The following is a 113,435-nucleotide window of genomic DNA, read 5'->3' as shown; positions in this document are numbered from 1 at the left end:
CAGCTGCCGATCGCCGTGCTGCCCGCAGCCGGCCTGCTGGCCCGCCTCGGCCAGCCCGACGTCCAGAAGGACTGGCACTTCCCGGCGAAGCTCGTCGAGGTCTTCGGCACCGCGGGCGGGGCGATCCTGAGCAACCTGCCGCTGCTCTTCTGCGTGGGCATCGCGATCGGCTTCGCCAAGAAGGCCGACGGCTCGACCGCGCTCGCCGCGCTGGTCGGCTACCTGGTCTTCAAGAACGTCCTGACCGCCTTCCCGGCGGACGGTACCGTGACCGCGGCCCTGCCGGCCGGCAAGCCGCAGAACCCCGGCGTACTCGGCGGCGTGGTCGTCGGCCTGCTCTCCGCCGTGCTGTGGCAGAAGTACCACCGCACCAAGCTGGTCGACTGGCTGGGCTTCTTCAACGGCCGCCGGCTGGTCCCGATCATCATGGCGTTCGTCGGCACCGGCCTGGGCATCCTGTTCGGCCTCTGCTGGCAGCCGATCGGTGACGCGATCTCCAGCGTCAACGACAGCCTGGTCGGCGCGGGTGCGGCCGGCGCGGGCCTGTTCGGCCTGATCAACCGTGCGCTGATCCCGATCGGCATGCACCAGTTCGTCAACACCTACGCCTGGTTCCAGACCGGCAGCTTCACCGACGCGACCGGCACCGTGGTCAACGGCGACATCAACCGCTTCCTCGCCGGTGACCCGACGGCCGGCCAGTTCCAGTCCGGCTTCTTCCCGATCATGATGTTCGCGCTGCCCGCCGCCGCGCTGGCCATCGCGCACGCCGCCCGCCCCGAGCGCCGCAAGGTCGTCCTGGGCATGATGACCTCGCTCGCGCTGACCAGCATCGTCACCGGTGTCACCGAGCCGATCGAGTTCACCTTCCTGTTCATCGCCCCGGTGCTGTACGCGATCCACGCGGTGCTGACCGCCCTGTCGATGGCGGTGACCTGGGCCCTCGGCGTCCACGACGGCTTCAGCTTCTCGGCCGGCCTGATCGACTACGTGATCAACTGGCACCTGGCAACCAAGCCACTGCTGATCATCCCGATCGGCCTGGCCTTCGCCGCGATCTACTACTTCGTCTTCCGCTTCGCGATCGTCAAGTTCAACCTGATGACCCCCGGCCGCGAGAGCGACGAGGAGATCGAGGACGTCACCAAGGCCTGACGCCCGACCCCGCCCCGGCCCCGTCCTGCCGCCACTGCCCCGAGCGGCCGGGCGGGGCCGTCGCATGCCGGTAACTACCGCACCCGCAAGGGGATCTGACGGTGGGCCGGTCAGATCTCGTAGACGGCGCCGGGTCTCGCGACCTCGACCGGGCCGGTGTACACCGCGGCCGCGTCGCGGCGGTTGCGCTCGGCGTCCGTCCACGGCGGGATGTGGGTGAGCACCAGCCGGGCGGCACCGGCCGCGGCGGCGTGCTCGCCGGCCTCGCGGCCGTTGAGGTGGACGGCCCGGTAGGTGTCACGGCCGTCGGTGTAGGCGGCTTCGCAGAGGAACAGGTCGGTGCCCCTGGCCAGCTCCACCAGCTCGGCGCACTCGCCGGTGTCGCCGGAGTAGACGAGCGAGCGGCCCCCGTGCTCGATCCGGAAGGCGTAGGCGTCGACGGGGTGGTTGACCTGGGCGACGGTGATCCGCAGCGGGCCCAGCTCGAAGCTGCCCGGGTGCAGGGTGCGGAAGTCGAAGACCTCCTTCATCCCCGGGTCCTCCGGCATGTCGTACGCGCGGGCCAGGCGCTCGGCGGAGCCCGGCGGACCGTACACGGGTAGCAGCTCGGGGCAGCCGTCGGCGCGGTAGTTGCGGGCGACCCAGTACGCGCAGAGGTCGATGCAGTGGTCGGCGTGCAGGTGGCTCAGCAGGACGGCGTCGACCTCGTAGAGGCCGCAGTACTTCTGCAGCGCGCCGAGCGCGCCGTTGCCGAGGTCGAGCACCGCTCGGTAGCCGTCCGCCTCCACCAGGTAGCTGGAGCACGGTGATTCGGCGGATGGGAAGCTCCCCGAGCACCCGACCACGGTCAGTTTCATTCCGAGCCCCTCCGCCCCGACACGTCTTGGCTGGTGTTGGTCAAAAGTCCGGTTGCTACCGGTCGGTACACCGGTCGGTAGCGCTGCGTTCGCGTGTCGAGAGTAAGGGCGGAGAGGCACTTTGCCCCCGTCTCCGTGCCGCGCTGTGGCTGGAATCACCAGAACGCTCCGGCCGGCGGGGGCGCCGCGGCGGCCGTCAGCGGTGGCCGGGGCGGTTGCGTGCCCAGGCCCGGATGGTGTCCGGGTACCAGCGTGGATGGCCGTTGGCGTCGTGCGTGTCGGGGTCGGGCAGCAGGCCGTGCCGGCGGTAGTTGCGGACCGTCTCCGACTGGACCTTGATGTGGCGGGCGATCTCGGCATACGACCACAGGTCGGTGCTGCGCGGGCTCATGGGGCCACCTCCGGGCGGGGGTCCGGGGCTTGACCCGGACGGGGAAGGCGCGCGGGGGACGGGGCCGGGGCGTCCGGCCTCCCGACCGGTCGGTCCCGGCGCGGGACCAGCCTTCCGGGCCGGACGGGCGGGCCGGGCGCACGACGGGCTCCGTGGTTGTTTCGTGACGAATCAGGAGCAACGAACGGATAAATACTCAACTGTCACAGCGGTCGTACTGGTGGGCGCATTTGGCTGCCGGTACGGTCTGGCGAATGAACGCTTACTGGGTGATCGCGGCGGTGGTGGCGGGCGGCGGGGTGCTGACCGCGGTGGCGGTGGCGCTGGTACGCCGGGCGCGCCTGGCCCGCCGCGCGCCGGCGCCGGCTCCGGCTCCGGCCCGGCGGCCGGGCACCCACCCGGGCCCGGGGCAGCGCGGCGTCCGGCCGGCGCCGCAGGAGATCTGGTGGGCCGAGGTCCCGTTCGAGGACGGCCCGGGTGCCAAGGACCGGCCGTGCCTGGTGCTGCGGGTGGACGGCCGGACGACGACCGTCGCCAAGATCACCAGCAAGCACCACGCGGAGCGTCCCGGGGTGCTGCCGCTGCCGCCCGGCTCGGTCGGGGACCGGCAGGGCCGTACCAGCTGGCTGGAGACGGACGAGCTGCGCGAGGTGCCGCTGGGCGCGTTCCGCCGCCGGGCGGGTGTGGTCGACCGGAAGATCTGGGCGCGCGTCGCCGCGCACGCGCGGGTGTAGCGCCTGCTCGGCCCCACCACCCGGTGGGGCCGGGGGGCCGTCAGGCCCAGAGCTGGCCCTGGAGCGCCTCGACGGCTTCCTCGGTGGATTCGGCCGTGTAGATGCCGGTGGAGAGGTACTTCCAGCCGCCGTCCGCGACCACGAAGACCACGTCGGCGCGCTCGCCCGCCAGGGCGGCCTTGCGGCCGACGCCGATGGCCGCGTGCAGGATGGCGCCGGTGGAGACGCCCGCGAAGATGCCCTCCTGCTGGAGGAGTTCACGGGTGCGGCGCACGGCGTCGGCCGAGCCGACGCTGAAGCGGGTGGTGAGCACCTCGGCGTCGTACAGTTCGGGGACGAAGCCCTCGTCGAGGTTGCGCAGCCCGTAGACCAGGTCGTCGTAGCGCGGTTCGGCGGCGACGATCCGCACGCCGGGGACCTTCTCGCGCAGGTAGCGGCCGACGCCCATCAGGGTGCCGGTGGTGCCGAGGCCGGCGACGAAGTGGGTGATGCCGGGGAGGTCGGCGAGGATCTCGGGCCCGGTGGTGGCGTAGTGCGCGCCGGCGTTGTCGGGGTTGCCGTACTGGTAGAGCATCACCCAGTCGGGGTGCTCGGCGGCGATCTCCTTCGCCATCCGGACGGCGGTGTTGGAGCCGCCGGCGGCGGGCGAGGGGATGATCTCGGCGCCCCACATGCGCAGCAGTTCGCGGCGTTCCTCGCTGGTGTTCTCCGGCATGACGCAGACCATCCGGTAGCCCTTGAGCTTGGCCGCCATCGCGAGGGAGATGCCGGTGTTGCCGCTGGTGGGTTCGAGGATGGTGCAGCCGGGGGTGAGCCGGCCGTCGGCCTCGGCGCGCTCGATCATGTGCAGCGCGGGGCGGTCCTTGATGGAGCCGGTGGGGTTGCGGTCCTCCAGCTTGGCCCAGAGCGTGACCAGCCCCTGGTCGTTGCCCGGGACGCCCGCGGAGAGGCGGGGCAGGCGGACCAGCGGGGTGTTGCCGACGGCTTCGAGCGGGCTGTCGTAACGCAAGGGGAGCCTCCGGCAACGGGGATGGGGCGGAGCGAGGTGCCTCCCGCCCGGGCGGGTCCGGGCGGGAGGGCGGGCCTTGGGCCGGCCGGGCGTTCGTCCGGCGGATGTTCGTCCGGCGGGCGTTCGGACCGGCGGGCCTTAGTACGCGCCGCCGGCCACGGCGGGCAGGATGGTGACGCTGTCACCGTCGGTGACGGCGGTGGAGATGCCCTCCAGGAACCGGACGTCCTCGTCGTTCAGGTAGACGTTGACGAAGCGGCGCAGCTCGCCGTTCTCCAGCAGCCGGGCGGCGATGCCGGGGTGCCGGGAGTCGAGGTCGGTGAAGAGTTCCCCCAGATTGGCTCCGGTGCCGTCAACGGCCTTGGCGCCGTCGGTGTAGGTGCGGAGGATGGTCGGGATGCGGACCTCGATGGCCATGGGTGTGCGCTCCTGTGCGGGTGAGGTGGGTGGGCCGCGAGGGGCGCGGCAGGGGCGGACGGCCCGGGGCGTGGTGCCTGGCGGCGGGCCTGGGTGGGCGGCTCAGCGCGAGCCGGCGGGCGTGCCGGGACAGATCGCGCTGGCGAGCCGGCACAGGTCGACGTGCAGGCGCGCCACGAGGCGGATGCCCGGTGCCTGGTTGCTCACATCGACGGAACGCATGGGCTCATCGTATAGATTCCCGGCCCCGCTCCGACATTCCCATCTCGCGATGCGGATGATTCCGTTTCCCCTGGTGAGACGGGCGGCAGAGGTGAGGCCCGCCGCCCGCTGTGGGGGCGGGTGGCGGGCCGGGGTCCAGGTGGGGTGCCGTCAGGCCGGGTAAGCCTCGACGACCTGGACGTCTTCCTCCGTGATCACGCCGTCCACGATGCGGAACGAGCGGAACTGGAAGGGGGCCTCCGCACCGGTGCCCTCGGCGGTGGAGACCAGCACGTAGTGGGCGTGCGGCTCGGACGCGTAGGAGACGTCGGTACGGGAGGGGTAGGCCTCGGTGGCCGTGTGCGAGTGGTAGACGATCACAGGCTCCTCGTCCCGGTCGTCCATCTCGCGGTAGAGCTTCAGCAGGTCACCGGAGTCGAATTCGTAGAAGGTGGGCGAGCGGGCCGCGTTGAGCATCGGGATGAACCGCTCCGGCCGTCCGGTCCCGGCCGGGCCGGCGACCACGCCGCAGGCCTCGTCCGGGTGGTCGGCCCGGGCGTGGGCGACGATGGCGTCGTGCAGTGCGCGGGTGATGGTCAGCATGCGGTCAGGATAGCCAGGCCGGATCGGGCGCCCGGTCACCGTCCGTTTCTGACGTGCAGGTGGTCGTGCGGCACGCCGTGGACGGCCTCCGGCCGGGTGCGCTTGAGCACCTGGTAGCTGACGACCAGCAGCAGGGCCCACACCGGGAAGACGTAGAGCGAGATCCGGTTGTCCTCGTCGAAGCCGATCAGGACGACGACCAGGGCGAGGAAGGCGAGGGCGAGCCAGCTGCTCGCCAGGTTGCCGGGGGCCTTGAAGGTGGGCGGCGGGAGGTGTCCGCCGGTCCAGGCCCGGCGGTAGCGGATCTGGCAGATCAGGATCATCGCCCAGGTCCAGATGCCGCAGACGGTGGCGACGGCGGTGATGTACTCGAACGCCCGGGCCGGGGCCAGGTAGTTGAGGACGACACCGGCGCCCATCAGCAGCGCGGAGACGGTGATGGCCATGGCCGGGGTGCGGTTGGCGTTGAGCTTGGTCAGCCGGCCGGGGGCCTGGCCGCGCAGGGCGAGGTCGCGCAGCATCCGGCCGGTGGAGTACATGCCGGAGTTGCAGGAGGACAGCGCGGCGGTGAGCACCACGAAGTTGATGATGCCGGCTCCGGCGGGGATGCCCATCTTGGCGAAGGCGGCCACGAACGGGCTGACGCCGGGCTGGAATTCGGTCCACGGGACGACCGAGAGGATGATCACCAGGGCGCCGATGTAGAACAGCGCGATGCGCCAGGGCAGGGTGTTGATGGCGCGGGGCAGGGTCTTCTGCGGGTCCTCGCTCTCGCCCGCCGTGACGCCGACGAGTTCGACGCCGAGGTAGGCGAACATGACGATCTGCAGGGTCATCACGGTGGCGCCGATGCCCTTGGGGAAGAAGCCGCCCTCCGCCCAGAGATTGGTGATCGACGCGGTGTCACCGGCGTCGCTGAAGCCGAGGGTGAGGACGCCGACGCCGATCAGGATCATGCCGAGGATGGCCGTCACCTTCACCATCGAGAACCAGAACTCGATCTCGCCGAAGAGCTTCACCGAGATCAGGTTGGCCGCGTAGAGGATCACCAGGAAGACCAGCGCGCTGATCCAGCGCGGGATGGACGGCTCCCAGAAGTTGACGTACACGGCGGCGGCGGTGGTCTCGGCCATGCCGGTGACGACCCAGAACAGCCAGTACGTCCAGCCGGTCACGTACCCGGCGAAGGGGCCGAGGAACTCGCGGGCGTACTCGGCGAAGCTGCCGGAGACCGGGCGGTAGGTGAGCAGTTCGCCGAGCGCCCGCATGATGACGAAGATGACCACGCCGGCCACCGCGTACGACAGGATCAGGCTCGGGCCGGCCTTGGAGATCGCGGTGCCCGCCCCGAGGAACAGGCCGGTGCCGATGGCGCCGCCGATGGCGATCATCTGGATCTGGCGGCTGCCCAGGCCCCGGACATAACCCTCTTCATCCGGTTTGGGATCCGTCACTTCGTCATACGTCTGCTCGGCCATGGTGCACCGTCCTGCTTTCGTGGGGTTCAGCAGTCGTACCACGGAATGCCCGGATATCGGTTGGTATCTGAGCGTTATTTGAGCATGTCAGGTTGACCTTTCGGCTGATTTGACCACTAATGCAACGACCCTCTGTCCGGCATGCGGACAGAGGGTCGGGGGCGGCCCGCGCGGGCCGGCGGCGTCAGTCCGCCATCGCGTCCAGCAGCGACTCCTGCATCCCGCCGAGCCACAGGTACGCCATCACCAGCGGCTTGCGCTCGTCGGTGTCGGGCAGCGCGTAGAGACCCTGCTCATCCTCCTCGGTGACCTCCAGGCGGGCACCGAGGGTGAGCCGAAGGTCGTTCAGCGCACCGAGCCAGCGCAGGCACTCGGCCGGCGTCAGCTTGAGTACGCCGCCCTCGCCCTCCAGGCCGTCCAGCGCCCGCACCACGTGCAGCGCGTCCTCGCGCTTGCGGGTGCGCAGGTCGATCTCGGTGTAGCGGCGGAACTCCCCGGCGGCGGCTGCGGTGTCCGCGTCCACCGGCTGCCCCGGCTCGCCGTACGCGTCGGGGAACAGCCGGGCCAGCGCGGGGTCGGACGGCGCCTCGGTCGGGCCCTCGGCGAACAGCGCGGCCAGCGGGTCGTCACCGCCCTTGCCCGGCCCGGGCCCGATCAGCTCCAGCATCTGCACCTCGAGAGAGCGCAGGATGGAGGCCTCCAGCTCGTCCAGCGCGATCGCCGCGCTCCCGTCGCCGGCACTCTCGAACAACCCAGCCATCGGTATCGGTCAGCCCGTCTTGTCGTCGTCGTGTGCACCGCTCCCCGGGTGCACGGGAGGGAAGCCGGTCATGGGCTAGTCGTGCTGGAGGGTGGCCCACAGCCCGTAGCCGTGCATCGCCTGGACATCCCGCTCCATCTCCTCGCGGGATCCGCTGGAGACCACCGCCCGGCCCTTGCTGTGCACCTCCATCATGAGCTTCCTGGCCTTGTCCTTCGGGTACCCGAAGTAGGCCTGGAAGACGTACTGGACGTAGCTCATCAGGTTGACCGGGTCGTTGTGGACGATCGTGACCCAGGGCGTGTCCGGCTCCGCCACCGGCAGGCCTTCGACCTCCGGGCGCTCGATCTCCACGGGCGCGACACTCACCGCTGGCTCTCCTCGCTGCACGCTGTCCCATATGCTCTTTCGCCCCCCATGCTGCCATCCGGGGGACCTGCGGGCGATTCCGCCCCGACACCGGCCGAAACACCTGCGAAAGAGAAATCGTCACTCTGACGCTAAGTAGTAGTAGCATCATCGGCATGGACGCCACTTCAGTGCGCGCGGCCGGGTCGACCGCGCTCCTCACCGACCGCTACGAGCTCACCATGCTGCAGGCCGCACTGCGCAGCGGGGCCGCACACCGCCGCTCCGTCTTCGAGGTGTTCACCCGGCGTCTGCCCAACGGCCGCCGCTACGGCGTGACGGCCGGCACCGGCCGGGTCCTGGACGCCATCGAGGACTTCCGCTTCAGCACAGCGCAGCTGGACTGGCTGGCCGACGAGGGCGTGGTCGAGGACGACACCCTGCGCTACCTCGCCGACTACCGCTTCCGCGGCGACGTCCGGGGCTACCCCGAGGGCGAGGTCTACTTCCCCGGCTCGCCGGTGCTCACCGTGGAGGGCAGCTTCGCCGAGGCGGTGATCCTGGAGACGGTCATCCTGTCGATCCTGAACTTCGACTCGGCCGTCGCGGCCGCCGCCTCCCGGATGACGTCCGCCGCCGGGGGGCGCCCCTGCATCGAGATGGGCGCCCGCCGGGCCCACGAGCAGGCCGCCGTGGCCGCCGCCCGCGCCGCGTACATCGCCGGTTTCGACGCCACCTCCGACCTGGAGGCCGGCTTCCGGTACGGCATCCCGACCAGGGGCACGGCGGCGCACGCCTTCACCCTGGTGCACGACAGCGAGCGGGACGCCTTCACCGCGCAGATCGCCTCGATGGGCCGCGGCACCACGCTGCTGGTCGACACCTACGACCTCAGGGAGGCGGTCCGCACGGCCGTGGAGGTGGCCGGCCCCGAACTCGGCGCCGTCCGGATCGACTCCGGCGACCTCACCCTGCTCGCCCACCGGGTCCGCCGGCAGCTGGACGAGCTCGGCGCCCGGGACACGAAGATCATCGTGACCTCGGACCTGGACGAGTACGCCATCGCCGCGCTCGCCGCCGCCCCCGTCGACGGCTACGGCGTCGGCACCAGCCTGGTCACCGGCAGCGGCCACCCCACCTGCGCGATGGTCTACAAGCTGGTCGCCCGGGAGAGCACCCCCGGCGGTGAGCTACTGCCGGTCGCCAAGCGCTCGGCCGGCGGCAAGACGAGCGTCGGCGGGCGCAAGTGGGCCGCCCGGCGGCCCGACGCGGACGGCGTCGCCGAGGCCGAGGTGATCGGCACCGGCGCCGTGCCCGAGGAGCTCACCGCGCACCGGCTCCAGGTGCCGCTGGTCCGCGCGGGCGAGGTGGTCGGGCGGGAGCCGCTGGCCGCCGCGCGGGAGCGGCACGTCCGGGCGCGCGCCGCGCTGCCGCTCTCGGCCACCCAGCTCTCCAAGGGCGAGCCGGTACTGGCCACCGAGACCCCGGCCTGACCGGGGCGGGCTCGGGACGGCCGGTGCCGGCTCGCGACGGGCCGACCTGGCCGGGCTGGCCGGGCTGGCCGGGCCGCTCGACGCCGCCCGCCCGCCCGGCGGGGCGCTGCGCCTGCCCGTCCCTCGGACTTCCGCCTACGCACGTCACTCCCTAGAGTTGCCCCCACCGCACAGACCCACTCAACCGAGGATGCCAGCCATGCACCGGGCACTGATCGTCGTCGACGTGCAGAACGACTTCTGCGAGGGCGGCAGCCTCGCCGTCGCCGGGGGTGCCGAGGTGGCCGCCGCCGTCACCGACCTGATCGCCGAGTCCTCCCCCGGCTACCAGCACATCGTCGCCACCCGTGACCACCACATCGACCCGGGGGCCCACTTCTCCGCCGAGCCCGACTACATCGACAGCTGGCCCGTGCACTGCGTGGCGGGCACCGAGGGGGTGGGCTTCCACCCCAACTTCGCCCCGTCCGTCACCTCCGGTGCGATCGAGGCGGTCTTCGACAAGGGCGCCTACTCGGCGGCGTACAGCGGCTTCGAGGGGCTGGACGAGAACAACCGCGGCCCGGCCGAATGGCTGCGGGAACGGCAGGTCACCGAGGTCGACGTGGTCGGCATCGCCACCGACCACTGCGTCCGGGCCACCGCGCTCGACGCGGCGCGGGCGGGGTTCACCACCCGCGTCCTGCTGGACCTGACGGCCGGCGTCGCACCGCAGACCACGGCCGCGGCGCTGGAGGAGCTCCGGGCGGCCGGGGTGACGCTGGTCGGCACGCCCGTCGTGCGCGACTAGCCCGCCCTGCGGTGCCGGATCTCCGGGCCGGTCCGGTCCGGTCCGGTCCGGTCCGGTCAACGGAGTTGAGGTCCTGGCGTTCGCGACCCCGTGGCCGGGGCCCTGCAATTGAGGCCTCAGTGTCGAGGTCCTGCGGTTGAGCCCCATCGTCGAGGCCCCGCTGCCCGGACCTCAGCGCTCGGTGACCAGCAACTCCACCACGTCCGTGCCCCCCTGGACGAACGCCTCCCGCAACTCGCCGCCGACCACGTCCGGTTCGGCGGCGAGCCGGCGACCCGACACATAGACCACCCGCACTCCCAGGTACTCCATCCGGTGCTGGCCGCCCCGCACCCAGGCGGCTTCACCCTCGCTGACGCACCGCAGTTCGGAGTCGACCTCCACCGCGACACCGGCCTGCGGCCAGTACAGATCGGGGACGGCGATGTACGTACCGCCGCGCATCCGCAGCTCGGGGCCGGTGAGCGGCACGGGCAGCAGCCACTCGTCCACCAGTTCGCCGATCCGCTCCAGCACCGACTCCCGCTCGGCGGCCAGCAGTTCGTCCAGCGCGGCCCGGATCCGCACGTCCTCCAGCAGGCCGGACTCCCCCAGCTCGGCCAGCAGCTCGGCCACCGTGCAGCGGCCGCCCGCCAGCGTGAGGGCCTCCCGCAGCACCGCGCGCACCAGGTGCAGGCCGACCAGGCCGTTGTCGAAGGCGCCGCCGTCCGTCCACTCGCGGAACGCGTCCGCGACCGCCCTGGCGACCGGCGCGCAGGCCAGGCCGTGCACCGACCGGGCCTCCAACTCCCGCTCGGTGCGCCGGATCCGCACCTCACCGGCATCCTTCAGACGGCGCTGACGGGGCACCAGCACCTCCACCCCCGTGACGGCCGGCAGCCGTGGCACCGCACTGAAGCCGTACAGCGCGAGGGCTGCCGCGCCGGTGATCACCGCGCCGGCGTGGCGGCCCTCCTCGCGGCCGCTCCGGGCCGCGTAGAGCAGGGCGGCCCACATCCGCTGCTCGGGCGTGGGCTCGCCGCCCTGGAGCAGGTAGACCCTCGGCAGGAGCCGCTGCCAGGGGCCGCCACGGCGGCAGTGCTCGCTGATCACCCGGGCCGGCACACCACGGGCCCGGAGCTGACCGGCGGTGATGACGTTCTGCTGACGCTTCGCCAGTTCCTCCAGGGAGGACGGCGTCGAAGGAATCTGGTAGCTCATGCCGACACCATCCCCAACACCTCCGACCAGCCACCGGTTGCCTGACGCACTGTTACCCAACCGTCGCGAAACCGGCACTAGCCCGTACTAAAGTCCCCATACCATCACCCATTTGGAGTAATGGGCGGTCATGTGGTTGTCGTTCGCGGCCGGGAGGAAGCCCGCCCCCGCACCGTCAGAAACCCACCGGTGAACCTCCATCCACCCCTTCCGACCGCCGATCCAAACCAATGACCAGGCCGTTTGACCGAGAGTGATCAGTGCCATACGCCGAAGCGCCCTCCGGTAGTCACTCCCGTCCGCAGGATTGCCTACGCTTGGTTCATGTCACGTGACGAGACCTCCGGCCTTCGCGCGGCCCAGCTGCGCCTCGGCCGCCTGCCCGGATACGTCCGCCAGCCGGACCTCTCCCGCCGCAACGGCGAGCGGGGCCATACGTACAAGAAGGGTTGGGAGGTCCGCTTCACAGCGCGGACCGAGGCGGAGATAGCCGAGATCCGCGACCTCGTGATCGCCGCCGGATTCGCCCCGGCCCGTCCCTTCTTCAAGGGCCACCAGCTGATCCAGCCCGTGTACGGCATGGCGGTCGTCCAGACCTACCTCGCCGCCCGGCAGGTCGCCGAGGAGACCGCCGTCAGGACCAGCCGCGCCAGACGCACCGAGGGGGATGCCGCGCCTGTCGCCGGGCCTTCCGCCGAGCCCGCCGCCGTCGGCACGGCAGCGACCGCGATGGCGGCCACCACGTCGGCCTCGCCCGAGCAGCAGCGGCACGCAGCAACGGTCCCGGCGGCCAGGGCCACTGCCGAGAGCGCCGCGGGGGCGGCCGCAGCGATTGCGGCGAGAGCTGCGGCGACCGTCGAACTCGCCGGACGGCGGGCCGTGGAGGGCTTCCCCTCGCAGGTCGAGCGGGCCACGGCCACCGACCGGATCGGCGCGGCGGAGGCCGGGCACGGCGCCTGAGGGGCGGGCACTGCGGGGGACCGGGGGCGGAGGTCGGGGTCGGGGAACGGGGTCGAGGGCGGGGGGATCGGGGTTGAGGGCGGGGGATCGGGCACCGGGGGATCGGGGACCGGGGGATCGGCCGGCTCAGGCCGGTGCATGGTCGATGTGCACCGTGGCCGCCAACAAGCGGGGTACCGCACGGATCAGGGCCTGCTCGGCCGCCTCCGCCACCCGGTGCGCCGCCACCACCGTGAGCGTCCCGTCCACCACGACGTCCGCCTCGGCCCGCAGCGCGTGCCCGATCCACCGCATCCGAAGCGCGCCGACCCCGCGCACCCCGTCCACCGCCCGCAGTTCGCGCTCCGCCGCATCCACCAGCTCCGGGTCTACGGCGTCCATCAGCCGCCGTCCGACCTCGCGCACCGATCCGCGCAGCACCACCAGGATCGCGCCGGTGATCAGCAGCCCGACCAGCGGGTCCGCCCGCCGCAGGCCCAGGGCGCTGCCGGCCGCCCCCACCAGCACGGCGAGCGAGGTCAGCCCGTCCGTGCGGGCGTGCAGGCCGTCCGCGACCAGGGCCGCCGAGCCGATCCGGCGGCCGGTGCGGATCCGGTACCGGGCCACCCACTCGTTGCCCAGGCAGCCGACCAGCGCGGCGCCCGCGACCGCCCACAGGTGACCCACCGGCTGCGGGTGCAGCAGCCGCGTCAGCGCGGTGTACCCGGCGAACACCGCCGAGGCCGCGACGGTGGCCACGATGGCCACCCCCGCCAGGTCTTCCGCCCGCCCGTAGCCGTAGGTGTAGCGGCGGTTGGCGGCCCGGCGGCCGAGCAGGAAGGCGATGCCCAGCGGTACGGCGGTGAGCGCGTCGGCGGCGTTGTGCACGGTGTCCCCGAGCAGCGCCACCGAGCCGGACAGCAGGGCGATCGAGCCCTGGAGCACCGCGGTGAGCCCGAGTATCAGCAGCGAGACCCAGAGGGTGCGCAGGCCGTCGGCGGAGGACTCCAGGGCAGCGTCGATCCGGTCCGCGGCGTCATGCCCGTGCGGGCGCAGCAGGTGTGCGAGTCGGTGCCGCACGCCGGGCGCGCGGCCGTGGTGATGCGCCTGCCCGTGATGGCCCGGGGCGTCGTGCGTGTGATCCTGCGCGTGATCGTTCGCGGGGTCGTGCGGGTGATCGCGGCGGCCGTGCGGATCGGGGTGCGGATCGGGGTGCGCGTGGACCTCCATAGGCCCTACCGTGGCACATCAACCCCCTTGCAGCCACTGCCGTTCTACGGCCTCTGACCAGCTGCGACACGCCCGCAACTGCGCTCCCGGCGCGGTCTGTGGCTACTGTTGCGCCGGTACCGTTCCAGGCGTTCAGAGGCGTGTCAGTCCCTTCTCAGTGAGGTTCCGCGCATTCAATCCGATTGGTCACCCAGAGCACCGGAGGCTTCCCGTAGAGTAAGCGCGGAAGATCCTTGCCACCCGCCCATCTCCCTTGCCGAGAGGCAGAGATGACCATGCGTCACACCGGCCCGACCGGGCCGGCCCCCGAGCCCGGCGCAGCCTCCGGCCCGACGTCCGGCACGCCCGGCGACGCTACGCCCGGCCCGGCCCGTACGTCCGCCGCGTACGGGAGGTCCGCAACGTCCGAGTGGGCCGGCGCATCCGAGCGGCCCGGGGCGTCCGAACTGCCCGAGCGGTCCGGCGCGTCCGAGTGGGCCGCCGGCGCGGGGCCTGGCGCGGCATCCGGCGAACCGTTCAACGTACCACTGGAGTTCGCGGCCTTCTGCGAGCTGCACCGGCCGCGCTACCTCAGCTACGCCCGGGTGTGGATCCCCGATCCCGACGACGCGGCCGCCGCCGTCCAGCTGGCCTTCGGCCAGCTCGCCGTCCGCTGGCGGGAACTGCTCGGCAGCTCCAACCCCACGGCTCACGCCTGGTACATCCTGCGCAGCATCGTCGCGGACCGCCTGCTCAGCGAGCCCGAGGTACCCCAGGCGCGCGTCGCGACCCCGGCGGACGAGGACCTGGCGATCCTGCACTACGTGGTCGGCCTCGCCGCCCCGGAGATCGCCGACGTCGTCGGCACGGACACCGCGAACGTCGCCGGCCGGCTCCGGCGGAGCATGCTGCAGGATCCCGGCGGCTGGTGACGGCGCCCGGCCGGCCCGGCGGCGCCCGGGGCCGAGGCCGACGCCTACGCCCGGTCCTGGGCCTCGGGCGCAGGGGCCGGGGCCGGGGCCGCCTGGAGGCGCTCGCCGGTCACGTCGTACAGGTGGTGGAGCGGGTCGTGGATCAGGTACCGGGAGAACGACTCCACCGTGAACCGGGCGCCGTCGCTGCGGTCCCCGGTCCGCTGCCACTGCTCGCCGCGCACCCCCTCGAAGCCCAGCGCCAGCATCTCGGCGGCCTCGGCCAGCTCGCCCGCGACGACCGCGGGGTCCTGCTGGGCGTAGCGCTCGGCGACGGCCGTCGCGTCCTGGTCCCAGTTGGCGAAGAGCGGACCTTCCTGGTCGAGCATCAGGTCCAGCCGGAGCCGGAAGAGCCGGAAGACGTCACGGACATGGCAGGCGTACTCCAGGGCCGACCACACCTCGGGGCGGGGCCGGCGGCGCACCTCTGCCTCGTCACCCGCAAGGACGACCTGCCAGGCGGACGCATTGCCCCGGACCAGCCCGGCGATGTCCTCCCGCGCGACGGCGGGCGTGTCGAGACCGCAGTCGGGACAGGCACGCAGCAGGACCCAGGTCCAGTCCTTGGTGTCAGGCGTGATCGCGTCGGTGGCGTCGCCTGCGGCGGCGGCGACAGAGGCGGCAGAGGGGGCAGAGGCGGGGGCGGATGCGCGGCCAGGAGTGATCATGCGTCCAGGATGGCGGGCCCGCGCCACCCGTCACCAGCGGCCATCGCGCCACCGTCCCGCAAGATCCTGCCAGGGGGCGCATCAGACCTCGCTCGCGCCCGCTGTGCCGCCCATGCTCCCGCTCGTACGCCTCCCGGGCCACCAGCAGGTCGCCGTCACGGCGCGGTACGGCGGCGGGGGCCCGGGCAGCACAGTGGACCTACGGGGCAGTGGTCCTGACGGTTCGCCGGGTGGCCCGCCGTGGATTGTCAGTGGCGGGTGCAAGGGTGCGGGTCATGAACCTGCAACCAGGCGAGGTGGTCCGGTGGAGCTTCTCCTTCGGCGGCCGGCTCAGCAGTGTCTGCCCGATGCGTGTGGTGGAGCACACCGCGGACGGGCTGCTGCTCTGGCTGGCCGGCCGCTCGCCGGTGTGGGAGGCCGTCGTGCCCGGCGGCCGTCATCTGCGCGACGTACCACCGGAGGATCAGCCCGTCGGAGGCTACCCGCTCGCACCCGGGCACTGGCACGAGAACGGCGCGCTGATCCTCCAGCCCGAGGGCGCCGCGCACGCCGTGTGGTGGCTGTTCTCCCCCGAGTCCGACTTCACCGGCTGGTACGTCAACCTCGAACACCGCACGGGCAACGGCCCGGACATCAGGATCACCGACCTGGAGCTCGACCTGACCGTCGCTCCCGACCGGAGCTGGCGATGGAAGGACGAGCAGTCCTTCGCCGACAAGACCGGCCACCCCGCGTACTGGACGCCCGAGCAGGCCGCCGCCGTCCGGGCCGAGGGGATCAGGGTGGCCGCCCGGGTCGAGGCGGGGGCGTTCCCCTTCGACGGCCGCTGGTGCGACTTCCGCCCGCCCACCGAGTGGGCCCTCCCGCCGCGGCCCGTGCCGCCCTCGGTCGGCGCGTTCCGCCCCGCCGCGCATGCCGAAAACGGATTGCGCCGGTCCGGAGAATGGTCGGCGTGACCCCATTCGCCCCGCAGGACTGGATTCTCAGCCCGACGCCTCTCGACCACCCCGACTCGGCCGCGCTGCTCCACGCGTACCTGGACGAGCTGATCAGCCGCTACTACCACCGCCCTTCCACCGACGCCGAGATCAAGCACGAGCTGGACCACGGCGAGGACCTCTCCGGGCCGCACGGCACCTTCCTGGTGGCGTGGTCCGAGGGCACGCCCGTGGGCTGCGTCGGGGTGCGCCGGCTCAGCCCCGAGCTCACCGAGCTGACCAAGGTCTTCGTCCTCCCGCAGGCCCGGCGGGGAGGCGCCGGCGCCCGCATCGTGGGCGCCGCGGAGGACGCGGCCCGCAGCTGGGGCGCGACCGCGATGCGGCTGAACACCCGCAAGGACCTCACCGAGGCGATAGGCCTCTACCACCGGCTCGGCTACCGGGAGATCGAGCCGTACGGGGACGACCCGTACGCGGAGCTGTGGTTCGAGAAGGACCTGCGCCCGCCCGTCGAGGAGGACGCCGGTGGGGCCGGCGCCGAGGACCGATGAACCGATGAGCGGGCACGAATCCACTGGCCGGGCCGGACCCCGAGGAGAGATGCTGGGCAGCATGCTCATCCGTGAAGCCACCCCTGAGGACTGGCCGGCCATCTGGCCGTTCCTGCACGACATCGTCGCGGCCGGCGACACCTTCACCTGGGACCGCGACATCAGCGAGGATCGCGCCCGCGCGATGTGGCTGAAGGAGGCCCCCGGCCGGACGTTCGTCGCGGTCGACGAGGACGGCACGGTCCTCGGCACCGCCGAGATCCACCCCAACCAGGCCGGCCCCGGCTCGCACGTGGCCAACGCGGGCTTCATGGTCGACCCCCGGCACTCCGGCCGCGGCGTCGCGCGGGCCCTCTGCGCCCATGTCCTCGACCAGGCACGCACCGACGGCTACCGGGCGATGCAGTTCAACGCGGTCGTGGAGACCAACCACCGCGCGGTCGCACTGTGGCGGTCCTTCGGCTTCGAGGTGCTCACGACGGTGCCCGAGGCCTTCGACCACGCCGAGAAGGGCCTGGTCGGGCTGCATGTGATGTACCGGAAGCTCTGAGCCCCTCCCTCCCTGCGGCAGTCCATGACGGCAGGCTAGCGACCTCGCGGGCCAGGACCGCGTGGACGGGCGACTCTGCGTGGACGGCCTGGACCACCGCCTGTCTCCCGTCCGTCAGCCGGCATCGCCCCTGACGGCGCACGTGGCTCCGGGAGCTCCGGGAGCGCCGGCATCACCCAGCTCAGCAGGCTCGCGCAGACAGGCCGCCTCCCGCTCGTTCTTCGGACCGGTCGACTCCTCGTCCGCCTGGACGTACGGGATGTGCGGGACATGACCGGGCCCTTCCGGTAGTCGATGGACCCATGACTACCGGAAGGGCCTCCCCCACCTCACGCAATACGCCTGTCCGTGGGCGCATCAGCGATACGGATTGCCCGAGGACGGAGCAGCTGGCGGAACACCGGGTGGACCCTGCGGCAGGCCGTGCGGCGGCTGGGCCATCGGCGGCGCCTGAGGATAGCCGTACGGAGGCTGCTGCGGCGGCATGTACCCGCCGCCGGGGCCGGGGCCAGGGCCGGGCCCCGGCCCGTTGCGATTGCCGCGCTTGCGGACGATCAGGAACACCACGCCGACGACGATGAGCAGCCCGACCGCCCCCGCCGCCACATAGAGGTAGCCCGGCACCCCGGCACTGTCCGCTGCCCCCGGCACACCGCCGACATCGCCGCCGCCCGGCTCCGCCGCAGGTTCCGTGGTCGCGGCTCCCCCCTGCGACTCGGCCCGGCCGAGCAGCGGGTTCTCCTTGGACCCACCGTCCACCGCCGGATTCGGCGCCAACGCCTTCGACGGCGACGCGATGCCGTAGCCGTACTTGTCATTGGGAGCCGTAGAACCATCGGGCGGCGCCACGGCAGTCTTGATCATCCGATTGATGACCTGGCCCGCCGAGAGCTCGGGATACTTGGATCGCACGAGCGCGGCAATGGCGGAGACGTAGGCCGTGGCGTCGGAGGTGCCGTCACCGATGCCGTATCCGGCAGCCGGCTGCGCACTGGCCCGGTAGATCCCAGCGCCGGGAGCAGCAAGAGTCGTCTCAGGTCCGAAGGTCGACTTCTCCCAGATCGCACCCGTGCGATCGACTGCGCCGACGGCGACCACCCCCGGAAAGGCCGCCGGGTATTCAACAGGCCTGTTCCGATTGCCGCTGTTTCCCGTCGAAGCGACCAGGACAACATCCTTACCTGCGGCATAACTGACCGCAGAGCGGATCTCCGAATCATTCTTCGAATAGCCGCCGATGGACATGTTGATCACCTTGGCGCCGTGATCGGCGGCGAATCGAACAGCCCGAGCCACATCGGACTTCTCGCCCTCCGCGACATCCTCTCCGCCCCATCTGATCCGGATCGGGAGGATCTTCGACTTGGGCGCCAGCCCCATGATTCCCGCCTGGTCACCATGGCCATGGCCAGCGATCAGGCTGGCCATGCCTGTCCCATGGCCATCCTTGTCAACCGTCCCATCGGAGTTCTCCCCCGAGAAGTCGGCCCCGGGAAGCACTTGGCCCGTGAGGTCCTGATGATCTTTCAAGACCCCACTGTCGATGACAGCGACAATCACTCCGTTGCCTTGCGAGATCGGCCATACGGTCGTGTCCGAGCGGTAGTTGACCAACGGCCACTGTCCCGTACGGATGTTGTCCGCACTCGCCGGACCTGCCCCTACTCCAAGGAGCAGAGCCGCGACGGCGAGCACGGCCGCACCGCGCACTGGTCGGCTGGTCGTCAAGCCTGGTCACCCCACTCAGCGAAGCGGTCGTCCCGCAGAGGCGTTCTGCGGGACGACCGGTCGGATCGAACCGTCCACTACGGACAGGGAGTCATTCCACCACGTTCGGATTGACGGCCTGGCCCGACACCCAGGTCTCCTCGTCTTCGACCAGGTAGTCAGGACGCTTGCCGCCCTTCTCCTTCTCCTTCTTGCGGCGCTGCGAGTCGCTCAGCGGCATGCCCTGTCCCTGGGGCCCCTTGCCCTGCTCGCCCTGAGCACGGGTACGTGCCCCCAGCCCTGAGCCACCCTCCGTGAACGCCCCGCGCCTCCCGGCCCCGGGCCGGACAGCCTCGCCGGCCACACCGCCGCCACGCCGGGCCGGGCTGCTCCCGGACCGTCCGCCGGAGCCACCACGTCCACCGGCTCCGAAGCCGCCTTCCTGCATGCCACCGGCGCCGAAGGCGTTGCCACTCTTCGCCGCACCGGCGCCGGACCCGGCGCGCCCGGCTTCCCTGCCCGCCCCACCGGCCTTGTTCTGTCCACTGGCAGAGCTGCCAGTGCCGGGGCCGGCCACGCCGCCGCCCTTCATGACGGGACCGACGCCGGGACCATCCACACCACCGCTGAGAAGGCCGCCGGAGAGGCCGCCAGGACCTGTGGATCCCGTGCCGTTGGATCCGCCAACGGTTCCGGGGCTGAAGGAACTGCTCCCGGCGGCCGTCGGCGCAGGAGCCAGCGTCGCGCCGTCAATACCGGTGCCCGGGCCCACGTTGATCACGGTCGGCGGCTTGGGCGTAGGGTTCTCCACCCCGCCCTTGATGGTCGAGTCTCCGTGCACGGCCGGAGGCTTGGGCGCCGGCTTCGGCGTACCGCCCTTGATCGCGGGATCCGTGGGCGGCGGTGCCGACGCCTTGGGCGCCTTGGGGGTACCGGCGACCGAGCCACCGGTCTTCTTCGGCGGCACAGCAGCGCCGCTCGATGCTCCGTAGTACCCGCCGTTGCCCATGCCGGACCCGGCGATCATGGCCCCGATGGCAACCGCGCCCGTGGGGTCGTCCGGCGCGGGGATATCGTGAAAGTCGTCACGGCCCGGCGGGGGTGGCGGGGGCGGCGGGGGCTTCAGCAGCGGCGCCGCCGCCCGGTACTTCATCGCGAGTGTTTGCATCACCGCGACGGCCTCGGCCTTCTTCTCGTCGCCGACCGAGGTCTTGGTGTCCTCGTCGTCCCCGCCGACCGTCGCGGAGGCGATGTCGCCGACGGCGTCGGTGAACTTGTCCCAGTTGCCCGGCTCCTCGGGCATGTCGCGCTTCGCCTGGTCGATGGCCTCGGCCATCATCTGCAGCGTGATGGCGGCATCGTTGGCGTAGGACGCGGTGTTGTTGATGCTGTTGGCGAGCCGGGTCATCCGGGAGTAGAAGGCGTTGCTGGTGGAGCCCTCCCAGTCCAGCGCGGCTTCGCCGGAGGCGGAGCCGAGGGAGGTGCGGATCGCCTTCAGGGTGGCTGCGGCGCGACGCCAGGGGTCGCTCGCGGCCATGACCTCACCGGAGTTCATGGCCTGGACCATCTTCCGGAGCTGGCCGTGGCTGTAGCCGTTGAAGTTGGTGTAGCTCATGCTCGGGCGCCTCCTGTCCCGTTCCCCCGGCCGGCGGCTGCGGCCTCACTGCTGGTCCGACCATCCATCACCATGACGTCCACGCCTACCACCCCGGTTGCGCCGGGCCGGTGCGCGGGTCGGGGCCCTGCGGCCGTGGCTGGGGGTTCGGCGAGGTGGCGGCGGGCCTGGCGGCGGTCTGGGTGTAGGCGACCGCACTGGTGGCCGACGGGTTGGCGACCGACCAGCCGTCCGTGGAGAGCTTGAGCTTCTGCGAGGTCTCGTGCTCCTGCTCGTCGTAGTTGGCCGCGGTCAGTTCGGCCTTGCGCTGGGCGTCGTCGACGGCGTCCTGCAACTGGTTCAGTACGTCGCGCAGGCCGTCGCGCATGGTCTCGTACTTGCCGTGCAGCGCGGTCGCCTCGGCGAACGTGCCGAAGGCGGTCTTGCCCACACCGCTCTGCCCGTGCGTCTTGCTGCCGTCCGCGTGGGTCTGAAACTCCTCCAACAGCCGCCGCACCTGCGCGGCGAAGGCCCGCAGATTCTCGACCTCGACGCGGTATCCCCCGCCAGGGCCTCCGCTCGAACCCGTCCCCGTGCTCACGCCCTCGTGCCTCCCCCGTACATCCTGCACTTCCTGTCAGAACCGGGCTCTGCGCCCTGGCCCTTCGTGGTCAACCATCGACCCACAACCCTTATGTCTAACACATCGCGCCACCACCGAGAACGGCCCCATCCGGGCCGCCCGCCGGCTCCGCCCCTGACCTGCGACGGCGCCCAACTGCCGGATCGTCAGCCGGTGCCGGCGGTGCGCTGGAGCTCGGCGAGGGCGCGGCGGCAGAGCGAGTCGGCGCGGCGGGTGGTCTCGGGCAGGCGGTACTCGCGGGCGAGGGCGAGGGTGGCGTCGACGGCTTCGGAGAGGCCGATGCGGTGGCCGACCGAGACGAAGACGGGCTTGACCCCCGCCCGGGTGCGCAGCGCGCTGCCGACCTCCTCGCCGCCCTCTTCTCCGGCGCCCGCGTCGTCGACCAGCGGGCTGCGGGCGCCTCGCTGGGGGCCGGGAGCCTGGTGGCTGAAGGTGAACGGGGTCTTGGCGACGCCGAAGGTGCGCAGGCCGGTGAGGACACCGAGGTGGCTGGCGAGGCCGAGCCGCCGGGGGTGGGCGAGGCCGTAGCCGTCGCAGACGACGGTGTCGGGAGTGTGGGTGAGGTCGGCGAGGGCGTCGAGCACGGCGGGGAGTTCGCGGAAGGCGAGCAGGCCGGGCACGTACGGGAAGGCGATCCGGCCGACCGCGGTGGTCTCCTCGACGACCTCCAGCGTCCCGTACTCGAGCAGGACGGCCGCGGCGACCACGAGGTCCCGTTCGTCGTCGTACGCCACGTCGACGCCGGCGACCAGGGCGCCGGGGCCGGGCCCCTCGCCATGCGGTTCGACGAGCGTGCGCAGTCGTTGCTGCTCGGCGAGCGCCTCGGCCTCGGTGCTCGGCCAGTCGGCGGGAATGGGCACTGCTCCCCCAGAGGTTTGTTCGGTCCGGCGACGGTGAAGCCATCACCGTACCGACCGCACCCGCCACCGCCCGGCGCGTGGGTGTCCCGGCCCCGAGAGCCCGTGCGCCCCCCGTGCCCCGCATATGCCGAGTTAGGGTGAACTTACCGAACTGCTCGGCTGGGTAAGCCTTCTGGGAACCACCGACCGAGCAGTCCACCGACGCGCGAAGGACCGACCGCCATGACGCGCCCCACAGTCGCTCAGCTCTGCACCGGCACCCTCACCGTCGTCGTCGCCACGCTGGCGCTGCTCGCCGTCTCGGGCGCCACCGGTGTCCTGGAGATCGCCGTGCTGGTGGCCTTCTCCCTGACGCTCGGTACGCTCGCCACGGCGCTGTCGATGGCGGCCGCCCATCGCCGGTCGGCGGCCGGCCCGGCGGCGGGGTCCGCGCCCCGGCCCCAGCCCGCACCGGCGTCGGCGGGCCAGGGCACACCGGCTCCCGTCACCACCACGCAGGCGCTCGCGGCGGCGCCGGCTTCGTCGCCCGCCGCCCGGGAGTACGTGCAGCAGAGCTGACCGACCCGGCCGCTCGCCGACCCACGCATCGCGATCCGTTCGGCACGCCGGGAGGCCGGCGCGCTCAGGGAGCGGTGGACACCACCACGGTCTTCGCCGCCTTGTCGTGGATGCACTGACGGTACGGCTTGTCGAACGTTCCGAACACCCCGTCGATGACCCACCACAGCGCGGCGCAGCAGACCACCGCCGGGACGATGAACACCGCCGACCGGGTCCACGCGGCCGACGGCGTGGGGGTGCTGCCGTCCAGCAGCATCGCGACCCGGACCTTCATCACCTTCTTGCCGAGCGTCTGGCCGTCGCGGCTGAGCATCAACCCGTCGTAGACCAGCCACAGCAGGCAGGCCAGCCAGAAGGCGGAGGCCGAGCCGGACCGGTCGCTGAGGCTCACGAACGGCAGCACCAGGATGATCCCCACGATCTGGACCATCACGAAGTCCATCAGCCGGGCGAGGATGCGGTTCGGCCAGTTGCCGAGCGCCGGCATCCCGGGGACGGGCCCCCCGCTCGGCGCGCCCTGGCCGTACGGTCCCTGGCCGTACGGTCCCTGGCCGCCGGGGCCCTGGGCGTAGGGGTTCTGAGCGGGCGGCGGCCGGTCGTGCGGGGAACCGCCGTACGTGCCGCCGTACGCGCCGGGGCCGGGCTGTTCGTACGGGCTGCCGTTGGCGGGCGGGGGCGGCGTGCCGTACGGGTCCGACGGCGCACCTTCCGGCGTGCCGCCCGGCTGCGGGGGCTTCTTGTCGAAGGAGGGCTTGTCACCCTCCTCCGGCTCGGGGCCTGAAGGGTCGTAGGTGCTCATGCCCCGAGTAGAGCATCGCCCATACTACGAATTGGGGATATTAGGGATGTTTTGCCCACTCGTTGCGCCGTTCAGCCGCGCACCACCCTGGTCCGCGCGGCCCGGTCGTGCCAGCCACGCCGGTGCGGGCGGTCGAACAGCGGCCAGCAGAGGCCGATCACCAGCAGGGTGGCCAGCTGCCTGACGAACCATCTGGCACTGGAGCGGGCCAGGGTCGGAGGCCCGACGAGTGCCGGACGGACGGCCGCGCCCGGGCGGCCGGTACGGGCGGCGCGGGCCCGGCCACGGGGCGCGCGGGCCTCGACGTCCGGCGCCGCGACGACCCGGATGCCGACCAAACGCTTGCCGAAGGTCTGCCCCGTCCTGGCGGTCGGGAGCACCTCGTAGAGGAACCCGACGAGCAGCAGGATGCCCAGCAGCACACCGGCCTTGCCCAGCACCACACCGTCGAGCAGCCAGACCTGCGTCTGGTGGCCGACCAACCGACTGGCCATCCGGGCCCGGTCGAGCTTCTCCTGGACGTGGGCGACGGCCGAGCCGACCAGCGGCAGCCCGGCGGCGAACGCGACGATGGCGATCACGCCGGTGTCGACGATCCCGGCCGCCAGGCGGCGGACGAGGCCGGCCGGTGGGCGCGCCGTCCGGGCGCCCGGACGGCGCGAGGCGGACTGGGCCGACTGGCCTGACCGGGCGGGGCGGTTGCCGGTGGGCCCGGTCCGCGCCTTGGCGGGGTCGCGGGGGGCGGCGGCCGCGGTGCGGCTGCCCGTGCCCGTGCCCGTGCCGGCGCTCATGCTCGTACCGGTACCCGTGGCCGTACTCGCACCGGCGCCCCCGCCCGTGGCGGCGCGGGGACGGGGCGGGGCGGGCGCGGGGGTCGCGGCAGCGGCCGGGGGCCCGGCGGCGTCGGCGAACGGCAGGCCGGTGAAGGTGGAGGGTGCCTCGACGGCGGCTGCGGCATCCCCGGCGGCCGGTGCGTCGGCGTGGCCGGGCAGCGTCCCCCAGGACACCCATCGTGGCGCGGTGCCGGTCTCCAACAGTCCGCGCTGTGCCCGCGGGTCGGCCTGCCACCCGGAGCCGGCGGACGGGTGATCGAGGTCCGCCGCGGGCGGCTCGGACGCCAGGCGCGGCTCCGGCTCCGGCTCCGGTGTCGGCGCCTGAACCTCCCGCGTCGGCGCCTGCACCGAGCCCGACCCGGAAACCTCCCGCGCCAGGGCCGGCCCCGGCGCCGTTGCCCGTACCGGCGCGGGTACCGGCGCCTGTGCCGGCGCCTGAGCGGGCGCAGCGGGCGCGACGGGCGCGGCGGCGGGCCGCAGCTCCGGTGCGGGCTGGGTGAACGGGTACCCGCCCCACTGCGCCGCCGCCGGCTGCGCAGTCGACGCCAGGGGCGCCACCGGCGCCCCGGAAGCCGGCGGACCCGCGGAAGCCGGCGGCAGCGAAGCCATCGGAACGGACGTACGGGGAACCGGCCCGCCGCCGGGCCCCGCCGGAGGCCGGGGCGCGGCACCCATCGGCTGCGGGGCAGGCACCGGCCCCAGCCCTGCCCCCGGAACCCCGCCTGCCGCCTCCTGCGCCGTCCCGACCACATCGGCCCGCCGCCGGAGTTCGAGTTCCGCCTGCGGGGCCATGCTGAAGGACGCCCCGGCCGAGGTCTCGTCGAAGTAGACGGGCCCGGTCTCGCCCGGGCCGACCACCACGGATCCCGCCGCGGCCGACCTCTCGGTCTCCGGCGCCGCAGCCGTCGGCGGGGGCACGTACCGGGCACTCATCGGCTGGCTCCGGCGCGCCACGAACCGAGGCGCCTCCAGCACCTCGCCCTCCGCCGGGGCGGGTCGGCTGGTGCCCGGCACCCAGGCGGTGCCACCCCAGTAGCGCACGAAGCCGGGGATGGAGGGGTCCGGGTAGTAGCCCGGCACCGGGCCGATGGCCGTGTCCGCACCTCCGGCGTCGGGCCGGTCCGTCATGGGCTTCTCATTTCCTGGCTGGGCCGATGCGCCGCGGCGAGGAGCGGCTGCGCCGGACGGCGGCCCGCTCGCGCCACTCGCGGGCGGACAGTCGCCGGGCAGTCACAAAGGGTAGTGCCTCGGTGGCTCACAGGGTGGAAGTTGGGCAATACCGGGACAGCAGGCCATCCGTCCGGGTTCGCTCGACCGGGAGGCGCGCGTCTCCCGGACGACGTGGCCCCTCTCGATGAACGAGCACACTCCGGCCAGGCTCAAGCCCGATCCACCCACACCCACCCTGAAGTGCCCGGATTCGCCGTGAACCACCCTGAACCGCTATCAACCGCCACGCACTGCCGTGCACCCGCATGAACCGCCTGATCCACGGAGCACCCGGGCCGGGCGCGCGTGCCTGCACGCACGCCGCCCACGGAATCCTCACCACTCCCCGCCGGAATTCCACAAAAAACATCTGTAAGACCGGGAGGCGCCCGCCCTCTCAAAGGTGGAAGGGCCCGACAGTGGGCACGAACCGAGGCAGAGAGGAACCGATCATGGAGCGCCCGACGAGCGTGGTCGAGCACGAGCTGGAGCTGAGCCTGGTGCTCTCACCGGAGCGCAGCGTCCCCGTCCCGGCGCGGCTGTCCTACGGCAGCCACGACCCGTACGCGGTGCACATCACCTTCCACCTCGACTCCGGCACGCCGGTGACCTGGGTGTTCGGGCGCGAGCTGCTGGTGGAGGGCACCTTCAGGCCGTGCGGGCAGGGGGATGTGCGGATCTGGCCGACGCGGTCCGGGCGGCGCAGCGTGCTGTGCCTGGCGCTGAGCTCGCCGGCCGGGGACGCCCTGCTGGAGGCGCCGCTGCCGGCGGTTGCCGCGTGGCTGGAGCGGGCGCACCGCCTGGTGCCGCCGGGCAGCGAGCTGGCGGCACTGGACCTCGACGGGTCGCTCGCCGAGCTGCTGGCATGAGCCGCCGCGGCGGGACCGGCAGCGAGAACCGCCCCCGCACCGGCACCCGCGGTGGCAACAGCGGCAGCAGCAGCCGCCACGGCAGCCCCCGAGCGGCGGGCGGGCCTGCGGGCGAGGTCAGCGGGCCGCGGGGGCCTGCTGACGCTCGCGCGCGGGGCCGGGGCGCTCGGTGTCGTCGGCCGGACGCTGGCCGGGCAGCGGCACCAGCGGGGCGCCGGCCGCCAGCCGGCGGGCGCGCGTCCGTAGGGCGGCCACCAGCAGGAAGCAGATCCCGACCAGCGGGTACACGGCGGCCGGGACCTGGGCCGGCGGGCTGAGGTGGAGGTCGAGGTCGCCCTTGTGGGGGACCAGCCACATCGAGAAGGAGAAGAAGGCGATCAGCGTCGCGCCGAAGATCGGCCGCCAGCGGAGCCGGCGGACGGCCACCGGGCGCGAGCGCTCGTGCGCGGCCTCGGCGGCCAGCAGTACGACGACGGGCACGCACCACACCCAGTGGTGGGTCCAGCTGATCGGCGAGATCAGCACCGCGGTGACCGCGGCGCAGCACACGCCCCAGGCCTCGGCCCGGGGTGTCCAGCGGGCGCTGCGGTGGGTCCAGGCGGCGACGGCGAGTCCGGCGACGGCGACCAGCGCGCCCGCGATCGTGGCGAGCGTGCCGGGGTCGGCGCTGTGCAGTACGCGGGCGACGGCACCGCGGACCGACTGGTTGTCGACGATCTCGGTCTTGCCGACCCGGGAGGAGTCGTAGAGGTACTTGGTCCAGAAGCCCCAGGTGGCGTCGGGCAGGACGGCGGCGCCCAGCAGGAAGGTACCGAGGAAGGTCGCGCCCGCCACGAAGGCGGCCCGGACCCGCCCGGTGATCAGCAGATAGACGGCGAACAGGCCCGGGGTGAGCTTGATGCCCGCCGCGATGCCGATGGCGATGCCCTTGCTGAGCCGGGCGTCGGAGCGGGTGAGGTCCCAGAGGATCAGGCAGGCCAGCGCGAGGTTGATCTGGCCGTACCGGAGTGTGGTGAAGACGGGTTCCAGCCAGACCCCGCCGCCGGCGACCAGGATCACGCCGAGCGGGCGCAGGTCACGGCGCGGCCAGCCGACCAGCTTGAACGAGAGATGGGCGAGCAGGCCGAGCAGCGCGACGTTGCCGAGGGTGATCGCCACCCGCAGGAAGCCGATCGCGAACCAGGTGGTCGGCACGAAGAGCATCGCCGCGAACGGGGGGTAGGTGGCGGGCAGGTTCCACTCGGTGACCCGCAGGCCGTACAGGTCCGTGCCGTTCGCCACCGCCGCGCCCTCGGCCCGGTACACGATCATGTCGACCATCGAGGTGCCGACGAAGTGCCGCACGACGGCGTACGTGAGCAGGGACAGCAACGCCACCGCGCTGACGGTCAGCAGTGGCCGCCGTGGTGCCTCGCGCAGCGCCCGGACGGGCGCTGACAGGCCCGCCGCCAGCCGGGCGGACGCGGGGGCGCGCAGGTGGGCGGGGGGCGGCCCCGGCACGGCCTGCGCCGTCCCGCGCTCGTCTTGCACCGCTGTCACTGTTAGCTCCGTCCACCGTTCGACCAACTAACGACCATACCCGATCGCCGGCGGCCGGCCGGGGTGGCGAACAGCACGCCGACGGGCGCCCTCCCGGGCGGGCGGACGAGCGGATCAGCTCAGCTCAGCCGTCCAAGCGTGGTGGCTACGTCCGTGGTGGCTACGTCCGTGGTGGCTACGTCCGTGGTGGCTACGTCCGTGGAGGAAGCGTCGACGGTGGGTGGCAGCGTCCAGCACGGGGAGCCGGCGGGCGGCGGCGGGACGACCCGCCAACGGGAGCGGTCCTCGTCCGCCCGCCAGTACGGGACCCGGTCCTCGTAGTAGATGCCGTAGGCCCAGTACTCGGGCGACTCGTGGCAGACGAGGTCGGGGTACGGGTCGAAGCCCAGCCCGCCCCAGCGGTCGTTGATCTGTGCGAGGGCCTCCGCCCGGGAGATGGCGAAGCGTTCCACCATCTCCCGGGCGATGTCGTCCAGGAACTCCGTCATCCCGGAGTCGAGGCGCATCAGGAAGCCGCTCACCGGCATGCTCCGCGCCGCCGCCGAGCACCGGGCCCGGCGACGGCGGCCACAGCTGTTCCCGCGGCCGCGGCGGTTCCCGCGAGGCGGACCGGCACCGTCACGCGGGCGCCGACTGCGCCGTCAGCTCGGTCGCCGCGTTCTGGAAGGCGTTGAGCTGCGTCGCAAGATCGCGGTCCGCATCGTCCGCGCGCTGGAGGATCATCTGGATCTCGGCGCTCGTGTCCTCGGCCCGGGCCCGGTTCTGGTCATCCATCCGCTTGCTCGCCTCGGGGTCGTCGCCGAGCCTACCCGGAGCCGGAGGCGTCCAGGTGACGCTGCCGTCGTCGCCGACGATCAGCCCCTTGGACTTGGCCTCCTCAAGGGTGTTGAGCAGGTCCCGCTGGGCAGTCCTGATCCGGTAGGCGCCGTTGCGCAGCGCGTCAGCCATCGGGGCGAGGTCGGTGATGGCATTCGCCAGCCGTTCGTCGGTGTGGTCGATCGACTTGTTGGCGGCCACGGAGGCCTCGCCGGTCCAGCTGGACGTCCGGATGGGTTCGGCGGTGCCGGCCCTCCAGTCCTGCTGGCGGTTGAGGAGCGCGTCGTCGAGCTGCCGGTACGCGTCGGCCGCGGTCTCGAGGGTGTCGGGCTTGGCGTCGCGCAGGGTGGGGATGTCCATGACCATGGCTCAGAGCCCCGCTGCCTTGGGGCCCTCGCCCCGGATGATGCGGTCCATACGCTCTCGGTCCTCCTTGGTCGGCGGTTCGAACTGGTGCTCGACGAGCGGCAGGTCGTCGCCCTTGATCGGGTGATGCGCCTCGTCCATACCGTTATCGAAGAAGCCGTTGTCGAAGAACGGGTCCGGGTTCGGCGCCGGGTGGCGGGGCACCGGGCCCGTGATGAAGGGCCTGTTGGAGCCCCCTTCGGGGTCGACCCAATGGATCGGGTTGACCTCGCCGATCGGGTAGGTGATGTTCGGCGGCTCGAACGGGTTGACGTTCTTGGACGGCGGCGCCGGGAACGGCCGCTCCGCCGGGTAGGGACCGATCCAGACGTTCTCGGGGCCGTTCGGCTTCCCGATCGCCGGTGGGCGCTGGCCCGGGGTCGGCCGGGTGGATCCCTGGTCGCCGCCCACACCGATGGTGTGCCCGAGCAGGTCGGTGAGCATGCTGGAGCCCGGGTCCGTGGCGGACTGCACGGTGGTGCTCGGGCCGACCGGCGCACCGCCACCGGCCGCACCACCGGCACCGGCCGCACGGACGCTGGCGATGCTGGTCGACCCACCGCCACCACTGAGTGCCGTCGCCGGGGCGCTCATCGACTGGAGCGCCTTGTCATCGCCACCGCGGTAGGTCTCCGCGGTCTTGATGAGGTTCTCCCCGCACTTGTCCATCTCCGTGGTGATGGAGTCCAGTGCGGCCTTCCAGGCGTCCGTGCAGGCGTTCAGTGTCGCTGCGGACTGGAAGCCCTTGAGTCCGGCCTCGGCCTGGTCGCTGGGACCGAGGACGCCCTTGCTCGCCTCCGGGATCTGCGGGGCCGTCTTCTGTGCGCTGCGCCCGGCCGCGTCCAGCACGGCCGGGTCCACGGCGAACTGACCACCGCCGCCCTGATTGTCATTCATATCTGTCCACTCCCCGTGTCTGCCCACCGCGGCGGGCGGTCCCCCGCCGCGCGTACGGGCCGGCCGCCCGCACGCGCTGCGTCCCACAAAATAGCTCAGCCGTCCGAGCATACGCACCCGCCCGAACGCACCCCCGAGATGCCGTTGACCCCTCATCAGAGCTCACCGATCTCTCCTCACCTTCACGCCCGGGACGCCCACTACAGTTCCGTAGCGAGGGCGATCTGCCCACAGATATCGGAAGGATCCACACCATGCCCGACACGGGGGGCAGCGACGGCTTCCAGGTCCGTCCACAGGAACTCCAGGGGGCGGGCAAGACCGCGCAGGAGACCGCCGGCCAGATTCCCTGACCGACTCCCACGACAACTACTTCGGCAAGGAGGGGAAGGGCGGCGACTCGCTCGCGAACGTCGGCAAGATCGTCGCCGGCCACCCGGACCAGATCACCCGCCAGGAGGGCCGATGAGCTCTCGCATCGTGAGAGCCAGGTGGTGGATTGCCGCAGCGGCGTCGCTGGCGCTCGCTCTCGGCAGCTTCCTCGCCTCGGGATCCGACAAGCCGACCATCCCGACCGATCGGGCCAAACAGCAGATCGACGCCGAATTCGCCGCCGTCTCCCAGCTCTTCGACCCGACGATCGAGTGGACCGACCTGCAGTACGCCGTCCATCCGGTCCTCTCGGGGTTCTGCGGCACACAGGGTTGTGAGCGGACCGGCAGGGCTGAACTGGCGGCCAAGCACTGGGCGAAGACCCCGATCGCGGACACCAGACAGGCTGACCTTCGGGAGAAGGTCTCATCCCTGTGGCGTGGACGCGGATACGTGGTCCGGAACGAGGCTCGACTTCTGGAGGTCAAGACCGCGGAGCACTATCTGGACTTCATGATCGACCAGGCGGGATGAATTGAGGTCAACGTGTCGCTCTTCAACGTGACCGATCCGACCGCTCAGGATGAAGGGCACACATTCGACCTCGGGCCCGATGCCGACGGCAGCAAGCACTGCGGCACCGTCGACGATCCGTACTGGTCGCACTGAGCCCGCGCAGCCGGCCGCGGCGCCCGGGAGGGGGCCGCGGCCGGCGGTTGGCGGGGGGCGTCAGCCCGTGTAGGCGCCCAGGGCGCGGGTGAAGTCCAGCGGTTGCTGGACGATGCTGCTGCACGTCGCGTCCGCGTTGGTCTTGGCGCCGCCCTCGCAGGCCTTGTCGCGGGTGCCGGACCACATCGCGAGCCAGGCCAGATGCTTGGTCCTGGCGAAGTCGGCGAGCTGCTTGGCGTCGGCGACGGTGAAGACCTCGGAGGCGACGTCGTTGACGCCGATCATCGGGGTGACCGCGACCCGGGCCCAGGCCGCGCCGTCGTCCAGGCCCAGCACGCTCTTGACCTGCGCCTGGGTGGCGGTCGCGGCGGCGATGGCGTACTTGCCCATCTGGCCCTGCGGGTTGGGCGCGACACCGTCGCCGAAGTCCATCGCCATGATGTTGACGGGCCCGATCGACACCCCGTTCTTCTTGGCGTCCGCGACCAGATCGACCCCCTCCTGGGTCAGGCCGGAGGGGAGCGCGGGCAGGGTGAAGGAGACGTCCAGGGTGCGGCCCTTGGCGGCGGCGTTCTTCTGCAGCTGCGCGATGGCCTGCGCCCGGCGGGTGTTGGCCGCCGCGTCGGCGATGGCGCCGCCCTCGACGTCGAAGTCCAGCCTGGTCAGGCCGTAGGCGTCGACGGTCTTCTGGTACGCGGCGGTCAGGTCGGCCGCCGAGGAGCAGGCGAGGGCGAGTTCGCTGCCGTTGGCGCCGCCGAAGGACACCCGGACGTCCCCGCCGATCGCGCGCAGCGCGCCGATCTGGGCGGCGACCGCGTCGCTCGGCAGGTCGCTCACACCGCCCCACTTGGGGGTGCAGCCTCCGCCTGAGACGACGAAGGCGAGGTTGAAGGTCGTCACGCCGGTGGCCTTGGCGGTGGCGACCAGGTCGTACGGCGGGTAGAGCGAGGTGTCCACGTAGGGGGCGAACCCGGCGCCCCCCGGCGCCGGGTCGGGGGTTTTCGTGGGGCTCGGGGTGGGGGTGGCGGTGGGGGTGGCCGTCCGGCTCTGCGAGGCGGTCGGGCTGGGCACCGCGGTGGTCGGCTTGGCGCTGGTCGGCCTGGCGGTGGTCGGGGAGGCGGTGGGGGTGACCGGGACGGAGGGCGAGGACGTCGCGGTCGGACGCCCGGACGGGGTCGGGGCGGGGCCGCCACCCGGCTTGCAGGAGACGTTGTTGATCAGGCATCCGCCCGGCTCGGCCTGGGCGGCGCCGGAGCCCTGGACGACGAAGCCGACCACCAGGCTCTGGCCCGGGTCGATGTGCCTGCTCCAGGACTCGGGCCGGATGGTGACATGCCCGCCGGAGACGCTGAAGGTGGCGTTCCAGAGCGAGTCGATCTTCGCGCCGGCCGGGAGGTCGAAGGCCAGCGTCCAGTCCTCGATGGCCTTCTGGTCCGGGTTGGTCACCAGGTACTGGCCGGTGTAGCCGCTGTCCCAGGCGCTGGTGCGGCTGTAGACCGCGCCGAGCGAGGCCGCGCTCGCGGAGGACGCGAAGGTGACCACACCGCCCGCGACGATCGCGGCGGCGACCGCCGAGGCGCCGATGACCGCACCCTTGCGGCTGCGCCGGCGGCTTCCTGTACGGCGGCTGGGCTGGCTCGTCATGATGGGCGTACCTCCGCGAAGTGACCGTGGGGATCGGGCCGGTGGCGTACTCGCCGAGCCGGGCGACGCCGACGGTATCCGTCCGCGGAGCCCCGGAAGCGCCTGCTCAGGGAGGGGTACACCTCTCTTAAACCGGACTTAAGGAAGATCCTCGAAATCCCGCCGCGCGGACGGGCCCACGGCCGAAGCAGAGGGCCAGCGCAACCGCCGGGCCGCGCAGGGCAACGCGACGCGGCGCAGCCCCGCGCCTCAGCGCTGGAAGAGGGAGTTGCGGGCCCTGCGACGGCTGGTGCGGGCCGGGGCGCCGTCGGGGCGGGTCTGCAGACGCAGCCGGATCTCGGCGCCGCCGAGTACGGCGGAGCGGCCGAGCGCGAGGTCGCCGCCGGTGGCCTCGGCGAGCTTGCGGACGATGTCCAGCCCGAGGCCGGTGGAGCCGTCCCCGCCCTGGCCCTGCCCGCGTTCCAGTGCGGCGGCGGGGTCCGCGAAACCCGGGCCGGCGTCGCCGACCAGGACGATGACGGAGCTGGCGGTGGCGAGGACGTCCACCGAGAACGCGGTGCCGATCGCGGTGTGCCGGAAGACGTTGCCGAGCAGGGCGTCGACCGCGGCGGCCAGGTCGCCGCGCTGGACGGGCACCAGGGCGAGGCGTTCGGCGCCGGCCAGCTGCCAACGGCGGCCTTCGTCCTCGGCGAGTGCGGACCAGAAGCCCACGCGCTCGCGGATCACCTCGGCGGCGTCGCAGCCCACGGTGACGGCCTGCGGGTCGTCGGGGGCCCGGCCCCGGGCCGAGCGGATGATCTGGTCGACCTCCCGTTCCAGCTGGGAGACGGCGTGCCGGGTGGCGTCGGCGGCGTCGCCCTCACCGAGCGAGGCGGCGTTGAGTCGCAGCACGGTCAGCGGGGTGCGTAGCCGGTGCGACAGGTCGGCGGCCAACTCCCGTTCGGCGGCGAGCAGATGGACGACCCGGTCGGCCATGGCGTTGAACGCCTGGGCGGCCTCGCGCAGCTCCTCGGGGCTGCCCGCGGCCTGCTTCCCCTCGACCGGTACCCGGACGGCGAGGTTGCCCGCGCCGAGTGAGCGGGCGGCGGCGGCGAGCCGGCGGGCGGAGGTGACGATGCGGGCGCCCATCCGGTCGGCGACCAGCACCGAGATGGCGACCAGGGCGAGGGCGACCAGCGAGAGCACCAGCCAGGCGGTGGTCACACCCCGGGTCAGGTCCTCGTCGGCGACGTACACCTCCACCACGGCCACCCGGGAGGTGTCCACGGCGACGGGCTGGAGCAGGGCGTAGCCGCCGGGTACGTGGACGGTGAAGGAGCGGCCCTGCCCGGCGGCGGTGGCGATATCGGCGGCGGCGGCCCGGACCTCGCCGATGCTGGGACCGGCGGGCTCGGCGGCGCCCACGCCTGGGGCGGCGTCAGCGGCGGGGGTCGCGACCGGGGACGGCGCGGTGCCCGCGGACGGGGTCGCGGCGGGGGACGGCGCGGTGCCCGCGGACGGGGTTGCCGCGCCGGACGGAGCGGCGACGCCCGTGGACGGCGCCGCGCCACCGTCCACGGCGGCACCGGTGGACGCGGCGGCACCAGCCGCCCCGGCGGCCCCGCCGGACACGGCAACGGACGGAGCGCCGCCCGCAGGTGGCGGCAGATGGACGGCCATCCGCCCCTGCGCACCCGCGTCCGTGCTGGCCACCGCGCGGTGGAGCGCGCTCTGGTCGGTGGTGATGGCGAGCGCGGGCCCCAGCGCCGCGGCCTGCCGCTCGGCGGCGGTGAAGGCGCGGTCGCGGGCGGTCTGCTGGACCATCAGGCCGAGCGGGATGAGGAAGGCGAGGGCGACCATCGTGGTGCCGGCGATGGCCGCCTTGATCAGCGCCCAGCGCAGCGAGCGCCCGAACCGCCTCATGGGCGGTGCTCCCCCGGGCCGGGCCCGGGCGCCTGGCCGGTGGGCTCCAGCCGGACCCCCACACCGCGCACGGTGTGCAGGTAGCGCGGGTTGGAGGCGGTCTCGCCGAGCTTGCGGCGCAGCCAGGACAGGTGGACGTCGATGGTCTGGTCGCCACCGTACGTCTGGCGCCAGACCTCGGCGAGGAGTTCCTTGCGCGGGACGACCACGCCGGGTCGCGCGGCCAGGAAGGCGAGCAGGTCGAACTCACGACGGGTCAGGTCCAGCGTCCGCCCGTCCAGGACGGCCTCGCGCCGCTGGAGGTCGATGGCCAGGCCGCCGACCCGCAGCACCTTGGCGGCGGGCGCGGAGCCGCCGCCGAGGCGGCGCAGCACCGCGGTCATCCGGGCGGTGAGGTGTTCCCCCGAGAAGGGTTTGACCAGGTAGTCGTCGGCGCCGTCGTTGAGCAGCCGGACGATCTCCGCCTCGTCGTCCCTGGCGGTACAGATGATCACGGGGACGTTGGTCAGGCCGCGGATCATCTTGAGCGCCTCGCTGCCGTCGAGGTCGGGCAGGCCGAGGTCCAGGATCACCAGGTCGCAGCCGACCTGGGCGACTTCGCGCAGCGCCTCCAGGGCCGTGCCGACGCTGCGCACCGCGTGTCCGGAGCCGGACAGATGCCGGATGAGGGCGGAGCGTACGAAGGGGTCGTCCTCGACCACGAGCACTGTTGCCATGGCCCTGCACGCTACGCCATCGGGGCCAGGTGGTCTGTACCTCGGGGTGGTTGGGACGGGTCGGGCCCAGGCCGCGGTGGTCCGGCGGCGCCCGTCGGGCCGCGCCGCTCGCCGCGCCGGGGTGCCCGCCGGGGGCTTGCGCCGATGCGGCAGGATGAGCGGACGATGCGGAACGGACTGGTACAACTCGGCGCCTGGGCGGCGGCCACCGGGGCAGCGGTGGCGCTGTCCTGGTTCGGTGTGCACGCGGTGCTGACGGGCGCGGCCTTCGAGCGCCCGACCGCGCTGCCGCTGCCCTCGCCCACCGGCTCCGACGTGCCCACCGGGGGGCCATCGGCTCCGGGGCCCGCCGGCCGGCCCGAGCCGTCGGCCGACCCGGCGTCAGCCGGCCCCGCCCCGACGGGATCGCCGGCCTCGGCGAGCGCGGCCGCCTCCACCTCGCCGCGCCCGGCCACGCCCGCGCCGCCCGGACCGTCGGCCTCGCGCAAGCCGTCCCCGTCCCCGACCGCGACGGCGGCCACCGGCGCCGGTGCCCCCTCCACCGCGACCTCCGTGCGCAGCGTCCTGGTGCCGGGCGGCCGGGCGGCGCTGGACATCCGCGCGGACCGTGCCGAGTTGGTGTCCGCAACCCCGGATCCGGGCTGGCAGATGCAGGTCTGGCACGGCGACCAGTGGATGCGGATCGACTTCTCCAAGGGCGACAGCGCCAACTCCGTCTTCGTGACCTGGAACGGCCACCCCCCGGACGTCCAGACGGTGGTCCGCTGAGCCCTCCCCGCCGCTCCGCCCCTGTCGCTCCGTCCCTGACCGCTCCGCCCCGGCCGGCCCCAGCCACCGTTCCCGGCCCGTGCACGGGCCTCCGGCAGCCGTGCGCTAGCCTCCGGCGGGTGAACGCGATGGAGCAGCAGCTGTCCCGGCCGTCAGACCCCGGTGCCCGAGCGACGGCCGGGCCGCGCTCCGGGAGCCGGCTGGGGTGGCTGGACGCGCTGCGCGGGCTGGCGGCGGCGGTCGTCGCGCTGTACCACTTCAACCTGCCCTACCTGATCCCGTACGGCGTGACCGTGGGCGACCGGTTCGACTACGGCATCTACGGGGTGATGCTGTTCTTCCTGGTCAGCGGCTATATCGTGCCGGCCTCCCTGGAACGCAGGGGCGATGTGCGGGCGTTCTGGATCGGACGGCTCTTCCGGATCCACCCCGTGCTGCTCGTCGTCGTCGCCGGGTCGCTGCTGGTCCTGCCGACCGCCCACCGTGTGGTGGCCGGGTTCGCCTACGAGCACCCGCTGCTCTCGGTGGTGGCCAACGGCATGCTGCTCCAGGACCTGACCGGGGTGCCGAACGCGCTGAACGTGATGTGGACGCTCTCGTACGAGATGGTCTTCTACTTCTTCGTCACGGCCCTGTTCGTCCTCGGCCTGCACCGGCGCAGCGCGCCGATCGCGGTCTCGCTGGCCGCGGCGGCCCTGCTGCTGGGCGGAGTCGCCTCGCAGGCCGCGCTCTCGGTGGATCCGCTGTCCACCAGGCACCTGGTGCTGTCCTGCGCGGTGGTGGCGGTGATGGGCCTGGCCTGTGTGCTGAGCGGCAACCCCGCGCTGACCCGGACCGGGGCCTTGCTGCTGGGGGCGCTGGGCCTGGTGCTCGCCGGGTGCAACGGCCGGGCGTCGCTCTTCGAGACCCTGATGATCTTCGCGACGATGTTCTCCGGGACGGTCCTCCACCGCGCCGAGAACGGCCAGCTGGCCCGCCTCCCGGCGGCGCTCTGCTGCGGGTTCGTGATCGCGGCGGGGTTCCTGGTGGGCGCGCTGTACGACGACGGGCCGGCGCTCGCCCGCACCTTCTCCAGCACCTGGATGTCGTGGTCCTACGCGTATGTCGGCGCCTGGGTCACCTTCGCGCTCGGGATGGCCCTGCGGCGGCGGCGCTTCCCGCGGGTGCTCGGCTGGCTCGGCGCGGTCAGCTACTCGCTCTACCTGCTGCACAACCCCGTCGTGCATGCGATGGACTGGCTGCTGGAGGGGCACCCCTTCCCCCGTACCGGGCCGGGGAAGTTCATCCCGACCGCGATCTTCGTGGTGGTGGTGCTGGCGCTGAGCCACCTCGCCCACCGCCTGGTCGAGCTGCCGGCGCAGAAGCTCGGGCGGCGGGTCCTGCGGGCCCTGCCCAGTGCCTCGCTGCTCCCGCCCGCCGACTCCCCGGCCCAGGCGGTCCCGAGCCCGGTGCTCCCGACCCCGGCGGCCCCCGCAGCGACCGTCGCGACGGAACACGAGAGGGCGCCGGTCGGCGGCCGCTGACGACCGCCCCCGCCCTGCCGGCACCGCGCCGCCGCCGGCTCACCCCAGGGCGGGCCGCCCGCCGGTCGGCGGGCCGCCGAGGGCGACGTACCCGGGCAGGTACGGCCCGGCGTAGCCGGAGCGGTCGACCAGCGTGTGCCAGGTGCCGCCGGGTATCGCGATGGTGGCGAGTACGACCGTCCCGTACCGGTCGGTGGCCTCGTACGGTTCGGCGAGGGAGGCCGCGCCGCGGTCGACGGCGTAGTCGTAGGCGTAGTGGACGTCCGGGACGGCGACGGACAGGTCGAGGACGCCCTCCCCCTGCTCGGCGAGGTGGGTGGCGATCCGCCGGCCGCGTTCGCCGATCACCTGCAGGACCGAGGTGAGGACGAATCTGGTGCCCGCGCCGCGCAGGACGTACGAGACGGTCTCCGGTTCGCCGGTCTCGGGGCCCGCGTAGGCGGTACAGCGCAGCCCGAGGGCGGCGGCGTAGCGGCGGGCGGCCCGGCGGGCGTCCGCGACGACCAGGACGATCGCATCGGTGCGACCGGCCGTCACCGGGTCCACCCCGATGGAACAAGCCTCCTCCGCATACGCACTGGTGATGGCGAGTTCGGCTGCGGTGTCGGTCATGACGGCCCTCCCGGTAGGCGTGCGAACCACTGCCTGGCCCCGTGGCGCGGTGTGGGGCCCGCCCCACGGGGTTGTGGCTGGAGGGTGGACCTCCGCACACCGATGCGCAACTGTTCCGATTCCTCCTGGTCAAGGTGTGCTGCCGGGCCGGAGAATTGGCACTGCCGCTGTACAGAATGACCACCGGACGGAGCCTCGATGCCCACCGCCAACTCCTCGATGCCGCCCACCCCCTCCCCCGGCGGCTCCGCCAACGACACCATCGACCCTCTGGACGGCAGGCTGATCCGGCTGCTCGCCGAGGAGCCGAGGATCGGCGTCCTGGAGTGCTCGCGCCGCCTCCAGGTCGCCCGGGGCACGGTGCAGGCCCGGCTGGACCGGTTGCAGGCCAAGGGCGTGATCGGCGGCTTCGGCCCCGAGGTGGACCCGGCCGCGCTGGGCTACCCGGTCACGGCGTTCGCCACCCTGGAGATCTCGCAGGGGCAGGGCGCCGACGTGCGGGCGCATCTGGCGTCGGTGCCGGAGGTGCTGGAGCTGCACACCATCACGGGGCACGGCGACATGCTGGTGCGGATCGTGGCGCGCTCCAACGCCGATCTTCAGCGGGTGATCGACCGGGTGGTCGGCTTCGACGGCATCGTCCGGTCCGCGACGGCCATCGCGCTGGAGAACCCCGTCCCGTACCGGATCCTCCCGCTGGTCGACCAGGCCGCCATGGAGTAGCGGCCCAGCCGGGGCAGGCCGCCGCCCGTCCAGGCACCGGCGACAGCGGTGACTGCGGTCAGCAGCTGGGGACGGCGCCGCCGCTCCTGAGCGCCTCCAGAGCCGCCACCGAGTCGTTCAACGTCTCCACCGGCACCAGCCGCAGGCCCTTGGGCACGTTCACCTTGGCGTCCGAGCACTCGCCCTTGGGCACCAGGAACACCGTCGCGCCGTCGCGCGCCGCCGCCTTGGTCTTCAGCGGCACGCCGCCGACCGGACCCACGTTGCCCTGGTCGTCGATGGTGCCGGTGCCCGCGATGACCTGCCCGCCGGTGAGGTCGCCGCCCTTGCCGTCACCGCTCAGCTTGTCCACGATCCCGAGGGCCAGCATCGCCCCGGCGCTCGGGCCGCCGATGTCGCCGAGGTCGACCTTCACCTTGACCTGGGCCGGCGACAGGTTCAGGTGCGCCAGCGCCGCCATGGTCGCGCTGTCCTGCGACTCGGTCATCTGGGCCGCGGTGACCTCGTTGGCCTTCTCCGGGTCCTTCTGCGGGTACACCGACTCGGTCGGGCGGACCGCCTCGTCCTGCTCGACCCAGGCCTGGAGCGAGCGCCAGAGTGTGGTCTTCTCGCCAGGATTGGTCGCCGAGATGGTGACCATCCGCAGCTGGCCGTCGGTCTGCCGGACGGGGGCGCCCGCGATGGTCAGCACCGGCCGGTCCTTGTAGTCGCCCAGGGTGTCGGCCGTCACCCCCGGCCAGGTGAGCGTGTACGGCAGCGGGAGGAGCCACGCGACGCCGAGCAGCGCGGCGACCAGCACACCGCACAGCGTCAGCGCGCGCGTGCGGGGGGAGGTCAGGGCCGGGGGAAGCTTCAGGTCGGGCACACAGGCATCCAAACACACCCGCCCGCCCCGCGGGGCTACCGCAGGGCGTCGGCGACCTCCGTCGCGGCCTCCACGACCCGCGGACCGACCCGCTCGGGGACGAGTCCGTTGAGCATCACCACGCCGACACTGCCCTCGATCCCGCTCAGGCCGACCAGCGCGGCGGCCGCGCCGCACGCGCCGGACTGCTCCTCCGCGCGGGTGATGACGAAGCCCTGCTCGGGCCGGCGCTGGCTGGGGAAACCCCGGGCCTCCAGGATCGCCCGCCCGGCGGCGCTCTCGCTGAGCGGGTGGCGCAGCCCCGTGCGGTACGCGACGTGGAAGTCCGTCCAGCTGGGCTCGACCACGGCCACCGCGAGCGCCTCGTTGCCGTCCACCAGGGTGAGGTGGGCGGTGGCGCCGAGGTCCTCGGCGAGGCTGCGCAGTGCGGGCAGGGCGGCCTCGCGCAGCAGCGGGTGCACCCGGTGGGCGAGCCGCAGCACGCCCAGGCCCACCCGGGCCCGCCCGCCGATGTCGCGGCGGACCAGGCCGTGCTGTTCCAGGGTGGCCAGCAGGCGGTAGACGACGGTCCGGTTGACGGCGAGGCGGGCCGCCAGTTCGGTGACGGTCAGCCCGCGCTCGGAGTCGGCGAGCAGTTTGAGCACCCGGACACCACGGTCCAGGGTTTGGGAGGTTTCGGCAGTCACGACGCGCATTCCTTTCCGCGGCGGTCGCCGGCCGACGGAGCCGGCCGGGACGGAGGTGTCGCGCGCAGGTGGGTGGCCGCGCTGGGACCGGCGGTGCGTCCTCATCGACGTCCTGGCGGTCCTGCGGTCGCCCGTCTCGTGGGGTGGCCTTGCGAGAGAGCGTGGTGGGGGAAAGGTAGTGAAGAGATGCTCCCCACGGAAGCCTTTGTCCAGAATTCGGTCATGATCAGTTCGATCAATTCCGGCCGAACGGGACAAATCACCCCATCTCATGGGGGCATGGCGTGCACCAGTTCGAGCACAGTCCGGAGACCGGACACCCGCTGGCCACCCGCCGGGCACCCCCGGGACGGGCCCCGGGCCACCCGCGGCCAGGACGGCGGCCCGGTCCCGGGCTCGGCAGCGCACGCGGCGGGCCCACCGGAGCGCACGCCGGTGGACCCGCCAGTGAGTCAGTGCGCCCTCAGTGCGCCTCTCAACGCACCCGGCGGACGAGGGGCGCTACTTCGCCCACTCCCTGATCTTCGCGATCCGCCCCTTGAGCTGGTTGGCCGTCGCCTGGGCGGTCAGCGGGCCGCCGCACTGGCGGCGCAGCTCGTTGTGGATGGTGCCGTGCGGCTGGCTGGTGCGGTGGTGCCAGGCCGCGACCAGCGCATTGAGCTCCTTGCGCAGCTCGCGCAGCTCCTGGTGGGTCACCACCGGCCGCTGGTCCGCCGGGAGCTCCAGCAGGTCCGCCTCCTCGGCCGGCCTGCCCTTGCTGCGCTGGATCTGCCGGTGCTGGCGCTTCTGCAGCAGCATCTGGACCTGGTCCGGCTCCAGCAGGCCGGGGATGCCGAGGTAGTCGTCCTCCTCCTCGCTGCCCGGGTGCGCCTGCATGCCGAATTCCATGGCGTTGTAGAGCACCCGGTCGAAGACCGCGTCCGAGCCGATCGCCTCGTAGGAGAACTCGTCGCCGCCCGCGCCGTCCGGCCCGTCGTTGGCCCGCTCGGCCTCGGCGAGCAGCCGGTCCTCCTCGTCGAAGAGGCCCTCGCCCCCCTTCTTGGGCCGGTCCAGGACGTGGTCGCGCTGCAACTCCATCTCGTTGGCGAAGCCGAGCAGCATGGGCACCGAGGGCAGGAAGACCGACGCCGTCTCGCCGCGCTTGCGGGCCCGCACGAATCGGCCGACGGCCTGGGCGAAGAACAGCGGCGTGGAGATCGAGGTGGCGTACACGCCGACGGCGAGCCGGGGGACGTCGACGCCCTCGGACACCATGCGCACCGCCACCATCCAGCGGTCGTCGCCGGCCGAGAAGTCGGAGATCCGCTTGGAGGCCTCGGCCTCGTCGGAGAGCACCACGGTGGCCTTGGTGCCGGTGATCTCGCGGATCATCTTGGCGTAGGCGCGGGCGTTGTTCTGGTCGGTGGCGATCACCAGGCCGCCGGCGTCCGGGATCGCCTTGCGGACCTCGGTGAGCCGCTTGTCGGCGGCGCGCAGGACGTTGGGGATCCACTCGCCCTGCGGGGCCAGCGCGGTGCGCCAGGCCTGCGCGATCAGGTCCTTGGTCATCGGCTCGCCGAGCCTGGCCTCCAGCTCGTCACCGGACTTGGTCCGCCAGCGCATGTTGCCGCTGTACGAGAGGAAGATCACCGGGCGCACGACGTGGTCGGCGAGCGCGTGCCCGTAGCCGTAGGTGTAGTCGGCGACCGACTTGCGGATGCCGTCGCTGCCCGCCTCGTACTGGACGAAGGGGATCGGGTTGGTGTCCGAGCGGAACGGCGTGCCGGTCAGGGCGAGGCGGCGGGTGGCCGGCTCGAAGGCCTCGAAGCAGGCCTCGCCCCAGGACTTGGAGTCACCGGCGTGGTGGATCTCGTCCATGATCACGAGGGTCTTGCGGGCCTCGGTGCGGTTGCGGTGCAGCATCGGGTTGACGCCGACACCGGCGTAGGTGACCACGATGCCGTGGTAGTCCCTGGACAGCGGACCCGAGGAGTAGGCCGGGTCGAGCCTGATGCCTATCCGGGCGGCGGCCTCGGCCCACTGCTTCTTCAGGTGCTCGGTCGGCGCCACGACGGTGATCTGCTGCACCAGGTGGTTGTGCAGCAGGTACGAGGCGAGGGTGAGCGCGAAGGTGGTCTTGCCTGCGCCCGGGGTGGCGACCGCGAGGAAGTCGCGCGGCTGCTTCTCGATGTAGCGGTCCAGCGCGCCCTGCTGCCAGGCCCGGAGTCTGCCCGCGGTACCCCACGGGGCACGCCCGGGGAAGGCGGGCGAGAGGTGGTGCGAGGACGCGGGTGCGGCATGGCCTGCGGTGCGCACGGGTGCGTGCGGCTCCGCGGCGTCGGAGAACAGCGGCATCGAGGAGGCGGCGGCAGTACTCACGGTCTCCGAAGGGGGATCGTCGCAGGTCAGAGGCGGTCTTGCGGCCCCATCCCACGGTCGGGTGGCGGTCGGACAACCCGCCTAGCCTACCGGGCCCGGCCCCGACCCTGCGTCCGACACGGAGGCGCTCACGACCGATCGGCGCGAAGGGCCCGCAGCCCCTGCGAGATCACCTTGACCTCGTCGACCTCCCCCGTGGCCACCGCGATCACCAGTTCTTCGGCGGCGTCGATGTCGGCCACCAGGTCGACGCCGTTGATCGCCAGGAAGGTGGCGCAGGAGAGCCATGCGGTCCGCTTGTTGCCGTCGAAGAGCGGGTGGTTGATCAGGAGCGACTGCAGCAGGGCGGCCGCCTTGTCGAGCAGATCGGGATAGGCCTCCTGGCCGAACATCTCGGCCTTCGGCCGGTGCGCGGCCGATTCGAGCAGCCCGACGTCGCGCACCACGATCTGCATGTCGTCACAGGCCGCCTCCGCCACCGCGAGGATGTCCTCCGCCGTGAGGTAGAGGAAGCTCACTTCAGCCGATCCATGAGCTCACGCCACTTCGCGGCCTGCTTGAGCGCGGTCTCGCGCACCATCGCCTGCTGGGCCGTCCGGGCCAGGTAGTCGTCCACGGCCCTGACGACCAGGGCGTTCATGCTGATGCCCTCCTGCTCGGCGCGCTGCTTCAGGGCCTCGGCCTGGTCGTCACGGAGACGAAGGTTCATTGCCATGTCATGAGGCTACCCCGGTGGGGCCAATCTGGTACCGGCATGTCCCGACGTGGCCCAGGTCACCCTGAATCGGTCGCGGATCCCGGGTAAGACGCGGCATCACCCGGACTCTCACAGGGGGTGAGGCCGGCCGTCACACCCGTCCCCTCGGCCTCACATTCACCAACGGGAGGAACCCACCGTGTCCGTCGCAGTCGAGCACAGCGTCCAGGCCCGCCTCATCATCAGCACCCACCGCTCCGCCCTGCTGCGGGTCACCCTCCGCTACCGGGCGGACGACCCGCTGGCGGTCCGGATGGCCTTCCCCGCCGAGTACTCGCTCGACGGGGACGGCCGCGCGGACGCCTCCGGGCAGACCGGGCCGGGCGCGGGCCCGGACGTGGTCTGGGTCTTCGCCCGGCAGCTGCTCACCGCCGGCCTGGACGCGCCGGCCGGCGTCGGCGACGTCCACGTCCGGCCCGCCCAGGGGCGGCGCACCGTGGTCGAGCTGCGCGCCCCCGAGGGAGTGGCGCTGCTCCACTTCGAGAGCGCCGGCCTGCGGCGCTTCCTGTGGAGCAGCCACCTGCTGGTCGCCGAGGGCGAGGAGCACCTGCACCTGGACGCCGACCGCGCGCTCGCCGAGCTGCTGGGCTGACGGTCTCCACCCGGCCCGCGGAGAGCCGCCCGGGGCGGGCCGTCCGCGGAGAGCCGCCCGGGCCGAACCGCCCGGCGGCGCCCGCTCAGGACCCGAGCCGGCGCATCAGCCGTACGCCCTGCGCGGCGGTCAGGTGCGGCAGGTACGCCTTGCCGATCGCCCGGGTGATGCTGGGCAGCGCCGCCGGGTCCGGGTACACCATGTACATCGGCCGGTACTCGGGCTGGAACTTGGCCTTGAACGCGAGCAGCGAGCGGAAGCCGTAGACCGGCTCCATCACCTTGCCCAGCCAGTCCAGCGTGCGCTGGAGCGTGGTGGGCGGCTCGCCGCGCTCGGAGCGGGCCAGCGGCGCGCCGGACAGGGACAGGAACCTGGCGCCCTCCTCCTTGAAGCCGAGCGCGGCGGAGGCGATCAGGAACTCCATCACGCCGCGGAAGCCGCCCGCACGCCGGCGCATGAAGTCCAGCGTCCAGCCGACCGGTACGCCGTCCTCGTAGACCGGCATCCAGCTGGTCAGCCCGTGCACCGTCCGGTCGCCGTCGACGGCGATCAGCACCCGGACGGCCGGGTCCAGGAGCTCCTCCAGGCCGCCCAGGGTGAAGCCCATCTCCGGCAGGCCCTTGTCGGAGACCCACTCCTCGGAGATGGAGCGGATCTGGTCCCTGATCGCGATCGGCGCCTCGTGGTACGTCCACCACTCGGCGACGATGCCCTGCTTGCCCGCCTTGTTCAGGGAGGTCCTGATGTCCTGCCACTTCTTTCCGGTGAAGGCGAGCTCGGGCAGCGCGACCACGGTGTCCTCGGCGACCTGGAGCGAGCGCCAGCCCAGCTGCTCGGCGGCGTCCCTGATGCCGGGGGTGACGCTGTAGAAGCAGGGCGTCCAGCCGCGCGAGTCGCAGTAGCGGGCGAAGCCGGCCACCGCCCGGGCGCGGGCCTCGGGCTCGCCGAACGGATCGCCGGTGGTCAGCGCGACGGTCGCCAGCACCCGGTAGGGCACGGCGGCCTGCCCCTGGGCGTCGAACCAGTAGTGGTTGCCGTCCCAGGTGCTGATGAAGGAGATGGTGCTGCCGCCGTGCGCGACGAGCAGCGCCCGCGCCCTGGCGGCGTCCTCGGCGTCGACGTGCACCACGGGCCGGCGGAAGGCGATCAGCAGGAAGGTCAGCGAGATGATCCAGAAGATCAGGCCGAGGTAGATCTCCAGGGTCTGCGCCATGCCGCCGACCGCGATCGGGTAGTCGGGCAGCAGGTCGTTGTAGGCGGGCGGCAGGAACTCCGCGGGCAGGCCGGAGAGCAGCCGGGTGAAGGTGGCCGGCGGGTCGTACTGGTCGCGGACCAGCAGGCCGATGCCGACGTACAGGGCCGAGCAGAGCAGCAGCGTCCCGCCGATGACCGCACCCAGGCGCAGCACCACCCGGCGGGGCAGCCGCAGCCGGAAGTGGTGCCGGGTGGCCAGCAGCATCACGATGGTGAGCACCGGCAGCAGCAGGCCCTCGACGAAGTACTCGACGACGTACCCGGTGTCGGCGGGGTTCTCCAGGGCGGCCAGGTCGTCCGCCAGCAGCCAGGCCAGGATGCCGATCCAGATCAGCTCGGTGACGACGGTGATCCGCCAGGCCAGCCGCAGCCCGCGGCGCAGGCCCTCGGCGAGGACGAGCAGCAGGGCCGGTACGGCCGCGGCCATCAGCCGGCCGGGCGAGTCGAAGAAGCGCACCACGGAGTGCGCCCGGGCGCAGTCGTGCGCGGAGATGTCGCAGGCCTCGGCGACCTCGTCGGCGGTGAAGACGTGCGAGAAGTAGAGGTCGGAGAAGGTGCTGAACGGCCCGATGGCGTTCTGGTAGAGGGAGGCGACCAGGGGCCCGAGGGCGGCGGCGACCAGGCAGAGCGCGACCAGTACCCGGATCTCGGTGTGCGAGCTGCGGCGCGGGCGCAGATGGACGGAGCCGCGGTGCAGCAGCGCACCGGCGGCCAGGCCCAGCATCGCGGCGGCGAAGCGCTGGACGCTCTGCAGGTGGCCGATGTAGAGCACCGCCACGACCGGGATCAGGACCACCAGCAGGTGCAGGCGCCGGCGCCACAGGATGGTGAGCCGGTAGCCGAGGACGGCGGCGAGGGCGAACAGGCCGACGGCCGGGCCCACCGCGATCTGGTCCTGGATCGCGAGGGTCCACTCGGCTCCGGCGGCGACGCCCAGGCGCACCAGCGCGGTGCCCAGCAGGGTGCCGAGGATCTGGCCGCCGACCAGGGTGGCGATGGTCAGGGCCCGGCCCAGGCGCTGCTCGGCGGGCGGGCCGACGATCACCAGCAGCAGGCTGGTGAACACGTACGCGCCGATACCCGAGCACCAGAGCAGCGAGCTCAGTGGTGTCCACCAGCGCCCGGCGTCGAGCGTCGGCAGCCCGACGCCGACGTGCTCCAGCAGCTGCTGCGAGGGGCCGACGGCGAGGCTGCCGGTCGCGGCGCCGACCACCCACAGGGCGGCCAGCAGCGCGAGGGTGATCGGTGCGGCCCGCAGCTGGGCCGCGACGGCGCGGGCCGCCTGGCGGAGCCGGCCCGCGGCCGGCCCGGATCTGCGGGCGACCGGGGCGGGGTCGGGCTCCGGTGCGGGGGTTGGGCCGCTCATCGGATGAGTCCTGTCTGCTGGGCCAGCCAGGGCAGGTTCTGCTGGAGGGCGGCGCGGAAGACCGTCCAGCTGTGCCCGCCCGGGTAGGTCTGGTAGAGCACCTTCATCCCGGCCTTCTGCGCGGCGGCGTACATCTTCTCCTGCTGCGGCCGGAACTCGCCGTCGCCGCTTCCGACGGCGAAGACGCCCGAGGTGTCGGGGAACTGCTGCCGGGCCATGACGTGCAGCGGGTCGACCGCGTCGAAGGCCGCCTCGTCCCCGCCGAAGGCCTCGTTGACGCTCTTGCCGTGGCTGCCCAGGGTGGGCTCGTCCTGGCCGGAGATGTCGAGGAACGAGCCGTAGACCTGGGGTGCGTTGACGGCCAGTTGCAGGGCGCAGGTGCCGCCGAAGGAGAGCCCGCCGATGGCCCAGGAGCGTCGGCCGGTGGCGGTCTGCAGATGGGTGTGGACCCAGTCGGGAACGTCCTGGGCCAGGTAGGTCTGCACCTTGGCGATCCTCGAATCCATGCAGAGGGTGTTGGTGAAGGGCCCGCCGGTCCCGTCGGAGACCACCACGATCGGGGCCAGGCCCTGGTGTTCGGCGGCGAAGCCGTCCATCAGGTCCTGGAGCCCGCCGGAATTCACCCAGTCGGCCGGTGCACCGGGCTGGCCGGGGAGCAGCACCAGGACGGGCAGCAGTGGCCGGGGGTTGGCCTGGTAGGCGGGCGGCAGGTAGACGTACGCGTCGCGGGCGTCGAAGCCGGACCTGGTGCCCGGGATCGTCGTGGTGGAGATGGTGCCCTTGGCGGGCAGTCCGGCCGGCGGGTGCCACACGTCCGCCAGCACCTTGCCGGGCGGGACGGTGAGCGTGCTGGTGGCCGGGCCGGTGCTGAGCACCTCGGTCTCGGTGAGCCAGGGCGCGAACAGCACCCGCAGGGTGGGGTACTGGTCGAATTCCCGGTTGATCTGGGAGGAGGCCATCAGCACCACCAGTGCCGCGCCGACGACCGCCAGGGCCCGCCCGCGCCAGGGCAGCGGCGGCATCCGGAAGCCGGCCAGGCACAGGCCGAGGATCGCCACGCCGATCCAGAACGTCACCGGGTGCGGCAGGCCCTCGGCGAAGGGGTGCCACCAGTCGTCCACGATCAGCTGGAGCGCCACGGTGAGCGCCGCGGCGAGCAGGACGGCAAGCGGCAGCCGCCGGGTCCACCAGCGGGGATCGCGTGAGAGGGCGAGCAGCAGCAGCGCCGCCCAGCCCGCGACCAGCACGACCCAGGGGATCACGCCGTGGGTCAGCGGCCAGTCGAGCGGGTTCCAGGTGGCGGCCAGCGGCCGGGTCATCGTGCTCCTTGTCCCCCCGTGCTGGTGTGCACCAGGTACGCGTAGGCGACGACGTTGCCGCCGTAGCCGTTCTTCTCGCTGAAGTCGCCGCCGCAGGTGATCAGCCGCAGCTGGGCATCGGCCGCCCGGCCGTAGACCTTCGCATCGGGGAAGTGCTTCTTGTCGTAGACCTCGATGGCGTAGATCTGATAGACGGCGGTGGCGCGGTCCTGCCTGACGACCTCGACCTGGTCACCCCTGCGCAGGGCACCGAGATGGTAGAACACGGCCGGTCCGCGCTGGTTATCGACGTGGCCCGCCATGATCGCGGTTCCGCGCTGGCCCGGGGTGGCTCCGTCGCGGTACCAGCCGGCCAGGTTGACCTCCGCCGCGGGCGGCGGCTGGAGGTGGCCTTCGGAGTCCAGACCGAGGCCGGTGACGGGGGCGTCCAGCCGGACGGCGGGGATGCGGATGCGGGTCGGGGCGGACGGGCCCAGCGGGGGGACGGTGGACACCGGTGCGAAGCCGAGGGCCTGGGCGGCGCCGGGGGTGGGCGGCAGCGCGCCGTGGCCGCCGTCGTTCAGCATCCAGGCACCGAGGACGATGGCCGCGCCGACCGCGAGCGTGCCCGGCCAGGGGCTGGTGCTGTCCTGTCCGCCCACCCCGGCTCCCCTCTGCTCGCGACTGCCCGGCTACTCGCCTGTCTGGCTGCTCGGCCGCTTGGGCCAGTGAACCGGGGCCGGGCGCCCGGCACATCCGCACAGCTGCCCGGTGCCGCCCCGCCGAACGGCGGGGCGGCACGTATGACGGCAGGTCAGCGGCGCTCCCGAGCTCGGCCCCGGACCGGCGTCGGCCGTGGTCCGGACGGGTGGCCGGCCGGTCCTCAGCGCCGCACCCGCGGCAGCCGGGGGCGGGTCAGGAAGCCCTCGGCGGCGGCGTTGGCCGCGGCGATCGCGAACAGCTCGGTCGTCTTCTCGTACAGCATGAAGCGCGGCCGCCACTGCGGGCGGTACTTGGCGTTGGAGCGGTAGAGCGACTCCAGCTGCCACCAGCGGGAGAAGAACCGGAGCACCCCGCGCCACAGCCGCAGCACCGGGCCGGCGCCGAGCCGGCCTCCCTGCTCGAAGACCGAGCGGAACATCGCGAAGTTCAGCGAGATCCGCTCGACCGCCGGGTCGCCGGCCGCGGCCCGCAGCAGCAGCTCGGTCACGAGGAACTCCACCAGCCCGTTGTCGGACTCCCGGTCGCGGCGCATCAGATCCAGCGAGAGCCCGCGCGTGCCCCACGGGACGAAGCTGAGCAGGGCGCAGGTGCGGTCCTTCTCGTCGCGGCACTCCAGCAGCAGGCAGTCCCCGTCCTCGGGGTCGCCGAGCCGGCCCAGGGCCATCGAGAAGCCGCGCTCGGTACGGCCGTGCCGCCAGGCGTCGGCGAGGTGGACGAGCTCGGCCAGCTCGTCCTGCGGGATGTCGCGGTGGCGGCGCAGCACCGCCCGATACCCGGCCTTGGCGATCCGGTTGTACGCCTGGCGCAGCGGGCGCATCTGGCGCCCGTCCAGGGTGAAGGAGGCCGTCTCGACGATCGCCTCGTCGCCGTACTCCAGTGCCTTCAGCCCCGAGCGCGCGTACACCTCGCCGGCCCGCTCGCTCGCCCCGGTGACGGCCGGCACCCAGGCGTTGGCGCGGGCCGCGGCCCGCCATGCCCCGATCGCCTGCGGCCAGGCCTCCGGGTCGCCGACCGGGTCGCCGGAGGCGAGGGCGACGCCGGCGACCACCCGGTAGAGCACGGCGGCCTTGCCGGAGGGCGACCAGCAGACCGACTTGTCCCGGCGCAACGCGAAGTAGCCCAGCGAGTCCCGGTCGCCGTGGCGCTCCAGCAGGATCCGCAGCCGCTGCTCGTCCTGCGGGCCGAGGTGGACCTGCCCGCGCGGGGAGCGCAGGAACACCCGCAGGACGAGCAGGAAGAGCACCGCGCCGAGGACGTTGAGCAGCAGGTCCAGCCAGCCGGGCACGTCGACCCCGCCCACCTGGACGAAGCCGGAGACGGTGAACAGCCGCAGGACCGCGTAGCCGAAGCTCTCGCCCCAGCCGGGCACGGGGTCGGTGTAGCCGCGGACCAGCAGGGCGCCGAGCACGGTCAGCACCAGCGTTCCGCCCAGCAGGACGCAGAGCCCGAGCACCACGTTGCCGCGCTCGCCGCGGACGTGGAAGGCGGGGCGGCCGATCATCAGCGCGGCCAGCAGGGCGAGGGTCAGGGCGGCGGAGACCCAGTTGAAGGGGTGGGCCCGGTCCTGCGGGAGCGCCACCAACGCCAGCATGAACAGGGCCGCGTACAGGGCGACCACGGCGGTGGTCACGATCCAGGCGGCCCGCTTGCGGCGGCGCAGCATGACCGCGAGCAGGCCGGTGAACAGGGCCGCGGTGAAGCCCGCGGTCAGCAGGACGGGTGTGAAGAACTCTCCGGAGTTGATCTGCTGGACGCGGTCGCGGAACGGCGCGATCGGGGCGGCCAGCAGGTTGAGGACGGCGGCGACCCGGATGTACCACTCGGCGGCGACCGCGCAGCGCATCCGCCAGGGCGCGAGCGCGGGCGGCAGCGGGGTCGGGCGGGCCGGCTCGGGAGCGGGTGCCGGGGGCCGTTCCGGTGCGGGGGCGGGCGCGGGCGTCGGCGCGGGCGCGGGCGTCGGCGCGGGCTCGGGCTCGGCGGCGGGGGCGGGGATGGGCAGTGGTCCGCCCGCGCCGGTCGCCCGGTCGGGTGCGCCGGCCAGCACGTTGTAGAAGGAGCTCTTGGCGGCCAGCACCCGCTGGTGGATCCGGGCGTCCCGGCGTTCGGACCTGGCCAGCCGCTTGGGTCTGGTGCGGTAGCGCCAGCGCGCCCAGGGGCTGCTCGGCCGGGCCAGCCGCAGCGCGCCGACCAGGGCGAGCGGCGGGAGCATCACCCCGAGCAGGCCGGTCCACAGCTTGCCCTTGAGCAGGCTGATCACCACCAGGAGCAGCAGGACCCCGGCCACCACGAGCTGGCCGGCCGTCAGCCGGCGGCTGAAGCCGCCGAGCGGCAGTTCGCCGAGCAGCAGCAGGCCGATGACGGCGACGGCCAGGATCACCGCGTCCACGGACTTGCGGCCCTGCTCGCTCCAGTACACGTCCTCCAGGTGCAGGACGAGCGCGAACTCGTCCAGGACCAGGCCGCAGCCGATCCCGAAGGCCGCGCCGAGCAGGTCCCACGGGGCCTCGGCGCAGCCCCGGACGGTGAAGGAGCCGACTCCGGCGACGATCATCAGGGCCTGGCCGAAGACCACGTGGTGGATGTGCAGCCCACCGGGGGTGACGTTGCCCGGCCACCAGCTGGTGCCGCGGCGGATCATCCGGACGCTGAAGCGGATGAAGAGGAAGGAGCCCATCAGGCCGACCAGCAGCAGGAACAGCGGCTGCCTGCCGCTGTCGATGATCCGGTGCCGGTACGTGTCGATCAGGGCCTGCCACATGACTGCGCGGACCTCCCGGGGGCGTCGGGCCGGCGGCAGCGACCCGGTGCGGCTCGGCGACTCCCCCTCATGTGACGATGGTTCAGCTCGGCCCGCGACCCGGCGTCCGGTGCGGCTGGTCCGAACGGGCGATCAGCTCCTGGCACCCGCAGCGGATCGGCCGGAGCTCCGGCAGCCCGTGCGATGCTGAAGCGATCGTCAGGTCTATCACCCCACTTGTCGGACTGTACGTCCGCGCTGTCCGCTGCCCTGTGCCACCTCCTGCCCGTACGGTCCCAGCTCCCGCGCCCCCGCCGCACCGCAACCCGCGCCGCCGGCCCGCGCTGCTCACCGACCGCGCCGCTCATCCACCACACCGGCCGCCCCCGCGCCGGCCATCCACCGCGCCGCCCCACGAACGGAGTGACCATGGACGCTCTCTCCCGTCGGACCCTGCTGGCCGCCGGAGCGGCCACCGCCGCCACCCTGGCGGCCGGCTGCTCCAGCACCGACAGCGGCACCGGTGGCGAGCAGGCCGCGGCGCCGCCGGCGGAGGCGAGCGGTGCGGCGGCGAAGAGCGACACCCCGGCCGCCGCCCCGAAGCCGCCCGCCACCCTGATCGGCGACGGCTCGACCTCCGACACCGGGCCGCAGCCGAACCAGCCGAGGGCCGAGCCGCTGAGGCTGGGCGAGCGTCCACCGCAGTTCGTGGTGTTCTCCTGGGACGGCGCCGGCGAGCTGGACAACGGGCTGTTCGCCCGGTTCCGCCGGCTCGCGCAGGAGCACAACGCCTCGATGACCTTCTTCCTCAGCGGCCTGTACCTGCTGCCGGAGTCGAAGAAGGACCTCTACAAGCCGCCGCAGCACAACGTCGGCGCCTCCGACATCGGCTACCTGAGCGACCCGCACATCCACGAGACGCTCACCCAGCTCGGCGCGGCCTGGCTGGAGGGCCACGAGATCGGCACCCACTTCAACGGGCACTTCTGCGGCGCGACCGGGGTCGGCCAGTGGTCCTCCGAGGAGTGGGACAGCGAGATCGAGCAGGCGATGTCCTTCGTCATGAACTGGCGTACCAACACCGGCTTCGGCGACCTGCCCGCGCTGCCGTTCGACTACCGCAAGGAGCTGATCGGCAGCCGCACCCCCTGCCTGGAAGGCCAGCGCGCCCTGCTGCCGACCGCGGCCAGGCGGGGCTGGAAGTACGACAGCAGTGGCGGCGGCGGACTCCAGGTGTGGCCGCAGAAGTTCCACGGCGGCGCGCTGTGGGACTTCCCGCTGCAGTCGATCCCGTTCCCCGGGCACACCTTCCAGGTGCTCTCGATGGACTACAACATCATGTTCAACCAGTCCGGGAGCAACACCAAGGCCGATCCGGCGCTGTACCCCGCCTACCAGGCCCAGGCCCGGGACTCCTACCTGGCCGGCTTCGAGCGGGCGTACACCACCAACCGGGCGCCGTTCATCATCGGCAACCACTTCGAGCAGTGGAACGGCGGCATCTACATGAACGCCGTCGAGGAGGTCCTGCGCACGATCGCGGGCAGGCCCGAGGTGCGGCTGGTGTCGTTCCGGCAGCTGGTGCACTGGCTGGAGGCGCAGGACCCGGCGGTGCTGCGCAAGCTCCAGAGCCTCAACCCGGGCGAGGCGCCGGCCGGCGGCTGGGAGGCCTTCATGGGCGCCCCCGCCGGCTGAGCCGGCGAACGGACGCGAACGGACGAACGGCCGGCCGCGCTAGCCGGTGCGGGTACGGCTACGGGTGCGGCCGGAGAGCAGGGCGCCCAGCAGGGCCACCCCGGTCATGGTCAGGAAGATCACCGCGAAGGCGCCCGACGTACCGGCGCCCTGCGCCGCCTGCTCGGCGTCGGCCTGGCCGACGCCGCCCAGCGCCGAGAACAGCACCCCGGCCAGGCCCACCAGCAGGACGTTGCCCAGCGCATCGCTCATCTGCAGCGAGGCGGAGTTGGCGCCGGCGTCCTCGGGCGCCGACAGCCGCATCATCAGCACGCTGATGCTCGCCACCGCCAGGCCCATCCCGATCCCGCCGACCGCCCAGGACAGGGCCGCCACCCAGACCGGAACGGCCGGGACGAGCACCAGCGCCGCACCGGCTATCGCCAGCGCCGTCAGCACGAAGCCGAGCCTGATCATCGCGTCGCGGTACTTCTCGGCCCCGGGCCGGCCCTGCAGCCATGAGCCCAGCGCCCAGGAGAGGCCGCCGCTGGTCAGCGTGAGCCCCGCCAGCGTCGGCGACAGGCCGCGCTGGGTGACCATCATCAGCGGGATGAACGCCTCGGCCGCGAAGAACGCCCCCGCCGCCACGCCGCGCAGCAGGATCACCGTCGGCAGGCCGCGGGCGGCCCGTACCGTGCCGGGTGGCAGCAGCCGGATGACGGCGGGCACCAGCAGCGCGGCGCCGACGGCGGCCGGCAGCAGGCCGATCAGGTCCAGCCGCTGGCCCGCGTACTGCAGCAGGCCGGCACCGAGCGCGGCCATCGCCGCCAGGGCGGTGCGCCGGCGGTCGAAGCCCTCGCTGCGCAGGCCCGGCTGCTCCCGCTCGGAGCGGCGCAGCGCCGGGCCCATCACCACCAGCGGCAGCAGGATCAGCACCGGCACCGCCAGGAACACCCAGCGCCAGCCGAGGTGCTGGGTGACGGCGCCGGAGACCACCGGGCCGACGATCGAGGGCAGCACCCAGGCCGCGGAGAACGCGGCGAAGACGGCGGGCCGCAGCCGCTCGGGGTAGGCCCGCCCCACCACCACGTACAGCGCGACGATCACCAGGCCGCCGCCCAGGCCCTGGACGGCGCGGCCGGCCACGAAGGGCCACATCCCGGGCGCGGCGCCGGCCATCACCAGGCCCGCGCCGAACACCGCGATGCCGGTGAACAGGGGTTGCAGCGGGCCGCGCCGGTCGCACCACTGGCCGGAGACGACCAGGGCGAAGAGCGTGGTGGTGAAGTAGCCGGAGAAGGCGAAGGCGTACAGCCCCAGGCCGTCCAGCTGGCGGGCGGCCACCGGCATCGCGGTGTTGACGGCGGTCGCCTCGAAGGCCAGCAGCAGCACCACGGAGACGATGCCCAGGGTCAGCGCGCGGTAGCGGACGCCCATCACCCCGCCGGGGTCGTCCGCGCCGGGCGGGCGCTGGTCGGGCGCGGGATCGACCGAGGTGGGGGAGGCTGTGGTCATGGAGAACATCGTAAGACCCAATGTTCGGAATGACTCCTGACTTTCGTCCCAGGGCGGCCTGGGACGCCGGTCCTAGGACCACACGGCGCGGGTCCGCCGCAGGCACCCGGACGGCGGGCGGGGATCAGTGGCCTCCCACCGAGATGTCGAGGTCGCGCGGGGTGAGCAGCCGGACGCTCAGCGCGGCGAGCAGCATCAGCGCCGCACCGCTGAGGCCGACCACCCCGAGGGAGTGGGGGAAGGCGTCCCGGGCCAGACCGGCCCCGGCGCCCCCGGCACGCTCCGCCGGCGCGAGCGCACCGCCGAGTGACTCCCGTACGGTCCCGACGGCGGCGCCGGTGACCCCCTCGGCGGTCGGCCTCGCCGACGGCAACCCGTCCCGGTACGTCGCGGCGGCGATGCCGCCGAGCACGGCGACAGGGGTCAGTGCAGCACCTTCAGGCCCACCACACCGGAGACGATCAGCAGCAGACAACCGATCCGGGCCGCCGTGGCCGGGTCGCCGAGCGCCACCATGCCGTAGAGCGCCGTACCGACCGCGCCGGTGCCCACCCACACCGCGTAGCCCGTACCGATCGGGATGGTGCGCATCGCGTACGCCAGCCCGCCCATGCTGAGAACCAGGGCGACGGCGAAGACGACGCTGGGAACCAGGCGGGAGAAGCCCCTGGACGACTCCAGGGAGACCGCCCAGAGGGTCTCCAGGACGCCGGAGATGATCAGAACGAGCCAGGCCATGACGCAGAACCTCCGCAGTGATCAGCGGCCGGGTTGCCGCTGGTCCTGCGCCGTCTTGTCCTGCCGGGTACGACGCGCTCGTCCGGGGTGATCGCGTGATCGCTCACCTGCCTTCGACGGTAGCACGACGCGCCATACAGAATTTACATTCGGATATTGACGCACCCCGGAGCGCACCCCATAAGATGAATTCACCAAGCAGCGCAACGACAGGAGTCGGACATGAACAGGAAGCCGGTGGCCCTTTCCGCGCCCCGCACCTGTACCGCTCCCCGGTGTTGTCGCGCCTGCCCCTGCGCCTGAACGCGCAGCCCTCCCCCGGCCGTGTGCCCGAGTGGCTCAGGGAACCGCCTGCAAAGCGGTTTACGCGGGTTCGATTCCCGCCATGGCCTCCCCCAGAATTGCCGGTCAGCGAATTCCCGCTGCCCGGCAATTCGTCGTGCAATTCCTCGCCCCATTCGCCGCGCCATTCCCGGAGAATTCAGCGGTACAACGGCGGCCGGCACGGCGCGACCGGATCGGCTCCGTCGACCGGCGCCCGCTCTGGACGCCCGGCCGGACGCCACCATCGACGCCGAGGCCACGCAGGTCGCATTCAGCCCGCGGGCTGCCTGAGGCTGCGCCGGGTCAGGCGGTGATGGCGTCCTCGGGGCGGATCGGGAGGCGGCCGACGGGCAGGCCGGTGGCGGCGCGGACGGCGGCGGCGACGGCGGCCGGGGCGACCACGGCGGGCACGGCGCTGACGGCCTTGGCGCCGAAGGTGGCGACCACGTCGCGCTCCTCCAGCAGGGCCGCGATCCGTACGTCCGGGGTGTCCAGCGCGGTGGGCAGCCGGTAGCCGGTGAGCGAGGGGTTGGCCAGCAGGCCGCCCTCGGTGCGCAGGTCCTCCAGCAGGGCCAGGCCCACGCCCTGGGCGACGCCGGCCTCGATCCGGTCCTCGATCTGGCGCGGGTTCAGCGCCCGGCCGACGTCCTGGGCGACGGTGACGTCGACCACCCGGACGGCGCCGAGCTCGATGTCCACGTCCACCACGGCCCGCATCGCGCAGAAGGCGATGGAGACGAAGGCGTCGCCCTGGCCGGCCTCGTCCAGCGGCTCGGTCGGGTGCGGGCGGCACTGGGCGGTGGCCCAGAGCTCCTTTCCCTCCAGCGCCTCGCCGACCGGCATGCCCAGCACCCCGTCGTAAGAAGTGATCTTGCCGTCGGAGATCGAGAGCAGCTCGACCGACATCCCGAAGTTCGCCGCGATCGGCTGGAGCAGCTGGTGGCGGACCATCAGCGCGGCCCGCTCGACGGCGCCGCCGGAGACCCAGGTGTGCCGCCCGCGCGCCGAGGGACCCGCGATCGACTGGTCACTGTCCACCGGCGCGATGTAGACCTCGCTCACGCCCAGCACGGACTGCACGATCTGCCGGGCCAGAGTCGCGAAGCCCTGGCCGGAGTCCACGGCGGCGCAGATGACGGTGGCGTGGTCACCGCTGACCCGCACGGTCGCGGTGGAGACCTCGTCCTCGCCCTCGGCGCCGAGCATGTGCACCATGCCCACCGCGTAGCCGATGCCGCGCCGCACCGCCGCCGGGTCCCCCGCGCCGCCGGGGCCGCCGGGCAGCAGCCAGTCGGCGTCCGGGTCGTCCACCGGCAGGACGGGCAGCGGCTCGCCCGCCACGGCGTCGAGCAGGGCGGCGACCGGCGCGGGGCAGGTGACGGCCTGTCCGGTCGGCATCGGGTCCCCGGTGGCGAGGGCGTTGCGGCGGCGGATCTCGACCGGGTCCAGCCCGAGGCGGGCGGCCAGCTGGTCGAGCTGGGACTCGTACGCGAAGCAGGTCTGCAGGGCGCCCTCGCCGCGCATCCGACCGGCGGGCGGGTTGTTGGTGCGTACGGCCCAGGCGTCCACGAAGACGTTCGGGCAGACGTAGGGGCCGACCGAGAACGCCGTCGCGGCGGCCAGCGCCTCCGAGGACACGTCGGCGTAGGCGCCGCCGTCCAGCAGGATCTGTGCCTCGACCTTGACCAGCCGGCCCTCGGCGTCCGCGTGGTGACGGTAGCGCAGCAGGGCCGGGTGGCGGGCGGTGTGGGTGTGGAAGGACTCGGCGCGGGTGAGGGTCATCTTCACCGGGCGGCCGGTGCGCAGCGCGAGCAGCGCCAGGGTGACCTGGAAGGACAGGTCCTCGCGGTCGGCGGTGGCCCCCGGCACGCCGGTGACGACCAGCCTGACCCGGTCGGGCTCCAGGCCCAGGCACGCGGCGGTGCGGTCGCGGTCGCCGTGCGGGTCGGTGGAGGACAGGTGCAGCTCGACGCCGCCGTCCGGGCGCGGCACGGCCAGGCCCGCCTCGGCGCCGATCGGCGCCGGGTCCTGACGGCCGACCTGGTAGAGGCCCTCGACGATGATCTCGCCGACCGCCTCGGGGTCGCCGGTACGCAGCGGCAGGTGGCGGAAGAGGTTGCCGTCCGGGTGCAGCGGGGCGGCGGTGAAGGCCTGCTCGGGGTCGGTGACGGGCTCCAGCAGCTCGTACTCGACCACGATCGAGGCGGCCGCAAGGCGCGCGGTGTCGGGGTGGTCGGCAGCGACGGCGGCGACCGGCTCGCCGTGGTGGCGCACCACCCCGGCGGCCAGGATCGGCCGGTCGGCGACGATCGGGCCGTGCGGGGCGCCGTCCTGGCCACCGTCCGGGCCCGGCGGGAGGTCGTCGGCGGTGACCACGGCGTGCACCCCGGGCAGGGCGAGCGCGGCGGAGGTGTCGACCGAGACGATCCGGGCGTGCGGGTGCGGGGCGCGCAGCACCGCGCCCCACAGCAGGCCCTCGGCCCAGAGGTCGGCGGCGTACGGGTAGATGCCGAGCGCCTTGGGCAGGGCGTCGGTGCGCAGCGGGGAACTGCCGAGGCCGAAGGGCTCGGGGGTCTGACTCTCGCCGCCGTCCGGCCGGGCACTGTCGGTCTGGGGCACTGCCGCGATGTCGGTCGGCGAGGTCATGCGTGGCGGTCCTCGGGAATGGGGGTGCCGTGGGCGGGGGTCGCGCCGTACGGGATGCCGTGGCCGGCGTCGGTCGGCACGCCGTGGGGTGGCGTCGGGATGTACGGGGTGCCGTGCGCGGGCGTGCCCTCGGGGCCGGGGCCGTCGAAGGCGGTGCCGTGCGCCGGGGTGCCCTCGTAGACCGGGCCGTCGTACCCGCCGTGCATCTGCGGCATCGGCTGCATCGGCGGCATCTGGGGCACCTGCTGGTAGGGCACTCCCAGGTACGGTGTGCCGCCCTCGTAGTGACCCTGGCCCTCGTAGGGGACGCCGCCCTCGTACGGCTGGTCCGGCAGGTAGGTGCCGTGCGCGGGTGTGCCCTGGAAGGGCGCCTCGGCGTACCCCGGCTGCGGGAACTGACCGGGCTGCGGGTACTGGCCCTGCTGGGGGGCGTGGTGCTGGGGCACGTGCTGCTGCGGGGTGTGGTGCTGGGGCGCGTGCTGCGCGGGGATGCCCGTGATGGGCGGCAGCACCCCGGTGTCGTAGACGCCGTCGTAGCCGTACTCCATGCCCACCCCGACGCCGGTGCCCGCGGCGGTCGGCTGCGTGGCGTACTCCGCCATGTACTCCGTGGCGTGCTCCGCGGCGGCCGGGACCTGCGCGGCGGACTGCTGCGGGATGTGCTCGACCCAGGCCTCCGAGTCCGCGTAGACCGGCAGTTCGCCGGCCAGCGGCAGGTCGGCGGCGGACTGCGCCGCCGGCGGCGCGGCCGGGGGTGCGGCCGGCTCGGCGGCGGGTGCCGACGGCTGACCGGCCGCCGGCTCGGCCTCGTCGGCCGCGTCGGGCTCCAGCTCGGCCTCCGCCTCCAGGGCGCGGGCGTCGGCGACGCTCTGGACGGCGGCCAGCACGCCCCGGTAGCCGGTGCAGCGGCAGAGGTTGCCGCAGAGCGCCTGACGGGCCTCGACCTCGCTGGGCCGGTGGTTGCGCTGGAGCAGGTCGTGCACGGCCATCGCCATGCCGGGGGTGCAGTAGCCGCACTGCACCGCGCCGGACTCGGCCAGCGCCAGCTGTACGTCACTGGCCGCGCCGCCCGCCGAGAGCCCCTCGACGGTGTTGATCTCACTGTCGGCGGCGAGCGCCGCGGGCACCAGGCAGCCCGCCACCAGCTGTCCGTCCACCTGCACCGAGCAGGCCCCGCACTCGCCCTGCTCGCAGCCGTCCTTGGCGCCGGCCAGGCCGAGGCGCTCGCGCAGCACGTAGAGCAGGCTCTCCCCGATCCAGGCGTCGGTGACGGGCCGTTCGAAGCCGTTGACCCGCAGCGTGTACGAGGCGCACGGCCGCAACTCGGCGCTCACCGGCGGAGCCGGGTCGAGCGGGCCGGGATCGATGGAGTCTGTCGTCACTTCAGCGCCCTTCCCAGTGCCCGGCGGGCCAGCACCGCTACGGTACGCCGCAGCCGGACGGCCGCGGCGCTCGGCCCCTCGGTGGCGGCCTCCCACGGGCCCTCGGCGCCGTAGTTGTCGGGGACGCAGGCGCCTGCCACATACTCGCCGAACGCGGCGGTCGCGGCCGGGTCGATCTCCCGGGAGCCCTCCCAGTCGATACAGCCGGCGACCCAGGCCTCGGCCTCCAGCGGCCGCAGCGGCACCGGGGCGACGGCTCCGACTGCGCAGCGCACGGCGCGGCGGGCGGGGTCCAGGACGAGGGCGACGGAGGCGGTGGCGCGGGACGGGCCGCTGCGGCCGGTGGACTTGAGGAAGACCTGCGGTGCGTGCAGCAGCGGCACCCGGACCCAGGTGAGGAGCTCTCCCGGGCGCAGCGGGTCCAGGCCGGTCAGCAGGTGGCTGATCGGGACCTCGCGGGTGGAGCCGGGCCGGGCCAGGGTTGCGGTGGCCTCCAGCGCGGCGAGCACCGGCAGGGTGTCACCGGCGGGCGCGGCGGTGGCGATGTTGCCGCCGAGGGTGCCCACGTTGCGTACCTGCGGGGGGCCTGCGGTGCGGGCGGCGTCGGCGAGCGCGGGGATCAGGGCGGCGAAGTCGGGCCGGTCCATCCGGGCGTGGGTCAGCCCGGCGCCGAGCACCGCGGTGCCGCCGTCCTCGTAGCGCCAGCCGCGCAGCTCGGTGATCCGGCCGAGGCCGATCAGGGCGGCGGGGCGCAGCCGTCCGGCGTTGACGGCCTCCATCAGGTCGGTGGCGCCGGCCACCGGCACCGCGGCCGGGGTGGCGGCAAGCGCTTCGACGGCCTCGTCGAGGGAGGCCGGCAGCATGATCGTCCGGTTCACCTGGGTCCCACCGTGCTCCACTTGCTCATCGACTGCCTGCCGCCCCCGGCCCTCGGCCGGGTGTCCGCGTCGGCAGCACGGCCTGGCCCGTAGGGTACGGGCGATCGGGCCGGGTTGGGCAACTCTGGCACACAATGCTCGATGATCATTTCTGGGGCGCCGAGCGCGCGTGACCGATTGAGACCGAATCCGGATGGTATCTGCTCCGGTCCGGCGCGGGCCGGAGCAGATGTTCACCTGCTCTTGACGCCTGGATGCCGTCGCAAAGTTCCCACGGACGAATCCCCGGCCGCGTCACACCCGCGGCGGCTCCCCCTCGATCGGGCGTCCCGCCACCCCGGGCCACCACTGCCACGGCCGCGGCCCGGCGGCCGGGTGGTACTCCACGCCCAGCGCGTCCAGCCGGGGCAGGAAGTGCCGGGAGCCGAGCAGCTGGCGCAGTGTCCCGGGGCGCCCCGGAGCGCCCCGGCGGGGCCGCGGGCCGTGATCACCGCCCGGTCGGCGCGTACCGAGATCCGGTACGCCTCGGCGGCCGGCGCCCGGTCCTCGATCAGTTCGACGGCGCTCGCCCCGCCGCCCGTACCCGCGCCGCTGCCGACCGCCGGGCGCAGCGGCAGGCCGGTGGCGTTCTGCGTGGCGCGCAGCCAGTGCTCGGCGGGCTCCAGGGCGGGCACGGCGGTCGGCGTGGCGTCCGGGCCGAGCAGCAGATCCTGCCCCGCCCGGCGGCGGCCGCCGTCGGAGCGGGAATCAGCTGCAGCGCGGCGAGGTCCTGCGGATCGGGATCCTGCGGGGTGAGGTCCTGCGGGGTGAGGTCCATCAGGCCGTCACGCCCCGCCGAACGGCGAGTGACACAGACCAATCACCGATGGACCCGCCACCCGGCGGGCGGCTCAGCCCTGGTCCTTGCCGCCGCCCTGGCCGTCCTGCGGCTTGCCGATGCCGTCGTAGATCTCCTTGCACATCGGACAGACGGGGTACTTCTTCGGGTCGCGGCCGGGAACCCACACCTTGCCGCAGAGCGCCACCACGGGAGACCCGGAGAGCGCGCTCTCCATGATCTTGTCCTTCTGGACGTAGTGGGCGAAGCGCTCGTGGTCGCCGTCCCCGTTGGACACCTGCGGGACGGGCTCGACCAGGGTGCCGGTGCCGAGGCCGCGCTCGGGCTCAAGAGTGCTCATGAGTGCCAAGTCTATGGGGGCGCGGCGAGAGCGGGCCAGTGTCGGGCGCCCGGCCCGGTGGGACGGCGGCGACCCGGCCCGGCGCCGTGGCGGCAACCCGGCGGGCGGGCGGCTCAGTTCAGCGTCGGATCGTCGGGGTACGTCGCCAGCAGCGCCAGCGGCCCGCGCTGGCGGCGCAGCACCGCCCGCCAGAGCCGCTCCGGCTCGGGGCTGGAGATGTCCCCCGGTTCGGCGTCCACCAGGTACCACGCGCCGCTCGCCAGCTCGCTCTCCAGCTGGCCGGGCGACCAGCCCGCGTACCCGGCGAAGATCCGCATGCCGCCCAGCTCGCCGGCCAGCACCTCGGGTGGCGCCTCCAGGTCCACCAGGCCGATCGCGCCGTGCACCCGCCGCCAGCCCAGCGGCTGGCCCTGGGCCGGCTCGCCGGGCGCCACGCCCAGTCCCAGCGCGGAGTCCAGCGCGACGGGCCCGCCCTGGAAGACCACCGGGGGCTGCCCGACCAGGCCTCCCCAGCCGTCGAGCACCGCACCCACCTCGATCGGGGTGGGGTGGTTGAGCACGACGCCGAGCGCCCCCTCCTCGTCGTGGTCGAGCAGCAGCACCACCGCCCGGGTGAAGTTCGGATCGGTGAGCAACGCGGTCGCGACGAGCAGTCGGCCGGTGTGCGATTGGGCCGCGGTCATGCCCACATGATCCCGCAGGACAGGCCGGTACGGGTAACCCCACGCCCAATCGTCCGGGGCCCGACGAACACCCGTACGGACGCACCGGCGGGCGCCGGACCACCCTGAGAGAGCACTATCACGGAACAGGCGGAAGGGAACCAAGCGGACGCCTACTACCATCTACTGATGGTGGACACCCCCCATGCGGCGGAGATTCGGTCGTCCGGGGCCCCACAGCTGCCCGAACGACCCACCACCGCCCACCCTCCCCAAGGGCTGGCACCCACTCACCTGGCATCCCGGATTGCGAGAACGATGACCGACGACGTCCTGCTGGTCCACGGCGGAAACCCGCTCGAAGGCGAGATCCGAGTCCGTGGTGCGAAGAACCTGGTCCCCAAGGCCATGGTCGCCGCCCTGCTCGGCACGGGCCCCAGCAGACTGCGCAACGTCCCGGACATCCGTGACGTCAAGGTCGTGCGCGGCCTGCTCCAGCTGCACGGTGTGACCGTGCGCACGGGTGACGAGGAGGGCGAGCTGATCCTCGACCCCTCGCACGTGGAGAGCGCGAACGTCGCCGACATCGACGCGCACGCCGGCTCCTCGCGGATCCCGATCCTGTTCTGCGGCCCGCTGCTGCACCGCCTCGGCCACGCCTTCATCCCGGGCCTGGGCGGCTGCGACATCGGCGGCCGGCCGGTCGACTTCCACTTCGAGGTGCTGCGCCAGTTCGGCGCCACCATCGAGAAGCACCCGCAGGGCACCTACCTGGTCGCCCCGCAGCGCCTGCGCGGCACCCGGATCGAGCTGCCGTACCCGTCGGTCGGCGCGACCGAGCAGGTGCTGCTGACGGCCGTCCTGTGCGAGGGCGTCACCGAGCTGCGCAACGCGGCCATCGAGCCGGAGATCGTCGACCTCATCTGCGTCCTGCAGAAGATGGGCGCGATCATCTCGATGGGCACCGACCGCACCATCCTGATCACCGGCGTGGACGAGCTCGGCGGCTACAACCACCGTGCCCTGCCGGACCGGCTGGAAGCCGCGTCCTGGGCGTGCGCGGCGCTGGCGACCAAGGGCGACATCTACGTCCGCGGTGCCCGCCAGCTGGAGATGATGACCTTCCTCAACACCTTCCGGAAGGTCGGCGGCGCCTTCGAGGTGGACGACGAGGGCATCCGCTTCTGGCACCCGGGCGGCGAGCTCAAGGCGATCGCCCTGGAGACGGACGTGCACCCCGGCTTCCAGACCGACTGGCAGCAGCCGCTGGTGGTCGCGCTGACGCAGGCCAGCGGGCTGTCGATCGTGCACGAGACGGTCTACGAGTCCCGGCTCGGCTTCACCTCCGCGCTGAACCTCATGGGCGCGCACATCCAGCTCTACCGCGAGTGCCTCGGCTCCACGCCGTGCCGCTTCGGCGCCCGCAACTTCCAGCACTCGGCGGTCGTCTCCGGCCCGTCCAAGCTGATCGGCTCCGAGCTGGTCATCCCGGACCTGCGCGGCGGCTTCTCGTACCTGATCGCGGCGCTGGCCGCGGAGGGCACCTCCACGGTGCACGGCATCGACCTGATCAACCGCGGCTACGAGAACTTCATGGAGAAGCTCCGTGACCTCGGCGCCCACGTCGAGCTGCCCAGCGAGAATCTGGTGACGTCCTGACGCCCTGACGGGCCCCGTACGACGGCCGGTGGCCGGGTTCCCCTCCGGGGGCCCGGCCACCGGCCGTCGCGGCACCGGGCGGCGCAATCGCGTCGACGCGGCCGCCAACGCCGCAGGGGCGGACCGACCGGAGTCGATCCGCCCCCGCGGGCGTTCAAGCGTCTACCGCGAGGCTCCTGGGGAGCCCTGCGTCAGTTGCCCTTGGCGGCTTCCTTGAGCTTGGAGCCGGCGCTCACCTTGGCGCTGTAGCCGGCCGCGATCTGGATCGGCTCGCCGGTCTGCGGGTTGCGGGCGGTGCGGGCAGCGCGGTGGGTGCGCTCGAAGGTCAGGAAACCGGGGATGGTGACCTTCTCGTCGCCCTTGGCGACGACCTCGCCGACGATCTCGGCGAACGCGGCCAGAACGGCGTCGGCGTCCTTGCGGGTCACCTCGGCGCGCTCGGACAGCGCGGCCACCAGCTCACTGCGGTTCATGTGTACTCCTGTGGTCTGTTCGCGTTGCGGTGTGCGGGGGCCCCATCGGTCGTCCCTCCGGGGATATCCGGCTGGGCCGCTGGTCCGCACACTGTGCTCATTCAGGCATTGGGTGGTCAGGGGTTCGGGCTCGTACCCCGAGCCGCGAGCCGTGCATGTCGGCCCGCGTGCCTGCCTGGGAACGAATCCTGCCCCGACCGGCCCCGAGAAAGCCAATCGGGCCCCGGCAGCGTTGACCCGAACAGCGCCCGCCCTCAGAAGCGGTGACGCTCCGTCGGCACCGGCGGACCGGCGCGGGCGGCGGTCGGGACGACACGCCGGAAGACCAGGGGGACGTTCCGTACTTGTCGGACACGCCTGCCCCGTGCAGGGCTACCGTACGCCCAACCACCGACAAGCCCAAACACGCCCCTCGCCCTTGTGTCGCAAGGGTTCGGGGCGGACTTGGGTGGGTAAGGTCGCTAATCGGTCATTTGACCGACAATGAGACACCCCCTGAACGGCACCGCGTCAGAGCTTGACGGAGGGAAAGGACGAGGTGTCGAGGGTGCCGACGATGCCCGGGGTGGGCCTGGCCGGAGCCGGCTGGCCGGGGCCCGCGGCAGCCAGTGCGGCGTCCCGCACGGCGGAGGCGACGGTCTTGGCGACGTCCGGGTGGAAGACGCTGGGGATGATGTAGTTGGCGTTGAGCTGGTCGTCCGCGACGGTGGTGGCCAGCGCGCGGGCGGCGGCGATCATCATCTCGGTGTTGACCGTGCGGCTCTGCGCGTCCAGCAGGCCGCGGAAGACGCCTGGGAAGACCAGCACGTTGTTGATCTGGTTCGGGAAGTCGCTGCGGCCGGTGGCGACCACCGCGGCGGTCTGCCGGGCGACGGCCGGGTCGACCTCGGGGTCGGGGTTGGCCAGCGCGAAGACGATCGCGTCCTGGGCCATGGTGGCCAGGTCGTCGCCGTCCAGCACGTTCGGGGCCGAGACGCCGATGAAGACGTCGGCGCCCGCCACGGCCTCCTTGAGGCTTCCGGTGCGCCCGGAGCGGTTGGTGTGCTCGGCGATCCAGCGCAGGCTGTCGTTGAGGTCCTCACGGCCCTGGTGGACCACTCCGCGCACGTCGGCCACGGTGGCGTGCTCGACGCCGGCCGCCAGCAGCAGCTTCAGGATGGCCGTACCGGCGGCGCCGGCGCCCGACATCACCACCCGGATCTCGGAGATCTCCTTGCCGACCACCTTCAGCGCGTTGGTCAGCGCCGCCAGCACCACGATCGCGGTGCCGTGCTGGTCGTCGTGGAAGACCGGGATGTCCAGCGCCTCCCGCAGCCGGGCCTCGATCTCGAAGCAGCGCGGCGCGGAGATGTCCTCCAGGTTGATGCCGGCGAAGCCGGGGGCGATCGCCTTCACGATCGCGACGATCTCGTCGGTGTCCTGGGTGTCCAGGCACAGCGGCCAGGCGTCGATGCCGGCGAAGCGCTTGAACAGGGCCGCCTTGCCCTCCATCACCGGCAGCGCGGCCGCCGGGCCGATGTTGCCCAGGCCCAGCACCGCGGAGCCGTCGGTGACCACGGCGACGCTGTTGCGCTTGATGGTGAGACGGCGGGCGTCCTCGGGGTTCTCGGCGATCGCCATGCAGACCCGGGCGACACCCGGGGTGTAGATCATCGAGAGGTCGTCACGGTTGCGGATCGGCAGCTTCGACGACATCTCGATCTTGCCGCCGAGGTGCATCAGGAAGGTACGGTCCGAGACCTTGCCGATCGCGACACCGTCGATGGCCCGGAGCTTCTCGACGATCTCCTCGCCGTGCGCGACGGAGGACGCGGCGACGGTCACGTCGATCCGCAGTGCCTCAAGGCCGGAGGCGGTCACGTCGAGACCGGTCACCGAGCCACCCGAGGACTCGACGGCGGTGGTGATCGAGCTCACCGCGTTGCCGCGGGCCGGGACCTCCATCCGCACCGTGATCGAGTTGGAGACACTGGGCACCGTCGCCATCGACGTCCTTCTTCCGTCCACTGGGGCTCTGCTGAGGGGTCTGCGAGCCGGGCGGTCCCACGGCGAACCGTGGATTCAACAATTTGTTGAAGGTGACGCCCAGCGCATGCTAGACCTCGATCGTCGCACCTACCAGGGGGTAGCCAGAAATAAAGTTCATAGAGTGTCCGAACTCCACAAAGCAGGCTGCGGCCGTTCGGTCCACGTTCGGGAAATCTGTCGCGAGGAGGTTGGCACTCGGGACTGATGCGTTACATTGGACGGGACACCGGCTCGATCCAAGCCCCCGGGCCCAACCTTAGTCGCTTCGAGCGACCACTTGCCGCGAGGCGAGCATGGCGGGTCGGTGTCGCCAACGTAACAGCGAGGGCCCCCACCGCAGGTGGGGGCCCTCGTCGTTGACGGCCCGTCGGCCGACCCTCGGTCAGCCGAGCAGCAGCGCCGGGACGCCGTCCGCGTCCGGCAGGTCGTCCGGCCCGGACAGCACCGTCAGCCGCTGGGTGGCCCGGGTCAGCGCCACGTACAGCACCCGCAGGCCCGCCTCCGACTCGCCCGCGATGCCGGTCGGGTCGGCGACCACCGTCGCGTCGTACTCCAGCCCCTTGGCCTCCAGGCTGCCCAGGGCCACCGCGCGCTCGCCCAGCCCCTCGATCCAGCCGGCCGCCTCCGCCCGGCGGTCCATCGGGACCACCACCGCCACCGTGCCGTCCACCTCGGCCAGCAGCCGGGTCAGCTCGGCGCGGGCCGCCGCCGCGAACGCCCGGGGCGCCGGGTCGGCGACGGCCGCGAAGCGCGGCGTCACACCGGTGGAACGCACCGCGCTGGGCGAGGGCGTGCCGGGCGCGGCCAGGGCCAGCACCTTGGCGGCCACCTCCGCGATCTCGGCCGGGTTGCGGTAGTTCACCGTCAGCGTGTGCCGGCGGCGCGGCTTGCCGGCCAGCACCTCGTCCATCGCCGCCTGCGCCTCCTGCGGGTACGGCCAGGAGCTCTGCGCCGGGTCCCCCACGATCGTCCAGGTGGCCATCCGGGCCCGGCGGCCGATCATCCGCCACTGCATCGGGGTGAGGTCCTGCGCCTCGTCCACGATGATGTGCGCGTACTCGGTCCGCTCGACGGGCATCCGCTCGCGCTGGCGGGAGTTGCGGTCGGCGTAGGTGGTCACCTCGTCCAGGCCGCTGAGCAGGTCCACCGCGTCCACCTCGCGGACCTTGGGCCTGGCCGCCTCGCCGAGCAGCAACCGCAGCTCGTCGACCAGCGCCACGTCGTGCGCCGAGAGCTCGCCCTCGCCGCGGTCCGTCAGGTGCCGCCAGGAGGCCGCCAGCAGCCGCGCCTCGTCCGGGGTGACGCAGCGGCGGGCGATCCGGTTGGTGTGCCGGGTCTGCCGCAGGGTCGCCAGCACCCGGCGCGGGGTCAGCGCGGGCCACCAGGCGTCCAGGAAGTCCAGGAACGGCGCCTCGTCCGAGACGTACTCGTCGAAGGACTCCTTCTCCTCCTGGCGCTGCTCGCGGGCGTAGTGGTCCGCCGGCTTGGGCAGGTGCCGGGTCGCCTCCTGCCACAGCGCGTCCAGCAGCAGCCGGCGGGCACGCGGGCGCAGCAGGTTCAGCGGGGTGCCGCCGCTGCCGACGACATGGCCGCGCACCGCCTTCAGCCGCTCCGCGTCCAGGCGCAGCACCTCGCCGCGGGCGACCACCTTGAGCTCGGTCGGCGCGCCCAGCTCCAGAGCCGCGCGGGCGGCCCGGCGCAGCAGCTGGACCATCCGGGCCGAGCCCTTGACCCGGGCGGCCTCCGGGGTGTCGTAGGTGCCCGCCTCGATGCCGTCCACCAGGGAGCCGACCGCGCGGATGGCGACCTGGCCCTCCTCGCCGAGCGAGGGCAGCACGCCCTCGGTGTAGGAGACCAGCAGCGCCGTCGGGCTGACCACCAGGATGCCGCCGGCGTAGCGGCGGCGGTCCTGGTAGAGCAGGAAGGCGGCGCGGTGCAGGGCCACGGCGGTCTTGCCGGTACCGGGGCCGCCGGTGACCAGCGTGGCGCCGGCCGCCGCGGCCCGGATGACCTCGTCCTGCTCCTTCTGGATCGAGGAGACGATGTCGCGCATGGAGTGGCTGCGGGCCCGGCCGAGGGAGGCCATCAGGGCGCCGTCGCCGACCACCGCCAGCTCGCGACCCTCCAGCGTCGGGGTGAGGTCGGGGCGCAGCAGGTCGTCCTCGACGCCGATCACCTTGCGGCCCTTGGACCGGATCACCCGGCGGCGCATCACCCGGCCGGGCTCCAGCGGGGTGGCCCGGTAGAAGGGCGCGGCGGCGGGCGCCCGCCAGTCGATCACCAGCGGGCCGTACTCGGCGTCCAGCACCCCGAGCCGGCCGATGTGCAGGGTCTCGGCCACGGCCGGGTCGGCCGGGTCGAGCGGGGTATTGGAGGGGATGCCGTGCTCCTCCGGCGCGTCGGCCTGCTGGAGGTCGATACGGCCGAAGAGGAAGTCCTCGAACTCGTTGTTGAGCCGCTGGAGGTGTGCCCCGGCCCGGTAGACCTGGGCGTCCCGCTCGGCCAGCGCGCCGGGCGTGCCGATCTGGACCCGCTTGGCGGCGTCCTCCAGGATGTACTCGGCCTCGGCGAGCTTCTCCTCCAGCCGGTGGTAGACGGTGTCGAGGTGGCGCTGCTCTTCGGCGATCTCACGGTCGCGGACGGTGTCGGTGTCGGTGACGATCTCAGTGTCGCTCTGCATGGCCTCGGTGGTTGCGGCGGTGTACTGGGTTGAGCCGTGCGCGCCCAAGGAGCCCCCTGACGTACATCCTGCGGTGGTGGTCCGCCTCGGAGAATGAGCGGACAGAAGATCCTACGCCCGACCCCCCTCCCGGCGCCGCACCGCCCGGCTGTTCTGCCGGGCGCACGCGTGCTCCTCATCCGGACGCGGTCCGGGGCCCGGACGCACGAAAGCCGCCCTCCGGATGGAGGACGGCTTCCGATACACATGGGGTTGGTGGAGATGCCGGGAATCGAACCCGGGTCCAGTGGAGTGGATTCAGGACTTCTCCGAGCGCAGTCCGCTGTGAGTTTCTCGGCCCTGGCGGTCACGCGGACAAGCCGCCAACAGGCCCAGCTGCTGTTTGATTTCCCATCCGCCCTCGCAGCCCGGGCGGACGGTTGAGTTCCCTAGATTATGCCAGGGTCCGGGTCGGGAACTCCCCGGTCTGACACCCAAGCACTCTTGCTGCTAATTAGGCAGCGAGAGCGAACTGCTGGGAATCGCGCTTAGAGTTGGCGATTATTTGTTTGCGACAGATGGTTAACGAGATCATTGCCGCGTTCCTCGGCTCGCTTCTCCTGTTTCGACTTCCCCTGTCGAAGCCGATCATCCCCATGTTTTGTTGACAAACAGCCCCGGGTGGTCACCCACCCGGTGTTGCGTGAGCCATGGTACGCGCTCGGACCTGGCAGGGTCCAGCGGATTAACCCTGACGCCGGCGTGCCGCCGCGACGGCGCGGGCCGTCTCGCGGGTGTCCTGCTTCTCACGCAGGGTCTGCCGCTTGTCGTACAGCTTCTTACCGATCGACAGCGCCAGTTCGAGCTTGACCCGGCCGTCCTTGAAGTACAGCGACAGCGGGACGAGCGTGTGGCCCGAGTCGTTGAGCTTCCCGGCGATCTTGTTGATCTCCATCCGGTGCAGCAGCAGCTTGCGCTTGCGCCGGGCGGCGTGGTTGGTCCAGGTCCCCTGGGTGTACTCGGGGATGAACACGTTGTCGATCCACACCTCGTGGTTCTGGATGTACGCGTAGCCGTCGACCAGGTTGGCCCGGCCCTCGCGCAGCGACTTCACCTCGGTGCCGGTGAGTACGATGCCGCACTCGTAGGTGTCGAGGATGGTGTACTCGTGCCGCGCCTTCTTGTTCTGCGCGATCAGCTTGTGTCCCGTTTCCTTTGCCATAGCGCCGATCATTCTCGCATCCCGGCGACGCCTTCGGCAGCCCCTTTAGCGGCGGGTCCGGGTGCCGGGCCCCCGCTCACGCCCCGGGGCCGAGGCCGGCCAGCACCCGCAGGGCCAGCTCGCCCGCGTCGCCGGGCTCGGTGGCGAGGACGTCCGGGGCGAGCCCGGTGCCCTCCGGGGAGCGGCCGGCCGGGGTGTAGTAGCGGCCGACGGTGAGCTCCAGCACGGCGCCGTCGGCGAGTCTGCTGGGCTGCTGCACGGTGCCCTTGCCGAAGGTCCGGGCGCCCACCACCACGGCGCGGCAGCGGTCCTGCAGGGCGCCGGTGAGCAGCTCGGCCGCGCTCATGGTGCCGCCGTCCACCAGCACCACCAGGGGTGTGGTGGTGTCCCCGCCGCGTGCGGCGGTCAGCTCGCGCCGTTCGCCGCGCTCCTGGTAGGAGGCGACCGGGCCGCCGTCCAGGAAGACCGAGGCGGTGCCGACGGCCTCCTCGACCAGCCCGCCGGAGTTGCCGCGCAGGTCCAGCACCACGCCGGCCTTGGCTCCGCGGACGGCGGCCCGCACCTGCTGGGCGACGCCGCTGGTGAAGCCCCGGACGGTGATCCGCACCACCCCCGCGGGCGTGCGCTCCACCGCGACCTGCTGACTGTCCAGCAGGGCCCGGCGCAGCGGCACCTCACGGACCGGTCCGTCGTGCCGCTGGACGGTGAGGGTGACGCCGGAGCCGACCTGCCGCTCGCCCTCGCGCCCGCGCAGCCGGGCGACCACCTCGGTGACGGGCAGGTGGTCGGCCTGGTCCTCGCCGATCCGCAACAGGCGGTCGCCCGGGGCGATCCCGGCCACGGCGGCCGGCCCCTCGGGCTGGACCTGCGAGACGGCCGTCACGCCGTCCTGGCCGCGCCCCACCGACAGGCCGACGCCCAGGTAGCGCCCGCCCAGACCCTGGGTGAACTCGGCGTACTCCTGCGCACTGTAGTACGCGCCCCAGCGGTCGCCGCTCGCGCCGAGCAGGTTCTCCGCCTGCTGGGCGGAGAGCTGCGCCCCCGTCGGGTCCTGACCGGTCGCGAGGGCCGGCGCGGGAGCGGCGACGGGCAGGACATCGGCGGAGGTGCGGCGCGCACCCGGGGACTGGTCACCCCAGGCGCCGGTGGCGGCACCGGCCAGCAGCACGGCGCCGAACACCAGGCTGAGGGTGGCTCCCTGGCGCAGCACCGAGCCGCGGTGACGGCGCGGAGTCTCTGGCATGGCATCTGAGTCTAGGCGCAGCGCCACCGGCCAGGGGCGAAACAGTCCTGTTCGGCGGCCCGGTGTGACACGGACGGCCCCGGACGGCGTGCTGCCGTCCGGGGCCGCCGGATCCTTGCGCGGTGACGTAGCGTCACACCTTCAGGTACTTGCGCAGGGTGAAGAACGCCGCGATGCCGGCCATGCCCATACCGACCACCACCAGCAGCGGAATGACCGCGAGCACCGAGCCGAGGCCGATGAAGTGGATGAACTGCACCCGGCTGGCCAGCCAGTTCTGGACGAAGAAGTGCCCGCCGAGCAGCAGTCCGGAGGCCATCGCGGCACCGAGCAGCGCGGCGAACGCGGCCTCGGCGATGAACGGCATCTGGACGTAGAAGTTCGAAGCACCGACCAGGCGCATGATGCCGGTCTCGCGCCGCCTGCTGAACGCCGACACCCGGACGGTGTTGACGATCAGCAGCAGGGCGACGAAGAGCATCAGCACCATGATCACGAAGGCCGCCGTCTGGAGGCCGTTGAGCAGGCCGAAGAGGTTCTCCAGGATCTTGCGCTGGTCCTCGACGGACTTCACCCCCGGCTTGCCGGCGAAGGCGCTCTGGATGACGTCGTACTTGGTCGGGTCGGTCAGCTTCACCCGCCAGGACTGCGGGATGGCCTCCGGGCCGAGGACGGAGATGAGCGGGTTGTCCGGGTTCATCTCCTTCCAGTGCTTGTAGGCGTCGGTGGAGTTCTCGAACGTCGAGGTCTGCACCACCGGCATGTTGTCCAGCGAGGACTTCACGGCCGCGATCTGGTCGTCGGTGGCGGCCCCGTTGACGCACTGCGGGGAGTTCCGGGTATCCGACTTGGTACAGAAGTAGATGCTCACCTCGACCTTGTCGTACCAGTACCCCTTCATGGAGTTGACCTGGTCACGGACCAGGAGGCTGGCACCGGCGAGGGCGAGCGAGAGCGCGACACTGACGACGACCGCGATGGTCATCGTCAGGTTGCGGCGGAGACCCACACCGATCTCCGACAGGACGAACTGGGCGCGCATGCGTTTCCAACTCCAGGGTCAATGCTGGTCGGGCAACTTGGGCCGGCGGCCTACGAAGGTCAGTGCTGGTACCCGTAGACGCCGCGGGCCTGGTCGCGGACCAGCAGCCCCTTGTCGAGCTCGATGACGCGCTTGCGCATCTGGTCGACGATGGCCTGGTCGTGCGTGGCCATCAGCACCGTCGTCCCGGTGCGGTTGATCCGGTCGAGCAGCTTCATGATGCCGACCGAGTTCTGCGGGTCGAGGTTTCCGGTCGGCTCGTCCGCGATCAGCAGCATCGGCCGGTTGACGAAGGCCCGGGCGATCGCCACGCGCTGCTGCTCACCACCGGAGAGCTCGCCGGGCATGCGGTCCTCCTTGCCGCCGAGGCCGACCAGGTCCAGCACCTCGGGCACCACCTTGTTGATGGCGCTCTTGGGCTTGCCGATCACCTCCAGCGCGAAGGCCACGTTCTGGGCGACCGTCTTGTTGGGGAGCAGGCGGAAGTCCTGGAACACGGTGCCCAGCTGGCGGCGCATGTGGGGCACCTTCCAGTTGGACAGCTTGCCGAGGTCCTTGCCCAGCACGTGCACCTCGCCGGTGCTCGGCCGCTCCTCGCGCAGGCACAGGCGCAGGAAGGTGGACTTCCCGGAGCCGGAGGAGCCGACCAGGAAGACGAACTCGCCCTTCTCGATCTCTAGCGAGACGTCCGACAGGGCTGGACGGTTCTGCTTGGGATAGGTCTTGGAGACGTTGTCGAATCTGATCACGGCTGCATCACGGAGGCCATCCTAGGTGGAATGGCGGCCGGCCCGGCCGAACTTCCGTGACCCGATCGTTACTTCGGGATCGGAAGACGCGACCCCGCGGCGCCTTTCCTCGGTCGATCCCACCCCCGGCATCCGGCCCGGGGCGGGCGGACGGAGTGGAATGCGCCACTCCCCGGGTTGGGACCATACGCGAAGCGGCTGTCGCCCCGCAGTGCCAGCCCAGGACAACAATCGGATATTGGTGGAGAATGACCCGATATGCCCCGAAAATTGGGAGGCATCTCACAGCGCGGGAGCCGAAGCTCCCAGAACCTGGCAGAGTGGAGGCAGCGGCCGGGATTGGCCACTACCCCGCACAGGGCATGAAGAGGAACCAAAGCCCCGTCCGGCGCGTTGGCTGTAGCGAGGAGGAGATCGCATGACCTGCGACCATCTGGTGTGCGCCAACTGCAACGGCCGAGTGAGCGAGGGCCGCTGCGCGGTGTGCCGCGCCAACCGGGCCCGTCTTCAGGAGCAACAGGGCCCATTCGCCGCGCTCTCCCCAGCCATGCTGCTGGCGCTGCTCGCCACGCTGCTCGTGGTGGCGCTGATCGCCCGGCAGGCCCTGGCCTGAGCGGCCCGGGACGACAGACGTACGAGAGAGGGCCCCGGACGGAATTCCGTCGGGGCCCTCTCTCGTACGTTCCGGGGGTTCGGCCCGGCAGGGCCTAGTCCTCGGCGCTCTCGCGCTGCTTGCGCCAGCGGATCCCGGCCTCGATGAAGCCGTCGATGTCGCCGTCCAGCACCGCCTGGGGGTTGCCGACCTCGTACTCGGTCCGGACGTCCTTGACCATCTGGTACGGGTGCAGGACGTAGGAGCGCATCTGGTTGCCCCAGGAGCTTCCGCTGTCCTTGAGGGCGTCCATCGCCTCCTTCTCCTGCTTGCGGCGCAGCTCCAGCAGCTTGGCCTGGAGGACGTTCATCGCCGAGGCCTTGTTCTGGATCTGCGAGCGCTCGTTCTGGCAGGAGACCACCGTGCCGGTCGGCAGGTGCGTGATGCGCACCGCCGAGTCGGTGGTGTTGACGCCCTGGCCACCGGGGCCCGAGGCGCGGTAGACGTCGACCCGCAGCTCGCCCTCGTCGATGTCGACGTGGTCGCTCTGCTCGACGACCGGGAGCACCTCGACGCCCGCGAAGGACGTCTGGCGCCGGCCCTGGTTGTCGAACGGCGAGATGCGCACCAGGCGGTGGGTGCCCTGCTCGACGGAGAGCGTGCCGTAGGCGTACGGCGCCTTCACGGTGAAGGTCGCCGACTTGATGCCGGCCTCCTCCGCGTAGGAGGTGTCGTAGACCTCGGTCGGGTAGCCGTGCCGCTCGGCCCAGCGCAGGTACATCCGCATCAGCTGCTCGGCGAAGTCGGCGGCGTCCACGCCACCGGCCTCGGCGCGGATGTTGATCAGCGCCTCGCGGGCGTCGTACTCGCCGGAGAGCAGGGTGCGCACCTCCAGCTCCTCGACCGCCTTCTTGACCGAGTTCAGCTCGGCCTCGGCCTCGGCGCGGGTGTCCGCGTCGTCCTCGGCCTCGGCCAGCTCGAACAGCACGGCGAGGTCGTCGACCCGGCTGTGCAGGGTCTCGACGCGGCGCAGCTCGCCCTGGAGGAAGGAGAGCCTGCTGGTGACCTTCTGCGCGTTGGCGAGGTCGTCCCACAGGTTGGGGGCGGCTGCCTCCTCCTCCAGACGCGCGATGTCGGCCCGGATTCTGTCCAGGTCGAGGACGGCCTCGATCGACCCCATGGTCGTTTCGAGGGACTTGAGCTCTTCGGAAGGATCGACGGCTGCCACGCCACCAGCCTAATGGCTCGCGGGGGTCGGTCGGCGACACAGCCCCCCGCTGGCCCCGGCAGGGAGCCTGCGAGCAGGCGTTTACGGGCGCCCGGTGGGCGCCTGGGTCCGGTGCCCGCCCTGGGCGCCGGACCCAGGCGTGCCGGCGCCGGGCTTGCCGGTGCCGGGCTTGCCGGTGCCCGGGCCGGCGGTGCCGGCGGTGCCCGGGCTGTGCTGCGTACCGCTGCCGTGGGTGGCGGGCCGGCCGGCGCCGTCGGCGAACGCCGTCCAGGCCGCCGCGGCGCCGGCCAGCAGCAGGACGGTGGCCAGCAGCACCGCCAGCAGGCGGCGCCGGCGCAGCAGCGCCCGCCGCCTGCGGTGCCCGGCGGGGCTCGCGGTGCTGCGCTGGGCGCGCGACTCGGCGGCGTACGAGGCCAGCTCCTGGGCGGAGGGGCGGCGCAGGCTGGTGTGGGTGTCCCGGGTGGAGTCGGGGGCGGCGCCGGGCACCAGCGGGACGGCCGGGCCGCGCCGGCGCTTGTGGGTGCCGGGGCCCGCGTCCACCTCGGTGTAGACCGCCTCGGCGGGCGTCAGCGCCTCGGCCTCGGGGGCCCGCCCCTGCGCGGGAACCGCCAGCGCGGGCAGTCCGGCCAGCGCCGGCAGCTGCTCGCGCAGCCGCTCGGCCAGCTCGGCGGCGCGCAGCCGGGAGGCCGGGGCCTTGGCCAGGCACTCGGCGATGATCCGCCACAGGCCGTCCGGCAGACCGGGGACGGGCGGCACGCTCTCGGTGACGTGCCGGCGCAGCACGGCGCCGGTGTGGCCGCCCCCGAACGGGGTGAAGCCCGCCAGCACCTCGTACAGCACGGTGGCGAGGGCGTAGATGTCGACGGCGGCGCGCGGCTCCAGGCCCTCGATGATCTCGGGGGCCAGGTAGTCCGGGGTGCCGATGATCCTGGTGGCCCTGGTCCGGCGGGGGGCGTCGACCAGGCGGGCGATGCCGAAGTCGGTGAGCTTGGCGCGCGGTGCGCCGCCGGGCCCGGGCGGGCCGGCCAGGTCGAGCAGGACGTTCTCCGGCTTGACGTCGCGGTGGACGATGCCGGCGGCGTGCGCGGCCGCGAGGCCGTCGGCGACGTCGGCGATCACCGAGACGGCCGCCTGCGGGCCGAGCACGCCGTCCCGTTCCAGGCGGGAGCGCAGATCGGTGCCCTGGACGAGCTCCATCACCAGGGCCAGGTCGCTGCCGTCCACGACCATGTCGCGCACGCCGACGACCCGGGGGTGGTCGAGGCTGGTCAGGGCGGCCCGCTCCTGGACGAAGCGGCCGACGAGCACCTGGTCGGAGGCCAGGTCCTCGCGCAGCAGCTTGACCGCCACCGGGCCGTCCGGCCCCTCGCCGAGCCACACCGTCCCGGCGGAACCCCGGCCGATGACCTGGTGGACGGTGTACCGGCTGCCGATCTTGCGTGCCAATGCTGCTCCGTGGGCGGCGGGAGCGCGCTGAGACTGTCACGCGCTCGGTAGGTCGGTGCTTCAGCGACCAACCTACGCGCCCGAGGGGCCTGTGCGGGACGCCGAAGGGGTTCCATCGGGCGCCACTTGACGGGAAAACTTGTGAAGTGTCGACATATCGGCATTCCCGGCCCCTGGTCGGGGCCGGGAGCCGGCCGGGTCAGCCCGCGACGCTCTTCCAGGTCCTGCTGATCCAATCGCTCGCGGTGGAGACCCAGTCCTGGACGTTCGCCCAGTACTCCGGGAGCGGCGTGAAGTTCCACAGCGCGACCGCCGCCAGGGCCAGCACCATCAGCACCACCAGACAGCCCTTGAGGCAGCCCAGGCCCGGGATGTACATCCGGTTGCGGCTGCGCCGGCGCGGCTCGCGCTGCGGCGGGGCCTGGCGCGGCGCGGGCTCGCGCGGCGCGGTGTCGCGCTGCGGCGGCTCCCGGTGCTGCGGGGCCGCAGGCTCGGCCCGGCGCGGTACCGGCGCCGGCGGTGGCGGCGGGTAACCGCCCTGGCCGGGGTACTGGCCGCCCGGGTTGCCGTACGGCGGCGGCGCGGCCTGGTAGCGGCCCTGCTCCGGGTGCTGCGGCTGGGCCTGCGGGTACTGCTGGGGGTGCTGCGGGCCGCCCTGGTACGGCGGCGGGGCCACCGGCGGCCGCTGCGCGTAGCCGCCCTGCGGGTTGCCCTGCGGGCCGCCGGCCCGGCGCGGGTCCTGGCCGTAGCCCTGCGGCGGCGCGGGAGGGCCGCCGTACTGGCCGGGCGGCGGGGGCTGCTGCCCGGCCTGGTACGGCCGCGGCGCGACCTGCGGGGCGCGCAGCTCCTCCGGCTCGAAGTATCCGATCTCGGTCTGCTGGTTGCGGTCGCGGGCGGCCCGCAGCTGGGTCTGCCACGGGTGCGGCGCCTCCGGCTGGCCGGCCGGGGGCCGGCCCGGCGGGTCCAGCGGCGGCATCATCTGAGTGCGGTCCCCCGCGCCGAACGGCACCGCGCCGCCCGGCGGCAGGACCTGGGTGCGGTCCTCTGCGGCCGGCCGGCCGCCCATCATCCGGGTGGCCGCCGCCGCGTCGAAGCCGCCGGCGGGCAGCACCTGGGTGGCGTCCCCGGTGTCCGGAACGGCCGCCGGGGGCGCTCCGGGCACCGCGGCCGGCTGCGGGTCGGGCAGCAGCAGCGCGGCGACCGCCAGGGCCTCGTCCACCGCCGCCGGGGAGGCGTGCACACCGACCCCGGCCGCGACCACCCGCAACGCCCGGCCCAGCGAGGTGGCGCTCGGCCGCTGCGCCGGATCCTTGCGCAGGCAGCGCTCGATGACCGTCCAGAGCGGCTCCGGCATGTTGGCGGGCCGCTGCGGCTCCTGGGCCAGGTGCGCCTGGAGGACCGCCAGCGGACCGTCGCCCTGGAACGGCGGACGGCCGCTGACCAGCTCGTACAGCATGATCCCGGCGCCGTAGACGTCCACCGCGGAGGTCTGCGGGCGCCCGTCGGCCGACTCCGGCGCGATGTACGCCGGGGTACCGATGAACTCGTGGGTGCGGGTGATGCCCGGGGAGTCCGCGAGGCGGGCGATGCCGAAGTCGGTCAGCATCGGGTGCATCTGCTCGGTGCCGTCCGCGTACGTCGTGGCGAGCAGCACGTTGGCGGGCTTGAGGTCGCGGTGCACGATGCCGTCGGCGTGGCTGACGGCCAGCGCGTCGGCGATCTGGGCCATCAGCAGGGCGCCGGCGATCGGGCTGAACGGCCCGTTGCTGCGCAGGTAGCGGTAGAGGTCGGGGCCCTCGACGAGGTCCATCACCAGGGCCAGCAGCTCGCCCTCCACCACCAGGTCGCGGACCTGGACGATGTTGGGGTGGCTCAGGCGCAGCAGGACGGAGCGCTCGCGCAGGAAGCGCATCACCACGTCCGGGTCGGCCGCCAGCTCCTCGCGCAGCACCTTGATCGCGACCGGCCGGCCTGGCTCGATACCGGGCACGACGACGTCCTCGCGGACCCGGGCACGCCAGACGGTGCCGGTGGCACCCCGTCCGAGGGTCTCCTCAAGCAGATACTTGCTGCCGACTGGCCGCACCTGTCGCACTCCTCGCCGTGCCGCTGCCGCGGGGCGCTCTCCGCCGGTGCGGTGAGCCTGCCGGGCCCTTTGTCCGGCCACTCTAACGGTGTCCGTTCGCGATTTCGCTGTGCCCGGACGGCCCGGCACACCGGGCGCACCGGGCCCGCGGCGGGGGACCGTCCCCGACTGGAGGGACGCGCGGGGGGCGGCTTCGGTTGACCTGACTGGGCGTCGCCTTCACCATGGCGATGATCGCAAGATCGTCAAATCCGGTACCGTGCGCGGACTGTCGGTGATGGGTGGCAGGATGAGACTGACCACTCTTGTGGCCCATAGGTCGTCGCGGTTGCCCGTTCCCCCCTGGGCAGCGCCGGCATCGGCACACAGCGTCAGCACCAGCAGAAGGGACCGCGGGCGAGATGCAGATCCGGCTGACCGTCCTCCGACCGCGCAGCGGCCCGGCAGCCGCCGGCTCCGCCATCCCCCATGTGGACGTGCTGGTCACCGCCCCCGTCGGCACCGCGCTGGGCGCCGTGGCCGGCGCACTGGCCGGCGCCGTGGGTGTACGCGGCCCGCGCGCGGCCACCCACGTGCACCTGTACTCCGGGGCGCACCGGGTCGACGAGCACACCCTGCTCGGCCACCCGCCGCTGCTCGACGGCGCCGTGCTCAGCCTGGGCGAGCCCGACCCGACGGCCGACGTCGAGGTACCCGAGCAGGCCGCCGCCGAGCTGCGGGTGATCGGCGGCCCGGACGCCGGCGGCGTGCACCGCCTGCACGGCCAGCAGATCCGGATCGGCCGCTCCAGCGAGGCCGACGTCCCGCTGGACGACCCGGACGTCTCCCGGCTGCACCTGGCCCTGCACCTGGCGCCCGACGGCCGGGTCACCGTCAGGGATCTCGGCTCGACCAACGGCACCACCCTGGACGGGCGCTTCGTCACCGCCGACGAGGACGTCCCGCTCGGCGAGCCCGGCCTGCTGCGGCTCGGCGAATCGACCCTCCAGGTGGCCACCCACCCGGCCAGCGGCGAGCGGCCGGGCGCCGCCCGCTCCGCGCTGCCCGACGGCCTCGGCCACCTCCGGCTCGCCGCCCCCACCCCCGGCAAGCCCGCCGAGCCCGCACCCGAGCCACCTGCCGGCCCCGAGCCGCCGGCCGCCGCCGGCCGGGCCCGAGCCCTGCTCGCCCGCAGCCTCGGCCTGGGCGGAGCGCCCGCCGACCACGGGCGGGACACCGCTGCCCAGCAGCAGGCCGCCGCCCGCGCCCGGCAGGCCGCGGCCCAGCGCGAACGCTGGCCCGACCTCGCCACCCTGCTGCTCAACGCCCTCGGCCCCGGCCCCCGCCTGTGGGAGCGCGGCCCCGCCCACCCCGACGCGCTCACGCTGCGCCTGGGCACCGCCGACCTCCCCCAGCCCCCGCAGTCCCCGCCCGCGGGGCCGGGAGGCGCCCCCGGCAGCCCGCTGCCCGCCGTCCCCGTCACCCTCGACCTCCAGGCCGCTGGCAGCCTGGGCCTGGCCGGCCCGCGCGCCCGCCTGGACGCCCTCACCCGGGCCGTGGTCGCCCAGCTCGCCGCGCTGCACCCGCCCACCGGCCTGAGCCTGGTGGTGGTGGACGCCGACCCGGCCCGCAGCACCGAGGAGCGCACCGACGCCTGGGCCTGGGCCCTGTGGCTGCCGCACCTGCGCCCCGCCCACGGCCAGGACTGCCGGCTGCTGCTCGGTCTGGACGACGACCAGGCCACCGCCCGCCTCACCGAGCTCACCGCCCGGCTCACCGCCCCGGACCCGGCCGCCGGCCTGCCCGCCACCGTGGTCGTGGTGGACGGCATCCCCGGCTCGGAGGCCGCCCGACAGGCCCTGGACCTGCTGCTGCGCCAGGGCCCGGCGGTCGGCGTCTTCCCGGTCTGCCTCGCCGAGCAGCCCGAGCTGCTGCCGCGCGGCCTCGGCGCCAAGGCCCTGATCACCGGCGAGGTCGCCACCCAGCTGACCATCGACCGGCCGGCCACGGTCGGGCGCGAGAAGGTCCACGACGTCTCGCTCGACGCCGTCTCCGACGCCTGGGCCGAGCGGCTGGCCCGCCTGCTCGCCCCGCTGCGCGAGGCCGCCCCCGCCAGCCGCGGTCCGCTGCCGGCCTCGCTGCGGCTGCTCGACCTGCTCCAGCTCGACACCGTCACCCCCGCCAAGCTCTCCGCCCGCTGGGAGTCCCGGCCCACCGGCATCGGCGCCGCGACGGCCCTGCTCGGTACCACCCGCGACGAGCTCTGCGCGGTAGACCTCGCCGACCCGGAGCTGACCCTGCCCTCCCCCGACCCGGGCGGCCCGCACCTGCTGGTGGGCGGCGCCAGGGGTTCGGGCAAGACGGAGCTGCTGCGCACCCTGATCGCCTCGCTGGCGGTCTCCGAGCGCCCCGACCGGCTCTCGGTCATGGTGATCGAGGGCCGCAGCCCCGCGGACGGCGACGAGCAGGCCGGCCTGCGCGCCTGTACCGAGCTGCCGCACGTCACCGCGCACCTGAACGCCGCCGCCGACCCGCGCCGGGCACTGCTGACCGCCGAGCAGCTGCTGGACGAGCTGACGACGCGGGAGCGCCTCTTCGACGGGCTGGACTTCGCCTCCTGGCACGCCGCCCGCATCCTGGACGGCACCGCGCTGGACGGCACCGCCCTGGACGGCGGCCCGCTGGGCAGGCCCGCCGCCGTACCGGCGATGGCCGCGCCCGTGCTGAGCACCGCCACGGTCGGCACGACCGCGCACTGCGCCGCCCGCGGCGGAGCCGGCGCAGGCGAGGGCCTGAGCGCCAAGGTCGTTCAGCAGCGCAGCGGCGAGCCGGCCCCGGCCGAGGGCCCCGCCCCCGCCCGGCTGGTCGTCGTGGTCGACGACTACGAGGCGCTGCTCGCCCCCACCTCCGCCGCCGGCCGGCCGCTGGCCCGCGCGCTGTCCGCGATCGCGCGGCGCGGCGGCCCGCTCGGCGTCCACCTCGCCGTCTCCACCGGGCACCCGGAGGAGACCGCCGGGACGGACGTGGACGAGGCCGCGCTGCTGCGGATCGCCCTGCGCACCGACTACCCGTCCGACTCCGACCTGCTGATCCACCTCGGCGACGCCGCCGCGCTCGGCGAGGACACCCCCGGCCGCGGCTATCTGCGGCTGCCCGACGGCGGTGTGACGGCCTTCCAGACCGCCAGGATCAGCGGCCGCATCCCCCGTACCGCGACCCTGCGCCCGACGGTCGTCGCGATAGACCCGGCCCAGCTCGGCGCACCGCCCGCCCGCCGCCCGGTCCGCGAGCTGGGCAACGGCCCGACCGACCTCGCCCTGCTCGCCAGCGCCCTCCAGCGCGCCGCCGCCACGGGCTGAACAGCAGCGGGCCCGGAGTGGGAGGTCGGCGATCCGACTTCCCACTCCGGGCCGCTTGCGTTTCCAAGTGCTCCGGACACGGGTGAGGGCGGGACCGTACCGGACAGTCCCGCCCTCACCCGGGGTGCTGTCAGCGCATCGAGCCGGTGCGCAGCAGCGTGCGGATCACCCGCATCGCGACGGAGAGGCTGGACAGCTCGTAGTTGTCCGAACCCCTTATGTCGTCGAGGGTGCTCTTGGCCCGGTTGAGCAGCGTCGCGTTGAGCTCGGCCCAGGCGGTGTAGCGCTCCTCGGGCGTGGCGCCGTCGGGGCCGCAGGCCAGGATGTCGGCCGTCAGCGCGGCGTGCGCCGCGAAGAGGTCCTCGCGGATGGCCGCGCGGGCCATCGACGACCAGCGGTCGGTGCGCGGCAGCTCGATGATGCGGTCGAGCAGGTGGGTGATCTGGAGGCGGTCGGCGAGGTCGTAGTAGAGGTCGGCGACCTCCGCGACGTCCTTGCCGGAGCGGTCCGCGACCTCGGTGATGTCCAGCGTCGGGAAGGTCGAGGACAGGCCCGCGATCCGGGTCGCCAGGGACTCCGGCACACCGGCGCCGGCCAGCTCGCCGTAGACCGACTCGAACCAGGCCAGGTCCTCGCCGCGCAGCGGCTTGGGCAACGAGCCCCAGACCTGGGCGACCCGCTCGCGGAAGAACTCGATGGTGCCCGCGATGTCCAGCGGCTGGCGCCGGTTGTTGAGCATCCACCGGGTGGCCCGCTCGACCAGCCGGCGCGAGTGCAGGCGCATCTTGATCTGCGCCCGGGCCGGGACCTGGTTGTCCAGGCCCGCGATCTCGGCCCAGATGTCCTCCAGGCCGAAGACCGCGCGCGCCGCGGTGTGCGTGCGGGCGATCTCCTCGTACGTCGCGCCCGTCTCCTCGCGCAGGCGGAAGGCGAAGGTGCAGCCACCGCGGTTGATCGTGTCGTTGACGATCAGGGTGGTGATGATCTCCCGGCGCAGCGGGTGGTTGTCGATCGCGTCGGCGAACCTGGTGCGCAGCGCGGTCGGGAAGTACTCGTGCAGCGCGGAGCGGAAGTAAGGGTCGTCGGGCAGCTCGGTGGCGAGCATCTCGTCGGCCAGGGTGATCTTCGTGTACGCGAGCAGCACGGACAGCTCGGGCTGGGAGAGCCCGCGGCCGTTCTGCTGGCGCTCGCGGATCTGCCGCTCGGTGGGCAGGAACTCCAGCGCCCGGTCGAGCTGCCCGGCCTGCTCCAGCCGGTTGATCATCCGCGAGTGGACGTTGACCATGCTGACGGCCTGGGCGACGGCGTTGGCCAGCACCACGTTCTGCGCGTAGTTGTTGCGCAGCACCAGGTGGCCGACCTCGTCGGTCATCTCGGCGAGCAGCTTGTTGCGCTGCTTGACCGTCATGTCGCCCTCGGCGACGACCTGGTTGAGCAGGATCTTGATGTTGACCTCGTGGTCCGAGGTGTCCACACCGGCCGAGTTGTCGATGGCGTCGGTGTTGATCCAGCCGCCGGTGCCCTCGGGGCCGCCGACCGCCGCGTACTCGATGCGGCCGAGCTGGGTGCAACCGAGGTTGCCGCCCTCGCCGACGACCCGGGCGCGGACCTGCTCGCCGTTGACGCGGATCGCGTCGTTGGCCTTGTCGCCCACCTCGGCGTTGGTCTCGCCCGAGGCCTTGATGTAGGTGCCGATGCCGCCGTTCCAGAACAGGTCGACGGGCGCCTGGAGGATCGCCTTCATCAGCTCGGCCGGGGTGAGCCTGGAGGTCGCGATGCCCAGGGCGGCGCGCACCTGCGAGGTCAGCTGGATCGACTTGGCGCTGCGCGGGAAGACCCCGCCGCCGGCCGAGATCAGCGACTTGTCGTAGTCGTCCCAGGAGCTGCGCGGCAGGTCGAAGAGCCGGCGGCGCTCGGCGTAGGAGACGGCGGCGTCCGGGTTCGGGTCCAGGAAGATGTGCCGGTGGTCGAAGGCGGCGACCAGGCGGATGTGCTCGCTGAGCAGCATGCCGTTGCCGAAGACGTCACCGGACATGTCGCCGATGCCGACGACGCTGAAGTCCTCGCTCTGGGTGTCGACGCCCAGCTCGCGGAAGTTGCGCTTGACGGACTCCCAGGCACCGCGGGCGGTGATGCCCATGCCCTTGTGGTCGTAACCGGCCGAGCCGCCGGAGGCGAACGCGTCACCCAGCCAGAAGCCGTAGGACTCGGCCACGCCGTTGGCGATGTCGGAGAAGGTCGCGGTGCCCTTGTCGGCGGCGACGACCAGGTAGGTGTCGTCCTCGTCGTGGCGGACCACGTCGGAGGGGTGGACGACCTCGCCGGCCTTCAGGTTGTCGGTGATGTCCAGCAGCGCCGAGATGAACGTCTTGTAGGACGAGATGCCCTCGGCCAGCCAGGCGTCCCGGTCGACGGCCGGGTCCGGCAGCTGCTTGGCGACGAAGCCGCCCTTGGCGCCGACCGGCACGATGACGGTGTTCTTGACCATCTGGGCCTTGACCAGGCCGAGGATCTCGGTACGGAAGTCCTCGCGCCGGTCGGACCAGCGCAGGCCGCCACGGGCGACCTTGCCGAAGCGCAGGTGCACGCCCTCGACCTGCGGCGAGTACACCCAGATCTCGAACGCCGGGCGCGGGGCCGGCAGGTCGGGGATCGCCTTGGGGTCGAACTTCATCGAGACGTAGCGGTGCCAGCCGCCGGTCTCCCCGGAGTGCTGGAAGAAGTTGGTCCGCAGGGTGGCCTTGATCAGGTGCAGGAAGGAGCGCAGGATGCGGTCCTCGTCCAGCGAGACGACCTCGTCCAGGGCGCCGGACAGCTCCTCCAGGATGCCCTCGGTCAGCTCCTGCGCCGCCAGCTGGTGGCTCGGGCTCAGCCGGGCCTCGAAGAGGTTGACCAGCAGGCGGGTGGTGTGGGTGTTGTTGCGGAGCGCGTCCTCCATGTAGTCCTGGGAGAAGGTGCTCCCGGCCTGGCGGAGGTACTTGGCGTACGCGCGCAGCATCATGGCCTGACGCCAGGTCAGCCCGGCGGTCAGCACCAGGGTGTTGAAGCCGTCGTTCTCGGCGAGGCCGGTCCAGACCGCCGCGAAGGCCTCCTGGACGCGCTCGCGGGCCTCGTCGGTCAGCTCGGTGGACTCCCGCAGCCGCAGCCCGAAGTCGTAGACCCAGGCGGTGGTGTGGTCCGAGCGGGTCAGCGCGTACGGGTGCTCGTCGAGCACCTCGACGCCCAGGCGCTGGAGGACCGGCAGGACCTCGGTGAGCGAGATCGGGCCGCCGACCCGGTAGATCTTGAAGCGGCGCTCGTCGTCGCCCGCGCCGACCGGCTGGTAGAGGTTCAGGCGGAAGTCGCCCTCGCCCTGCAGCGACTCGATCTGCTTGAGGTCGGCGACGGCGGTACGGGCGGTGAAGTCCGCGCGGTAGCCGTCGGGGAAGGCGTTGGCGTACTTGCGGGAGAGCTCCGCCGCCTTCTCCTCGCCCAGCTCGGTGTGCAGCTGGTCGTTGAAACCGTCCATCCAGAACCGGGCGGCCTCGGCGAGCTTGCCCTCGATCTGCTCGATCTCGGCGTCGGTGAGGTGCGGCAGCTCGCTGCCGGGGGTGACCCGCACGACGAAGTGCAGTCGGGTCAGCACCGACTCGGTGGACCACACCGTGTAGTCGATGCTGGCGCCGTTGAGCTCCTGCATCAGGATGTCCATCAGGCGCAGCCGGATGCGGGTGGTGTAGCGGTCGCGCGGGAGGTAGACCAGTGCGGAGAAGTAGCGCCCGTACTCGTCCTGGCGCAGGAACAGCCGCAGCCGGCGGCGCTCCTGGAGGTAGAGCACGCTGGTCGCGATCTGCAGCAGCTCCTCGGGCGGGGTCTGGAAGATCTCGTCCCGGGGGAAGGTCTCCAGGATCTGGAGCAGGTCACGCCCGTCGTGGCTCTCGGTGGAGAAGCCGGAGCTGGTCACGACGTCCTGGACCTTGCGGCGCACGACCGGGATCCGGCTGACCGACTCGGTGTAGGCGGCGGCCGAGAACAGGCCCAGGAAGCGGCGCTCGCCGATCACCTCGCCGTTGGCGTCGAACTTCTTGACGCCGACGTAGTCGAGGTAGGACGGGCGGTGGACGGTCGCCCGGCTGTTGGCCTTGGTCAGGACGAGCAGCTTCTTCTCGTGCGCCTTCGCCCGGACGGGGGCGGAGAGGCGGCCGAAGGCCTCGCTGACCGGGTGGTGGTCGTCGTCGTGGCTGAGCGGGTCGGCGCGCAGGATGCCCAGGCCCGTACCGGCGACGGCTCGGAGCACCTCCTCGCCGTCGTGCTCGACCAGGTCGTACTCGCGGTAACCGAGGAAGGTGAAGTGGTCGTCGGCCAGCCAGCGCATCAGCTCCCAGGCCTCGCCGACCTCCTGCTCGGGCAGGTGGACCGGGGGCTGCTCGGCGAGCTCGTCGGCCAGGCGCAGCGCCGACTCGCGCATCTTCGACCAGTCCTCGACGACCTCGCGGACGTCGCCCAGGACGCGGCGCAGATCGGTCTCGATGCCGCGCAGATCCTCGCGGTCGGTCTCGCGGTCGATCTCGATGTGCATCCAGGACTCGACCACGGCGTCGGCGGGCCACTCGGCTCCGGCGGCCTGGCTGCGGGAGCAGGCGTCGACGTCCAGGATCTCCAGCAGCTTGCCGGTGATGTCACGGCGCACGACCAGCTGGGGGTGGATCACCACGTGGATCCCGCGCTCCTGGCGGGTCAGCTCGTTGGTGACCGAGTCGACCAGGAACGGCATGTCGTCGGTGACGACCTCGACCACCGTGTGACCGCAGGCCCAGCCGTTCTCCTCGACGCTCGGGGTGTACACCCGGACCTCGGCGGTGCCCTGGGGGCGCTTGAGGCCGAGCCGGTAGTGCGAGGCGGCCGCGCCGTACACGTCGACCGGGTCGCGGTCGACCAGGTCCTCGGGGGCGGTGTGGAGGTAGTAGTGGTGCAGGTACGCGGTCAGAGCACCGTTGCTCAGGCCCTCCCCGGGCGCCGCTCCCCCCACCTGGCTGTTCTCAGCGGCTGCTGCTGCCTTGGTGAGCAGTTCGGCCTTGGCTGCGTCCAGCTTGGTCTGCATGGCTGTTTGGCTCCTGTCGCGCGCCGTTGCGTGACTCGGTGGTGTGTGGGTGTCCACCGCCGGGTCTCCGCAAATCTTCTCGTACCTCCCGGCTGAAAAGCGCTCATGGCACGCATGAAGAGCTCTTCCGCTGGGTAAGACAGCACGTTCGGCCTGCGGAGCCAACCCGACGACGCCAGTCAGCCTAACCGGATGAAAGCAGGAAGTCAGGGGACAGGGAGGAGCAAACCCGCAGGAAGAGGGGGCCGTCCTGGACAGCTTGTCCAATCACGTGACCCACCCGTTGTACTGCGGCTCGGCAGTGTCAGTGACTGCCACCAACGAGCGCCACCAACGCCGGGCGCGTGCGCCGGGCCTCGCCCGGCTCATCCCTCGGCGGCCGAGCCCCCGCGCGAGCCGTCGGGCGAGCGGTCGGGCGCGTCCTCTGGTGAGCCCTCTGGTGAGCCCTCGCCTTCTCCGACTCCGGGCAGGATCTCGCGCAGCAGCCGCCGGTCCCGGTCACGCTTGCCCCACTCGCGCGGGTACCCGAGCGAGACCTCCTCGAAGCGCACGCCGTCGTACCAGCTGACGCGCGGGATGTGCAGGTGGCCGTAGACCACGGCGGCGACCGGGAAGCGCCGGTGCCAGTCCCCGGTGCCCTCGGTGCCGCACCACTGGGCGAACTCGGGGTAGCGCAGCACCCGGGTCGGCTCGCGGACCAGTGGGTAGTGGTTGACCAGCACCAGCGGCGCCCCGGGCGGGCAGTCCCGCAGCCGGCGCTCGGTCAGCTCCAGCCGGGCCCGGCACCAGGCGTCCCGGCTCGGGTAAGGGTCCGGGTGCAGCAGCGCCTCGTCCGTGCAGACCACCCCGGTCGAGTGGGCGTACGCGAGCGCCTCCTCCTTGGTCGAGGTGCCCGGCGGGCGGAAGGTGTAGTCGTAACCCACGAACAACGGCGCCACCCGGACGGGCCCGCCCCGGCCCTCGAACAGCGCGTACGGGTCCTCCGGGGTGAGCACGCCCATCGAACGGCAGACCTCCACCAGCCGCTCGTACCGGGCGAGGCCGCGCAGCGTGACCGGGTCGCTCGGGTGCGTCCACAGCTCGTGGTTGCCCGGCGCCCAGACCACCCGCGCGAACCGCTCGGCGAGCAGACCGAGCGCCCACCGGACGTCCTCGATCCTCTCGGCCACGTCGCCGGCCACCAGCAGCCAGTCCTCGGGGGACTCCGGCCGCAGGGCCTGGACGATCTCGCGGTTCGCCCGGTAGGAGATGTGCAGGTCGCTGACGGCCAGCAGCCCGGCCCCGGTGCCGTTCCGCTCCGTACCGTGCGACGCGGTGCTGTGTGGCACAGCCTGCGGCGCGACGCTGTGTGGCACGGCGTGCGGCGCCGAGCTGTGCGGCGCGGCGGCTCGGTCCGGCATCGGCGGCTCTCCTTCGTCGGACACGACCGGCGGTTCCCGGGGTGGGAGCCCGTGGCAGCGCGTCCCCTCCGGTTCTACCAGCGCGGGCCCGGACCGCGCAGGCGAGCCCGCCGGTGAGGCGGGCGGGCACGGCGGTGATTGTGGTCACACCCGACCCGCCGTCAGGGTCGGCCGCCGGGTGGGGGTTCAGCCCATGTGCGGGTAGCGGTGGTCGGTCGGCGGTACGAAGGTCTCCTTGATCGAGCGCGCCGAGGTCCAGCGCAGCAGGTTCTGCGCCGCGCCCGCCTTGTCGTTGGTGCCCGACGCCCGCCCGCCGCCGAACGGCTGCTGCCCGACCACCGCGCCGGTCGGCTTGTCGTTGATGTAGAAGTTGCCCGCCGCGAAGCGCAGTTCCTCCATCGCCTGGGCGATCGCGTACCGGTCCTGGGCGATCACCGAGCCGGTCAGGCCGTACGGCGCACCGGAGTCGACCCGGCCGAGCACGTCCTCCCAGCGGGAGTCCTCGTAGACGTGGACGGCGAGGATGGGTCCGAAGTACTCGGTCCGGAAGATCTCGTTGCGGTGGTCGGAGCTCACCAGCACGGTCGGCCGGACGAAGTAGCCGATGGCGTCGTCGTACTGACCGCCGGCCGCCAGCTCCACCATCGGGTCCTTCTCGGCCCGCTCGATCGCGGCGCGGTTCTTCTCGAAGGCCCGGCGGTCGATCAGCGCGCCCATGAAGTTGGAGAAGTCCGTGACGTCGCCGACGGCCAGCGCGTCGATCTCCGCCAGCAGTTCGTCCTTGATCCGCTGCCAGAGGCTGCGCGGCAGGTACGCGCGGGAGAGCGCCGAGCACTTCTGCCCCTGGTACTCGAAGGCGCCCCGGATCAGGGCGGTCCTGAGGATCTGCGGGTCGGCGGAGCGGTGGGCGAGCAGGAAGTCCTTGCCGCCGGTCTCCCCGACGATCCTCGGATAGGCCCGGTAGGAGCCGATGTTGGCACCGATGGTCTTCCACAGCGACTGGAAGGTCCCGGTGGAGCCGGTGAAGTGCAGCCCGGCCAGGGCCGGGTGGGCCAGCGCCACCTGGGAGAGCTGGTGGCCGTCCCCGGTCACCATGTTGATCACGCCGGGCGGCAGGCCGGCCGCCTCCAGGACGCGCATCAGGTGGAAGGCGGAGAGCGTCTGGGTCGGGGCCGGCTTCCAGACCACGGTGTTGCCCATCAGCGCCGGCGCGGTGGGCAGATTGCCGCCGATCGCGGTGAAGTTGAACGGGGTGATCGCGTAGACGAAGCCCTCCAGCGGGCGGTGGTCGGTGCGGTTCCACACCCCGGGCGAGGAGATCGGCTGGTCGGCCAGGATCTGCCGGGCGAAGTGCACGTTGAAGCGCCAGAAGTCGATCAGCTCGCAGGCCGCGTCGATCTCCGCCTGCTGCACGGTCTTGGACTGCCCGAGCATGGTGGCCGCCACCAGCGTGTCCCGCCAGGGCCCGGCCAGCAGGTCCGCGGCCCGCAGGAAGACGGCCGCCCGGTCGTCGAAGGACAGCGAGCGCCACCGCGGCCCGGCCGCCAGCGCCGCGTCCACGGCGAGCTGGGAGTCCTCCCGGGTGGCGTTGCCCAGCACCCCCAGTCGGGCGGCGTGGTGGTGCGGCTGGACGACGTCGATCCGCTCGCCGCCGCCGAACCGCTGCTCGCCGGCGATGGTCATCGGCAGCGGGAGGGGTTCGGCCGTGAGCTCGTCCAGCCGCGCCGCCAGCCCCGCCCGCTCCGGACTGCCCGGCGCGTAGCCGAGCACTGGCTCATTGCCCGGGGTGGGCACCTGGGTGACTGCGTCGATGGGCATTCGGGACTCCGCTCGGCAGGGACGGCGACGGACGGCAACTCGTCAATCCAGACTGACGAGTGAACGGCCGATCGACGCCGGTGACACGCCACCGGGGAGCGTGGCCCGCGCCACGTGCGGAGCGGATCCCGCGTGCGCCTGTGCGACTCACCCGAGCGGCCGCGCGGCTCGGCGGCCCACCGCACCGCGGGCCGGGGTGGCTCACCCCGGCAGTCGCGCGGCCAGCTCCACCGCCTCCGCCAGGCTGTCCACCACCGGCACCCCCACCGGCTCCAGCTTCTCCCGGGTGTGCGACCCGCCGGTGTAGAGCACCGCGTGCGCGCCCACGCTGAGCGCCGCCAGCGCGTCGTCCGCCGCGTCGCCGATCAGCACCGTCCTGGCAGGGTCCACGGCGGGGCCGAGCGCGGCCAGGTGCCGGCTGAGGTGCTCGGCCTTCTGCCCGCCGGACGGGCCGCTGCGGCCGTCCACCCGGACGAAGTGCCGGCTGATCCCGAACCGCTCGACCACCGGCACCAGCAGGTCGTGGTCGTACATGGAGAGCAGCGACTGGCTGTGCCCGGCCGCCTCCCACTCGCTCAGCAGCCCGGGCGCGCCCTCGGTGAGAGCGCAGGCCGGGCTGAGCTCGTGGTAGCGCAGGTGGAAGGCGTCGTCCAGCAGCAGCCACTCGGTCTCGGTCGGCCGGCGCCCGAGCAGGCGCTCGTAGAACAGCGGGATCGGGATCTCGTACTGCTCCCGGTACTCGCGCAGGCTCATCGGCGCGATGCCGACGGTGGCGAACGCGGCGTTGCTGGCGGCGAGCACCGCCTCCATGTCGTGGAAGAGGGTGCCGTTCCAGTCCCAGATGATGTGAGTACGCACGTCGGGAACGGTAACCGGACGGCCCGGCCACCCGGAAGTCCGGGCGGCGGGAGCGGACCGCACGGCCCGCCCGCGCGGGGCCGGCTCAGCCGAGCAGGGCGGAGATCTCCTGGGTGGCGAACCAGAGCAGGTCGTGGTCCTCGGCGCCGTCCACGGTGAACTGGGCGTCCTGGTCCCCCGCGTCCGCGGCGCCGATCGCGGCGACGGCGGCCGCCACGTCGTCGACCACCTCCTGGTCGGCCACGTCCGCGTGCACGGCCGCCGCCTTGGCCAGCGGCACGGGCCCGGCCAGCACCACCCGGCCGAGCGAGGCCTGGTCCTGGTACTCGTCACCCGCGAACGGCCTCACGGCCGCGTCCGGGACGTCCAGCGCGACGACCACCCGGCGGCGCGGCGCCTGCGGGTCGGCGGCGAGCAGCCGCAGCGAGGACTGGGCGGCCCGGTTGAGCGCCGCGTACTCCAGCTCCTCGATGTCGTCGCTGACGTACCACTCGCGCAGCGCGGGCGTGACGGCGTACGCCGCCGACTGCTCCAGCGCGCCGCCCGGGTGCGCCGCCGCCAGGTCGTTCAAGGTGGTGGGCACGTACACGCGCATCGGGGGCACTCTCCGGTTCTTCGAGGCTTCTTCGAGCGGGTCTTCAGCGGGACTTCAGCAGGTCTTCAGCGGTCTGGAGCAACTACGGAGCAGGTCGGGCGCGGGCAGGAGCGAGGTCCGGCCGCGGCCGGCCCCGGCGGTGCGTGGAGCGGCCGGTGGGCGGAGCGGCCCGCGCGCCCGGTGCGCCCGGTTGCACCGCGCACCCAAGAATACGGCGCCGGTGATCACGCGCTGCACCGCCCGCTGCGGGCCGTCCGGCGGCATGCCGGGCCTACCCCACGCACCCGGTCACCGGACGCCCTCCAGGGCCGCCCTGCTGGTCCGCAGGGCCGTCTCCAGCACCGCGCCCCGCCGGGCCGGATCCATCATGTTCGGCCCCATCACCGCGAGGTCCTCCAGCGTCGGCGCGAGCAGCTGCACCCGCGTGCCGGCCGCCCGCAGCAGGCGCGCCTCGCGCAGCATCTGCCTGGTCACCGCCCTGCGGTAGCGGCTGACCAGCTGGGCCAGCACGCCCCTGGGGCGGTCCCGCTCGCGCCACTCCTTCAGCGCCGCGACCGTCCCGCGCCCGGGCTCGGCGCGGCCCCTGGGGTGCAGCCGCAGGGCCATCGGCGCGAGCACGTACACCTCGTCCAGGCCGCGCCCGAGCATCAGGTCGGCGTTGGTGGCCGACCAGCAGCCGCCGTCCACGTAGGGGCCGCCGGCCACCTCGACCGGCGCGAACCAGCCCGGGAGCGCGCAGGAGGCCATCACCGCCTCGGCCACCTCGGCCGGCGGGGCCTGCGGGTCGCCGAAGACCACCCGGTGCCCCGTGCGGTAGTCCACCGCCGCGACCCGCAGGGCCGAACCCCGCACCCAGCCGTCGGCCCCGGCCAGTCGGCGCACCAGCTCGCCCACCGGTGCCACCGAGCCCCGGCCCGGCGGCACCACGGCCGAGACCATGGTCAGCAGCGGGTACTCGCGCGGGTGCCGGACGGCGTCCCTGAGCAGGCCCGGCGAGCCGATCCCCGGCCGGGGGCGCGGCGGCAGCGCCCCGCCCGCGGCGGTGTCGTAGTCGAAGTCCACCCCGGCCAGCGGGCCGGTGGTGATCGGTACGCCGCGCTGGTGGTCGCGCAGGTCCGCGGCCCGGACGCCGACGGCCAGCATCGCGCCCAGGATCGAGCCGGCCGAGGTCCCGAGGATCACCTGGGCGCCGCCGGGCTGCCAGCCGGTCGACTCCTCCACCGCGCAGAGCGCGCCGATCGTCCAGGCCGCGCCGAGCATGCCGCCGCCCCCGAGGACCAGGCCGCGCCGCACCCCGTCGGCGGAGACCGGGACTGCCGCCGCACCGCTCGTCGAAACCTGTGTCACCGTGCCAGCCACCCGTCCTCTCGCGGAGCCCCGCGGGGCGTCTCCCCCCGATCCTCCGTGCTACCTGTCGGTAGCATCCTCTCCCCCGCCAGGGTAGGCGCACGCAATTCCCGGCGGCGGGGCGTCCCCCTTCGGACCGCGGCGGCACGGCACACACGTCAACCAGCAGGCACGCGGCGGCGGACGACGCCACACGTGGGCCAGGGCGGATCACCCGGATAGGTGACAACAGCGTGGCCTCCACCGGCGCGCGCCGGGCCCTTGCCGCCCCGCGCGAGGCCCGATAGCAAAGGGTCACCAACCGCCCCAGCAGCTCACCGGGAGTACCGCGCATGCTCGACGCCGCAACCGCCCCGCACGCCGGCCACCCGCCCCTGCTGGCCCGGCCACACGTCGGGCTCGCGGCCCAGTACGCCGGTACCGTCCCGCACCCGCGACGCCCGGCCGGGCCGCACCCGGCTCACCGCAGCGCCCCCGTCCGGGCCCCGCGCCACCCCCGCGCCGCCTGCACGGCCGCCGCCGCGGCGGCGGGCGCCGGTGGCGAGCTCGCCACCCGCTTCGCCCACCGCCTGGTCGAGGTGCTCACCGGCCTGCGCCCGGCCGGCCAGCTCCAGCGCCACACCACCCTGGACGGCTACGGCCAGCTCACCGCCCTGGTGCGTTCCGGCCCGCTGCGCCGCTGCACCGGCTCGGCCCGCGCCCGGCTCGGCCGGGTACACGACTCGGCGCCCTCGGCGGACGTGCTGGAGGCGTGCGTCCGGGTCGAGTTCGGCCCCCGGCACCACATGGTGGCCTTCCGGCTGGAGCGGCACCGGCGGACCGACCTCTGGCAGTGCAGCGCCATCGAGGCGCACTAGTTCGGGGCGCCCGCTCGCCTCCGGGGCGCCCCTCTCACTTTGGGGCGCCCGCTCGCCTCCGGGGCGCTCACGTCCGGTGCCGACGGTCGGCGCTCCCGCGTTCGCTTCGCTCGCTTCCTCGCTTCTCCCTTTCGGCACCGGCGCGCCCCTTCGGCTCGGGGCGCGCCGGCGGGGGTGGGCGTCAAGACGTGGGGGCCAGGGTCACGGCGCCGGGGCGGGGGTGACGGCGGAGAGCCTGGGCGCGCAGGGCTCGGGCTGCGCGTTCCGGGTCTTCGACAACGCCGCAGGGCGCCGCCCCCCGGGTCGGGGGGCGGCGCCCTGCGGGCGGGCTGTGCGTGGTGCGGGTCAGGCCTTGCGGCGGCGGCCCTTGGCCGACTTGGCGGCCTTGCGGCGCTCGGCCCTGGTCAGGCCGTCGCCGTCCTCGTCCTGGAGGGTGTCCTCGAAGTCGCCCTCGATGACCCGGTCCTCGCCGTCCACCGTCGGCGCGGTGTAGTGCAGCCGCTGCGGCTTCGGCACCTCCAGGCCCTTGGCCCTGATCTCCGGCCGGGACTCCTTCTCCAGCGAGATCTCCGAGTCCGCGACCGGGACCTCCTCGACCTGCTGCTCGACCTGGACCTCCAGGTTGAACAGGTAGCCGACGGACTCCTCCTTGATGCCCTCCATCATGGCGGTGAACATGTCGAAGCCCTCGCGCTGGTACTCCACCAGCGGGTCGCGCTGGGCCATCGCCCGCAGGCCGATGCCCTCCTGGAGGTAGTCCATCTCGTAGAGGTGCTCACGCCAGCGGCGGTCCAGCACCGACAGGACGACCCGGCGCTCCAGCTCGCGCATGATCTCCGAGCCCAGCTGGTCCTCGCGGGCGCCGTACTGGGCCTGGATGTCCTCCTGGATGTTCTGGGTGAGGAACTCGGGCGTCAGGCCCACCGGGCCGCCGGCCTCCTCCTCCAGGTCCTCCAGGTCCAGGGTGACGGGGTAGAGCTGCTTCAGGGCCGTCCAGAGCTTCTCGAGGTCCCAGTCGTCCTCGTAGCCCTCGCCGGTCGCCGCCTTGACGTACGCCTCGACGGTGTCGTCCATGAAGTGGCCGACCTGCTCCTGGAGGTCCTCGCCCTCCAGCACCCGGCGGCGCTCGCCGTAGATGACCTCACGCTGGCGGCTGAGCACCTCGTCGTACTTCAGGACGTTCTTGCGGATCTCGAAGTTCTGCTGTTCGACCTGGGTCTGCGCGGAGGCGATCGCGCGGGTGACCATCTTCGACTCGATCGGCACGTCCTCCGGGACGTTGGCCATCGACAGCACGCGCTCGACCATGCCGGCCTTGAACAGCCGCATCAGGTCGTCGCCCAGCGAGAGGTAGAAGCGGGACTCGCCCGGGTCACCCTGACGGCCGGAGCGGCCGCGCAGCTGGTTGTCGATGCGGCGCGACTCGTGCCGCTCGGTGCCCAGCACGTAGAGGCCGCCGGCCTCCTTGACCTCGTCCTGCTCCGCCTTCACGGAGGCCTTGGCCTTCTCCAGGGCCTCGGGGAACGCCGCCTCGTACTCGTCGGGGGTGTCCACCGGGGAGAGGCCGCGCTGGGCCAGCTCGGCCGCCGCGAGGTGGTCGGCGTTGCCGCCGAGCATGATGTCGGTGCCACGGCCGGCCATGTTGGTGGCGACGGTGACGGCGCCCTTGCGGCCGGCCTGCGCGACGATCTGCGCCTCGCGCTCGTGGTGCTTGGCGTTGAGCACCTCGTGCGGGATGCCGCGCTTGCGCAGCTCCTGCGAGAGGTACTCGGACTTCTCGACCGAGACGGTGCCGACCAGGACGGGCTGGCCCTTCTCGTGCTTCTCGGCGATGTCCTCGACCACGGCGGCGAACTTGGCCGGCTCCGACTTGTAGATCAGGTCGGGCTGGTCGATGCGCGCGGGCGTCTTGTTGGTCGGGATCGGCACGACGCCGAGCTTGTAGATCTGGTGGAACTCGGCGGCCTCGGTGGTACCGGTACCGGTCATTCCGGAAAGCTTGTCGTACAGGCGGAAGAAGTTCTGCAGGGTGATGGTGGCCAGCGTCTGGTTCTCGTTCTGGACCTCCACCCCCTCCTTCGCCTCGATGGCCTGGTGCATGCCCTCGTTGTAGCGACGGCCGGCCAGGATACGGCCGGTGTGCTCGTCGACGATCATGACCTCGCCGTTCATGACGACGTAGTCCTTGTCCGCCTTGTAGAGCTCCTTGGCCTTGATGGCGTTGTTCAGGAAGCCCACCAGCGGGGTGTTGACCGACTCGTAGAGGTTGTCGATGCCCAGGTAGTCCTCGACCCGGGCGACACCGTCCTCCAGTACGCCGACGGTGCGCTTCTTCTCGTCGACCTCGTAGTCACGGTCGATCTTCAGGCGCTGCACCAGCTTGGCGAAGTCGGCGTACCACTTGGTCGCCTGGTCGGCCGGGCCGGAGATGATCAGCGGCGTACGGGCCTCGTCGATCAGGATCGAGTCGACCTCGTCGACGACCGCGAAGTTGTGGCCGCGCTGGACGAGTTCGTCCTTCGACCAGGCCATGTTGTCGCGCAGGTAGTCGAAGCCGAACTCGTTGTTCGTGCCGTACGTGATGTCCATCCCGTACTGCCGCTTGCGCTCGGCGGGCGTCATGCTGCCCAGCACCACACCGACCTCCAGGCCGAGGAAGCGGTGCACCCGGCCCATCCACTCCGAGTCGCGCTCGGCGAGGTAGTCGTTGGTGGTGATCAGGTGGACGCCCTTGCCGGTGAGCGCGTTGAGGTAGGCCGGCAGCGTGCCGACCAGGGTCTTGCCCTCACCGGTGCGCATCTCCGCCACGTACCCGTGGTGCAGGGCCGCGCCGCCCATGATCTGGACGTCGTAGTGCCGCTGCCCCAGCACCCGCTTCGCCGCCTCGCGGACGGTCGCGAACGCCTCGGGGAGGATGTCGTCCAGGCTCTCGCCCTCGGCGATCCGCTGCTTGTACTCCTCGGTCAGCGCGCGCAGCTCGGCGTCGGTGAGGTTGACGAAGTCCTCTTCGATGGAGTTGACCTGGGCAGCAATCCGCTGCAGCTTGCGAAGGATCTTTCCTTCGCCGGCGCGCAGGATCTTGTCGAAGACGGACACTAGAGCGGGCTCCTTGCCTGTATTGGCACTGGACGACTGCACGAGGGGTTCACCCCACCGCACGGGCCATCGTATGCGAGGAGTCCAATCCGCCGGGAGGTGCGTCAGCACGCTATTCCCGTGTCACCCCTGCGTGCACATCCGGTGATAGCGCTGCCTACCGGGTCAAAGTGGGCGCCCGGCCTCGCAATTGCGCCGTAATTCGTTCTCCCGCCCCGCTCACCGCACGGAATACTCCGCTCATGGCAGACCCGATCACCGCCCCCGTCGTCCTCGGCACCGGCCGCCTGATACTCCGCGCCCCCGAGCCCGCCGACATCGAGGCGATCACCCGGGCGTGCCAGGACCCGGACATCCAGCGCTGGACCACCGTGCCCTCCCCGTACCGGCGCGAGCACGCCGAGTTCTTCGTCCGGACCCTCGCCCCCGAGGGCTGGCGCACCGGCGCCACCCGGCACTGGTGCGTGCTGGAGCGCGCCGGGGGCGCGCTGGTGGGCACCCAGAGCCTGAGCCTGCGGGCGGGCCACCCCGGCACCGCCGAGATCGGCTGGTGGACGGCGCCCGGGCGGCGCGGCCTCGGCTACGCCGTGGAGGCGGCGACCGCCGTCGCCGGGTACGCGTTCGCCGAGCTCGGTGTGCGCCGGCTGGAGTGGTACGCACTGGTCGGCAACCGCGCCTCGCTGACCGTCGCCGAGCGGGTCGGCTTCCGCTTCGAGGGCACGCTGCGCGCGTACGCCGAGCACCGGGGCGCGGTCCACGACGGCTGGCTCGCCGCGCTGCTCCCCGCCGACCTGGCACCTCCGGGAGCGGCTCGTCCGGGCGGTGCGGGGCCCCGGACCTGAGCCGGGCGCCGGTTGTCAGTGCCCCCGACTACGCTCCCCGGCATGACCGTGACGACTCTCAGCGCCGACGAGGCCCGCCGGATCGCGCTGCGCGCACAGGGCCTGCTCGGGGCGCCGGACCGCCGGGGCGGTGTCCGCGGCGTGCTGCGCCACCTCGGCGCCGTCCAGCTGGACACCATCTCGGTGCTGGCCCGCTCGCACGAGCTGGTGCCCTACGCCCGGCTCGGCGCGGTCGGCCGGGCCAGGGTGGAGGCGGCGTACTGGGGCTCGGGGGCGACGTTCGAGTACTGGTCGCACGCGGCCTGCATCCTGCCGGTCGAGGAGTGGCCGCTGTTCGCCTTCCGGCGGCGCCGCTACCGCGACCGGGGGCACCTCTGGGGCCACCAGGTGACACCGCGGACGTACCGGCAGGTGCTGGACAAGCTGCGCACCGAGGGCCCGCTGACCTCGACCGAGCTCGGCGGTGCGAAGAAGACGGCCGAGTGGTGGGACTGGTCGGACACCAAGATCGCGGTGGAGCGCGCGCTCGCCTTCGGTGACGTGGTCTGCACCGAGCGCCGCAGCTGGAAGCGCGTCTACGCGCTGGCCGAACAGGCCGTACCCGCCGAGCTGTTCGGACAGGAGCCGAGCGACCACGAGTGCGTGCGCACCCTGGTCGCCCAGGCCGGCGCCGCCCTCGGCGTGGCGACCAGGGCCGACCTGACGGACTACCACCGGCTCAAGGCCGAGCAGGTGGGCGCGGTGCTCGGCGAGAGCGGTCTGCTGCCGGTGCGGGTGGCCGGCTGGGGCCCGGACGGCACACCGGCCGACGCCTGGGCGGATCCGGCGGCGCTGGCGGCCGAGCCGCGTGGGCGGCACCGGACGACCCTGCTGTCCCCGTTCGACTCGCTGATCTGGGATCGCGCCCGCACCGAGCGGATCTTCCACATGGCGCACCGGCTGGAGGCGTACACGCCCCGGGGCAAGCGGGTGCACGGGTACTTCGCCATGCCGCTGCTGGCCGGCGGGCGGCTGGTCGGCCGGGTCGATCCGGCCCGGGAAGGGCGCACCCTGGTGGCCCGTCAGGTGTCGCTGGCCGCGCCGCGGCACGTCGAGGCGCTGGCCCGGGCGCTGCGCGAGGCGGCCGAGTGGGTGGGCTGCACGGCGGTACGGGTGGAGGCGCTCCACGACGAGGCGCTGCGGCCCGCTCTGGAGAAGCTCCTCGACGCCTGATCCGTCTGATCCGCCCGCCTGATCCGCCCGATCCGTCAGCCTATTTCGAGGATCTTCTCCCGCATCGCGTAGACCACGGCCTCCATCCTGGAGTGCAGCTGGAGCTTCTCCAGGATGTTGCGGACGTGGTTCTTCACGGTGTTCTCGCTGATGAACAGCTCCTTGGCGATCTCCCGGTTGTTCATCCCGGTGGCCACCAGCTTGAGCACCTCCAACTCCCGGTCGGTGAGCCGGGGCGCGGGCACCAGGTCCCGGTCGTCCGAGCGGCGCTGGATCATCGACTTGAACTCGGTGAGCAGCTTGGACGCCATCGAGGGGCTGATCTGTGACTGGCCGTCGGCCACCGCGCGGATCGCGGTCGCGACCTCGTCGGTGGAGATCTCCTTGAGCAGGTAGCCGGTGGCGCCGGCCTTGATGGCCTCGTAGAGGTCGGCTTCCTCGTCGCTTATGGTCAGCATGATGATCTTGGCGCTGGGCACCACGTCCTTGATCGCGGTGCAGGCCTCGATCCCGCTGCGGCGCGGCATCCGGACGTCCATCAGGATGATGTCGGGCAGTAGGTCGGCGGCCTTGAGTACGGCCTCGGCGCCGTCCCCCGCCTCCCCGATGACCTTGATGTCCTCCTCCTCGGCCAGCACGATCTCCAGGCCGCGGCGGAACAGGGCGTGGTCGTCGACCACCAGGACGCGGATCGGCTCGCCGCCGCGCGGGGCGTACCCGGGCTCCGAGGTCTCCCCCACACCCCGTTGTCCCCCCGTGACCGGCCCGCTACCGGGCCTCAGCCCGAAGTGATCCCCCATCCGCTCCTCCCCCGTCGCCGGTCATCGTCGCGCCAATCATTCCATGGCCCACGCACCGGCCGATCACACTCCGCCGCCGGGCGCCCATCGTTGGGTGACTCCGTGCCCGTCAGGGGTGGTGCGCCGGGTGCGGAAACCGGTGACCCCGGCGGCACCGGCCGCCGGGGTCACCCCGCTTCACTGCCTCGGACCGTCAGTCGTTGTCGGGCCCGCCGATCGCACCGCCCGCGCCACCGGCCTCACCGGCCACGGCGGAGCCGTCGGCCTTCAGGTGGATGACACCGTAGTGGTAACCGTGCCGGCGGTAGACCACGCTCGGCAGGCCGCTGTCCTTCTCCACGAAGAGGTAGAAGTCGTGGCCGACCAGCTCCATCTCGTAGAGCGCCTGGTCGAGCGCCATCGGTGCGGCGGGGTGCGTCTTCTCGCGGACGACGAGCGGACCGTCGCCCTCCACCTCCAGGGATCCCATCTTGGTCTTGCGGACCGCCCCGTTGGCAACGCCCTCGACCCGCTCGGGCTCGGGCAGCGCCGCGAGCGCGGCGGTCGCCTCCGCGACACTGATCGGGGTGCGGCCGTTGCCGCCCTTGTGCACCCGGCGCCGGTCTGCGGACTTGCGCAGCTGGGCGTCGAGCTTCGCCGAGGCCAGGTCGAGCGCCGCGTAGGGGTCCGCGGCGGCGGCCTCGGCCCGGATCACCGGGCCGCGGGTACGGAGAGTGATCTCCACGCGCTCGGACCGGTCGGCCTGGCGCGGGTTGTGCTCCTTGGACACCTCGACGTCGAGGCTGATCACCTTGCCGTCGAACTTCTGGACCTTCTCCAGCTTCTCGGCCACGTGCTCGCGGAACCTCTTGGGCACCTCGGTCTTGCGGCCCTTGACGACGATGTCCACGCAGAACTCCGATCCCTCGTGCTGACGCCGATCCGGAGTTGACCACCGGATCGGGCTGAGACCCAGCCGGACCAGTCCGCCCTCTGCCGACCCTCCGCGTCACCGCGGGCGGCGAGCGCGACCGGCCCTCACCTCACTTCCTCCCCACCAGAGACGCTTGAAACCCCCTGGAGCCTTATCGAACACCTCACGCGGGGTTTTCGCCTCCCCAGTCGAACGGAACGAGTCGAACCTAGCGCTGTGGGGCTGACTGTAAAGCTGTTGCACCCTGTCTACCCTCCCCCGAGTGAAATTTGGGTAAATGACTGGACAGCACCCCCCAGACGGCCCATCCTGACCTCACTCTCCGTGCCTGTCGGCCATCAGGAGGAGCCGTGACACCCGTCGCCCCCGGTGCGAAGCCGTCCCTGCTCGGCGAGTTGCTGGACATCCTGCTGCCGGCCCGCTGCGCCGGCTGCCGACACGGCCGAATCCAGCTCTGCGCCTCTTGCCGGGTCGCGCTCGAAGGCTCCCCCGCTGGCCCGACCAGGCTCCCCGGGGTGCACGCGGCCGCCCCGTACGCCGATCCGGTACGCCAGCTGCTGCTCGCCCACAAGGAGCGCGGCGCGCTGCGTCTGGCCGGGCCGCTCGGCGAGGCGCTGGCCCGCGCCGTCCGTTCGGCGCTCGGCCCCGCCGGGGCGGGCGCACCACCGCCGCTCCCACTGCTGCTCGTCCCGATGCCCTCCGCCCGGGCGGCGGTACGCGCTCGCGGGCACGACCCGACGCTGCGGCTGGCGCGGGCCGCCGCGCGCGCACTTCGCCGCCGCGGGCTGCCCGCCACCGCCGGCCCGGTGCTGCGGCACACCCGGCCCGTCGCCGACCAGGCCGGCCTCTCGGCCGCCCAGCGACGGCGGAACCTGCACGGGGCGCTGGCCGTCCCACCGCACCTGCGCGGCACGCTGGTACAGCGTCAGGTGGTGCTGGTGGACGATCTGGTCACCACCGGTGCGAGCCTCGCCGAGGCCGCCCGCGCCCTCACCCTGGCCGGCGCCCGCCCGTGCGCCGCCGCCACGGTCGCGGCCACCGCCCGGCGCCCGCCGGCGGCGGGCCGCGCGGCTCGGCCGGGTACGCTCAGCCCGGGTAGCTGAAGGAGCTCGCCTTGTACGGCAGTACGACCTCGCGCCACTGGCTGCCGGTCAGCCGGTAGATCTTGCTCTCGGTCCCCTGTGCCTGCACCTGCACCGCCAGCACCGGCGGCACGGTGTCGAACTCGCGGCTCTCCGAGGCGGCCACCGAGGCCATCCCCTCACCGCCCTGGAGCGGGGTGTCCGTGCCGGGCGAGCCGTCCGTGTTGATGTAGTGCAGCTGCTGGAGACGGTCCTTCTCCTTGCCCAGCACCAGCAGCCGGTCGGTGTCCGCCCAGGACACCGAGGCGACCTCGGTCAGCAGCGGCGCCGCCATCCGCAGCCCGGAGATCCGCGCCGTCGGCGCGGCCGCGGTACCGCCGTGCAGGATCAGGCCCAGTGCCAGCGAGGTCCGGGTACCCCCGGCGTCCCTGAGCACCAGGGCCACCCGGCTGCCGTCGGAGGAGACCTTCAGGCTCTGCACCGTCCGCCCGTCCAGGCCGTCGACCCGCGCGGGGACGACGGCCTTGTCCCGGACCATCAGCACCTTCGGGGCCTGCGGGTCGCGGTCCACCACCCACAGGTCGCCCCGGCCGTCCCAGCTGGGCGAGGCCAGGCTCTCGGCGGGGCCGCCGTGCCCGGTGCTGGTGAGGACGGGATCGCCCACCCGGTCGTTCTCGCCGAGGCCGACCGTGAACAGCTGCCGCCCGTCACCGGCCACCGCCGCGGCCCGGTTGCCGTCCCGGCGGACCGCGATCGCGCCGAACGGCGGCCGCCCGGCCGGCGGAGTCTTGCCCAGTTCTCCCGGCACGGGGGTGCCGTCGCCCTGATCGCCGGCGGTCATCAGCTGCCCGGTGTCGGCGCGCTGGTAGTACTGCCGGGCGCCGGCCGCGCCGACCAGACTGCCCGGGGCGACCTGCTGGGAGAGGCTGCGGTTGGCCGAGCAGCCGCCACGTGGGCTCTTCAGCTCCAGCCGCTCGATCTGCCCGGTGCCCTGGTCGGAGAGGGTGTAGAAGAGCTGGGCGGCCATCCGCTGGCAGAGCGCGGGCCGGTCGGCCAGCTCGGGGCCGCCGATCTCGACCCGGGCCGTCCTGCTGTCGTCCACCGACACCTTCTGGACGCTGGCGCCGCCGAAGGCCGTACCGACCACCGGGGTGAGCCAGTCCGAGGGGCCGGCGACCAGCGCCTTGGCGGCCGAGGTGAGCGGGTCTATTCGCCGGCGCAGGTAGATCGGGTCCGCCACCAGCACCTCCCGCGCGGTGGGCACCGAGGGGTCGGCCAGCGCGAAGAAGTAGCGGTCCACCTGCCGATAGCTGTTACGGAAGTTGGTCTGGTTGATGATCAGACCGTCCGGCAGCCGGTCGATCCGCCACTCGCCGTTCTCCTTGACGAAGGTGAAGTCGAGCTCCTGCGCACCCTCCGCGAAGCTGTACGAGTGCTTGGCGTCGAGCCGGGCCACCAGTGTGCCGGACACGCTCAGCCTGGCCGCGGTGTCACCCTCCTTGAGGGACTGGCCGCCCGGCATCACCGGGTCCGCGGCGAGCACCACCATGCCGGCCTCGGGGTTCCAGCGGCTGCCGGCCTCCGCGGTGAGGTACTTACGGGCGGTGCCGTAGCCCTCCTCGTCCGCGATCGAGGCGTCCAGGAACCCGGCCAGCAGGCGGACCGGGTCCTCGTCCTTGTTCGGCCCCACCGGGAACACCCGCACCTGGAGGTTCTTGTCGGCCGCGCCCTCGGAGAACTCCACCTTGCTGACCGGCCCGGAGTCCGGCATCGCGGCGCAGCCACCGGCGAGCAGCGAGGCCAGGACGGCCCCGGCCAGCCCGGCCCGGCGCGGGTCAGTCGTCCTGCTGGTCCTTCGCACGCTGCGTCCCCTCCGTGTCCGTCCCGCCCGCGCCACTGCGCGGGCGTGCCACACCGGTGCTCTCCGGCTCAGCCGTCCGCTGCGCCACCGAGGGCCGCCCGGCCGAGGTGTCCACCACGACCTGGGCGCCGGTGGCACCGTATCCCGCCCCCGCCGCGCTGACGTCCGACGGGTCCGAGCGAGGCACGCTGGGCAGCCTGGCGCCCAGGCCTGGGCCGATGCTCAGCACGCCGCCGAGGCCGCTGCCGAAGCCGTTCTGTCCACCGTCCGGCGTCTCGGGGACGACCGTCGGCTCGCCCGCGGCGGTCAGCGCGGTGGCGCCGGCCGGGCGCACCACGCGCCGGTACGGCGTGCCGGAGGAGCCCAGGCCGCGATTGTTGCGCGAATCCTCCGGCTCCAGCCGGAACGGCGCCCGGTTGATCTCGCCGCCGCGGGTACGGGGCAGGGTGAGGCGGAAGTGCGAGCCGCCGCCGGGCTCGCCCCAGGCCTGGAGCCAGCCGCCGTGCAGGTGCGCGTCCTCGACCGCGATGGACAGGCCCAGGCCGGTGCCGCCGGTGGTCCGCACCCGCGAGGGATCGGCCCGCCAGAAGCGGTGGAACACCCGGGAGGCCTCGCCGGGCTTGAGCCCGATGCCGTAGTCCCGCACGCCGATGGCGACCGCGCCCTCGGCCGAGCCGAGCCGGATCACCACGTCCCCGCCCTCGCCGTGCTCCAGCGCGTTGACCACCAGGTTGCGCAGGATCCGCTCGATCCGGCGGGAGTCGACCTCGGCCAGGACCGGCTCGCCGTCGCCGCGGATCACCACGGCGCTGCCCTTGGCCTGCGCGAGCGGATCGGCGGCCTCGACCACCCGGGCGACGATCTCGCGCAGGTCGACGGGCTCGGCGTCCAGCAGCGCGGCGCCGGCGTCGAACCGGCTGATCTCCAGCAGGTCGGCGAGCAGCGACTCGAAGCGGTCCAGCTGGCCCTGGAGCAGCTCGGCGGAGCGCGCCGCCATCGGGTCCAGGTCGTCGCGGCTGTCGTAGATCAGGTCGGCGGCCATCCGGACGGTGGTCAGCGGGGTGCGCAGCTCGTGCGAGACGTCCGAGACGAAGCGCCGCTGCACCCGGGAGAGCTCCTCCAGCTGGCGGATCTGCGCCTGGAGGCCGTTGGCCATCCGGTTGAACGAGTCGCCCAGGCGGGCGATGTCGTCCGTACCGGTGACCTTCATCCGCTCCTCGAGGTGCCCGGCGGCCAGCCGCTCGGAGATCCCGGCGGCCATCCGGACCGGCGTGACCACCTGGCGGACCACCACCCAGGCGATGCCGACCAGCAGGATCACCACGAACACCCCGGCGGTGGCGAGGGTGCCGGTGACCAGCCCGAGGGTCTTGGTCTCCTGGCCGAAGGAGAAGACGTAGTACAGCTGGTAGTCGGTGCCGCCCGGGACACTGAACTGCTTGCCGATCGCCAGGCCCGGCTCGTGCCGCGTGGCGGAGCCGTTCTGGTCCGAGCGGTCGATGACGGTCGGCTCCTCGAACGAGGTGCCGGACTCCCGGCCGACCTCGTCCTTGAGCTTCTGCGGGATGCTGCTCGGCAGGATGTCGCCGGAGTAGCGCGGCCCGAGCAGGCCGGCGCTCTTCGCCGACACCTCCTGGCCGGAGCTGGGCACCATCGCGATCACCGAGTAGACGCCCTGGCCGCTGCTGGCCAGGTCGGAGACCTGCTTGAGCAGCCAGGTGCCGATCTCGTCGGCGGCCGGGCCACCGGTGGAGCCGCTCCTGGACCTGAGCTCGGCGGCCTCGTCGATCTTCTTCTGCTCGATCTGGAAGCCGCCGCCGGCCTGGCTGCGCGCCGTGATCTTCTTGGTGTCCAGCAGCCCGGTACGGACCTGGGCCACCACCACCACACCCAGCACCAGCACCACCGCGACGGAGAGCAGCAGCGCGGTGGCGACCACCCTCACCTGGATGGAGCGCCGGTAGAGCGCCGTGACCTGGTTGAAGACCCGGCGCAGCTGACGCGTCACCAGCGCGGGGATCGCCGCCGGACCACGCCGGGACCGGCGGCCCTGGGTGGTCGAGCTCAGTACGTCCCCGCGCACGGCGGACTCCCCGCCGGCGTCGGTGCCCGATGGGGAGTGGTCAGCCTGGTACGTCACGTCAGCTTGGCCCGGCCTTGTAGCCCACGCCGCGGACCGTCACCACGATCTCGGGGCGCTCCGGATCCTTCTCGATCTTGGAGCGCAGGCGCTGGACGTGGACGTTCACCAGCCGGGTGTCGGCCGCGTGCCGGTAGCCCCAGACCTGCTCCAGCAGCACCTCGCGGGTGAACACCTGCCAGGGCTTGCGAGCCAGCGCGACCAGCAGGTCGAACTCCAGCGGCGTCAGCGGGATGCCCCGGCCGTCCCGCTTGACGGAGTGACCGGCCACGTCGATCACCAGATCGCCGATGGTCAGCTGCTCCGGCGTCGGGTCCTCGGCGCGGCGCAGCCGGGCCCGCACCCGGGCCACCAGCTCCTTGGGCTTGAACGGCTTGGTGACATAGTCGTCGGCGCCCGACTCCAGGCCCACCACGATGTCGACGGTGTCCGTCTTCGCGGTGAGCATCACGATGGGCACCCCCGACTCGGCCCTGATCTGCCGGGCGACGTCGATCCCGTCGCGGCCGGGCAGCATCAGGTCCAGCAGGACCAGGTCGGGCTTGGTCTCACGGAACGCGGCTAGCGCCTTGTCCCCATCCGCGACGAAAAACGGCTCAAAACCCTCACCACGCAACACAATGCCGAGCATCTCGGCCAGTGCGGAGTCGTCATCAACGACGAGGACGCGTCCCTTCATGGATCCATCCTCTCATTACCGGATTGTGACCTGCCGCACAGCCGTGCCAATTCCGGTCCGGGACCCGTACGGAAACCGGGCATTCAGGACCAAAAGTAAGGTCCCGTCCGCCCCGTGAGCCCCGTTGTCGATCAGCACCGGGATACCCCTGGGGCGCCGACACCCACCATGGCACGATGGGGCCCAGCAGGAGCCGACCAGCTCCTGACCACCCGGCCCGCCACCCGCCGGACACCCCGAAGCCCCCTCCGAGGAGCAGTGATGACCGACACTCCGGGCTGGGCCCCGCCCAGCTCGTCCGAGCCGGCCCGCGAGGACGTCCGGCCGCCGGCCGACGCACCCGCCACCGTGCCCGGACAGTCGGGCCCCCATCACGGCACCCAGCCCGGCTGGGGCACCGGCCACGGCGGCCCCTACCCAGGTGGTCAGTACCCAGGTGGCCAGTACCCCGGCTGGGGAGTCCCGCTGAGCCCCAAGCCCGGCATCATCCCGCTGCGCCCGCTCGGCGTCGGCGAGATCCTCGACGGCGCGGTCTCCACCGTGCGCAAGCACTGGCGCCCCGCCCTCGGCCTCTCGCTCGGCCTCGCCGCCGGGGGCCAGGCCGTCATCGCGCTCGCCCAGTGGTGGGCCTTCTCGCACCTCGACTCCCTGGTGTCGGTCGTGGCCGTGCTGGTCGGCTACCCCGTCACCCTGCTGCTCAACATCATCGCGACCGCCATGCTGACCATGGTGGTGAGCAAGGCGATCCTCGGCGAGTCCATCACCCTGCGCACCGCCTGGGCCGACGCGCGGCCCCGGCTGGCCCGGCTGTTCGGCCTCACCCTGCTGAACGGTCTGATCATCGGCGGCATCGTGCTGATCGCCGCCGCGCCGTTCGTCATCGCGCTGATCACCGAGGCCGACGAGGCCATGATCGGGCTGATGATGATCGCCGGCCTGGTCGTGGGCGTCCCGCTCGCCGTCTGGGTGGGCATCCAGCTGAGCCTGTCCGCGCCCGCCCTGATGCTGGAGAAGCAGGGCGTGATGACCGCGTTGGCCCGCTCCCGCCGGCTGGTCCGCGGCTCCTGGTGGCGGATCTTCGGCATCACCCTGCTCACCAACGTGGTGGTCCGCATCGTCGCCGGGATCGTCGCGATGCCGTTCTCCGTCGTCGCCCTCGTGGTCTCCGGCGACAGCTTCATCGACGACTCCGCCTTCGGCGCCTCCGCCCTGGAGCTGCCGCCGATCGCCCTGCTCCTCAACGCCATCGGCGGCACCGTCGCCGGCACCATCACCATCCCGGTGTCCGCGGCCATCAGCGTGCTGCTCTACGTCGACCAGCGCATCCGCCGCGAGGCCCTGGACATCGAGCTCGCCCGCGCCGCCGGCCTGCCCGAGTACGGGGGCACCGGCTGGGCCGGCGGCCCCGCACCGTCACCGGGGGTCTGAACCGGATGCCGATCTGGGGGGAGGGGGCGCTGCTGGCCGGCGGCGCCCCGGTGACCGTCCCGCGCGACCCGGCCCGCGACGCCGCACGGGACGAACTGCTCAACCCCGTCTACCACCAGAACGACCCGAGCATCCTCCAGCGGGCCATCGACTGGATCTGGCACCAGCTCGACAACGCCCTGGCCACCGTCGGCTCCACCGGCACCAACGGCACCACCGGCCTGATCGTCTTCGCCCTGGTCGCCGTCCTGATCGCGGCCGGCGTCTGGTGGCGCCTGGGCGCGCCCCGGCGCGAGGCCCGCACCGCCGCCCTGCTCTTCGACGACCAGCTCCCGCGCACCGCCGCCCAGTACCGCGCCGACGCCCAGCAGCACGCCGACGCCGGCCGCTGGAGCGAAGCCGTCCGCGAACGGATGCGCGCCCTGGTCCGCGCACTCGAGGAGCGCACCCTGCTCGACCCCCGCCCCGGACGCACCGCCGCCGAGGCCGCCACCGAGGCCGGCCGGGCCCTGCCCGCCCAGGCCGCCGCCCTGCACGCCGCCGCCCGCCTCTTCGACGACATCGCCTACGGCGACCGCGCCGCCGACCAGAGCGCGTACCAGCTCATCGGCGACCTCGACCAAGCCCTGGAGCGCACCCGCCCCACCCTCAGCCCGGCCCTGGACGGTGCCGCGTGACCACCACCGCCCCCGCGCCCGCCACGGCCGCCCAGAGCGCCTCCGAGGCCCCGGACGACACCAGCCTCGCCCCCACCCCCCGCCGGCTCTGGCGGCGCTCGCGCCGCTACCTGCTCTGCGCCGCCTTCCTGCTACTGGTCGGTCTCCTGATCGCCGGGCTCAAGGACAGCGGCCGCTACCCGGCGCTCGACCCGCGCTCCCCCGACCCCACCGGCGCCCGCGCCGTCGTCCGTCTGCTCGAACAGCAGGGCGTCACGGTCGAGACCACCAGCACCCTCACCACCCCGGCCACCGGCGCCGGCACCCTCGTGCTGCCCTCCGCCGACCTGCTCACCGAGCGCCAGCTGCGCGACCTCGCCACCGCCCGGTACGGCCGGCTGATCCTGATCGCCCCCGGGCCGGCCGCGCTGACCGCCCTCGCCCCCGGCGTCCACCCCGCCGAGGACACCGGCGGCGCCGCCTACGTGATGCCCCGCAGCACCCCCGCGGCCTGTTCCCTCCCCGAAGCGGTCCGCGCCGGCACCGCCCACCTCGGCGAGATGCTCTACACCCCCGGCCCGCGCGCCGAGGGCTGCTACCCGCGCCACGGCGGGTACCCCCTGGTACGCCTCACCACCGGCCAGGGCAGCGACCTCGTCGTCCTCGGCGGCGGCACCTTCCTCACCAACGACGTCCTCGACCAGGACGGCAACGCCTCCCTCGCGCTCGGCCTGCTCGGCTCCCGGCCCCACCTCACCTGGTACCTGCCCGACCACGCGGCCGGCGCCCCCGCCGCCCGCCAGAAGGCCATCACCGACTTCATCCCGGACGGCTGGTACTGGGCCACCCTCCAGCTCGCCGTCGCCGCCCTGCTCGCCGCCGCCTGGCGCGCCCGCAGGCTCGGCCCGGTGGTGAGCGAGAACCTCCCCGTCGTCGTCCGCGCCGCCGAGACCACCGAGGGCCGCGCCCGCCTCTACCGCCGGGCGGGCGCCCGCGCCCGGGCCGCCGACGCGCTGCGCCGCGCCGCCGTCCACCGCCTCGCCCCCGCCCTGGGCGTCCCGCTCACCTCCGGCACCGCCGACCCCACCGCGCTCTGCGCCGCCGTCGCCGACCGCCTCCCCGCAGACCAAGACCACGGCGCCGCAGCCGTCCAGCTCCTGCTGTACGGCCCGGCCCCGACCGACGACACCGCGCTGCTGCGGCTCGCCGACGACCTCGACGCCCTCGAAAGGCAGGTACGACAGCCGTGACCGACCAGGCCACCGCCACCACTCCCCCCACCGCCGGCACGGCAGCCGACCCCCGCCAGGCCCTCACCGCCCTGCGCACCGAGATCGCCAAGGCCGTCGTCGGCCAGGACGCCGCCGTCACCGGCCTGGTCGTCGCGCTGCTCTGCGGCGGCCACGTGCTGCTGGAGGGCGTCCCGGGAGTGGCGAAGACCCTGCTGATCCGCACCCTCTCCACCGCCCTCAGCCTGGAGACCAAGCGCGTCCAGTTCACTCCCGACCTGATGCCCGGCGACGTCACAGGCTCCCTGGTCTACGACGCCCGCACCGCCGAGTTCTCCTTCCAGCCCGGCCCCGTCTTCACCAACCTGATGCTCGCGGACGAGATCAACCGCACGCCGCCCAAGACCCAGGCCGCCCTGCTGGAGGCCATGGAGGAGCACCAGGTCACCGTCGACGGCGAGCCGCGCAAGCTGCCCGTCCCGTTCCTGGTCGCCGCCACCCAGAACCCCGTCGAGTACGAGGGCACCTACCCGCTGCCCGAGGCCCAGCTCGACCGCTTCCTGCTCAAGCTGATCCTGCCGCTGCCCACGCGCGACCAGGAGTTCCAGGTCCTCGCCAAGCACGCCGGCGGCTTCGACCCCCGCAACCTCGCCGCCGCGGGCGTACGCCCCGTCGCCGGCCCCGAGGACATCGCCGCCGCCCAGGCGCAGATCGCAAAGCTCACCGTCTCCCCCGAGGTGCTGGCGTACATCGTCGACCTGTGCCGCGCCACCCGGCAGTCCCCGTCACTGTCCATCGGCGTCTCCCCGCGCGGGGCCACCGCCCTGCTCGGCGCCTCCCGCGCCTGGGCCTGGCTGGCCGGGCGCGACTACGTCACCCCCGACGACGTCAAGGCGCTCGCCCTGCCGACCCTGCGCCACCGCGTCCAGCTGCGCGCCGAGGCCGAGATGGAGGGCGTCACCGCCGACTCCGTCATCCAGGCCGTCCTGGCCCAGACGCCCGCGCCCCGCTGACCCCACCGCCCCGACAGACCGACCGACCGACCGCTACCAGGGAGCATCACGCATGGCCCTCACCGGGCGTACCGCCCTGCTCGCCGCGCTCGGCGCGCTCGTGGTGGGCCTGCTCCTGCCCTCCTGGGCCGGGATCTTCGCCGTCACGGGCCCGGTGCTCGCCGCCGTCCTCGCCGATCTGCTGCTCGCCGCACCCGTCCGCACCCTGCGGCTGACCCGCAGCGGCGACACCTCCGTACGGCTCGGCGAGCCGGCCCGCGTCGAACTCACCCTCACCAACCCGTCAGGCCGGCCGCTCCGGGCCGGCGTCCGCGACGCCTGGGCCCCCTCCGCCTGGCAGCCCGGCACCGAGATCGCCGCCTCCCGGCACAGCCTGCGCATCCCGGCCCACGAGCGCCGCCGGGTCACCACCACGCTCACCCCGACCCGGCGCGGCGACCACCACGCGCACAAGGTGACGATCCGCTCGCTCGGCCCGCTCGGCCTGGCCGGCCGTCAGGGCTCGCACCAGGTGCCCTGGACGCTGCGCGCCCTGCCCCCGTTCAACAGCCGCAAGCACCTACCGTCCCGGCTGGCCCGGCTGCGCGAACTCGACGGCCGTACCTCGGTACTGACCCGCGGCCAGGGCACCGAGTTCGACTCCCTGCGCGAGTACCTGCCCGGCGACGACGTCCGCTCCATCGACTGGCGGGCCAGCGCCCGCCGCAACACCGTCGCCATCCGCACCTGGCGCCCCGAACGCGACCGGCACATCCTGATCGCCCTCGACACCGGCCGCACCTCCGCCGGCCGGGTCGGCGACGCTCCCCGCCTGGACGCCTCGCTGGACGCCGCCCTGCTGCTGACCGCACTCGCCACCAAGGCCGGCGACCGGGTCGACCTGCTCGCCCACGACGTCCGCAGGCGCGCCGGGGTGGTCGGGCGCTCGCCGTCCGAGATCCTGCCGGCCTTCACCAACGCGATGGCCGGCCTGGAGCCCGCGCTGTTCGAGACGGACATGCGCTCGCTGGTCTCCACCGCCCTGCGGATGGCACCGCACCGCTCACTGATCGTCCTGCTGACCGGCCTCGACGCCGCGCCCGCCGAGGACGGCCTGCTGCCGCTGCTGCCGCTGCTCACCAAGCGCCACGAGGTCGTGCTCGCTTCGGTGTCCGACCCGCACCTCGACGAGATGGCCGGCGCCCGCGGCACCCTGGAAGCCGTGTACGGCGCGGCCGCGGCCGAGCAGACCAGGGCCGACCGGCGGCACACGGCGGACCGTCTCGGCCGCCACGGAGTGACGGTCCTGGACGCCCCGCCGGCCGCCATCTCCCCGGCCCTGGCCGACACCTACCTGGCGCTGAAGGCCGCCGGGCGCCTCTGAGCCGCGCCGCCCGCGCCGGTCAGCGGCGCGCTTGTGGTGCTCGACGAGCTCAGCAGGCTCGACGCACTCAGTAGCGCGGCTTGATCCAGACGTGCACGGCCGGGCTGTCGACCGCCTCCGTGTCGTCGCCCTCCTCGGCCGTACCCACACTCGCGTTCAGCCAGCCGGCCACGCCGTCCGTGAGCGCCACTGCCGAGGACCTGTCGCCGTGGAAGGCCTCGCGGGCCGCCTGGTAGGCGAACCAGCGCTCGACGTGCGCCAGCCAGGCCGCCTCGTCCGGGGCGAAGTGCATGGTGAAGCGCGGGTGCGCCCGCAGCCAGTTGATCACCGTCGGGGACTTGTGGGTGAAGTAGTTGTCGCAGATCAGGTGCACCTCCCCGCCCTCGGGAAGCTCCTTGTCCAACCGGGAGAGGTACTGCCGGAAGGCCACCCCGCGACGACGGCGGTGCAGCGTGCCGACCACCTTCTCGGTGGTGGTGTCGAGGGTGGAGAGCAGAGCCGAGACGGTCGCCGGCAGCGGCTCGTCCTTGAGCGTCTCCAGCGCGGACCGGAGCTTGGGCCGCAGCACCGTCTCCGCGTCCACGTGCAGCGCGAGCACTCGCTCCGGCGGTGCCAGATAGAGGCCGGCGACCTCGTGGGAGGTCTCCATCGCAAAGGGGTCGGTCGACAAGCTGAAGGGCTCGGTACGCGGCTTGGGTTCGGGGTGGGCCTTGGGGCCAGGTCGTGCCATACCGCGATCGTATCTTGCACAAACGCAGAGAACCCCCACCCGGAATCGGGTGGGGGTTCTCTGTGAATGATTGTTCGGCGGCGTCCTACTCTCCCACAGGGTCCCCCCTGCAGTA

The 113,435-nt window shown here is 73.0% G+C and carries 97 protein-coding genes, 1 tRNA gene, 1 other RNA gene and 1 riboswitch (1 of these 100 running past the window's edge); of the genes, 32 read left to right on the top strand and 67 right to left on the bottom strand.

Annotated features, from left to right (window positions below):
* Positions 1–1,155, top strand: the 3' portion of a protein-coding gene (locus ACIBH3_RS16310) for a PTS transporter subunit EIIC (protein WP_396312625.1). 105 nt of this gene lie to the left of the window's left edge; 1,155 of the gene's 1,260 nt are visible here — the last part of the coding sequence; its start codon lies off the left edge, out of view; its stop codon occupies positions 1,153–1,155.
* Between the two features lie 110 nt (positions 1,156–1,265).
* On the opposite strand, the gene ACIBH3_RS16305 is transcribed toward ACIBH3_RS16310, so the two are convergent.
* Together ACIBH3_RS16305 and ACIBH3_RS16300 are read right to left on the bottom strand one after the other, a co-directional pair.
* Complete coding sequence (locus ACIBH3_RS16305) at positions 1,266–2,012, bottom strand: MBL fold metallo-hydrolase (protein ID WP_396312624.1); 747 nt, start codon at positions 2,010–2,012, stop codon at positions 1,266–1,268.
* Positions 2,013–2,208: 196 nt separating this feature from the next.
* Positions 2,209–2,403 carry a MerR family transcriptional regulator gene (locus ACIBH3_RS16300; RefSeq protein WP_396312623.1) on the bottom strand — a complete coding sequence of 65 codons (195 nt, stop codon included), beginning with the start codon at positions 2,401–2,403 and terminating at the stop codon, positions 2,209–2,211.
* A gap of 254 nt (positions 2,404–2,657) precedes the next feature.
* Between ACIBH3_RS16300 and ACIBH3_RS16295 the strand changes: the two genes are divergently transcribed.
* Complete coding sequence (locus tag ACIBH3_RS16295) at positions 2,658–3,137, top strand: type II toxin-antitoxin system PemK/MazF family toxin (RefSeq protein WP_396312622.1); 480 nt, start codon at positions 2,658–2,660, stop codon at positions 3,135–3,137.
* A 40-nt stretch (positions 3,138–3,177) separates the two neighbouring features.
* On the opposite strand, the gene ACIBH3_RS16290 is transcribed toward ACIBH3_RS16295, so the two are convergent.
* The 7 genes from ACIBH3_RS16290 to clpS all read right to left on the bottom strand — a co-directional run bounded on the left by ACIBH3_RS16290 (position 3,178) and on the right by clpS (position 7,974).
* Complete coding sequence (locus ACIBH3_RS16290; protein WP_396312621.1) at positions 3,178–4,146, bottom strand: PLP-dependent cysteine synthase family protein; 969 nt, start codon at positions 4,144–4,146, stop codon at positions 3,178–3,180.
* A 138-nt stretch (positions 4,147–4,284) separates the two neighbouring features.
* Positions 4,285–4,563 carry a MoaD/ThiS family protein gene (locus tag ACIBH3_RS16285; RefSeq protein WP_396312620.1) on the bottom strand — a complete coding sequence of 93 codons (279 nt, stop codon included), beginning with the start codon at positions 4,561–4,563 and terminating at the stop codon, positions 4,285–4,287.
* Positions 4,564–4,665: 102 nt separating this feature from the next.
* Positions 4,666–4,785: a putative leader peptide gene (locus ACIBH3_RS16280; RefSeq protein WP_396312619.1), complete on the bottom strand. Its 120-nt coding sequence runs from the start codon at positions 4,783–4,785 to the stop codon at positions 4,666–4,668.
* Positions 4,786–4,935: 150 nt separating this feature from the next.
* A complete protein-coding gene (locus ACIBH3_RS16275; protein WP_396312618.1) occupies positions 4,936–5,367 on the bottom strand; it encodes a Mov34/MPN/PAD-1 family protein in 432 nt (143 codons plus the stop codon).
* A 35-nt stretch (positions 5,368–5,402) separates the two neighbouring features.
* The gene (locus tag ACIBH3_RS16270) at positions 5,403–6,845 is read right to left on the bottom strand and encodes an amino acid permease (protein ID WP_396312617.1); all 1,443 of its coding nucleotides are present in this window, start codon (positions 6,843–6,845) and stop codon (positions 5,403–5,405) included.
* Positions 6,846–7,029: 184 nt separating this feature from the next.
* Positions 7,030–7,605, bottom strand: coding sequence for a DUF2017 domain-containing protein (locus tag ACIBH3_RS16265; RefSeq protein WP_396312616.1), 576 nt, complete (start codon positions 7,603–7,605; stop codon positions 7,030–7,032).
* Between the two features lie 75 nt (positions 7,606–7,680).
* Positions 7,681–7,974: an ATP-dependent Clp protease adapter ClpS gene (clpS, locus tag ACIBH3_RS16260; RefSeq protein WP_329487840.1), complete on the bottom strand. Its 294-nt coding sequence runs from the start codon at positions 7,972–7,974 to the stop codon at positions 7,681–7,683.
* 155 nt (positions 7,975–8,129) lie between these two features.
* On the opposite strand from clpS, the gene ACIBH3_RS16255 reads away from it, so the two are divergent.
* Together ACIBH3_RS16255 and ACIBH3_RS16250 are read left to right on the top strand one after the other, a co-directional pair.
* Entirely contained in the window at positions 8,130–9,446 is a 1,317-nt protein-coding gene (locus tag ACIBH3_RS16255; RefSeq protein ID WP_396312615.1) for a nicotinate phosphoribosyltransferase, read from the top strand.
* 199 nt (positions 9,447–9,645) lie between these two features.
* On the top strand, positions 9,646–10,236 hold the full coding sequence (locus ACIBH3_RS16250) for an isochorismatase family protein (RefSeq protein ID WP_396312614.1): 591 nt from the start codon (positions 9,646–9,648) through the stop codon (positions 10,234–10,236).
* Positions 10,237–10,407: 171 nt separating this feature from the next.
* On the opposite strand, the gene ACIBH3_RS16245 is transcribed toward ACIBH3_RS16250, so the two are convergent.
* Positions 10,408–11,436, bottom strand: coding sequence for a hypothetical protein (locus ACIBH3_RS16245; RefSeq protein WP_396312613.1), 1,029 nt, complete (start codon positions 11,434–11,436; stop codon positions 10,408–10,410).
* Between the two features lie 324 nt (positions 11,437–11,760).
* On the opposite strand from ACIBH3_RS16245, the gene ACIBH3_RS16240 reads away from it, so the two are divergent.
* Positions 11,761–12,396, top strand: coding sequence for a hypothetical protein (locus tag ACIBH3_RS16240; protein WP_396312612.1), 636 nt, complete (start codon positions 11,761–11,763; stop codon positions 12,394–12,396).
* A 126-nt stretch (positions 12,397–12,522) separates the two neighbouring features.
* On the opposite strand, the gene ACIBH3_RS16235 is transcribed toward ACIBH3_RS16240, so the two are convergent.
* On the bottom strand, positions 12,523–13,455 hold the full coding sequence (locus ACIBH3_RS16235) for a cation diffusion facilitator family transporter (protein ID WP_396312611.1): 933 nt from the start codon (positions 13,453–13,455) through the stop codon (positions 12,523–12,525).
* Here ACIBH3_RS16235 and ACIBH3_RS16230 point away from each other — a divergent pair.
* Positions 13,447–13,662 (top strand): hypothetical protein, encoded by a 216-nt coding sequence (locus ACIBH3_RS16230; RefSeq protein ID WP_396312610.1) that lies wholly within the window; start codon positions 13,447–13,449, stop codon positions 13,660–13,662. The two genes, ACIBH3_RS16235 and ACIBH3_RS16230, sit on opposite strands and share 9 nt — an antisense overlap.
* A 212-nt stretch (positions 13,663–13,874) precedes the next feature.
* Entirely contained in the window at positions 13,875–14,516 is a 642-nt protein-coding gene (locus ACIBH3_RS16225; RefSeq protein ID WP_396312609.1) for an RNA polymerase sigma factor, read from the top strand.
* Between the two features lie 44 nt (positions 14,517–14,560).
* Here the strand turns inward: ACIBH3_RS16225 and ACIBH3_RS16220 are convergent, their stop codons facing one another.
* Positions 14,561–15,223 carry a DinB family protein gene (locus tag ACIBH3_RS16220; protein ID WP_396312608.1) on the bottom strand — a complete coding sequence of 221 codons (663 nt, stop codon included), beginning with the start codon at positions 15,221–15,223 and terminating at the stop codon, positions 14,561–14,563.
* A 275-nt stretch (positions 15,224–15,498) separates the two neighbouring features.
* Between ACIBH3_RS16220 and ACIBH3_RS16215 the strand changes: the two genes are divergently transcribed.
* From ACIBH3_RS16215 to ACIBH3_RS16205, 3 genes are all read left to right on the top strand, one after another.
* The gene (locus ACIBH3_RS16215) at positions 15,499–16,179 is read left to right on the top strand and encodes a DUF402 domain-containing protein (RefSeq protein ID WP_396312607.1); all 681 of its coding nucleotides are present in this window, start codon (positions 15,499–15,501) and stop codon (positions 16,177–16,179) included.
* Positions 16,176–16,712, top strand: a complete 537-nt coding sequence (locus ACIBH3_RS16210; protein WP_396312606.1) for a GNAT family N-acetyltransferase — start codon at positions 16,176–16,178, stop codon at positions 16,710–16,712. Before ACIBH3_RS16215 ends, ACIBH3_RS16210 begins: the two co-directional genes overlap by 4 nt.
* Before the next feature lie 61 nt (positions 16,713–16,773).
* The gene (locus tag ACIBH3_RS16205; protein ID WP_396312605.1) at positions 16,774–17,262 is read left to right on the top strand and encodes a GNAT family N-acetyltransferase; all 489 of its coding nucleotides are present in this window, start codon (positions 16,774–16,776) and stop codon (positions 17,260–17,262) included.
* A 357-nt stretch (positions 17,263–17,619) separates the two neighbouring features.
* Here the strand turns inward: ACIBH3_RS16205 and mycP are convergent, their stop codons facing one another.
* The 4 genes from mycP to ACIBH3_RS16185 form a co-directional block, all read right to left on the bottom strand.
* Positions 17,620–18,876 (bottom strand): type VII secretion-associated serine protease mycosin, encoded by a 1,257-nt coding sequence (gene mycP / locus ACIBH3_RS16200; RefSeq protein WP_396312604.1) that lies wholly within the window; start codon positions 18,874–18,876, stop codon positions 17,620–17,622.
* A 205-nt stretch (positions 18,877–19,081) separates the two neighbouring features.
* Positions 19,082–20,584: a WXG100 family type VII secretion target gene (locus tag ACIBH3_RS16195; RefSeq protein WP_396312603.1), complete on the bottom strand. Its 1,503-nt coding sequence runs from the start codon at positions 20,582–20,584 to the stop codon at positions 19,082–19,084.
* Between the two features lie 85 nt (positions 20,585–20,669).
* Positions 20,670–21,164, bottom strand: coding sequence for a hypothetical protein (locus ACIBH3_RS16190; RefSeq protein ID WP_396312602.1), 495 nt, complete (start codon positions 21,162–21,164; stop codon positions 20,670–20,672).
* Between the two features lie 188 nt (positions 21,165–21,352).
* Entirely contained in the window at positions 21,353–22,066 is a 714-nt protein-coding gene (locus tag ACIBH3_RS16185; RefSeq protein WP_396312601.1) for an endonuclease V, read from the bottom strand.
* 222 nt (positions 22,067–22,288) lie between these two features.
* On the opposite strand from ACIBH3_RS16185, the gene ACIBH3_RS16180 reads away from it, so the two are divergent.
* On the top strand, positions 22,289–22,624 hold the full coding sequence (locus tag ACIBH3_RS16180) for a hypothetical protein (protein WP_396312600.1): 336 nt from the start codon (positions 22,289–22,291) through the stop codon (positions 22,622–22,624).
* 64 nt (positions 22,625–22,688) lie between these two features.
* Here the strand turns inward: ACIBH3_RS16180 and ACIBH3_RS16175 are convergent, their stop codons facing one another.
* A complete protein-coding gene (locus tag ACIBH3_RS16175) occupies positions 22,689–23,426 on the bottom strand; it encodes an RDD family protein (RefSeq protein ID WP_396312599.1) in 738 nt (245 codons plus the stop codon).
* 71 nt (positions 23,427–23,497) lie between these two features.
* On the bottom strand, positions 23,498–25,387 hold the full coding sequence (locus tag ACIBH3_RS16170) for an RDD family protein (protein ID WP_396312598.1): 1,890 nt from the start codon (positions 25,385–25,387) through the stop codon (positions 23,498–23,500).
* 533 nt (positions 25,388–25,920) lie between these two features.
* Between ACIBH3_RS16170 and ACIBH3_RS16165 the strand changes: the two genes are divergently transcribed.
* On the top strand, positions 25,921–26,337 hold the full coding sequence (locus ACIBH3_RS16165; protein WP_396312597.1) for an SsgA family sporulation/cell division regulator: 417 nt from the start codon (positions 25,921–25,923) through the stop codon (positions 26,335–26,337).
* 117 nt (positions 26,338–26,454) lie between these two features.
* Here ACIBH3_RS16165 and ACIBH3_RS16160 read toward each other — a convergent pair whose 3' ends face one another.
* The 4 genes from ACIBH3_RS16160 to ACIBH3_RS16145 form a co-directional block, all read right to left on the bottom strand.
* Entirely contained in the window at positions 26,455–27,876 is a 1,422-nt protein-coding gene (locus ACIBH3_RS16160) for a glycosyltransferase 87 family protein (RefSeq protein WP_396312596.1), read from the bottom strand.
* Positions 27,877–27,995: 119 nt separating this feature from the next.
* Positions 27,996–28,397 (bottom strand): hypothetical protein, encoded by a 402-nt coding sequence (locus ACIBH3_RS16155; RefSeq protein WP_396312595.1) that lies wholly within the window; start codon positions 28,395–28,397, stop codon positions 27,996–27,998.
* Between the two features lie 97 nt (positions 28,398–28,494).
* Positions 28,495–29,052, bottom strand: a complete 558-nt coding sequence (locus ACIBH3_RS16150) for a hypothetical protein (protein WP_396312594.1) — start codon at positions 29,050–29,052, stop codon at positions 28,495–28,497.
* A gap of 9 nt (positions 29,053–29,061) precedes the next feature.
* Positions 29,062–29,994 (bottom strand): type VII secretion target, encoded by a 933-nt coding sequence (locus ACIBH3_RS16145; protein ID WP_396312593.1) that lies wholly within the window; start codon positions 29,992–29,994, stop codon positions 29,062–29,064.
* Positions 29,995–30,459: 465 nt separating this feature from the next.
* Between ACIBH3_RS16145 and ACIBH3_RS16140 the strand changes: the two genes are divergently transcribed.
* Both ACIBH3_RS16140 and ACIBH3_RS16135 read left to right on the top strand, forming a co-directional pair.
* On the top strand, positions 30,460–30,900 hold the full coding sequence (locus tag ACIBH3_RS16140; protein ID WP_396312592.1) for a hypothetical protein: 441 nt from the start codon (positions 30,460–30,462) through the stop codon (positions 30,898–30,900).
* Positions 30,901–30,912: 12 nt separating this feature from the next.
* Positions 30,913–31,035 (top strand): hypothetical protein, encoded by a 123-nt coding sequence (locus tag ACIBH3_RS16135; protein WP_396312591.1) that lies wholly within the window; start codon positions 30,913–30,915, stop codon positions 31,033–31,035.
* 60 nt (positions 31,036–31,095) lie between these two features.
* On the opposite strand, the gene ACIBH3_RS16130 is transcribed toward ACIBH3_RS16135, so the two are convergent.
* From ACIBH3_RS16130 to ACIBH3_RS16120, 3 genes are all read right to left on the bottom strand, one after another.
* A complete protein-coding gene (locus ACIBH3_RS16130) occupies positions 31,096–32,679 on the bottom strand; it encodes a cellulose binding domain-containing protein (RefSeq protein ID WP_396312590.1) in 1,584 nt (527 codons plus the stop codon).
* Positions 32,680–32,928: 249 nt separating this feature from the next.
* Entirely contained in the window at positions 32,929–34,518 is a 1,590-nt protein-coding gene (locus tag ACIBH3_RS16125; protein ID WP_396312721.1) for an ATP-binding protein, read from the bottom strand.
* Between the two features lie 59 nt (positions 34,519–34,577).
* Positions 34,578–35,297: a response regulator transcription factor gene (locus ACIBH3_RS16120; protein WP_396312589.1), complete on the bottom strand. Its 720-nt coding sequence runs from the start codon at positions 35,295–35,297 to the stop codon at positions 34,578–34,580.
* Between the two features lie 165 nt (positions 35,298–35,462).
* Between ACIBH3_RS16120 and ACIBH3_RS16115 the strand changes: the two genes are divergently transcribed.
* On the top strand, positions 35,463–36,065 hold the full coding sequence (locus ACIBH3_RS16115) for a hypothetical protein (protein WP_396312588.1): 603 nt from the start codon (positions 35,463–35,465) through the stop codon (positions 36,063–36,065).
* A 128-nt stretch (positions 36,066–36,193) separates the two neighbouring features.
* Positions 36,194–37,588 carry an acyltransferase family protein gene (locus tag ACIBH3_RS16110; protein ID WP_396312720.1) on the top strand — a complete coding sequence of 465 codons (1,395 nt, stop codon included), beginning with the start codon at positions 36,194–36,196 and terminating at the stop codon, positions 37,586–37,588.
* A 39-nt stretch (positions 37,589–37,627) separates the two neighbouring features.
* Here the strand turns inward: ACIBH3_RS16110 and ACIBH3_RS16105 are convergent, their stop codons facing one another.
* Complete coding sequence (locus tag ACIBH3_RS16105) at positions 37,628–38,200, bottom strand: VOC family protein (RefSeq protein ID WP_396312587.1); 573 nt, start codon at positions 38,198–38,200, stop codon at positions 37,628–37,630.
* 219 nt (positions 38,201–38,419) lie between these two features.
* On the opposite strand from ACIBH3_RS16105, the gene ACIBH3_RS16100 reads away from it, so the two are divergent.
* Positions 38,420–38,923: an Lrp/AsnC family transcriptional regulator gene (locus tag ACIBH3_RS16100; RefSeq protein ID WP_396312719.1), complete on the top strand. Its 504-nt coding sequence runs from the start codon at positions 38,420–38,422 to the stop codon at positions 38,921–38,923.
* 58 nt (positions 38,924–38,981) lie between these two features.
* Here the strand turns inward: ACIBH3_RS16100 and ACIBH3_RS16095 are convergent, their stop codons facing one another.
* From ACIBH3_RS16095 to ACIBH3_RS16075, 5 genes are all read right to left on the bottom strand, one after another.
* A complete protein-coding gene (locus ACIBH3_RS16095; RefSeq protein WP_396312586.1) occupies positions 38,982–39,788 on the bottom strand; it encodes a S16 family serine protease in 807 nt (268 codons plus the stop codon).
* Between the two features lie 35 nt (positions 39,789–39,823).
* Complete coding sequence (locus ACIBH3_RS16090; protein WP_396312585.1) at positions 39,824–40,474, bottom strand: IclR family transcriptional regulator; 651 nt, start codon at positions 40,472–40,474, stop codon at positions 39,824–39,826.
* A 501-nt stretch (positions 40,475–40,975) separates the two neighbouring features.
* Positions 40,976–42,808, bottom strand: a complete 1,833-nt coding sequence (locus tag ACIBH3_RS16085) for a DEAD/DEAH box helicase (protein ID WP_396312718.1) — start codon at positions 42,806–42,808, stop codon at positions 40,976–40,978.
* Positions 42,809–42,960: 152 nt separating this feature from the next.
* On the bottom strand, positions 42,961–43,350 hold the full coding sequence (locus ACIBH3_RS16080) for a type II toxin-antitoxin system death-on-curing family toxin (protein ID WP_396312584.1): 390 nt from the start codon (positions 43,348–43,350) through the stop codon (positions 42,961–42,963).
* On the bottom strand, positions 43,347–43,547 hold the full coding sequence (locus tag ACIBH3_RS16075) for a ribbon-helix-helix protein, CopG family (protein ID WP_396312583.1): 201 nt from the start codon (positions 43,545–43,547) through the stop codon (positions 43,347–43,349). Before ACIBH3_RS16075 ends, ACIBH3_RS16080 begins: the two co-directional genes overlap by 4 nt.
* Before the next feature lie 181 nt (positions 43,548–43,728).
* Between ACIBH3_RS16075 and ACIBH3_RS16070 the strand changes: the two genes are divergently transcribed.
* Complete coding sequence (locus ACIBH3_RS16070; RefSeq protein ID WP_396312582.1) at positions 43,729–44,181, top strand: SsgA family sporulation/cell division regulator; 453 nt, start codon at positions 43,729–43,731, stop codon at positions 44,179–44,181.
* An 85-nt stretch (positions 44,182–44,266) separates the two neighbouring features.
* Here the strand turns inward: ACIBH3_RS16070 and ACIBH3_RS16065 are convergent, their stop codons facing one another.
* The 4 genes from ACIBH3_RS16065 to ACIBH3_RS16050 all read right to left on the bottom strand — a co-directional run bounded on the left by ACIBH3_RS16065 (position 44,267) and on the right by ACIBH3_RS16050 (position 51,580).
* Positions 44,267–46,801, bottom strand: a complete 2,535-nt coding sequence (locus ACIBH3_RS16065; RefSeq protein ID WP_396312581.1) for a bifunctional lysylphosphatidylglycerol flippase/synthetase MprF — start codon at positions 46,799–46,801, stop codon at positions 44,267–44,269.
* Positions 46,798–48,120 carry an alpha/beta hydrolase gene (locus ACIBH3_RS16060; protein ID WP_396312580.1) on the bottom strand — a complete coding sequence of 441 codons (1,323 nt, stop codon included), beginning with the start codon at positions 48,118–48,120 and terminating at the stop codon, positions 46,798–46,800. Before ACIBH3_RS16060 ends, ACIBH3_RS16065 begins: the two co-directional genes overlap by 4 nt.
* Positions 48,117–48,686 (bottom strand): class F sortase, encoded by a 570-nt coding sequence (locus ACIBH3_RS16055; protein WP_396312717.1) that lies wholly within the window; start codon positions 48,684–48,686, stop codon positions 48,117–48,119. The genes ACIBH3_RS16060 and ACIBH3_RS16055 overlap by 4 nt, the downstream gene beginning before the upstream one ends.
* Positions 48,687–48,982: 296 nt before the next feature.
* On the bottom strand, positions 48,983–51,580 hold the full coding sequence (locus ACIBH3_RS16050; protein WP_396312579.1) for a phosphatidylglycerol lysyltransferase domain-containing protein: 2,598 nt from the start codon (positions 51,578–51,580) through the stop codon (positions 48,983–48,985).
* Positions 51,581–51,988: 408 nt separating this feature from the next.
* Between ACIBH3_RS16050 and ACIBH3_RS16045 the strand changes: the two genes are divergently transcribed.
* Positions 51,989–53,254, top strand: a complete 1,266-nt coding sequence (locus ACIBH3_RS16045) for a hypothetical protein (RefSeq protein ID WP_396312578.1) — start codon at positions 51,989–51,991, stop codon at positions 53,252–53,254.
* Between the two features lie 39 nt (positions 53,255–53,293).
* On the opposite strand, the gene ACIBH3_RS16040 is transcribed toward ACIBH3_RS16045, so the two are convergent.
* The 3 genes from ACIBH3_RS16040 to ACIBH3_RS16030 form a co-directional block, all read right to left on the bottom strand.
* Positions 53,294–54,748: an MFS transporter gene (locus ACIBH3_RS16040; RefSeq protein ID WP_396312577.1), complete on the bottom strand. Its 1,455-nt coding sequence runs from the start codon at positions 54,746–54,748 to the stop codon at positions 53,294–53,296.
* A 124-nt stretch (positions 54,749–54,872) separates the two neighbouring features.
* On the bottom strand, positions 54,873–55,160 hold the full coding sequence (locus ACIBH3_RS16035; protein ID WP_396312576.1) for a hypothetical protein: 288 nt from the start codon (positions 55,158–55,160) through the stop codon (positions 54,873–54,875).
* An 11-nt stretch (positions 55,161–55,171) separates the two neighbouring features.
* Positions 55,172–55,486 (bottom strand): DMT family transporter, encoded by a 315-nt coding sequence (locus tag ACIBH3_RS16030; protein ID WP_396312575.1) that lies wholly within the window; start codon positions 55,484–55,486, stop codon positions 55,172–55,174.
* Positions 55,487–55,530: 44 nt separating this feature from the next.
* A riboswitch (guanidine-III (ykkC-III) riboswitch) is annotated at positions 55,531–55,592 on the bottom strand.
* A 214-nt stretch (positions 55,593–55,806) separates the two neighbouring features.
* Here ACIBH3_RS16030 and ACIBH3_RS16025 point away from each other — a divergent pair.
* A tRNA-Cys gene (locus ACIBH3_RS16025) sits at positions 55,807–55,878 on the top strand.
* 235 nt (positions 55,879–56,113) lie between these two features.
* Here the strand turns inward: ACIBH3_RS16025 and ACIBH3_RS16020 are convergent.
* The 5 genes from ACIBH3_RS16020 to ACIBH3_RS16000 all read right to left on the bottom strand — a co-directional run bounded on the left by ACIBH3_RS16020 (position 56,114) and on the right by ACIBH3_RS16000 (position 62,577).
* Positions 56,114–58,456, bottom strand: a complete 2,343-nt coding sequence (locus tag ACIBH3_RS16020) for a xanthine dehydrogenase family protein molybdopterin-binding subunit (protein ID WP_396312574.1) — start codon at positions 58,454–58,456, stop codon at positions 56,114–56,116.
* Entirely contained in the window at positions 58,453–59,838 is a 1,386-nt protein-coding gene (locus ACIBH3_RS16015) for a (2Fe-2S)-binding protein (RefSeq protein WP_396312573.1), read from the bottom strand. The genes ACIBH3_RS16020 and ACIBH3_RS16015 overlap by 4 nt, the downstream gene beginning before the upstream one ends.
* Positions 59,835–60,701: an FAD binding domain-containing protein gene (locus tag ACIBH3_RS16010; protein ID WP_396312716.1), complete on the bottom strand. Its 867-nt coding sequence runs from the start codon at positions 60,699–60,701 to the stop codon at positions 59,835–59,837. The genes ACIBH3_RS16015 and ACIBH3_RS16010 overlap by 4 nt, the downstream gene beginning before the upstream one ends.
* Before the next feature lie 905 nt (positions 60,702–61,606).
* Positions 61,607–61,894 carry a DUF3039 domain-containing protein gene (locus ACIBH3_RS16005; RefSeq protein WP_396312572.1) on the bottom strand — a complete coding sequence of 96 codons (288 nt, stop codon included), beginning with the start codon at positions 61,892–61,894 and terminating at the stop codon, positions 61,607–61,609.
* 113 nt (positions 61,895–62,007) lie between these two features.
* Complete coding sequence (locus ACIBH3_RS16000; protein WP_396312571.1) at positions 62,008–62,577, bottom strand: YqgE/AlgH family protein; 570 nt, start codon at positions 62,575–62,577, stop codon at positions 62,008–62,010.
* Positions 62,578–62,874: 297 nt separating this feature from the next.
* On the opposite strand from ACIBH3_RS16000, the gene murA reads away from it, so the two are divergent.
* Entirely contained in the window at positions 62,875–64,215 is a 1,341-nt protein-coding gene (gene murA / locus ACIBH3_RS15995) for a UDP-N-acetylglucosamine 1-carboxyvinyltransferase (RefSeq protein ID WP_396312570.1), read from the top strand.
* Between the two features lie 191 nt (positions 64,216–64,406).
* Here the strand turns inward: murA and ACIBH3_RS15990 are convergent, their stop codons facing one another.
* The 8 genes from ACIBH3_RS15990 to ftsE all read right to left on the bottom strand — a co-directional run bounded on the left by ACIBH3_RS15990 (position 64,407) and on the right by ftsE (position 73,631).
* Positions 64,407–64,688, bottom strand: a complete 282-nt coding sequence (locus ACIBH3_RS15990; RefSeq protein WP_396312569.1) for an HU family DNA-binding protein — start codon at positions 64,686–64,688, stop codon at positions 64,407–64,409.
* Positions 64,689–65,198: 510 nt separating this feature from the next.
* Positions 65,199–66,674 carry an NAD-dependent malic enzyme gene (locus ACIBH3_RS15985; protein ID WP_396312568.1) on the bottom strand — a complete coding sequence of 492 codons (1,476 nt, stop codon included), beginning with the start codon at positions 66,672–66,674 and terminating at the stop codon, positions 65,199–65,201.
* A gap of 424 nt (positions 66,675–67,098) precedes the next feature.
* Positions 67,099–69,396 carry a HelD family protein gene (locus tag ACIBH3_RS15980; protein WP_396312567.1) on the bottom strand — a complete coding sequence of 766 codons (2,298 nt, stop codon included), beginning with the start codon at positions 69,394–69,396 and terminating at the stop codon, positions 67,099–67,101.
* Positions 69,397–69,649: 253 nt separating this feature from the next.
* Positions 69,650–70,031, bottom strand: a transfer-messenger RNA (tmRNA) gene (gene ssrA, locus ACIBH3_RS15975).
* An 89-nt stretch (positions 70,032–70,120) separates the two neighbouring features.
* Positions 70,121–70,597 carry an SsrA-binding protein SmpB gene (smpB, locus tag ACIBH3_RS15970; protein ID WP_396312566.1) on the bottom strand — a complete coding sequence of 159 codons (477 nt, stop codon included), beginning with the start codon at positions 70,595–70,597 and terminating at the stop codon, positions 70,121–70,123.
* Between the two features lie 76 nt (positions 70,598–70,673).
* On the bottom strand, positions 70,674–71,840 hold the full coding sequence (locus tag ACIBH3_RS15965) for a S41 family peptidase (RefSeq protein WP_396312565.1): 1,167 nt from the start codon (positions 71,838–71,840) through the stop codon (positions 70,674–70,676).
* 133 nt (positions 71,841–71,973) lie between these two features.
* Complete coding sequence (ftsX, locus tag ACIBH3_RS15960) at positions 71,974–72,882, bottom strand: permease-like cell division protein FtsX (protein WP_396312564.1); 909 nt, start codon at positions 72,880–72,882, stop codon at positions 71,974–71,976.
* A 59-nt stretch (positions 72,883–72,941) separates the two neighbouring features.
* Positions 72,942–73,631, bottom strand: coding sequence for a cell division ATP-binding protein FtsE (gene ftsE, locus ACIBH3_RS15955; protein ID WP_073923013.1), 690 nt, complete (start codon positions 73,629–73,631; stop codon positions 72,942–72,944).
* Between the two features lie 418 nt (positions 73,632–74,049).
* Between ftsE and ACIBH3_RS15950 the strand changes: the two genes are divergently transcribed.
* Positions 74,050–74,244 (top strand): hypothetical protein, encoded by a 195-nt coding sequence (locus tag ACIBH3_RS15950; RefSeq protein ID WP_396312563.1) that lies wholly within the window; start codon positions 74,050–74,052, stop codon positions 74,242–74,244.
* Between the two features lie 94 nt (positions 74,245–74,338).
* On the opposite strand, the gene prfB is transcribed toward ACIBH3_RS15950, so the two are convergent.
* From prfB to ACIBH3_RS15935, 3 genes are all read right to left on the bottom strand, one after another.
* Positions 74,339–75,451 (bottom strand): peptide chain release factor 2, encoded by a 1,113-nt coding sequence (gene prfB, locus ACIBH3_RS15945; RefSeq protein ID WP_396312562.1) that lies wholly within the window; start codon positions 75,449–75,451, stop codon positions 74,339–74,341.
* Positions 75,452–75,532: 81 nt separating this feature from the next.
* The gene (locus tag ACIBH3_RS15940; protein WP_396312561.1) at positions 75,533–76,897 is read right to left on the bottom strand and encodes a serine/threonine-protein kinase; all 1,365 of its coding nucleotides are present in this window, start codon (positions 76,895–76,897) and stop codon (positions 75,533–75,535) included.
* A 199-nt stretch (positions 76,898–77,096) separates the two neighbouring features.
* Positions 77,097–78,983 carry a serine/threonine-protein kinase gene (locus ACIBH3_RS15935; RefSeq protein WP_396312560.1) on the bottom strand — a complete coding sequence of 629 codons (1,887 nt, stop codon included), beginning with the start codon at positions 78,981–78,983 and terminating at the stop codon, positions 77,097–77,099.
* 401 nt (positions 78,984–79,384) lie between these two features.
* Between ACIBH3_RS15935 and ACIBH3_RS15930 the strand changes: the two genes are divergently transcribed.
* Positions 79,385–82,321: an FtsK/SpoIIIE domain-containing protein gene (locus tag ACIBH3_RS15930; RefSeq protein ID WP_396312559.1), complete on the top strand. Its 2,937-nt coding sequence runs from the start codon at positions 79,385–79,387 to the stop codon at positions 82,319–82,321.
* A gap of 130 nt (positions 82,322–82,451) precedes the next feature.
* Here ACIBH3_RS15930 and ACIBH3_RS15925 read toward each other — a convergent pair whose 3' ends face one another.
* From ACIBH3_RS15925 to ACIBH3_RS15900, 6 genes are all read right to left on the bottom strand, one after another.
* The gene (locus ACIBH3_RS15925; protein ID WP_396312558.1) at positions 82,452–87,401 is read right to left on the bottom strand and encodes an NAD-glutamate dehydrogenase; all 4,950 of its coding nucleotides are present in this window, start codon (positions 87,399–87,401) and stop codon (positions 82,452–82,454) included.
* Between the two features lie 365 nt (positions 87,402–87,766).
* Complete coding sequence (locus ACIBH3_RS15920; RefSeq protein ID WP_396312557.1) at positions 87,767–88,801, bottom strand: metallophosphoesterase family protein; 1,035 nt, start codon at positions 88,799–88,801, stop codon at positions 87,767–87,769.
* Between the two features lie 186 nt (positions 88,802–88,987).
* Positions 88,988–90,613, bottom strand: a complete 1,626-nt coding sequence (gene pruA, locus ACIBH3_RS15915; RefSeq protein ID WP_396312715.1) for an L-glutamate gamma-semialdehyde dehydrogenase — start codon at positions 90,611–90,613, stop codon at positions 88,988–88,990.
* Between the two features lie 207 nt (positions 90,614–90,820).
* Entirely contained in the window at positions 90,821–91,477 is a 657-nt protein-coding gene (locus ACIBH3_RS15910) for an HAD family hydrolase (RefSeq protein ID WP_396312556.1), read from the bottom strand.
* Positions 91,478–91,562: 85 nt separating this feature from the next.
* Positions 91,563–92,072: a DUF6912 family protein gene (locus tag ACIBH3_RS15905; protein WP_396312555.1), complete on the bottom strand. Its 510-nt coding sequence runs from the start codon at positions 92,070–92,072 to the stop codon at positions 91,563–91,565.
* Between the two features lie 288 nt (positions 92,073–92,360).
* Positions 92,361–93,419 carry a patatin-like phospholipase family protein gene (locus ACIBH3_RS15900; RefSeq protein ID WP_396312554.1) on the bottom strand — a complete coding sequence of 353 codons (1,059 nt, stop codon included), beginning with the start codon at positions 93,417–93,419 and terminating at the stop codon, positions 92,361–92,363.
* A 332-nt stretch (positions 93,420–93,751) separates the two neighbouring features.
* On the opposite strand from ACIBH3_RS15900, the gene ACIBH3_RS15895 reads away from it, so the two are divergent.
* Positions 93,752–94,276, top strand: coding sequence for an Rv3235 family protein (locus ACIBH3_RS15895; RefSeq protein WP_396312553.1), 525 nt, complete (start codon positions 93,752–93,754; stop codon positions 94,274–94,276).
* Positions 94,277–94,621: 345 nt separating this feature from the next.
* On the opposite strand, the gene secA is transcribed toward ACIBH3_RS15895, so the two are convergent.
* The gene (gene secA, locus ACIBH3_RS15890) at positions 94,622–97,372 is read right to left on the bottom strand and encodes a preprotein translocase subunit SecA (protein WP_396312552.1); all 2,751 of its coding nucleotides are present in this window, start codon (positions 97,370–97,372) and stop codon (positions 94,622–94,624) included.
* A 242-nt stretch (positions 97,373–97,614) separates the two neighbouring features.
* Between secA and ACIBH3_RS15885 the strand changes: the two genes are divergently transcribed.
* Both ACIBH3_RS15885 and ACIBH3_RS15880 read left to right on the top strand, forming a co-directional pair.
* Positions 97,615–98,214 carry a GNAT family N-acetyltransferase gene (locus ACIBH3_RS15885; RefSeq protein ID WP_396312551.1) on the top strand — a complete coding sequence of 200 codons (600 nt, stop codon included), beginning with the start codon at positions 97,615–97,617 and terminating at the stop codon, positions 98,212–98,214.
* 42 nt (positions 98,215–98,256) lie between these two features.
* Positions 98,257–99,426, top strand: a complete 1,170-nt coding sequence (locus ACIBH3_RS15880) for a winged helix-turn-helix domain-containing protein (protein ID WP_396312550.1) — start codon at positions 98,257–98,259, stop codon at positions 99,424–99,426.
* A 35-nt stretch (positions 99,427–99,461) separates the two neighbouring features.
* On the opposite strand, the gene ACIBH3_RS15875 is transcribed toward ACIBH3_RS15880, so the two are convergent.
* Both ACIBH3_RS15875 and hpf read right to left on the bottom strand, forming a co-directional pair.
* A complete protein-coding gene (locus tag ACIBH3_RS15875; protein WP_396312549.1) occupies positions 99,462–100,226 on the bottom strand; it encodes a response regulator in 765 nt (254 codons plus the stop codon).
* A gap of 193 nt (positions 100,227–100,419) precedes the next feature.
* Positions 100,420–101,115, bottom strand: coding sequence for a ribosome hibernation-promoting factor, HPF/YfiA family (gene hpf, locus ACIBH3_RS15870; protein ID WP_396312548.1), 696 nt, complete (start codon positions 101,113–101,115; stop codon positions 100,420–100,422).
* Between the two features lie 374 nt (positions 101,116–101,489).
* Between hpf and ACIBH3_RS15865 the strand changes: the two genes are divergently transcribed.
* Positions 101,490–102,242 carry a ComF family protein gene (locus ACIBH3_RS15865; protein WP_396312547.1) on the top strand — a complete coding sequence of 251 codons (753 nt, stop codon included), beginning with the start codon at positions 101,490–101,492 and terminating at the stop codon, positions 102,240–102,242.
* Here ACIBH3_RS15865 and ACIBH3_RS15860 read toward each other — a convergent pair.
* Genes ACIBH3_RS15860 through mtrA form a run of 3 tightly spaced genes read right to left on the bottom strand, consistent with a single transcriptional unit; the run spans position 102,226 to position 106,901 of the window.
* On the bottom strand, positions 102,226–104,082 hold the full coding sequence (locus tag ACIBH3_RS15860; RefSeq protein WP_396312546.1) for an LpqB family beta-propeller domain-containing protein: 1,857 nt from the start codon (positions 104,080–104,082) through the stop codon (positions 102,226–102,228). The genes ACIBH3_RS15865 and ACIBH3_RS15860 overlap by 17 nt on opposite strands.
* Positions 104,057–106,222: an MtrAB system histidine kinase MtrB gene (mtrB, locus tag ACIBH3_RS15855; RefSeq protein ID WP_396312545.1), complete on the bottom strand. Its 2,166-nt coding sequence runs from the start codon at positions 106,220–106,222 to the stop codon at positions 104,057–104,059. Before mtrB ends, ACIBH3_RS15860 begins: the two co-directional genes overlap by 26 nt.
* Position 106,223: 1 nt before the next feature.
* Positions 106,224–106,901 carry an MtrAB system response regulator MtrA gene (mtrA, locus tag ACIBH3_RS15850; protein WP_396312544.1) on the bottom strand — a complete coding sequence of 226 codons (678 nt, stop codon included), beginning with the start codon at positions 106,899–106,901 and terminating at the stop codon, positions 106,224–106,226.
* A 261-nt stretch (positions 106,902–107,162) separates the two neighbouring features.
* Here mtrA and ACIBH3_RS15845 point away from each other — a divergent pair, with 261 nt between their 5' ends.
* The 5 genes from ACIBH3_RS15845 (at position 107,163) to ACIBH3_RS15825 (ending at position 112,590) form a co-directional block, all read left to right on the top strand.
* Positions 107,163–108,329 carry a hypothetical protein gene (locus ACIBH3_RS15845; protein ID WP_396312543.1) on the top strand — a complete coding sequence of 389 codons (1,167 nt, stop codon included), beginning with the start codon at positions 107,163–107,165 and terminating at the stop codon, positions 108,327–108,329.
* A 5-nt stretch (positions 108,330–108,334) separates the two neighbouring features.
* Positions 108,335–109,006: a DUF4129 domain-containing protein gene (locus ACIBH3_RS15840; RefSeq protein ID WP_396312542.1), complete on the top strand. Its 672-nt coding sequence runs from the start codon at positions 108,335–108,337 to the stop codon at positions 109,004–109,006.
* Complete coding sequence (locus ACIBH3_RS15835; RefSeq protein WP_396312541.1) at positions 109,003–110,235, top strand: DUF4350 domain-containing protein; 1,233 nt, start codon at positions 109,003–109,005, stop codon at positions 110,233–110,235. The genes ACIBH3_RS15840 and ACIBH3_RS15835 overlap by 4 nt, the downstream gene beginning before the upstream one ends.
* Before the next feature lie 71 nt (positions 110,236–110,306).
* Positions 110,307–111,227 carry an AAA family ATPase gene (locus ACIBH3_RS15830; RefSeq protein ID WP_396312714.1) on the top strand — a complete coding sequence of 307 codons (921 nt, stop codon included), beginning with the start codon at positions 110,307–110,309 and terminating at the stop codon, positions 111,225–111,227.
* Positions 111,228–111,279: 52 nt separating this feature from the next.
* Positions 111,280–112,590: a DUF58 domain-containing protein gene (locus ACIBH3_RS15825; RefSeq protein WP_396312540.1), complete on the top strand. Its 1,311-nt coding sequence runs from the start codon at positions 111,280–111,282 to the stop codon at positions 112,588–112,590.
* Between the two features lie 67 nt (positions 112,591–112,657).
* On the opposite strand, the gene ACIBH3_RS15820 is transcribed toward ACIBH3_RS15825, so the two are convergent.
* Positions 112,658–113,320, bottom strand: a complete 663-nt coding sequence (locus ACIBH3_RS15820) for a transposase (protein ID WP_396312539.1) — start codon at positions 113,318–113,320, stop codon at positions 112,658–112,660.
* Between the last annotated feature and the right edge of the window lie 115 nt (positions 113,321–113,435).

The organism is Kitasatospora sp. NPDC050543, assembly GCF_044457565.1.
GTDB lineage: Bacteria > Actinomycetota > Actinomycetes > Streptomycetales > Streptomycetaceae > Kitasatospora.
This window is presented reverse-complemented; position numbering and strand designations above follow the sequence as displayed.

Bases quoted from the DNA above. Each gene is read 5' to 3' on its own strand.
- ACIBH3_RS15920 (WP_396312557.1), bottom strand. From the start codon at position 88,801: ATGCCGGACCGAGCCGCCGCGCCGCACAGCTCGGCGCCGCACGCCGTG.
- ACIBH3_RS16280 (WP_396312619.1), bottom strand. From the start codon at position 4,785: ATGCGTTCCGTCGATGTGAGCAACCAGGCACCGGGCATCCGCCTCGTG.
- ACIBH3_RS16030 (WP_396312575.1), bottom strand. From the start codon at position 55,486: ATGGCCTGGCTCGTTCTGATCATCTCCGGCGTCCTGGAGACCCTCTGG.
- ACIBH3_RS16275 (WP_396312618.1), bottom strand. From the start codon at position 5,367: ATGCTGACCATCACCCGCGCACTGCACGACGCCATCGTCGCCCACGCC.
- ACIBH3_RS15880 (WP_396312550.1), top strand. From the start codon at position 98,257: ATGACCGTGACGACTCTCAGCGCCGACGAGGCCCGCCGGATCGCGCTG.
- ACIBH3_RS16110 (WP_396312720.1), top strand. From the start codon at position 36,194: ATGGAGCAGCAGCTGTCCCGGCCGTCAGACCCCGGTGCCCGAGCGACG.
- ACIBH3_RS16225 (WP_396312609.1), top strand. From the start codon at position 13,875: ATGACCATGCGTCACACCGGCCCGACCGGGCCGGCCCCCGAGCCCGGC.
- ACIBH3_RS15925 (WP_396312558.1), bottom strand. From the start codon at position 87,401: ATGCAGACCAAGCTGGACGCAGCCAAGGCCGAACTGCTCACCAAGGCA.
- ACIBH3_RS16130 (WP_396312590.1), bottom strand. From the start codon at position 32,679: ATGACGAGCCAGCCCAGCCGCCGTACAGGAAGCCGCCGGCGCAGCCGC.
- ACIBH3_RS16050 (WP_396312579.1), bottom strand. From the start codon at position 51,580: ATGTGGCAGGCCCTGATCGACACGTACCGGCACCGGATCATCGACAGC.
- ACIBH3_RS15985 (WP_396312568.1), bottom strand. From the start codon at position 66,674: ATGGCGACGGTGCCCAGTGTCTCCAACTCGATCACGGTGCGGATGGAG.
- ACIBH3_RS16195 (WP_396312603.1), bottom strand. From the start codon at position 20,584: ATGAGCTACACCAACTTCAACGGCTACAGCCACGGCCAGCTCCGGAAG.
- ACIBH3_RS16300 (WP_396312623.1), bottom strand. From the start codon at position 2,403: ATGAGCCCGCGCAGCACCGACCTGTGGTCGTATGCCGAGATCGCCCGC.
- ACIBH3_RS16145 (WP_396312593.1), bottom strand. From the start codon at position 29,994: ATGAATGACAATCAGGGCGGCGGTGGTCAGTTCGCCGTGGACCCGGCC.
- ACIBH3_RS16100 (WP_396312719.1), top strand. From the start codon at position 38,420: ATGCCGCCCACCCCCTCCCCCGGCGGCTCCGCCAACGACACCATCGAC.
- smpB (WP_396312566.1), bottom strand. From the start codon at position 70,597: ATGGCAAAGGAAACGGGACACAAGCTGATCGCGCAGAACAAGAAGGCG.
- ACIBH3_RS16175 (WP_396312599.1), bottom strand. From the start codon at position 23,426: ATGAGCACCTACGACCCTTCAGGCCCCGAGCCGGAGGAGGGTGACAAG.
- ACIBH3_RS16205 (WP_396312605.1), top strand. From the start codon at position 16,774: ATGCTCATCCGTGAAGCCACCCCTGAGGACTGGCCGGCCATCTGGCCG.
- ftsX (WP_396312564.1), bottom strand. From the start codon at position 72,882: ATGCGCGCCCAGTTCGTCCTGTCGGAGATCGGTGTGGGTCTCCGCCGC.
- ACIBH3_RS16005 (WP_396312572.1), bottom strand. From the start codon at position 61,894: ATGAGCACTCTTGAGCCCGAGCGCGGCCTCGGCACCGGCACCCTGGTC.
- ACIBH3_RS15965 (WP_396312565.1), bottom strand. From the start codon at position 71,840: ATGCCAGAGACTCCGCGCCGTCACCGCGGCTCGGTGCTGCGCCAGGGA.
- ACIBH3_RS16265 (WP_396312616.1), bottom strand. From the start codon at position 7,605: ATGGCTGGGTTGTTCGAGAGTGCCGGCGACGGGAGCGCGGCGATCGCG.
- ACIBH3_RS15820 (WP_396312539.1), bottom strand. From the start codon at position 113,320: ATGGCACGACCTGGCCCCAAGGCCCACCCCGAACCCAAGCCGCGTACC.
- ACIBH3_RS15840 (WP_396312542.1), top strand. From the start codon at position 108,335: ATGCCGATCTGGGGGGAGGGGGCGCTGCTGGCCGGCGGCGCCCCGGTG.
- ACIBH3_RS16295 (WP_396312622.1), top strand. From the start codon at position 2,658: ATGAACGCTTACTGGGTGATCGCGGCGGTGGTGGCGGGCGGCGGGGTG.
- ACIBH3_RS15990 (WP_396312569.1), bottom strand. From the start codon at position 64,688: ATGAACCGCAGTGAGCTGGTGGCCGCGCTGTCCGAGCGCGCCGAGGTG.
- ACIBH3_RS16240 (WP_396312612.1), top strand. From the start codon at position 11,761: ATGTCACGTGACGAGACCTCCGGCCTTCGCGCGGCCCAGCTGCGCCTC.
- murA (WP_396312570.1), top strand. From the start codon at position 62,875: ATGACCGACGACGTCCTGCTGGTCCACGGCGGAAACCCGCTCGAAGGC.
- ACIBH3_RS16075 (WP_396312583.1), bottom strand. From the start codon at position 43,547: ATGGCAATGAACCTTCGTCTCCGTGACGACCAGGCCGAGGCCCTGAAG.
- ACIBH3_RS16040 (WP_396312577.1), bottom strand. From the start codon at position 54,748: ATGACCACAGCCTCCCCCACCTCGGTCGATCCCGCGCCCGACCAGCGC.
- ACIBH3_RS16105 (WP_396312587.1), bottom strand. From the start codon at position 38,200: ATGACCGACACCGCAGCCGAACTCGCCATCACCAGTGCGTATGCGGAG.
- ACIBH3_RS16180 (WP_396312600.1), top strand. From the start codon at position 22,289: ATGACGCGCCCCACAGTCGCTCAGCTCTGCACCGGCACCCTCACCGTC.
- ACIBH3_RS16115 (WP_396312588.1), top strand. From the start codon at position 35,463: ATGCGGAACGGACTGGTACAACTCGGCGCCTGGGCGGCGGCCACCGGG.
- ACIBH3_RS15905 (WP_396312555.1), bottom strand. From the start codon at position 92,072: ATGCGCGTGTACGTGCCCACCACCTTGAACGACCTGGCGGCGGCGCAC.
- ACIBH3_RS16010 (WP_396312716.1), bottom strand. From the start codon at position 60,701: ATGCTGCCGGCCTCCCTCGACGAGGCCGTCGAAGCGCTTGCCGCCACC.
- ACIBH3_RS16065 (WP_396312581.1), bottom strand. From the start codon at position 46,801: ATGAGCGGCCCAACCCCCGCACCGGAGCCCGACCCCGCCCCGGTCGCC.
- ACIBH3_RS15895 (WP_396312553.1), top strand. From the start codon at position 93,752: ATGCTCGACGCCGCAACCGCCCCGCACGCCGGCCACCCGCCCCTGCTG.
- ACIBH3_RS16270 (WP_396312617.1), bottom strand. From the start codon at position 6,845: ATGGCCGAGCAGACGTATGACGAAGTGACGGATCCCAAACCGGATGAA.
- ACIBH3_RS16140 (WP_396312592.1), top strand. From the start codon at position 30,460: ATGAGCTCTCGCATCGTGAGAGCCAGGTGGTGGATTGCCGCAGCGGCG.
- ACIBH3_RS16245 (WP_396312613.1), bottom strand. From the start codon at position 11,436: ATGAGCTACCAGATTCCTTCGACGCCGTCCTCCCTGGAGGAACTGGCG.
- ACIBH3_RS16255 (WP_396312615.1), top strand. From the start codon at position 8,130: ATGGACGCCACTTCAGTGCGCGCGGCCGGGTCGACCGCGCTCCTCACC.
- ACIBH3_RS16305 (WP_396312624.1), bottom strand. From the start codon at position 2,012: ATGAAACTGACCGTGGTCGGGTGCTCGGGGAGCTTCCCATCCGCCGAA.
- ACIBH3_RS16000 (WP_396312571.1), bottom strand. From the start codon at position 62,577: ATGACCGCGGCCCAATCGCACACCGGCCGACTGCTCGTCGCGACCGCG.
- ACIBH3_RS15950 (WP_396312563.1), top strand. From the start codon at position 74,050: ATGACCTGCGACCATCTGGTGTGCGCCAACTGCAACGGCCGAGTGAGC.
- ACIBH3_RS16165 (WP_396312597.1), top strand. From the start codon at position 25,921: ATGGAGCGCCCGACGAGCGTGGTCGAGCACGAGCTGGAGCTGAGCCTG.
- ACIBH3_RS16060 (WP_396312580.1), bottom strand. From the start codon at position 48,120: ATGACCCGGCCGCTGGCCGCCACCTGGAACCCGCTCGACTGGCCGCTG.
- ACIBH3_RS15980 (WP_396312567.1), bottom strand. From the start codon at position 69,396: ATGCAGAGCGACACTGAGATCGTCACCGACACCGACACCGTCCGCGAC.
- ACIBH3_RS16045 (WP_396312578.1), top strand. From the start codon at position 51,989: ATGGACGCTCTCTCCCGTCGGACCCTGCTGGCCGCCGGAGCGGCCACC.
- ACIBH3_RS16170 (WP_396312598.1), bottom strand. From the start codon at position 25,387: ATGACGGACCGGCCCGACGCCGGAGGTGCGGACACGGCCATCGGCCCG.
- ACIBH3_RS16020 (WP_396312574.1), bottom strand. From the start codon at position 58,456: ATGACCTCGCCGACCGACATCGCGGCAGTGCCCCAGACCGACAGTGCC.
- ACIBH3_RS16055 (WP_396312717.1), bottom strand. From the start codon at position 48,686: ATGCTGAACGACGGCGGCCACGGCGCGCTGCCGCCCACCCCCGGCGCC.
- ACIBH3_RS16285 (WP_396312620.1), bottom strand. From the start codon at position 4,563: ATGGCCATCGAGGTCCGCATCCCGACCATCCTCCGCACCTACACCGAC.
- ACIBH3_RS16215 (WP_396312607.1), top strand. From the start codon at position 15,499: ATGAACCTGCAACCAGGCGAGGTGGTCCGGTGGAGCTTCTCCTTCGGC.
- mtrA (WP_396312544.1), bottom strand. From the start codon at position 106,901: ATGAAGGGACGCGTCCTCGTCGTTGATGACGACTCCGCACTGGCCGAG.
- ACIBH3_RS15825 (WP_396312540.1), top strand. From the start codon at position 111,280: ATGGCCCTCACCGGGCGTACCGCCCTGCTCGCCGCGCTCGGCGCGCTC.
- ACIBH3_RS16220 (WP_396312608.1), bottom strand. From the start codon at position 15,223: ATGATCACTCCTGGCCGCGCATCCGCCCCCGCCTCTGCCCCCTCTGCC.
- ACIBH3_RS16250 (WP_396312614.1), top strand. From the start codon at position 9,646: ATGCACCGGGCACTGATCGTCGTCGACGTGCAGAACGACTTCTGCGAG.
- ACIBH3_RS16125 (WP_396312721.1), bottom strand. From the start codon at position 34,518: ATGGTCGCCCTCGCCTTCCTCATCCCGCTCGGCCTGATGGTCCAGCAG.
- ACIBH3_RS15930 (WP_396312559.1), top strand. From the start codon at position 79,385: ATGCAGATCCGGCTGACCGTCCTCCGACCGCGCAGCGGCCCGGCAGCC.
- ACIBH3_RS16120 (WP_396312589.1), bottom strand. From the start codon at position 35,297: ATGGCAACAGTGCTCGTGGTCGAGGACGACCCCTTCGTACGCTCCGCC.
- ACIBH3_RS15875 (WP_396312549.1), bottom strand. From the start codon at position 100,226: ATGGGGGATCACTTCGGGCTGAGGCCCGGTAGCGGGCCGGTCACGGGG.
- ACIBH3_RS16150 (WP_396312594.1), bottom strand. From the start codon at position 29,052: ATGGACATCCCCACCCTGCGCGACGCCAAGCCCGACACCCTCGAGACC.
- ACIBH3_RS15885 (WP_396312551.1), top strand. From the start codon at position 97,615: ATGGCAGACCCGATCACCGCCCCCGTCGTCCTCGGCACCGGCCGCCTG.
- ACIBH3_RS16085 (WP_396312718.1), bottom strand. From the start codon at position 42,808: ATGCCGCTGTTCTCCGACGCCGCGGAGCCGCACGCACCCGTGCGCACC.
- ACIBH3_RS15845 (WP_396312543.1), top strand. From the start codon at position 107,163: ATGACCGACACTCCGGGCTGGGCCCCGCCCAGCTCGTCCGAGCCGGCC.